114 protein-coding genes and 1 pseudogene are annotated in these 110041 nt (G+C 64.2%); 73 read left to right on the forward strand and 42 right to left on the reverse strand.

Translation table 11 applies throughout. The annotated features are described in order from the left end of the window. The first annotated feature begins 136 nt into the window (after positions 1–136). The 4 genes from QQL24_RS31950 (at position 137) to QQL24_RS31965 (ending at position 3080) form a co-directional block, all read left to right on the forward strand. Entirely contained in the window at positions 137–436 is a 300-nt protein-coding gene (locus QQL24_RS31950) for a hypothetical protein (RefSeq protein ID WP_284316358.1), read from the forward strand. Beyond that, positions 433–717, forward strand: a complete 285-nt coding sequence (locus QQL24_RS31955) for a type II toxin-antitoxin system RelE/ParE family toxin (protein ID WP_284316359.1) — start codon at positions 433–435, stop codon at positions 715–717. Before QQL24_RS31950 ends, QQL24_RS31955 begins: the two co-directional genes overlap by 4 nt. A 129-nt stretch (positions 718–846) precedes the next feature. After that, positions 847–2265, forward strand: a complete 1419-nt coding sequence (locus QQL24_RS31960; protein WP_284316360.1) for an FAD-binding oxidoreductase — start codon at positions 847–849, stop codon at positions 2263–2265. A 95-nt stretch (positions 2266–2360) separates the two neighbouring features. After that, positions 2361–3080 (forward strand): 3-keto-5-aminohexanoate cleavage protein, encoded by a 720-nt coding sequence (locus QQL24_RS31965; protein ID WP_284316361.1) that lies wholly within the window; start codon positions 2361–2363, stop codon positions 3078–3080. Positions 3081–3086: 6 nt separating this feature from the next. Here QQL24_RS31965 and QQL24_RS31970 read toward each other — a convergent pair whose 3' ends face one another. Together QQL24_RS31970 and QQL24_RS31975 are read right to left on the reverse strand one after the other, a co-directional pair. Next, positions 3087–3308, reverse strand: coding sequence for a hypothetical protein (locus QQL24_RS31970; protein WP_284316362.1), 222 nt, complete (start codon positions 3306–3308; stop codon positions 3087–3089). A 15-nt stretch (positions 3309–3323) separates the two neighbouring features. Continuing rightward, positions 3324–3998 carry an SOS response-associated peptidase gene (locus QQL24_RS31975; protein ID WP_284316363.1) on the reverse strand — a complete coding sequence of 225 codons (675 nt, stop codon included), beginning with the start codon at positions 3996–3998 and terminating at the stop codon, positions 3324–3326. Between the two features lie 48 nt (positions 3999–4046). Between QQL24_RS31975 and QQL24_RS31980 the strand changes: the two genes are divergently transcribed. The 4 genes from QQL24_RS31980 (at position 4047) to QQL24_RS31995 (ending at position 6021) form a co-directional block, all read left to right on the forward strand. After that, the gene (locus tag QQL24_RS31980) at positions 4047–4484 is read left to right on the forward strand and encodes an NUDIX hydrolase (RefSeq protein WP_284316364.1); all 438 of its coding nucleotides are present in this window, start codon (positions 4047–4049) and stop codon (positions 4482–4484) included. Next, on the forward strand, positions 4481–4879 hold the full coding sequence (locus QQL24_RS31985; protein ID WP_284316365.1) for a TIGR02301 family protein: 399 nt from the start codon (positions 4481–4483) through the stop codon (positions 4877–4879). The genes QQL24_RS31980 and QQL24_RS31985 overlap by 4 nt, the downstream gene beginning before the upstream one ends. Positions 4880–4966: 87 nt before the next feature. Continuing rightward, positions 4967–5227, forward strand: coding sequence for a hypothetical protein (locus tag QQL24_RS31990; protein ID WP_284316366.1), 261 nt, complete (start codon positions 4967–4969; stop codon positions 5225–5227). A gap of 122 nt (positions 5228–5349) precedes the next feature. After that, complete coding sequence (locus QQL24_RS31995; protein ID WP_284316367.1) at positions 5350–6021, forward strand: hypothetical protein; 672 nt, start codon at positions 5350–5352, stop codon at positions 6019–6021. A gap of 187 nt (positions 6022–6208) precedes the next feature. Here QQL24_RS31995 and QQL24_RS32000 read toward each other — a convergent pair whose 3' ends face one another. The 3 genes from QQL24_RS32000 to QQL24_RS32010 form a co-directional block, all read right to left on the reverse strand. Further along, on the reverse strand, positions 6209–7144 hold the full coding sequence (locus tag QQL24_RS32000; protein WP_284316368.1) for a histone deacetylase family protein: 936 nt from the start codon (positions 7142–7144) through the stop codon (positions 6209–6211). Positions 7145–7176: 32 nt separating this feature from the next. Continuing rightward, the gene (locus QQL24_RS32005; RefSeq protein WP_284316369.1) at positions 7177–8040 is read right to left on the reverse strand and encodes an SDR family oxidoreductase; all 864 of its coding nucleotides are present in this window, start codon (positions 8038–8040) and stop codon (positions 7177–7179) included. Between the two features lie 75 nt (positions 8041–8115). Then, positions 8116–9882 carry an acyl-CoA dehydrogenase family protein gene (locus QQL24_RS32010; RefSeq protein WP_284316370.1) on the reverse strand — a complete coding sequence of 589 codons (1767 nt, stop codon included), beginning with the start codon at positions 9880–9882 and terminating at the stop codon, positions 8116–8118. Positions 9883–10266: 384 nt separating this feature from the next. Between QQL24_RS32010 and QQL24_RS32015 the strand changes: the two genes are divergently transcribed. Continuing rightward, positions 10267–11235, forward strand: a complete 969-nt coding sequence (locus QQL24_RS32015) for an L-threonylcarbamoyladenylate synthase (protein WP_284316371.1) — start codon at positions 10267–10269, stop codon at positions 11233–11235. A 382-nt stretch (positions 11236–11617) separates the two neighbouring features. Beyond that, positions 11618–12664 (forward strand): sulfotransferase domain-containing protein, encoded by a 1047-nt coding sequence (locus tag QQL24_RS32020; protein ID WP_284316372.1) that lies wholly within the window; start codon positions 11618–11620, stop codon positions 12662–12664. Positions 12665–12718: 54 nt separating this feature from the next. Here the strand turns inward: QQL24_RS32020 and ald are convergent, their stop codons facing one another. Next, the gene (ald, locus tag QQL24_RS32025) at positions 12719–13837 is read right to left on the reverse strand and encodes an alanine dehydrogenase (RefSeq protein ID WP_284316373.1); all 1119 of its coding nucleotides are present in this window, start codon (positions 13835–13837) and stop codon (positions 12719–12721) included. 152 nt (positions 13838–13989) lie between these two features. Here ald and QQL24_RS32030 point away from each other — a divergent pair, with 152 nt between their 5' ends. Further along, the gene (locus QQL24_RS32030; RefSeq protein ID WP_284316374.1) at positions 13990–14463 is read left to right on the forward strand and encodes an Lrp/AsnC family transcriptional regulator; all 474 of its coding nucleotides are present in this window, start codon (positions 13990–13992) and stop codon (positions 14461–14463) included. A 21-nt stretch (positions 14464–14484) separates the two neighbouring features. On the opposite strand, the gene ribB is transcribed toward QQL24_RS32030, so the two are convergent. The 7 genes from ribB to QQL24_RS32065 form a co-directional block, all read right to left on the reverse strand. Further along, entirely contained in the window at positions 14485–15780 is a 1296-nt protein-coding gene (gene ribB, locus QQL24_RS32035; RefSeq protein ID WP_284316375.1) for a 3,4-dihydroxy-2-butanone-4-phosphate synthase, read from the reverse strand. 156 nt (positions 15781–15936) lie between these two features. After that, positions 15937–16287: an anti-sigma factor gene (locus tag QQL24_RS32040; RefSeq protein ID WP_284316376.1), complete on the reverse strand. Its 351-nt coding sequence runs from the start codon at positions 16285–16287 to the stop codon at positions 15937–15939. Continuing rightward, the gene (locus tag QQL24_RS32045) at positions 16284–16736 is read right to left on the reverse strand and encodes a sigma factor-like helix-turn-helix DNA-binding protein (protein ID WP_284316377.1); all 453 of its coding nucleotides are present in this window, start codon (positions 16734–16736) and stop codon (positions 16284–16286) included. The genes QQL24_RS32040 and QQL24_RS32045 overlap by 4 nt, the downstream gene beginning before the upstream one ends. Before the next feature lie 153 nt (positions 16737–16889). After that, a complete protein-coding gene (locus QQL24_RS32050; protein ID WP_284316378.1) occupies positions 16890–17894 on the reverse strand; it encodes a nickel/cobalt transporter in 1005 nt (334 codons plus the stop codon). Positions 17895–18055: 161 nt separating this feature from the next. Continuing rightward, on the reverse strand, positions 18056–18703 hold the full coding sequence (locus tag QQL24_RS32055) for a DUF1007 family protein (RefSeq protein ID WP_284316379.1): 648 nt from the start codon (positions 18701–18703) through the stop codon (positions 18056–18058). A gap of 92 nt (positions 18704–18795) precedes the next feature. Beyond that, positions 18796–19497: a DUF1045 domain-containing protein gene (locus QQL24_RS32060; RefSeq protein ID WP_284316380.1), complete on the reverse strand. Its 702-nt coding sequence runs from the start codon at positions 19495–19497 to the stop codon at positions 18796–18798. Between the two features lie 21 nt (positions 19498–19518). After that, the gene (locus QQL24_RS32065) at positions 19519–21105 is read right to left on the reverse strand and encodes a gamma-glutamyltransferase family protein (RefSeq protein ID WP_284316381.1); all 1587 of its coding nucleotides are present in this window, start codon (positions 21103–21105) and stop codon (positions 19519–19521) included. 101 nt (positions 21106–21206) lie between these two features. Here QQL24_RS32065 and QQL24_RS32070 point away from each other — a divergent pair, with 101 nt between their 5' ends. The 5 genes and pseudogenes from QQL24_RS32070 (at position 21207) to QQL24_RS32090 (ending at position 24994) form a co-directional block, all read left to right on the forward strand. After that, positions 21207–21452, forward strand: coding sequence for a hypothetical protein (locus tag QQL24_RS32070; RefSeq protein WP_284316382.1), 246 nt, complete (start codon positions 21207–21209; stop codon positions 21450–21452). 10 nt (positions 21453–21462) lie between these two features. After that, a pseudogene (puuE, locus tag QQL24_RS32075) lies at positions 21463–22371 on the forward strand (allantoinase PuuE); the annotation flags it as partial. Between the two features lie 13 nt (positions 22372–22384). Beyond that, on the forward strand, positions 22385–23320 hold the full coding sequence (locus tag QQL24_RS32080; protein ID WP_284316384.1) for an alpha/beta hydrolase: 936 nt from the start codon (positions 22385–22387) through the stop codon (positions 23318–23320). 369 nt (positions 23321–23689) lie between these two features. Then, positions 23690–23995, forward strand: a complete 306-nt coding sequence (locus QQL24_RS32085; RefSeq protein WP_284316385.1) for a hypothetical protein — start codon at positions 23690–23692, stop codon at positions 23993–23995. A 411-nt stretch (positions 23996–24406) separates the two neighbouring features. Continuing rightward, positions 24407–24994 carry a L,D-transpeptidase gene (locus tag QQL24_RS32090; protein WP_284316386.1) on the forward strand — a complete coding sequence of 196 codons (588 nt, stop codon included), beginning with the start codon at positions 24407–24409 and terminating at the stop codon, positions 24992–24994. A 406-nt stretch (positions 24995–25400) separates the two neighbouring features. On the opposite strand, the gene QQL24_RS32095 is transcribed toward QQL24_RS32090, so the two are convergent. From QQL24_RS32095 to QQL24_RS32105, 3 genes are all read right to left on the reverse strand, one after another. Further along, positions 25401–25589, reverse strand: a complete 189-nt coding sequence (locus QQL24_RS32095; RefSeq protein ID WP_284316387.1) for a hypothetical protein — start codon at positions 25587–25589, stop codon at positions 25401–25403. A 321-nt stretch (positions 25590–25910) separates the two neighbouring features. Beyond that, positions 25911–26126, reverse strand: a complete 216-nt coding sequence (locus QQL24_RS32100; RefSeq protein ID WP_284316388.1) for a hypothetical protein — start codon at positions 26124–26126, stop codon at positions 25911–25913. Between the two features lie 209 nt (positions 26127–26335). Continuing rightward, a complete protein-coding gene (locus tag QQL24_RS32105; RefSeq protein WP_284316389.1) occupies positions 26336–26812 on the reverse strand; it encodes an RT0821/Lpp0805 family surface protein in 477 nt (158 codons plus the stop codon). Positions 26813–26826: 14 nt separating this feature from the next. Here QQL24_RS32105 and pdxH point away from each other — a divergent pair, with 14 nt between their 5' ends. The 4 genes from pdxH (at position 26827) to QQL24_RS32125 (ending at position 30110) form a co-directional block, all read left to right on the forward strand. Further along, positions 26827–27477 (forward strand): pyridoxamine 5'-phosphate oxidase, encoded by a 651-nt coding sequence (gene pdxH / locus QQL24_RS32110; RefSeq protein WP_284316390.1) that lies wholly within the window; start codon positions 26827–26829, stop codon positions 27475–27477. Between the two features lie 103 nt (positions 27478–27580). Next, a complete protein-coding gene (locus QQL24_RS32115; RefSeq protein ID WP_284316391.1) occupies positions 27581–28330 on the forward strand; it encodes an SDR family NAD(P)-dependent oxidoreductase in 750 nt (249 codons plus the stop codon). A gap of 205 nt (positions 28331–28535) precedes the next feature. Next, complete coding sequence (gene fabI / locus QQL24_RS32120; RefSeq protein ID WP_284316392.1) at positions 28536–29354, forward strand: enoyl-ACP reductase FabI; 819 nt, start codon at positions 28536–28538, stop codon at positions 29352–29354. A gap of 174 nt (positions 29355–29528) precedes the next feature. Beyond that, a complete protein-coding gene (locus QQL24_RS32125; protein WP_284316393.1) occupies positions 29529–30110 on the forward strand; it encodes a histidine phosphatase family protein in 582 nt (193 codons plus the stop codon). Positions 30111–30441: 331 nt separating this feature from the next. On the opposite strand, the gene QQL24_RS32130 is transcribed toward QQL24_RS32125, so the two are convergent. Next, the gene (locus QQL24_RS32130) at positions 30442–30702 is read right to left on the reverse strand and encodes a phosphate starvation-inducible protein PsiF (RefSeq protein WP_284316394.1); all 261 of its coding nucleotides are present in this window, start codon (positions 30700–30702) and stop codon (positions 30442–30444) included. Between the two features lie 174 nt (positions 30703–30876). Then, positions 30877–31137, reverse strand: a complete 261-nt coding sequence (locus tag QQL24_RS32135; RefSeq protein WP_284316395.1) for a PsiF family protein — start codon at positions 31135–31137, stop codon at positions 30877–30879. A 197-nt stretch (positions 31138–31334) separates the two neighbouring features. Between QQL24_RS32135 and aroC the strand changes: the two genes are divergently transcribed. Further along, positions 31335–32450, forward strand: coding sequence for a chorismate synthase (gene aroC / locus QQL24_RS32140; protein WP_284316396.1), 1116 nt, complete (start codon positions 31335–31337; stop codon positions 32448–32450). A gap of 215 nt (positions 32451–32665) precedes the next feature. Here aroC and QQL24_RS32145 read toward each other — a convergent pair whose 3' ends face one another. After that, positions 32666–33598, reverse strand: coding sequence for a DnaJ C-terminal domain-containing protein (locus tag QQL24_RS32145; RefSeq protein WP_284316397.1), 933 nt, complete (start codon positions 33596–33598; stop codon positions 32666–32668). Between the two features lie 155 nt (positions 33599–33753). Here QQL24_RS32145 and QQL24_RS32150 point away from each other — a divergent pair, with 155 nt between their 5' ends. Continuing rightward, complete coding sequence (locus tag QQL24_RS32150) at positions 33754–34461, forward strand: HAD family hydrolase (protein WP_284316398.1); 708 nt, start codon at positions 33754–33756, stop codon at positions 34459–34461. After that, positions 34461–35270, forward strand: coding sequence for a DUF1499 domain-containing protein (locus QQL24_RS32155; RefSeq protein ID WP_284316399.1), 810 nt, complete (start codon positions 34461–34463; stop codon positions 35268–35270). Before QQL24_RS32150 ends, QQL24_RS32155 begins: the two co-directional genes overlap by 1 nt. On the opposite strand, the gene QQL24_RS32160 is transcribed toward QQL24_RS32155, so the two are convergent. After that, positions 35255–36163, reverse strand: coding sequence for an MBL fold metallo-hydrolase (locus tag QQL24_RS32160; RefSeq protein ID WP_284316400.1), 909 nt, complete (start codon positions 36161–36163; stop codon positions 35255–35257). The genes QQL24_RS32155 and QQL24_RS32160 overlap by 16 nt on opposite strands. Positions 36164–36334: 171 nt before the next feature. Here QQL24_RS32160 and QQL24_RS32165 point away from each other — a divergent pair, with 171 nt between their 5' ends. After that, the gene (locus QQL24_RS32165) at positions 36335–36547 is read left to right on the forward strand and encodes a cold-shock protein (RefSeq protein WP_284316494.1); all 213 of its coding nucleotides are present in this window, start codon (positions 36335–36337) and stop codon (positions 36545–36547) included. A 104-nt stretch (positions 36548–36651) separates the two neighbouring features. Continuing rightward, the gene (locus tag QQL24_RS32170; RefSeq protein ID WP_284316401.1) at positions 36652–37251 is read left to right on the forward strand and encodes a glutathione S-transferase; all 600 of its coding nucleotides are present in this window, start codon (positions 36652–36654) and stop codon (positions 37249–37251) included. A gap of 84 nt (positions 37252–37335) precedes the next feature. Here QQL24_RS32170 and QQL24_RS32175 read toward each other — a convergent pair whose 3' ends face one another. Next, on the reverse strand, positions 37336–38013 hold the full coding sequence (locus QQL24_RS32175) for a helix-turn-helix transcriptional regulator (RefSeq protein ID WP_284316402.1): 678 nt from the start codon (positions 38011–38013) through the stop codon (positions 37336–37338). 97 nt (positions 38014–38110) lie between these two features. Here QQL24_RS32175 and QQL24_RS32180 point away from each other — a divergent pair, with 97 nt between their 5' ends. Next, positions 38111–39010 carry a DMT family transporter gene (locus QQL24_RS32180; RefSeq protein WP_284316403.1) on the forward strand — a complete coding sequence of 300 codons (900 nt, stop codon included), beginning with the start codon at positions 38111–38113 and terminating at the stop codon, positions 39008–39010. Beyond that, positions 39000–39584 carry a GNAT family N-acetyltransferase gene (locus tag QQL24_RS32185; protein WP_284316404.1) on the forward strand — a complete coding sequence of 195 codons (585 nt, stop codon included), beginning with the start codon at positions 39000–39002 and terminating at the stop codon, positions 39582–39584. Before QQL24_RS32180 ends, QQL24_RS32185 begins: the two co-directional genes overlap by 11 nt. A gap of 58 nt (positions 39585–39642) precedes the next feature. On the opposite strand, the gene QQL24_RS32190 is transcribed toward QQL24_RS32185, so the two are convergent. Further along, positions 39643–40269, reverse strand: a complete 627-nt coding sequence (locus tag QQL24_RS32190; protein ID WP_284316405.1) for an outer membrane protein — start codon at positions 40267–40269, stop codon at positions 39643–39645. A gap of 238 nt (positions 40270–40507) precedes the next feature. Further along, a complete protein-coding gene (locus tag QQL24_RS32195; protein WP_284316406.1) occupies positions 40508–41011 on the reverse strand; it encodes a hypothetical protein in 504 nt (167 codons plus the stop codon). Between the two features lie 143 nt (positions 41012–41154). On the opposite strand from QQL24_RS32195, the gene QQL24_RS32200 reads away from it, so the two are divergent. From QQL24_RS32200 to QQL24_RS32230, 7 genes are all read left to right on the forward strand, one after another. After that, on the forward strand, positions 41155–41904 hold the full coding sequence (locus QQL24_RS32200) for an SDR family oxidoreductase (protein ID WP_284316407.1): 750 nt from the start codon (positions 41155–41157) through the stop codon (positions 41902–41904). A gap of 72 nt (positions 41905–41976) precedes the next feature. After that, entirely contained in the window at positions 41977–42498 is a 522-nt protein-coding gene (locus tag QQL24_RS32205; protein WP_284316408.1) for an EVE domain-containing protein, read from the forward strand. A 4-nt stretch (positions 42499–42502) separates the two neighbouring features. Continuing rightward, positions 42503–44485 (forward strand): excinuclease ABC subunit UvrC, encoded by a 1983-nt coding sequence (uvrC, locus tag QQL24_RS32210; RefSeq protein WP_284316409.1) that lies wholly within the window; start codon positions 42503–42505, stop codon positions 44483–44485. A gap of 41 nt (positions 44486–44526) precedes the next feature. Continuing rightward, positions 44527–45132: a CDP-diacylglycerol--glycerol-3-phosphate 3-phosphatidyltransferase gene (gene pgsA, locus QQL24_RS32215; RefSeq protein WP_284316410.1), complete on the forward strand. Its 606-nt coding sequence runs from the start codon at positions 44527–44529 to the stop codon at positions 45130–45132. Then, the gene (gene moaD / locus QQL24_RS32220) at positions 45129–45380 is read left to right on the forward strand and encodes a molybdopterin converting factor subunit 1 (RefSeq protein ID WP_284316411.1); all 252 of its coding nucleotides are present in this window, start codon (positions 45129–45131) and stop codon (positions 45378–45380) included. Before pgsA ends, moaD begins: the two co-directional genes overlap by 4 nt. 1 nt (position 45381) lies before the next feature. After that, complete coding sequence (locus QQL24_RS32225) at positions 45382–45840, forward strand: molybdenum cofactor biosynthesis protein MoaE (RefSeq protein WP_284316412.1); 459 nt, start codon at positions 45382–45384, stop codon at positions 45838–45840. A 199-nt stretch (positions 45841–46039) separates the two neighbouring features. After that, positions 46040–46333 (forward strand): hypothetical protein, encoded by a 294-nt coding sequence (locus QQL24_RS32230; protein ID WP_284316413.1) that lies wholly within the window; start codon positions 46040–46042, stop codon positions 46331–46333. A gap of 324 nt (positions 46334–46657) precedes the next feature. Here the strand turns inward: QQL24_RS32230 and QQL24_RS32235 are convergent, their stop codons facing one another. Both QQL24_RS32235 and ilvA read right to left on the reverse strand, forming a co-directional pair. Further along, the gene (locus QQL24_RS32235; protein WP_284316414.1) at positions 46658–46837 is read right to left on the reverse strand and encodes a hypothetical protein; all 180 of its coding nucleotides are present in this window, start codon (positions 46835–46837) and stop codon (positions 46658–46660) included. A gap of 124 nt (positions 46838–46961) precedes the next feature. After that, positions 46962–48476 carry a threonine ammonia-lyase, biosynthetic gene (gene ilvA, locus QQL24_RS32240; protein WP_284316415.1) on the reverse strand — a complete coding sequence of 505 codons (1515 nt, stop codon included), beginning with the start codon at positions 48474–48476 and terminating at the stop codon, positions 46962–46964. A gap of 165 nt (positions 48477–48641) precedes the next feature. Between ilvA and QQL24_RS32245 the strand changes: the two genes are divergently transcribed. Beyond that, positions 48642–50165: a caspase family protein gene (locus tag QQL24_RS32245; protein ID WP_284316416.1), complete on the forward strand. Its 1524-nt coding sequence runs from the start codon at positions 48642–48644 to the stop codon at positions 50163–50165. Positions 50166–50352: 187 nt separating this feature from the next. Here the strand turns inward: QQL24_RS32245 and QQL24_RS32250 are convergent, their stop codons facing one another. Together QQL24_RS32250 and QQL24_RS32255 are read right to left on the reverse strand one after the other, a co-directional pair. Continuing rightward, positions 50353–51759: an MATE family efflux transporter gene (locus tag QQL24_RS32250; RefSeq protein ID WP_284316417.1), complete on the reverse strand. Its 1407-nt coding sequence runs from the start codon at positions 51757–51759 to the stop codon at positions 50353–50355. Between the two features lie 134 nt (positions 51760–51893). After that, a complete protein-coding gene (locus tag QQL24_RS32255; protein ID WP_284316418.1) occupies positions 51894–53168 on the reverse strand; it encodes an MFS transporter in 1275 nt (424 codons plus the stop codon). Positions 53169–53480: 312 nt separating this feature from the next. On the opposite strand from QQL24_RS32255, the gene QQL24_RS32260 reads away from it, so the two are divergent. After that, complete coding sequence (locus QQL24_RS32260; protein WP_284316419.1) at positions 53481–53876, forward strand: hypothetical protein; 396 nt, start codon at positions 53481–53483, stop codon at positions 53874–53876. Positions 53877–53906: 30 nt separating this feature from the next. Beyond that, the gene (locus QQL24_RS32265) at positions 53907–54668 is read left to right on the forward strand and encodes a hypothetical protein (RefSeq protein WP_284316420.1); all 762 of its coding nucleotides are present in this window, start codon (positions 53907–53909) and stop codon (positions 54666–54668) included. Positions 54669–54839: 171 nt separating this feature from the next. Here the strand turns inward: QQL24_RS32265 and QQL24_RS32270 are convergent, their stop codons facing one another. Both QQL24_RS32270 and QQL24_RS32275 read right to left on the reverse strand, forming a co-directional pair. After that, complete coding sequence (locus QQL24_RS32270) at positions 54840–55010, reverse strand: hypothetical protein (protein WP_284316421.1); 171 nt, start codon at positions 55008–55010, stop codon at positions 54840–54842. 153 nt (positions 55011–55163) lie between these two features. Further along, positions 55164–56288 (reverse strand): mandelate racemase/muconate lactonizing enzyme family protein, encoded by a 1125-nt coding sequence (locus QQL24_RS32275; protein ID WP_284316422.1) that lies wholly within the window; start codon positions 56286–56288, stop codon positions 55164–55166. Positions 56289–56540: 252 nt separating this feature from the next. Here QQL24_RS32275 and QQL24_RS32280 point away from each other — a divergent pair, with 252 nt between their 5' ends. The 14 genes from QQL24_RS32280 to QQL24_RS32345 all read left to right on the forward strand — a co-directional run bounded on the left by QQL24_RS32280 (position 56541) and on the right by QQL24_RS32345 (position 70583). Continuing rightward, positions 56541–57731, forward strand: a complete 1191-nt coding sequence (locus QQL24_RS32280) for a sugar ABC transporter substrate-binding protein (RefSeq protein ID WP_284316423.1) — start codon at positions 56541–56543, stop codon at positions 57729–57731. A gap of 126 nt (positions 57732–57857) precedes the next feature. Further along, positions 57858–59384: a sugar ABC transporter ATP-binding protein gene (locus QQL24_RS32285; RefSeq protein WP_284316424.1), complete on the forward strand. Its 1527-nt coding sequence runs from the start codon at positions 57858–57860 to the stop codon at positions 59382–59384. A gap of 8 nt (positions 59385–59392) precedes the next feature. Further along, entirely contained in the window at positions 59393–60361 is a 969-nt protein-coding gene (locus QQL24_RS32290) for an ABC transporter permease (protein WP_284316425.1), read from the forward strand. A gap of 18 nt (positions 60362–60379) precedes the next feature. Beyond that, positions 60380–61096 (forward strand): FadR/GntR family transcriptional regulator, encoded by a 717-nt coding sequence (locus QQL24_RS32295; RefSeq protein WP_284316426.1) that lies wholly within the window; start codon positions 60380–60382, stop codon positions 61094–61096. Continuing rightward, positions 61093–62139, forward strand: a complete 1047-nt coding sequence (locus QQL24_RS32300) for a Gfo/Idh/MocA family protein (RefSeq protein ID WP_284316427.1) — start codon at positions 61093–61095, stop codon at positions 62137–62139. Before QQL24_RS32295 ends, QQL24_RS32300 begins: the two co-directional genes overlap by 4 nt. Continuing rightward, the gene (locus tag QQL24_RS32305; protein WP_284316428.1) at positions 62139–62972 is read left to right on the forward strand and encodes a sugar phosphate isomerase/epimerase family protein; all 834 of its coding nucleotides are present in this window, start codon (positions 62139–62141) and stop codon (positions 62970–62972) included. The genes QQL24_RS32300 and QQL24_RS32305 overlap by 1 nt, the downstream gene beginning before the upstream one ends. Beyond that, positions 62969–63766, forward strand: coding sequence for an SDR family NAD(P)-dependent oxidoreductase (locus tag QQL24_RS32310; RefSeq protein WP_284316429.1), 798 nt, complete (start codon positions 62969–62971; stop codon positions 63764–63766). The genes QQL24_RS32305 and QQL24_RS32310 overlap by 4 nt, the downstream gene beginning before the upstream one ends. Then, positions 63766–64566 carry an acetoacetate decarboxylase family protein gene (locus QQL24_RS32315; RefSeq protein WP_284316430.1) on the forward strand — a complete coding sequence of 267 codons (801 nt, stop codon included), beginning with the start codon at positions 63766–63768 and terminating at the stop codon, positions 64564–64566. Before QQL24_RS32310 ends, QQL24_RS32315 begins: the two co-directional genes overlap by 1 nt. Positions 64567–64842: 276 nt before the next feature. Then, entirely contained in the window at positions 64843–65157 is a 315-nt protein-coding gene (locus QQL24_RS32320; protein ID WP_284316431.1) for an L-rhamnose mutarotase, read from the forward strand. 4 nt (positions 65158–65161) lie between these two features. Beyond that, positions 65162–65932 carry an SDR family NAD(P)-dependent oxidoreductase gene (locus QQL24_RS32325; RefSeq protein ID WP_284316432.1) on the forward strand — a complete coding sequence of 257 codons (771 nt, stop codon included), beginning with the start codon at positions 65162–65164 and terminating at the stop codon, positions 65930–65932. Between the two features lie 12 nt (positions 65933–65944). Next, positions 65945–66916: a C-terminal binding protein gene (locus QQL24_RS32330; RefSeq protein ID WP_284316433.1), complete on the forward strand. Its 972-nt coding sequence runs from the start codon at positions 65945–65947 to the stop codon at positions 66914–66916. Positions 66917–67040: 124 nt separating this feature from the next. After that, on the forward strand, positions 67041–68075 hold the full coding sequence (locus QQL24_RS32335) for a ribonuclease T2 family protein (RefSeq protein ID WP_284316434.1): 1035 nt from the start codon (positions 67041–67043) through the stop codon (positions 68073–68075). Between the two features lie 91 nt (positions 68076–68166). Continuing rightward, a complete protein-coding gene (locus QQL24_RS32340; RefSeq protein ID WP_284316495.1) occupies positions 68167–68844 on the forward strand; it encodes a DUF2161 domain-containing phosphodiesterase in 678 nt (225 codons plus the stop codon). 140 nt (positions 68845–68984) lie between these two features. After that, on the forward strand, positions 68985–70583 hold the full coding sequence (locus QQL24_RS32345) for a hypothetical protein (RefSeq protein WP_284316435.1): 1599 nt from the start codon (positions 68985–68987) through the stop codon (positions 70581–70583). Between the two features lie 117 nt (positions 70584–70700). Here the strand turns inward: QQL24_RS32345 and QQL24_RS32350 are convergent, their stop codons facing one another. Then, on the reverse strand, positions 70701–71861 hold the full coding sequence (locus QQL24_RS32350) for a diphosphate--fructose-6-phosphate 1-phosphotransferase (RefSeq protein ID WP_284316436.1): 1161 nt from the start codon (positions 71859–71861) through the stop codon (positions 70701–70703). A gap of 209 nt (positions 71862–72070) precedes the next feature. Here QQL24_RS32350 and QQL24_RS32355 point away from each other — a divergent pair, with 209 nt between their 5' ends. From QQL24_RS32355 to QQL24_RS32365, 3 genes are all read left to right on the forward strand, one after another. Next, positions 72071–72538 carry a DUF1203 domain-containing protein gene (locus QQL24_RS32355; protein WP_284316437.1) on the forward strand — a complete coding sequence of 156 codons (468 nt, stop codon included), beginning with the start codon at positions 72071–72073 and terminating at the stop codon, positions 72536–72538. A gap of 187 nt (positions 72539–72725) precedes the next feature. Continuing rightward, positions 72726–73139 (forward strand): VOC family protein, encoded by a 414-nt coding sequence (locus QQL24_RS32360; RefSeq protein ID WP_284316438.1) that lies wholly within the window; start codon positions 72726–72728, stop codon positions 73137–73139. 259 nt (positions 73140–73398) lie between these two features. After that, positions 73399–74013, forward strand: coding sequence for a pyridoxamine 5'-phosphate oxidase family protein (locus QQL24_RS32365; protein WP_284316439.1), 615 nt, complete (start codon positions 73399–73401; stop codon positions 74011–74013). A gap of 27 nt (positions 74014–74040) precedes the next feature. On the opposite strand, the gene QQL24_RS32370 is transcribed toward QQL24_RS32365, so the two are convergent. The 3 genes from QQL24_RS32370 to QQL24_RS32380 are packed head-to-tail and all read right to left on the reverse strand — an operon-like array spanning position 74041 to position 78818. Next, positions 74041–75423 carry a ComEC/Rec2 family competence protein gene (locus QQL24_RS32370; RefSeq protein ID WP_284316440.1) on the reverse strand — a complete coding sequence of 461 codons (1383 nt, stop codon included), beginning with the start codon at positions 75421–75423 and terminating at the stop codon, positions 74041–74043. Continuing rightward, entirely contained in the window at positions 75405–77321 is a 1917-nt protein-coding gene (locus tag QQL24_RS32375; RefSeq protein ID WP_284316441.1) for a gluzincin family metallopeptidase, read from the reverse strand. The genes QQL24_RS32370 and QQL24_RS32375 overlap by 19 nt, the downstream gene beginning before the upstream one ends. A gap of 30 nt (positions 77322–77351) precedes the next feature. After that, complete coding sequence (locus QQL24_RS32380) at positions 77352–78818, reverse strand: ComEC/Rec2 family competence protein (protein ID WP_284316442.1); 1467 nt, start codon at positions 78816–78818, stop codon at positions 77352–77354. 497 nt (positions 78819–79315) lie between these two features. Here QQL24_RS32380 and QQL24_RS32385 point away from each other — a divergent pair, with 497 nt between their 5' ends. Next, positions 79316–80512, forward strand: a complete 1197-nt coding sequence (locus QQL24_RS32385; protein ID WP_284316443.1) for a PcfJ domain-containing protein — start codon at positions 79316–79318, stop codon at positions 80510–80512. A 95-nt stretch (positions 80513–80607) separates the two neighbouring features. On the opposite strand, the gene QQL24_RS32390 is transcribed toward QQL24_RS32385, so the two are convergent. From QQL24_RS32390 to QQL24_RS32400, 3 genes are all read right to left on the reverse strand, one after another. Further along, positions 80608–81093: a hypothetical protein gene (locus QQL24_RS32390; RefSeq protein ID WP_284316444.1), complete on the reverse strand. Its 486-nt coding sequence runs from the start codon at positions 81091–81093 to the stop codon at positions 80608–80610. Positions 81094–81196: 103 nt separating this feature from the next. Continuing rightward, positions 81197–81583: an ester cyclase gene (locus QQL24_RS32395; RefSeq protein ID WP_284316445.1), complete on the reverse strand. Its 387-nt coding sequence runs from the start codon at positions 81581–81583 to the stop codon at positions 81197–81199. A 147-nt stretch (positions 81584–81730) separates the two neighbouring features. Next, a complete protein-coding gene (locus tag QQL24_RS32400; RefSeq protein ID WP_284316446.1) occupies positions 81731–82132 on the reverse strand; it encodes a hypothetical protein in 402 nt (133 codons plus the stop codon). 201 nt (positions 82133–82333) lie between these two features. Between QQL24_RS32400 and QQL24_RS32405 the strand changes: the two genes are divergently transcribed. Both QQL24_RS32405 and QQL24_RS32410 read left to right on the forward strand, forming a co-directional pair. After that, positions 82334–82753, forward strand: a complete 420-nt coding sequence (locus tag QQL24_RS32405) for a hypothetical protein (RefSeq protein ID WP_284316447.1) — start codon at positions 82334–82336, stop codon at positions 82751–82753. Positions 82754–82949: 196 nt separating this feature from the next. Next, positions 82950–84362, forward strand: a complete 1413-nt coding sequence (locus tag QQL24_RS32410; RefSeq protein WP_284316448.1) for a caspase family protein — start codon at positions 82950–82952, stop codon at positions 84360–84362. Positions 84363–84566: 204 nt separating this feature from the next. Here QQL24_RS32410 and QQL24_RS32415 read toward each other — a convergent pair whose 3' ends face one another. Together QQL24_RS32415 and QQL24_RS32420 are read right to left on the reverse strand one after the other, a co-directional pair. Then, complete coding sequence (locus tag QQL24_RS32415; protein ID WP_284316449.1) at positions 84567–85127, reverse strand: hypothetical protein; 561 nt, start codon at positions 85125–85127, stop codon at positions 84567–84569. 86 nt (positions 85128–85213) lie between these two features. Beyond that, positions 85214–85507: a hypothetical protein gene (locus QQL24_RS32420; RefSeq protein WP_284316450.1), complete on the reverse strand. Its 294-nt coding sequence runs from the start codon at positions 85505–85507 to the stop codon at positions 85214–85216. Between the two features lie 115 nt (positions 85508–85622). Here QQL24_RS32420 and QQL24_RS32425 point away from each other — a divergent pair, with 115 nt between their 5' ends. After that, complete coding sequence (locus QQL24_RS32425) at positions 85623–86441, forward strand: hypothetical protein (RefSeq protein ID WP_284316451.1); 819 nt, start codon at positions 85623–85625, stop codon at positions 86439–86441. 51 nt (positions 86442–86492) lie between these two features. Here QQL24_RS32425 and QQL24_RS32430 read toward each other — a convergent pair whose 3' ends face one another. Continuing rightward, positions 86493–86624: a hypothetical protein gene (locus QQL24_RS32430; RefSeq protein WP_284316452.1), complete on the reverse strand. Its 132-nt coding sequence runs from the start codon at positions 86622–86624 to the stop codon at positions 86493–86495. Between the two features lie 268 nt (positions 86625–86892). On the opposite strand from QQL24_RS32430, the gene QQL24_RS32435 reads away from it, so the two are divergent. From QQL24_RS32435 to QQL24_RS32455, 5 genes are all read left to right on the forward strand, one after another. Further along, on the forward strand, positions 86893–87966 hold the full coding sequence (locus tag QQL24_RS32435) for a methyltransferase (RefSeq protein ID WP_284316453.1): 1074 nt from the start codon (positions 86893–86895) through the stop codon (positions 87964–87966). A gap of 240 nt (positions 87967–88206) precedes the next feature. Next, positions 88207–88476 (forward strand): cyclase, encoded by a 270-nt coding sequence (locus QQL24_RS32440; protein WP_284316454.1) that lies wholly within the window; start codon positions 88207–88209, stop codon positions 88474–88476. 550 nt (positions 88477–89026) lie between these two features. Further along, positions 89027–90259 carry a multidrug effflux MFS transporter gene (locus QQL24_RS32445; RefSeq protein WP_284316455.1) on the forward strand — a complete coding sequence of 411 codons (1233 nt, stop codon included), beginning with the start codon at positions 89027–89029 and terminating at the stop codon, positions 90257–90259. Between the two features lie 353 nt (positions 90260–90612). Further along, complete coding sequence (locus QQL24_RS32450; protein ID WP_284316456.1) at positions 90613–92910, forward strand: FdhF/YdeP family oxidoreductase; 2298 nt, start codon at positions 90613–90615, stop codon at positions 92908–92910. Continuing rightward, positions 92907–93233: a hypothetical protein gene (locus QQL24_RS32455; protein ID WP_284316457.1), complete on the forward strand. Its 327-nt coding sequence runs from the start codon at positions 92907–92909 to the stop codon at positions 93231–93233. The genes QQL24_RS32450 and QQL24_RS32455 overlap by 4 nt, the downstream gene beginning before the upstream one ends. Positions 93234–93654: 421 nt before the next feature. On the opposite strand, the gene QQL24_RS32460 is transcribed toward QQL24_RS32455, so the two are convergent. Continuing rightward, positions 93655–94773 carry a calcium:cation antiporter gene (locus QQL24_RS32460; protein ID WP_284316458.1) on the reverse strand — a complete coding sequence of 373 codons (1119 nt, stop codon included), beginning with the start codon at positions 94771–94773 and terminating at the stop codon, positions 93655–93657. 428 nt (positions 94774–95201) lie between these two features. Between QQL24_RS32460 and QQL24_RS32465 the strand changes: the two genes are divergently transcribed. The 8 genes from QQL24_RS32465 to QQL24_RS32500 all read left to right on the forward strand — a co-directional run bounded on the left by QQL24_RS32465 (position 95202) and on the right by QQL24_RS32500 (position 106001). Then, positions 95202–95816, forward strand: a complete 615-nt coding sequence (locus QQL24_RS32465; RefSeq protein ID WP_284316459.1) for a hypothetical protein — start codon at positions 95202–95204, stop codon at positions 95814–95816. Then, on the forward strand, positions 95813–96994 hold the full coding sequence (locus QQL24_RS32470) for an AAA family ATPase (protein ID WP_284316460.1): 1182 nt from the start codon (positions 95813–95815) through the stop codon (positions 96992–96994). The genes QQL24_RS32465 and QQL24_RS32470 overlap by 4 nt, the downstream gene beginning before the upstream one ends. Positions 96995–97728: 734 nt before the next feature. Next, positions 97729–98754: a peptidoglycan-binding domain-containing protein gene (locus tag QQL24_RS32475; protein ID WP_284316461.1), complete on the forward strand. Its 1026-nt coding sequence runs from the start codon at positions 97729–97731 to the stop codon at positions 98752–98754. Positions 98755–99425: 671 nt separating this feature from the next. Next, positions 99426–100997: a serine hydrolase gene (locus QQL24_RS32480; protein WP_284316462.1), complete on the forward strand. Its 1572-nt coding sequence runs from the start codon at positions 99426–99428 to the stop codon at positions 100995–100997. A gap of 115 nt (positions 100998–101112) precedes the next feature. Further along, entirely contained in the window at positions 101113–102387 is a 1275-nt protein-coding gene (locus QQL24_RS32485; RefSeq protein ID WP_284316463.1) for a serine hydrolase domain-containing protein, read from the forward strand. A gap of 67 nt (positions 102388–102454) precedes the next feature. Beyond that, positions 102455–103561 (forward strand): alpha/beta hydrolase family protein, encoded by a 1107-nt coding sequence (locus QQL24_RS32490; RefSeq protein ID WP_284316464.1) that lies wholly within the window; start codon positions 102455–102457, stop codon positions 103559–103561. Between the two features lie 210 nt (positions 103562–103771). Continuing rightward, positions 103772–104677 (forward strand): ornithine cyclodeaminase family protein, encoded by a 906-nt coding sequence (locus QQL24_RS32495; RefSeq protein WP_284316496.1) that lies wholly within the window; start codon positions 103772–103774, stop codon positions 104675–104677. A 517-nt stretch (positions 104678–105194) separates the two neighbouring features. Next, a complete protein-coding gene (locus QQL24_RS32500; RefSeq protein WP_284316465.1) occupies positions 105195–106001 on the forward strand; it encodes a hypothetical protein in 807 nt (268 codons plus the stop codon). 35 nt (positions 106002–106036) lie between these two features. Here QQL24_RS32500 and QQL24_RS32505 read toward each other — a convergent pair whose 3' ends face one another. Beyond that, on the reverse strand, positions 106037–106159 hold the full coding sequence (locus tag QQL24_RS32505) for a hypothetical protein (RefSeq protein WP_284316466.1): 123 nt from the start codon (positions 106157–106159) through the stop codon (positions 106037–106039). A gap of 279 nt (positions 106160–106438) precedes the next feature. Here QQL24_RS32505 and QQL24_RS32510 point away from each other — a divergent pair, with 279 nt between their 5' ends. Continuing rightward, the gene (locus tag QQL24_RS32510; RefSeq protein WP_284316467.1) at positions 106439–107620 is read left to right on the forward strand and encodes a zinc metalloprotease; all 1182 of its coding nucleotides are present in this window, start codon (positions 106439–106441) and stop codon (positions 107618–107620) included. A gap of 336 nt (positions 107621–107956) precedes the next feature. On the opposite strand, the gene QQL24_RS32515 is transcribed toward QQL24_RS32510, so the two are convergent. Further along, positions 107957–108739 (reverse strand): lytic murein transglycosylase, encoded by a 783-nt coding sequence (locus tag QQL24_RS32515; protein ID WP_284316468.1) that lies wholly within the window; start codon positions 108737–108739, stop codon positions 107957–107959. A gap of 1033 nt (positions 108740–109772) precedes the next feature. Here QQL24_RS32515 and QQL24_RS32520 point away from each other — a divergent pair. Continuing rightward, positions 109773–109961, forward strand: coding sequence for a hypothetical protein (locus QQL24_RS32520; RefSeq protein WP_284316469.1), 189 nt, complete (start codon positions 109773–109775; stop codon positions 109959–109961). Positions 109962–110041: the final 80 nt, after the last annotated feature.

Genomic DNA, 110041 nt, shown 5'->3' on the forward strand with positions numbered 1-110041 from the left:
TTAAAACACCAATCAGTCGTCTCAATTTAACCGGGAACAACCTCATGACAATCCACATCTAGCGATTCCTTAGTCGGATGGTTGCGTGATGGCGTTCCAAAGGTATATACGTCGTATAGATCGATGGAGGTTCGCCATGTCGAAGGAGACCATGTTCACGCTGAAGTTGGAGGCCGAGCTTCACAGCGCCTTCATGGCCGAGGCCCAGGCGGCGCATCGCCCGGCCTCCCAGGTCGTCCGCGAGCTCATGCGAGACTTCATCCAGCAGCAACAGGAAGCCCGGGACCACGATGCCTGGTTCCGCGCCGAGGTGGAGCAGGGCATGCGTGAAGCGGACGACCCCAATGTGAGGCGTGTTGCCCAGGAAGACGTCACGAACAACTGGCGGCGTCAGCGCGCTGAATTGATTGAGCGCGCGGGCAGGAAATCTCGGTGAGAATTGAATGGCTGCCGATCGCGGAGGAAAGCCGGGAAGGTCAACTGGCCCATATCGCTGAACGCAGCCCCTGGGCCGCCATCGACATGGGCGACATGATCGAAGCTGCCGTTCTCCGGTTGGCCGATCACCCTCATCTCGGGAGATTGGGTCGGGTCGCTGGCACCCGTGAATTGGTTGTGGGTGGCACCCCCTACATTGTCGCCTACAGGGTCGAAGAAGAGGCTGTCGTAATCCTTCGTCTCCTGCACGGCAAACAGCGCTGGCCGTCAGCCCTTTAAGTTTTGCTGCGGCCTCGTCTCTGCAGAAATCAGGTACGCATGCATTTTATCGCAAACATATCGAGCCGTGGCTTGAACCAAAAGCTCAACCGTTTCACCATATTCGCAAGATCATTAAGGTAACTATCTATGGCTGCTGAGATTTCCTCCGACCTTCTGGCCCGCTTTGCCGCTATCGTCGGCGCCAAATACGCCATCTCCGACATCAACGACCAGCAGCCCTACCTCAAGGAATGGCGCGACCGCTATCACGGCAGGACGCCGCTGGTGCTGCTGCCCGGATCAGTGGAGGAGGTCTCCGCCATCCTCAAGCTCGCCGATGAGACCGGCACCTCGATCGTGCCGCAGGGCGGCAATACCGGACTGGTCGGCGGGCAAGTGCCGCATGCCACCGGCAATGAGCTGCTGGTCTCCCTGAAGCGGCTCGACAAGGTCAGGGCCGCCGATCCCGACAGCAACACGCTCGACGTCGAGGCCGGCGTCACGCTGCAGCGGGTGCAGGAGGCAGCGGATGGAGTCGGGCGCTTCTTCCCGCTCTCGCTGCCCTCGGAGGGGAGCTGCACTATCGGCGGCAATATCGGCACCAATGCCGGCGGCACCGGCGTGATCGCCTATGGCAACACGCGCGATCTCATCCTCGGCCTGGAGGTGGTGCTGCCAGGCGGGCGCATCTGGCATGGCATGCGCCATCTGCGCAAGGACAACACCGGCTATGATCTCAGGAACCTCTTCATCGGCGCGGAGGGCACGCTCGGCATCGTCACCGCCGCGGTGGTGAAGATCTTCCCCAAGCCCCGCTCGGTGGGCACCGCCTTCATCGGGGTCGACAGCCCGGCGGACGCCCTCAACCTCCTGCATGAGGCGCGGGCGAATGGCGGCGGCACGGTCACCGCCTTCGAGCTGATGCCACGCCTCGGCATCGACTTCGTGGTGCGCCACGTATCGGATGCCCGCGATCCCATCGCAGAGAAATATCCCTGGTACGTGCTGCTGGAAGTGTCCACCCAGTCGGAGGAGGGCGTAGGCGACGCCCTGGAAGGCATGCTGATGGCGGCCTATGAGAAGGGCTATGCCGGGGATGCGGTGATCGCGTCGTCGCTGGAGCAGGCCGCCGATTTCTGGCGCCTGCGCGAGCAATTGTCGGAAACGCAGAAATTCGAGGGCGGCTCGATCAAGCACGACGTTTCCGTGCCGATCCGCCTGGTGCCTGCCTTCCTCGACAAGGCGATCGCCGCGGTGGAGGCCTTCATCCCCGGCTGCCGTCCGCTGCCCTTCGGCCATCTCGGTGACGGCAACATCCATTTCAACGTCTCGCAGCCCGTCGGCGGCGACAAGAAGGAATTCCTTGCCAAATGGGAGGCCACCAACGAGGTGGTGCACGCCATCGTCGCCGAGTTCCACGGCTCGATCTCGGCTGAGCACGGCATCGGCCAGGCGAAGCGCGCCCTGTTGCCGGGGGTGAAGGACCCGGTGGAGATGGAGATGATGCGGGCGATCAAGGCGACGCTCGATCCCAAGGGCATCATGAACCCGGGCAAGGTGCTGTAGGGCGGCCTCAACATCGTATCGCCTCATATGGACGCCATATCACGCTTGCCTTCTTGCCGGAAAAGGCGAGCAGTTGCAGTAATGAGAGACGTCCCATGTTGCAGGCATGTCTGAACGGTAACCGCAAGCGTGGCTTTCATCCGGCGATTGCCTGCACCCCGGCCGAGCTTGCAACCGATGCGCGGGCCGCCATCGAGGCCGGTGCCGAGGAACTCCATGTGCATCCGCGCGGGCATGACGGCGAGCAGAGCCTGGAGCCACATGATGTCGGCAATGCATTGCTGGCCATCCGCGAGAGCGTGCCGGGCGTTCCCGTCGGCATTTCCACCCTGTGGGACATCACGCCTGGCGGCCGGGCGCGGCAAGCGCCGATACGCGAATGGCGTGTGTTGCCCGACTACGTCTCCATCAATCTCATCGAGGAGGACGCGCCGGAGATCATGGCGCTGATGATCCGCCGCGGCATCGGCATCGAGGCGGGGCTGTGGTCGGTGGCCGACGCCCTGCGCTTCGTGGCACTGCCTTCGGCCGAGCGCTGCCTGCGCATCCTGGTCGAGATCAACGAACAGGATATCGAGGCGGGCCTGCATGTGGCGCGCGACATCCTCGCCGTCATCAGGAATGCCGGCCTGGATCTGCCGATCCTCCTGCACGGCGCCGACAGGACGATGTGGCCCATCCATGAGGAAGCGCTGAAGCGGGGCCTCGATCGGCGTATCGGCCTGGAGGACGGCGTCACGCTACCGGACGGCAAGCTCGCGGCCGACAACGCCGAATTGTTGCGCATGGCTGTGTCCCTGGCCGGGCAGGCTTGAGGACCTTCAGTCGTCGTCCTGGACATCCCGGCTCAGGCAGCCGCCCTGGCGATGCACGCCGCTATGCTGCGCGTCCGGCGCATTCACGCTGGCGCCATAGCTGTGCGTGCACAAGGTCTCGCCGCGATCATCGGCGCTGTAGCTGGCGCTGCCGACACTCACGCCGGCCGAGCATCCGGCAAGGGCGAAAGCGAGGAGCAGGGCTGTCACGGCTGGAATGGCCTTCATGATTGTCCTTGTCTTTCATGTGCTTCGGGAGGGAACCTCATCCTGGATATGCGGTCCGTCATTCTCGGCTCTGTTGACATGGGGGGCGATGCGCACGAGTTCAAGCAGATCCTCGGGGGGCGGGCGCAGCAGTTCTGCAGCTTCCTCCGGCTTGGCGAGCGGATCGAGCCAGAGCGCCGCCGCCTCGCGCGCGATCAACACCGGGCTGCGCTCGCTGATCGCCGCCAGCGTGCCGTTTGCATCGGTGGTCAGGAGGCCGACCGTGTCGATCTCGCTGCCATCCATGCCCGACCATGTCTCCCAGATCGCAGCGAGGGCGAGCAGGCCGCGATCGGGCCGGCGCAGCAGGAAGGGCTGCTTTGTCCGGCCCGCATTCTGCCACTGGTAGAAGGCGTCGGCCGGCAACAGACAGCGCCGGCGCACGAAGGCGTTGCGGAAGGAGGGCTTCTCCTGCACCGTCTCGGAGCGGATGTTGATCATGAGGGGATAGCTGGCGGTATCCTTGATGAAGGCGGGAATGAAGCCCCAGCGCATCAGGGTGAAGTGCCGCGCCGAGAAATCGGCATGCACCACCGCCACCGGCTGGCTCGGCGCGATGTTGTAGCGCGGCGGAAAGTCCGGCTCCTCGGCATAGCCGAACCAGTGCCGTACCTCCTGCGGCGAATGGGTGAGTGCAAAACGGCCAGTCATCGTCTCAATGCTGTTGCCTGGGAGCCCGCTGCCGCGAATAGTGTCGCCATGACAGATGCCAGCCGATCCTACCCCTCCCGTCCGATTCTCGCAGCCAGTGTCGCCATCTTCCGGGACGGCAAGGTGCTGCTCGGCGAACGGGCGCGCTCGCCAGGGCAGGGGTTGTTCTCGCTGCCGGGCGGGGTGGTCGAACTTGGCGAGACGCTGGAAGAGGCGGCGCGGCGGGAGGTGCGGGAGGAAACGGGGCTCGAGGTCGAAATCGCCGGCTTCGTGCGGCACAACGAAGTTGTCTATCGCGACGAGGCCGGGGCGGTGCACCGGCACTTCGTCATCGCCGTCTTCGCCGCCCTCTCCCGTGAGGGCGAGCCCCGGATCAGCGAGGAGACCCTCGCCTTTCGCTGGGCCGATCCCGCCACCCTCGACGGTCTGCCGGTGACTGATCGGCTGGCCGACATCGTTGCCGCCGCCAGGGCTGTGCTGTCATGAGGCGCCGCCTTCTTCCGGCGCTCGCCGTGGCGGTTTTCCTCGCGCCGCTGGCCGCGACGGCGCAGACGGCGCCACCCCCGGCAGGTCCGCAGAGGCCGGCCTATGAGCCGCAATTGCTGCGCCTCTCCGAGCTCATGGGCGCGCTGCATTATCTCAGAGCCCTGTGCGGCTTTGCCGATGCACCGGCCTGGCGCGACAAGATGAATGAGCTCATCGACGCCCAGGGGCTCGACCAGGCTGGCAAGGAGCGCTACGCAGGTGCCTTCAACCGCGGCTACCGCGCCTATAGCGAAACCTACCGCAGTTGCAACCAGGCCGCCGCCAAGGTGATCCGCGACTATCTCGCCGAGAGCGGCGCGATCATCAAGGACCTCGATTCGCGTTATGGCCGTTAACGATTAATTCCGAAGTGTCTATTCCTGGGACGCGGAAATGCTATGGTCTGTCTTCGTCCGCGGCAGGGGCCGCGGCAGGAATTCGCCATGTATGATCGCGTCTCCCAGTTGAAACGGCAATTTGCGGCCGACGATGCCCGGCGGGCGGCGCTCGACTATCTGCTGCAGGCGTGGGAAGAAGCGATTCTCGACGGCATCGACAGCGATTGCGTGGCCAACGCGGCCCTGTTCACCGCCTTCAAGGAACTGGTCGCCACCTATGGCGAGGAGCCGGTGGCCCGCTTCGCCGAACGTCTGCCGGAACGCGTGCGCAACGGCGAATTCACACCCAAGGGTGTTCATCAATAGAACGTGACGGGCACGCCTGTACGGGGCGCGGGACGCCACGCTCGCAATCGCTTTCTTCTGTGGCTAGGGTAGAGATGGGCGAACGCCATGATTCGCCTGCCTCCGGATTCTGGTGATCGCCCATGCGCCGAATTGCCCTTGCCGTAACCGGCTTCGCTTTGCTGCTCGGTACCGCGTCCGTCGGTATCACCCAGGCCCTTGCCGCCAATGACGCCACCAAGAATGCCCCCGGCACGCCGCCTTCCGTCAGCACGCAGACGCCGACCACCACGGTGACGCCGCCCGCCGGCGACTCGTCCGGCGGTGACGACAACGCCGCGTCGCAGACCCCGCCGCAGGTCTTCTACGGCGACGCCGATTTGCCGCCGCCAGTGAAGGAATTGCGCCAGAAATTGCTGGCCGCGATCAAGACGGGTGAACTGGAATCGCTGCGCCCGATCATCGCCGCCAATGGCGAGACGCCGGAGCTCTCGGGCGGTGACAGCGACGATCCCATCGCCACGCTGAAGCTGCTGGCCGGCGACCCGAAGGGCCGCGAGATCCTGGCCATCATGGAGGATGTGCTGGAGGCGGGCTATGTGCATGTCGATGTCGGCACGCCGCAAGAGGCCTATGTCTGGCCCTATTTCGCGCGCTACCCGCTCGACAAGCTGACGGGCCCGCAGATGGTGGAACTCTTCCGCCTGATCACCGCCGGCGACTTCCAGGACATGCAGGACAAGGGCGTCTACTCCTTCTACCGCCTCGGCATCAGCCCGGACGGCAAGTGGCAGTTCTTCGAAGACGGGGATTGATCTTCCCTGGAAGCGCGGACGTCTCGTCCGCTCTTGGAAACGATTCGCCGACCAGAAGTCGTCCAGCGGCCGAGTCACTCCTGGGACCGCAGGCGAGACGCCTGCGGTCCCAGGAACGTCTCAGCCGTTTCGTTCGATCCTGAAACGCCTTTGGTTCAAGAGCGGACGAGACGTCCGCGCTCCTAGCCTATGCCTGCATCAGCGTCGCCACATGCACGCCGGTTGAACGCGCCAGCGCGGTGAGGTCGTATCCGCCCTCCAGCACCGAGACGATGCGCCCGCCAGCGGTTCTGTCGGCGATCTGCATCAGCGCGGAGGTCGCCCAGGCGTAATCCTCCTCCATCAGGTTGAGGCTGCCGAGCGGGTCGCGCGCATGGGCGTCGAAGCCGGCTGAGATCAGGATCATGTCGGGCGAGAAGTCGAGGATTCGCGGCAGGATCAGCGTGTTCATCGCCTCGCGGAATTCGGCCCCACCCTGACCGGCGCGTAGGGGCACGTTGACGATGGTGTCCGCCTCGCCCGTTTCGCTGCGTGCCCCAGTGCCGGGGTAGAGCGGCATCTCGTGGGTCGAGGCATAGAGTACGCTGGGATCCTTCCAGAAGATCGCCTGCGTACCGTTGCCGTGATGCACGTCGAAATCCATGATGGCGATGCGCTCGGCCCCATGCGCCTTCTGGGCATGGCGGGCGGCGACGGCGACATTGTTGAAGAAGCAGAAGCCCATGGCGCGCTTGGGCTCGGCATGGTGGCCGGGTGGGCGGGAGGCTGAAAAGGCGTTCCTCGCCTTGCCTTCCATCACGCGGTCCACCGCGAGCGTGGCGCCGCCGGCACCCCGCATGGCGGCCTCGAAGCTGCCGGGCGACATCGAGGTGTCGCCGTCGATCTGCACGAGACCCTCGTCGTCATGCGGGTTCAGGCGCTGCAGCGTCTCGATATAGGTGAGAGGGTGACAGGCTTCGATCGCCTCGAAGGAGGCCTCGGGCGCAAGCTCACGCTCGAGACTGTCGAACAAGGGATCGGCCAGCATGGCCTCGACCGCCAGGATGCGGTCGACCCTTTCGGGATGCCCTCGCGGCGTCTCGTGGCGGGAATAGGCCGGATGCGTGACCAGCAGCGTTGTCATTCAGCGTGAAACCCATTGAATATTCAAAAATATCAGAACGTATTCTCCCCGATCACCACGCCGGGCGGTGGCGCCGGCTCGTCCGGCACGAAGAAATCGGGGGCTAGCGTCTCGCCGGGCACTGCCCGGTAGGCTTCGAAATCGGTGACGCCTTCGCCACTCAAGAACGAATCGTCGATCAGAAAGTTGCCCGAAAAAGTGACCGGCTTGTGAAAAATCCGGTAGGCGCAGTCGGCCAAGATGTCAGGCTTGCGCGAACGGCGCATCAGGGCCTCGCCGCCGAGGACGTTCTTGATGGCGGCGGTGGCGATGGTCGTGCGCGGCCAGAGCGCGTTGACGCCGACGCGCCCGCGCGTCTCGCCGGCGAGGCCGAGCACCACCAGGCTCATGCCGAACTTCGCCATCGAATAGGCCGTGTGCGGGGCAAACCACTTTTCCTTCATGTCGAGCGGCGGCGACAGCATCAGGATATGCGGCCGCTCCGCCTTGGCGAGATAGGCAAGCGCGGTTTTCGATACAAGAAACGTGCCACGCGCATTGATCTGGTGCATGAGATCGAAGCGCTTCATCTCGATATCGGCGACCTTGCTCATCTGGATCGCCGAGGCGTTGTTGACGACGATGTCGACGCCGCCGAAATGGCTGTCCGCCTTGGCGAAGGCTGATTTGACGCTCTCTTCGTCGCGGACGTCAACCACCAGCGGCAGCGCTTTGCCGCCGGCTTTTTCGATATCCTCGGCGGCTGTGTAGATCGTGCCCTCCAGCTTGGGATGCGGCGTCTCGGTCTTGGCGGCAATGACGATATTGGCGCCGTCCTTTGCCGCCTTCAGGGCTATGGCGAGCCCAATGCCGCGCGAGGCCCCGGTGATGAAGAGTGTCTTGTTGGCCAGTGACATCGGCGTTTCCCTTGCGAATAAACATTATCTAAGTGGCAAAGGCTGAGCGCCGGTGCCCCCGCCCAGTTCTGCCTATCAGAATACCGTCTCCAGGCCTGCTGCGACATAGCCGCTCATGGCGCCGGCCGCCAGGCCTTCGGCCTGGGGGGAAAGCTGCGTGGCGTAGAAATGGGCAGTATCCATGCGCAGCCGGTTGGCCGGCAGATGCGGATCGATCGCCGCCGCGGCAAGTGCTTCCTTTGCCACAACCACGCCGCCCGCCGCGATGGCGAACAGGCGCAGAAAAGGTGTGGCGCCGGAAAGCGCATCCTCCGGGCGCTCGTGCGGCTTCGACATGTAGGCTGTGGCGTGTTCCAGGGCATCGACGGCCTTTCCCAGAGCGGGAGCAAGGGCGGCGAAGCGTTCGCTGGCGGCGACCGCTTCAAGCGCGGCGCGCAGGCTCGCGATGAAGGCGCCGATCACCTTGCCTCCGTCGAGCGGCACCTTGCGGGTGACGAGGTCGATGGCCTGGATGCCGTTGGTGCCCTCATAGATCGCGGCGATGCGGGCGTCGCGGAAATGCTGGGCCGCGCCCGTCTCCTCGATATAGCCCATGCCGCCATGCACCTGCACGCCGAGGGATGCGACCTCATTGCCGATGTCGGTGGAGAAGGCCTTGGCGACGGGCGTGAGCAGGGCAGCGAGATCGGTGGCATGTCTACGCTTGTTGACATCGCTCTCGTGATGGGAGCGGTCGATGGCCTCGGCGAGCTGGTAGCATAGGCCCCGAGCGGCAACCGTCTTGGCCCGCATCTCCATCAGCATGCGGCGGACGTCGGGATGCTCGATGATCGGGCTCATGCCGCCCTCGCGCCAGAGCGGGCTCTTGCCTTGGCGGCGTTCGCGGGCATAGGCGAGGGCGTGCTGATAGGCCCGCTCGGCGATGGCGACGCCCTGCAGGCCGACGGCGAGGCGGGCATTGTTCATCATGGTGAACATACAGGCGAGGCCTTTGTGCTCCTCGCCGATCAGGTAACCGGTGGCGCCGCCCTCGTCGCCGAACACCATCACGCAGGTCGGCGAGGCGTGGATGCCGAGCTTGTGCTCGACGCTGGAGCAGAAGGCATCGTTGCGCTTGCCCGGATTGCCCGCGGCGTCGGGCAGATATTTCGGCACCAGGAACAGCGAGATGCCGCGCGTGCCGGCCGGCGCGTCGGGCAGGCGGGCGAGCACGAGATGCACGATGTTCTCGGTCAGGTCGTGGTCGCCATAGGTGATGAAGATCTTCTGGCCGAAGATGCGGTAGCTGCCATCCTCCCGCCGCTCGGCCCGGCAGCGCAAGGCCGCGAGATCGGAGCCCGCCTGTGGCTCGGTGAGGTTCATGGTGCCCATCCACTCGCCGCTGACGAGCTTGGCGATATAGGTCGCCCGGATCTCGGGAGTCGCATGGGCGGAAAGCGCCTCGACCGCGCCGATGGTCAGCACCGGCCCGATGCCGAAGGCCATGGATGCAGAGTTCCACATCTCCATGCAGGCGGCATTGAGCAGGAGTGGCAGGGCCTGGCCGCCGAATTCCGTCGGGCCGGACAGGCCGTTCCAGCCGGCCGCGCTCCAGTCGGCATAGGCGTCGCGCCAGCCTGGCGCCGTCACCACACCCTGCTGTTCGAGCCGAACGCCGATCCGGTCGCCCTCGCTGTTGAGCGGGGCGATGCGGTCGGTGGCGAAACGTCCGGCTTCCTCCAGCACGGCATCGACGATGTCGGGGGTGGCTTCCGGATAGATGCCCTCGGCTTGCAATCCGTCGAGATTGGCGACGTGGCGCAGGGAGAAGGCGATGTCGGCAACGGGCGCTTGATAGGTCATGCGTGCTGGTCTTCTGCTCAGGTTGCACGCCTTCAAGCTTGACGGAATGCGCGCCCGGGGGCAATGCCGCATCATGATTGGATCAACAGAAGAGCGTTCAATGGTGCGCACCGCCCAGGGTGTGCCTGGAATGGCATGGAACCGCTATTGTTTGCCGGGGAGGTGCCGAGGCAAGCTCGAAGAGCCTCAACAAGAATTGCTGGTGGCGAGGCCGATGTTCGTCATTGCGAGCGCAGCGAGGCAATCCAGGGGCCGTATACGCCGCCCTCAGGCCCCTGGATTGCCTCGCTGGGCTCGCAATGACGGCGTTTCCAGTGCCTCTTTGAGCCCTGCCGTGATTTTCGAGTCAGATCTGGAAAACCGGCACACCCGAGCACCGCGTCCATGACCCGCATCACCCGTCACCTCGATACCGGTCCCTCCGCCATCGCCGAGGCCGCTGGCCTTCTCGTTCAGGGTGGCCTCGTCGCCTTTCCAACCGAGACGGTCTATGGCCTCGGTGCCGATGCCACCAATGGCCGCGCCGTTGCCGGCATCTATGAGGCGAAGGGGCGTCCGCGCTTCAATCCGCTGATAGCGCATCTGGCCTCCTTCGAGTTTGCCCGGGAGCAGGGCGCCTTCTCGCCAGCCGCCGCCCGTCTGGCCGAAGCCTTCTGGCCGGGGCCGCTGACTCTGGTGGTGCCCAAGGCCGCGACCTGCACGGTGAGCGAGATCGCCACGGCCGGGCTCGACAGCGTGGCCCTTCGCGTGCCGGATCATGGCGTCGCCCGCGCGATTCTGGCGGCCACCGGCCGGCCGGTGGCCGCGCCTTCGGCCAATCGCTCCGGTCATGTCAGTGCCACCACCGCCGCCCATGTCGCCGTCGATCTCGACGGGCGTATCGATGCGATCGTCGATGGCGGCAGTACGCAGGTGGGCGTGGAATCGACCATCCTCTCCTGCCTGGGCGACCGTGTCGCCATGCTGCGGCCGGGCGGCCTGTCACGCGAGGCGATCGAGAAGGCGCTGGGCTTTGCCCTGGCGGAGGGGCCGGAGGGTTCGGGCGACGAGCCGCTGGCGCCGGGCATGCTCGCCTCGCATTACGCGCCCAGGGCACAGGTGCGGCTGGACGCCGAGGGCCCACGGCCCGGCGAAGCCTGGCTCGGTTTTGGCGGCGATGGCCATGGCGGCGCCACGGTCACGGCCAATCTCAGCACGACGAGCGACCTTACGGAAGCCGCCGCCAATCTTTTCGGCATGCTGCGAGCTCTCGACCGCCCCGGTATCGCCGCCATCGCCGTGGCGCCTATCCCCTCCCATGGCCTGGGCGAAGCCATCCGCGACCGGCTGTCGCGGGCGGCGGCAGAGCGCTGACCGGCCGAACCAAGGACGACGGAGATACCGTCATTGCAGCCCAGCGAAACAATCAGGGACCAAAGGGCGGTGTTTGTTGCCACTGGATTGCTTCGCTGCGCCCGCAATGACGGGCCAGGGTTCCGCTCCCCGACCGCGAAGTCGGCGCCTGTGAACGGAGCGGTCCGCACCTTCGGGCGACCCCGATCGCCCCTGTGTTCAGGGATCTGGAGCTTCAGCGGTGAACGGCACATCCGTCTCGCCCGGATATTTCTGTGGGCTGGCATAACGCCCAGAAACGGAGCCATTGTGCATCTTCCGCACTCCTTGTATCTAATGGATGCTCAGCCGGGGGGTGTTAAGTCGAGCCTATTCCAGTGCCACTTGGAGTGGAAGTATCTTGATGGCGCGCCATATACTTGTTGCCTGCATGCCGAAGTCGGCTTCGACATTCGTCTCGAATGCCCTGGCGGCAGCCGCGGGGCTGCAGAAGATAGAGCTCGTGCCTGAATATGGGCGGCGCGAGCAGGAGCTGTGCGAGATCCGTCTTGCCGAGGCCGCCGGGATTGATTACGTCGCCCAGCAGCATACCAAGTACAGCAACTGGACAGAGCAGCTCTGCGACGAATATCGTGTTTCGATGATCGTGCTGGTGCGCAGTCTGTTCGATATCGTGGTCAGCCTGCGTGACCATGTTCATCGGGAAAGCCCGGTGAGTTCGATGTTCTATCTTGAGAAGAAGCACATCTCGCAGAACGATGCCGAGATGGAGCGCATGATCGCGATGCTCGCCATCCCCTGGTACATCAATTTCTACATGGGCTGGCGCAGTAGCAAGAGCGCGCGGATCTTCGCCTATGAAGACATCATCGCCGATCCTGAAAAGGTCGTCGGCGAGATGCTGGCCTTTTCAGGCGTGTCCTTGCGCAAAGAGCAGATCGCGGCCGGCATCAAGACGGCGATGGGAGACGGCAGCCGCATCAATGTCGGCAAGGCGGGGCGCGGACGTAGCCTGCAGGCATCGACGGTCTCGATGATCATGGAGATGCTTTCCATGTATCCTGACATCCAGGACGACGCCTATGTGCTGATGATGAAGGCGCAGGCGGCGGATATCCTTGCCGCGCGCGCGGATGAAAGCGAGGTGGCATTGCCGCTTGTTGTGCCCGCCGCAGTGGTCAAGTCCGCTTCCAGGCAACCGTTCAAGAGGCGGATGGAACGCTTTGTCCGCCGCAAGGTCAGGCTGTTCGGCGGCACCCGCAATCAGGCCATCGCCACCGGCCTGCTCGTGCTCGCCTGCGCCTATTTCGCTTTTCTGCCGAACCTCATCCCGAATTCGCTGATGGGTGGGCGCATCGATGATTTCGTGGTGCCCGCCATCTGCGTCTTCTTTGCAGCAAGGCTGCTCACCCGGATCAAGATCAGGCGAGTCCCGGTGAAGGGGCGTTGAAGGAGATCGGAGCGGCGGTTCGGCACGCCACTCCGCGGCGGCCTTGACGAGGCCTCAGGCCGCGATGAGGCTCTCGGCTGGTACATAGGCCAGGCCATGGGCTTCCGCGACGGGCTGGCAGGTGATCTTGCCGCCAGCGACGTTGAGGCCGTTGCGCAGATGGACGTCGTCGCGCAGCGCCTTTTTCCAGCCCTTGTCGGCCAGCGCCACCGCGAAGGGCAGGGTGACGTTGTTGAGCGCGAAGGTCGAGGTGCGCGCCACCGCGCCCGGCATATTGGCGACGCAGTAATGCACCACGCCATCGACGACATAGGTCGGGTGGGAATGGGTCGTGGCCTTCGAGGTTTCGACGCAGCCGCCCTGGTCGATGGCGACGTCGACGATCACCGCGCCGGGCTTCATGGTCTTGACCATGGCGTGGGTCACCAGCTTGGGTGCGGCGGCGCCGGGCACCAGCACCGTGCCGATCAGGAGATCGGCGCGCTTCACCAGTTCCTCGATGGCCGAGCGCGTGGAGAACACGGTGGAGATCGAGGTGCCGAACTGGCCGGCGAGGCGCTTGAGCGCTTCGGCCGAGCGATCGACCACAGTGACCTTGGCGCCCATGCCCACCGCGATGGTGGCGGCATGCGTGCCGGAAACGCCGCCGCCGAGGATGACGACTTCGGCAGCCGGCACGCCGGGCACGCCGCCGAGCAGGACGCCGCGGCCGCCCTGGGCTTTTTCGAGACTGTGGGCGCCGACCTGCGGGGCGAGACGCCCGGCGACTTCCGACATCGGGGTGAGCAGGGGCAGGGCGCCGTTGTTGGAGGTCACCGTCTCGTAGGCGATGCAGATGGCCCCGGAGGCGACGAGGTCATGCGTCTGCTCGGCGTCGGGGGCGAGGTGGAGATAGGTGAACAGGATCTGGTCCTTGCGCAGCTTCTTGCGCTCAGCGGCCAGCGGTTCCTTCACCTTCACCACCATTTCGGCCTCTGCAAAGATCTGGTTGGCGCTGTCGACGATTGTGGCGCCCGCGTTGCGGTAGTCGTCATCGGAGAGGCCGGCGCCGATGCCGGCATTGGTCTCGACCATCACCTTGTGGCCGTGATGCACCAGCTCCGCCACCGAGGAGGGGATCAGCCCCACGCGAAATTCATTGTCTTTGATCTCTTTGGGAACACCGATCAGCATTGCCATCCTCCTGCATGCGGCCCTTGTTTTGGGCAGGCCGTTTCCGATGACGCATGATGGCCGGTAAAACGAGCAATTTCTCGCGGAATTCACTGGAACTGGATCAAATCTATCGCATATTATGCGATAGATTTGGAAATTAGGCGCATGAAATGTCAAGGATCGCAATTGATCTCGATAGGCGTGATCGCGCCATCCTCAACCTGCTGCAAGCCGATGGCCGTCTGAGCAATGTCGAGCTTGCCGAGAGGGTCAATCTCTCGCCCTCGGCCTGCCTGCGCCGGGTGAAATTGCTGGAGGAGCGCGGGCTGATCGCCCGCTATGTCATGCTGCTGGACGAGAAGGCGGCAGGGGTGCCAGGGGTCGCCTTCGTGCTGATCACTCTGGACCAGCAGGGCCGTGGCGCCCTCGACACGTTCGAGGCAGCGATCCAGCGCCATCCCGAAGTCACCGAATGCTGTCTCCTGGCCGGCGCCGCCGATTACATGGTGCGGGTGGCCTATGCCGATGCCGCCGATTTCGAGCGCATCCACACCGAGATATTGACGCAATTGCCTGGCGTGGTGCGCGTGCAGTCGACGCTGGCGCTGCGCAGCGTGAAGAAGACGACGGCGCTGCCGATTTGACTGTGATGCCCGCCCTCTGGGCTACACCGTCTCTGTGCCCTTGATCTCGATGCCGAAGCCTGAGAGGCCGATATAGGTGCGCGGCTTGGTCGAGAGCAGCTTGATCGAGGTGACGTCGAGGTCGCGCAGGATCTGAGCGCCGAGGCCTACCTCGCGCCACTGCTCGCTGCGCAGGGCCTCCGAGCCCATGTCGGGGCCGTGAGTCACGGTAGGCACACCCACCGAGCCGTCGCGCAGATAGATGATGACGCCGCGGCCGGCTTCCTTGAACTTGGCCAGCGCGTTGTTCAGCGTCTTGGCGCCACCGAAGATATCCGTCACCACATCGGCGCGGTGCAGGCGGGTCGGCACATTCTCGCCGTCGCCGATCTTGCCATACACGAAGGCGAGATGATGCACGCTGTCGAAGGGCGTGGTGTAGGCATGGGCGGTGAGCGGGCCAATCTCGCTGTCGACGGTGAAGGTCGAGATGCGTTCCACCAGCTTCTCGCGCGCCTGGCGATAGGCGATGAGATCGGCGATCGAAACCAGGTGCAGGCCGTGCTTCTCTGCGAAGGCGGCTACCTCCGGCCCGCGCGTCACGGTGCCGTCGTCATTGGCAAGCTCGCAGATCGCCGCCACCTGCGGCAGGCCGGCAAGACGGCAAAGGTCTGTCGCCGCTTCCGTATGGCCCGAGCGCATCAGCACGCCGCCATTCTTGGAGATCAGCGGGAAGATGTGACCGGGGCGCACGAAGTCGCTGGCGCCCATATTGCCGTTGGCGAGCGCCCGCACCGTGTTGGCGCGCTGCTCGGCCGAGATGCCGGTGGTGAGGCCGTGACGCACATCGACAGAGACGGTGAAGGCGGTGCCGAGCGGTGCATCGTTCTGCGACACCATCGGGTCGAGCCGCAGGCGCTTGGCTTCTTCCTGCGTGAGCGGGGCGCAGACGATGCCGCAGCAATTGCGGATGATGAAGGCCATCTTCTCGGTGGTCAGATGCGAGGCGGCGATGATGAGATCGCCTTCATTCTCACGGTCGTCGTCATCGACCACGACCACGATCTCGCCGCGGGCAAAGGCCTCGATGGCGGCCTGGATCTTCTGATGGGACACGACAGTCTCCTTGGGGTTTTCCCGCACCGGGGCAAGCCCCAGAAAGTCATTCGGGGTGACGCTGCCGCCCGTGGCCTCCGCGATGCGCGTGGCGGTCTCGCGCGAGATCCAGGCGCCGTCGTCGTTGCACAGGGCGGTGATGCTGGCAGGCGACAGCCCCACCGTCCTGGCGAAGGCGCTGCGGGGGGTTGCGGTCTGCTTGAGCCAGGCGTCGAGTTTCATGCCGGGAAGGTAGGGACGATGAGATTTAATTGCAACTGAAAAGAGAGGCAATTTCAGTGACACTGAAATCATCTTGGGATCGCGGGCATCCTTGCCTGCTCCTGGAAACGCTGCGTGTACAGGAAGGGCAGGCAAGGATGCCCGCGATCCCAGGAATTAGAACCCCACCAGCGTCCTTATCATCGGCATGGCGTAATCCAGCGCCAGCCCCACCGCCAGGCCTGCTGCGAAGGTCCCGACATAAAGCCAGAGCGTCGTATCGCGATGCCAGGATTCCGGCTTCTCGTTGCGCAGCTTCAGCATCATCGACAGGGGTAGCGGCTCGCGCGCGATCGGGGCGAGGGCAGCGTGGAGGGCCTCGCTCTGGCGCTGCCAGGTGGAGGCGCGTTCATTGCCCTGCGGATCGGTCTCCAGCGCCTCGCGAGTCTCCCGCTCGACACGCGGTGACAGGCGGCCGTCAACGAGGGCATTGAAGACACGGTCGGGAATACGGGCCGGATCGGTCATTTCACGATCCGCAACACGACATGGCGCTCGCCGTCGACCTGGCGGGCGAAGGCCGCCCGGGCTCGGGTGAGACGGGCGATGAAGGTTTCTTCCCTGAGCGCCAGCACGGAGGCGGCCTCTTCGTAAGGCATGCCCTCGACGCTGATCAAAGCCAGCACTTCACGGTCGGGCAGGGCGAGGCGTTCGAAAGCGCGCAGGATATCGGGTGGAGCGGGGGCGGTGGAGGCCGTCTTCGGCACCAGGCGCTGGGGCTTGATGCTCGTTTCACGTTCCTCGAGGTCGCGGCGGCGGGCGATGATCATGGTGAGGAGACGGTGATAGTCGAGGCGCTTGCCGTCATGGCTGGACAGGGCTTCGAGGACGAGGGCATCGGCTGTTTCGGAATCGCGGCAAAGCGCTCGGGCAAAGCGCCTCAGGCGCTGGACGATCATTTCAACCTGTTGGCCCATCGGTCGATCCTCCGGCCCTTCCGGCACCGCCTCTGGGGGCTGCTATGCCGGTCTTCCGAGTGTGCGCCCGCACGCCCCTACGACAACTGATATCATACTGCGACGCTTTGTCATGGCCAAGTAGTTTGGTGGTGATCAGCGGGTATAGCCGCCCTACATCCCAGGCATCGTTATCACGGTGCTCAGCAGCAGCAGGGCGAGGCCGAGGGCAAAGACCAGCAGCGCCAGGCTGGCTTCCAGCGTGCGCACCGCCACTGCCGCGCCGAAGCTCTCGGGGGCGGCCATGCGCACGGCGAGGCTCTTGGCGCTCACGGCGATGGTGGCGATGAGCGCGATGGTACAGGCGGTGCCGAGGCCCATCACGAAGGTTGAGATGACGCCGACGCCGTAGATGCCGAGCTTCCAGGTCAGCACCAGCACCACCAGCGCGCCCGTGCAGGGGCGAAGGCCGGCAAGCAGGATGGCGCGGATATTGTTGCGCCTGGCAAGCGGGGTATCGGTGGGGAGTGCCAGATGGCCGCAATTCTCGTCATGCTGGTGGATATCAGCACCGGGCAGGCCATAGCGGGCGGCGATCAGCCCCCACAGCGCCCGGCCCTTGCGCCACAGCAGCCAGGCGCCAACCGCCATCACCATCACATTGGAAAGCCGCTCGAGAGCGAGCGTGGTGTTGTCCATGGTGGCCGAGGTGGCGTTGAGCAGCCCCGCCAGGATGGTGACGATGACCACGGCCGACACCGCCTGCGCCAGCGCGAAAGCGCCGGAGAGCAGAATGCCGCGCTTCACCGCCTCCTCATTGGCGAAGAGATAGGAGGAGATCACCGCCTTGCCGTGACCGGGGCCCGCGGCGTGGAAGATACCATAGATGAAGCTCGCCGTGACAAGCCCCCAGCCGAGCGTGCCGTTCTGCTTGGCCGCCACCACGAGCTGGTTGATCTCGCGGTTGAACTGGGCGGTCTGGAGATAGACCCAGACGAAGAAGGGGCTGTTGTTGAGAAAGCCAGGCAGATTCGGCTCGGGCTGCGTCACGCCGAAGGGCGAGGCGCGCTGCGCCAGGGCATGGCCGGCGGTCAGCAAGAGTATGGCGAGGGTGGACCATGCGAGGACTAGAACAAGATATGGCTTTCTCGAACCGGCGGTGAGATAGGAGGACGTCATTCCTGACGAACGAAGTGAGATCCGGAATCCACGAACACAGCCTTGCGAAGTTCGTGTTCCTGGATTCCGGCGTTCCGCTTCGCTACAGCCGGAATGACGGCCCCGGCGCGCGATAGCGATTCCATGACGCTTTCGCCAGCGCCGCCGTTGCAGAGCCACCCTCACGGGCAGTTGACCTGGATGTTGTTGGCGAACTTGGCGCCGAAATTCTTGTTCTCGTCGAGTGCGCTGAAATAGGCCTCGTCAAGCTGCAGCGCTGCCTGCTTCTGGGCATCGCTCGGGGGGGTGGGGCGGATGATGTTGAGGGCGCAGCCCTGCGGCGCGCCGGTCATGCTGACGGGGTTGTCGTCGGCGAGCTCGAAGTCGACATAATAGGTGGGATCATAGATCTGCAGCGCCAGCGCCTTCTGGCCCTGCATCTGCGGCGAGGAGAGCGGCAGGAAGAAGTGCAGCGTCAGCACATTGCTAGCGTAGGTAAGGTAATAGTCCACCGGCGGACGGAACAGCAATTCCTTGCCACCAAGCTTGCCGAAGGTGAAATAGCCGAAATCCTTGAGGTTCTCGACATTGGTCTCGGCGAGCGGCGCCAGAGCCTCGCGCGTATAGCTGCCGTCGGCGCTCTGCTGGATGCCCTGCGTGGCGTAGGACGAGAAGGCTTCGTCGAAGGTCCAGTTCTGCTTCACCCCGGTGATCCGGCCCTGATTGTCGTAGACGAGCTCGCTCACCGAGGTGACGAAGACGTGGGGATGGGCGTTTGCTGCACCCGCCAGGCAGAAGAGCAGCAATGTGCCGAGGATCAGGGCGCGCATGGAGTATCCGGAATCACCAAATCAGGCGAACCGGCATCAGCGACTCACCGGCCCCGTTTGTAACCCCGCGACTGGGGCGGAACGATGGCCGGTCAGCCGAGCGGCACGACCTTCACCACCCGGAAGCGCCCGCCGTCCTCCTGCCTGAACAGGCCGAGGCGATCGAGGCGGAGATCCGGACCGACACCGCTGTCCCGGGCGCGCTCGGCGAGGAGGGGACCGATTTCACGGGCTTTCTCGATGGCCCCGCTCAGGGTCATGTGAAAACGGAATTCCTCCAGCACATAGGGGTAGCCATGGGCGGCGAGATAGGCGCGCTGCCTTTCGCTCAGGCGTGTCGGATTGCGCTTGGCGACCTCCGCCTCCGTCAGCCGAGCGCGCATGGCATCGAAATGCCTGACGACAGCTTCTTCCAGGCACGCGAGTTCCACCGGAGGCGCCGCTGGCACAAGTGCCAGGAACGCATTGTCCGGGCGCGAGGACGCAATGGGCTTGACGATCCATTTGCCCAGATCGAAGGGCGCCCGCCCAGCCGCGAACCGCTTAAGGCTGCTTACCAACTGCGTTTCGTTGCTGCCTTCCTTGAGCCGGAACGGTGCCTTCAGCGTCGCGTGAAAGCCATAGAGCCTGGGGTCGGCGGTCATCGCATGCCAAGTCTCGGCGGAGACTCCGTCTGGATGCCACTGTGGCACAGCCTTGCCTGTATAGGCGTCATAGCCCAGCACCTCGCTGCCGAAGCGCCAGAGGGCGCTTTCCGGTGCGGGGACGTAATAAATGGCATAGCGTGTCGGCATTCCCAGGGTCCCGGTTGATCGTCACAGCCCCAGCGCGCCGCCGTCGGCGCGGGGATCGTGCATGGCTTCGACGCGGCCGTTCGCGGCATGGCGGACGAGAGCGCCGGAATGGCCGAAGTCGTCCGCATAGGCCGGGCCGATGTCGACGGGATGACAGGCGCGGTCGAGGGTGCCGTAAAGCGCATCGTCGAAGCGGCTCTCCATGAAGAGGAGGGGCCGCTTGCCCTCGGCATCGCGCTTGAGCACGAAGCGCGGGGCGTCGATCGCGTCCGCCAGCCCCTCGCCAAGGCGGTAGCGCGAGAAGATCTGCGCCAGGATCTGGGGCTGGGCGTCGCCGCCCATGGTGCCAAAGGGCATGAGGCGTCCGTCGGAGAACTGTGCCATGGCCGGGTTGAGGGTGTGGAACGGCAGGCGCCCGGGAGCCAGCGCGCGCAGCGAGCGCGGATCGAGCGAGAAGGCCATGCCGCGGTTCTGCATCAGCAACCCGGTCTTCGGCAGTACCAGGCCGGAACCGAAATCCCAGAAGATCGACTGGATATAGCTGACGGCAATGCCCTGATTGTCGATGGCGCCCATCCAGATCGTGTCGCCGGGCGCGCCGGGCAGGGGCCCCGGCCCGGCATGGGACATCGAGATCGCAGCGGCCTCCTTTTCGAGGAAGGCCGGGGCCAGGAAGGCGGTAGGATCCGCCGTCATCAAAGCGGGATCGGCGAGGATGCGATTGCGGATGGCGGTCGCCTTCTTCGTCGCCTCCACCAGACCGTGGACGTGCTCGAAGCTGCCGGCGCGCCGGATGTTCAGGCGGTCCGCGAGGCCGAGAATGATCAGGGTCGAGAGGCCCTGGCTCGGCGGCGGCAGGTTGAAGACCGTGGCGCCGGGCAGCGTCAAGCTCAGAGGCTCGCGCAGCTTCGCCCGGTAGCGCTTGAGGTCGTCGCGCGTGACGAAGCTGCCGGCGCGGTCGAGGTCGGCGGCGATCTCGCGGGCGGCATCGCCGCGGTAGAAATCGTCAAGGCCGGCATGGGCGAGTTGGTCGATCAATCCCGCCAAAGCCGGCTGCGCCAGGCGCTCGCCGGCCTTGAGGGGCTGGCCGTCCTTCATGAAGAGTGGCGCAAAGCCGGGAACCGCTTTCAATTCCTCGAATTCGCGCGGTTCGACCCGCGCCTGCGAGGGCGATACCGGGAAACCGTCGCGGGCATGCCGAATCGCATCTTCCATGAGGACGCCGAGCGGCAGCTTGCCGCCAAAGGCCCGGGCCATGTCGGCGGCGATCAGCCAGCCGCCGATGGCGCCGGGAACGGTGAGGGCGGCGAGGGCCCCGCGCGCGGGAATAGCGTCGTGGCCAAGGTCGCGATAGGCCTTGAGCGTCGCCCCGGCGCCGGCCGGTCCGCAGGCCTGGATGGCATGAACTCGCCTTTTCGTGTCGGTCACCAGCCAGAAACCATCGCCCCCGAGGCTGTTGTTATGGGGATAGACCACGCCGATTGTGGCCGCCATGGCGATCATCGCTTCGATCGCATTGCCGCCCTGGATCAGGATCCGCTGGCCGGTCTCACAGGCAAGATTATGGGGGGCAGCAACACCGGCATGGCCGAAGACGGGCGTTTCCATGAGCGATGTCACTTTCTCATTGCGGTTTTGTCATCCGCCTGAGGCGTAGCAAAGCGCATCCTGATGGTATAGAGCGTAGTCAAGACTACGTGGGATACGACATGCCTAGCTCTGACTCATCCATCAACTGGACCAGCCTGATCACGATCTGCTCGGCCGCCATTCTCATCGGTACCGAGCTTCTGGGCGCGGCCTGGGCGTCCGGTTGGGCGCTGGCCGGCTTCTTCCAGCTCGGCTCGACGGTGGAGACGATCCTGCAGTGCGTATTCGCGCTCTGCGCGCTCTATGCGATCTTCGTCTTCCTCAGGCAGGCCAATCGCGTCGAGCCCGTCTTCAAGCGCAACTGAGCCTGGCGCCATGTCCATTTCGCTGCAGCCCTATCCTCGCGACCTGCGCGGCTATGGCCGCCACACGCCGGATCCGAAATGGCCCGGCGGCGCCAAGGTCTGCGTACAGTTCGTGCTGAACTACGAGGAAGGCGGCGAGAACAACATCCTGCATGGTGACCCGCATTCGGAAGCGTTCCTCTCCGACATCATGGGTGCCACCAACTGGCCCGGGCAGCGCCATTGGAACATGGAATCGATCTATGAATATGGAGCCCGTGCCGGTTTCTGGCGGCTGTGGCGGCTGTTCACCAGCCGCAAGGTGCCGGTGACCGTCTATGGCGTTGCCACGGCGCTGGCGCGTTCGCCCGAGCAGGTCGCGGCGATGCGGGAGGCTGACTGGGAGATCGCCAGCCACGGTCTCAAATGGATCGAATACAAGGACGTGCCTCCCGAGACCGAGAGGGCGCATCTCGAACAGGCGATCGCGCTGCATCGCGAGGTCACCGGCGAGCGGCCGCTCGGCTTCTATCTCGGCCGCGCCTCCATGAACACCAACGAGTTGGTGATGGAGGAGGGTGGCTTCCTGTACTCCTCCGACAGCTATGCCGACGATCTGCCCTATTGGGTCACGGGGCCGAAGGGACCGCATCTCGTCATTCCCTACACGCTCGAAGCCAACGACATGCGCTTTGCCACGGCACAGGGCTTCAACACCGGCGAGCAGTTCTTCACCTATCTGAAGGACACGTTCGACGTGCTCTACCGCGAGGGGAAGGAAGGCGCGCCGAAGATGTTCACCATCGGCCTGCATTGCCGCCTGGTCGGCCGGCCCGGCAAGTCAGCGGCGCTGGAGCGCTTCGTCGACTATGTGCGCTCGCATGAGGATGCCTGGATCGCCAGGCGCATCGATATCGCCCGCCATTGGCGGGCCGTCCATCCGGCCTGAACCGATGGGAGCGAGCCTGGCCTCGCGTTCCCTCCATGCCCTGTTCCGCGTGATCAGGGTGAAGAGCTGGGCTAATCCGCCCGTCCTCAATTTCTTCATCCGGCTCAGCCGCAGGAGCGGGGCGGCGATGCCCTCGAGCCGACTGCGCTCGCTCTGCATGGTGCAGCAGAGGCGGGAGCATGGCGACCGGGTCTTTGATCTGGTGCCGCGCCGAGGCGGCCAATCTTCCTCCCGCAACCCGCCCTTTCATCTGTTCTATCTGCATGGCGGTGCCTTTTCGATCGATATCGGCTTCGTACATTGGCAGTTCATCGAGGCCATGATCCGCCTCACCGGCTGCAGCGCCCGCGTGCCGCTCTATCCGCTGGCGCCCGAGCACGGCCATGAGGAGGCGCTGGCAAGCGCGCTCGCCCATTATCGCGCTCTCTGTGCCGAGGTGGCGCCCGAGCGCATCGTGGTCATGGGCGATTCGGCCGGCGGCGGGCTTTCCCTCGCTTTGGCGCAGGCGCTGGGCTCGGCCCGGCTGCCGCAGCCCGGCCATATCGTGCTGCTCTCACCCTGGCTCGACCTCACCATGAGCGATCCCGCCACGCTGGCGCAGGAAGTGCACGATCCGGTGATCAAGGCCGAAGCCGCGCTTGCGGCCGCGCGCATGTATGCCGGGGACCTGCCACTGGAGGATCCGCGCGTCAGCCCCGTCTATGGCGAGGTGCGCGGACTGGCGCCCGTCACCGTGCTCACCGGCACCAGCGACCTTCTCTACGCCGACGCGCGTCGCCTCGCCGACCGCATGAAGGCGGAAGGCCAGCAACTCGATCTGTGGGAATATCCGGAAATGGTGCACGCCTGGATGCTGCTGCCGCTGCCGGAGGCCTTCCAGGCGCGCGAGCGGATCGCGACGATGCTGCTGGGCAGGTTCGAGACGGCGATGGCTGGATAGCGGTCCAGCACCGATCTACCGTCTCTGTTACCAAGGGAACAGAGACATCGTCTCATTCGCGCCATAAAGAAAGTCGCAGCGATCAAGGTTTCCCCGGCTAGGAGAGCTGCTCTGCCTTTTCCTTCATGTGCGCTTTCGCATAGGAGAATAGCGGCGAATCCAGTCTCCTGTGCGTCAATACCGGCTTGCCCCGCGGCGCTTTGAAAAGTTGCCTCCGCGGCGAAATCATGGGCGACATGCCGATAGGCCTCGTCAGCGATGTGCGCAAACGCACAGCGCGACAGGGGCGTTTCCCGTTAACCATTGCTCCATCAGCGGAGCCAAAGTTCAGCACGAGCATCCGCGGAATGATCTTTTCGGGGAAATTCGATGTTGACCTACCCTGCACACCAGACCTGGAACGAGGACGACGTCGGAGCGTCGTCGCCCGATGTCACGGATCTGCACCGTGCCTATATGTCGTCGATCCGCCAGCACCAGCAGCTCCTTGCCGAACTGTGCAAGACCCTGTCGAAGCTCGGTGTCGCCATCGACAGCTCTCCTCTCGATCCGCAGGCGCGTGATGCGCTGTCGGTAGGGATCGGCAATCACGTCGATCTCGCCCTCAGCATCATCGCCAGCATTGACGGGGCGCTGAGCTTCTCGGCTCCGACCCGCCCTGCGATCTCTCACTGATTGAACGGTAGTGCGGCGACCAGCCGTGCCAAATGGCACATTGTGCCGTGGCTCGAGAATTGTCGCCGTGATTCCAACGCCCTCCACACAGGGTGCCTTGAGCGGGCATGCTTTTGCCGAGGCATGCCCGCTCTTTTTGCAGCGGTCGACCGGGCCTAACTGCGAATCCTACGCTTGCGCTCGCCATTGAAGCCCCGTTTGGGGGGGCTCTCGCTGCCAAAAGCGTATGATATTGGCAACACTTCGGATTTTTTGCGCGGGTGACATTGACACTCCTCGCGCATTTCTCTTTCGTGAATTTAATGCTTTGAAGTGTCAGGCCGTCCTTGGGCAACTTGCCGTCGGCCTTAACCGAACAGTAACCATACTAGCGACGGTATCATGCCACGCGGTCATTTCTTCGGGGGTTCTATGAAATTGGTTCGTCTCGCGCTGCTCGCGGCGTTCACGGTGGGCCTTGCCGCCTGCCAATATGCCAGGACACCGGATCCCGTGCTTTCGGAACGTGATGCCCAGTTCATGGCCATGATTCCGACTGCCAAGGAAGACCCGATGTTCGCCCGTTACATGGTGGACAATCCCACTGGCGAGCCGCCAGGCGTGGTGGTGGTCGAGACCAGGCAGCACCAGCTCTACTATACGCTGCCCGATGGCAAGGCGATGCGCTATGGCGTGGCCCTCGGCAGCGAGGCCTTCGGTTGGACCGGTGAAGCCGTGATCGACCACAAGGCGGAATGGCCGGATTGGAACCCGCCCGCCGATATGGTCGCTCGTTGGCCGCAGGTCAAGAAGACTGCCGGCGGCTGGACCAACCCGCTCGGCGCCCGTGCGATGTATCTGTTCCAAGACGGCAAGGACACGCTTTACCGCATCCACGGCACCAATGAGCCCGAGAAAATCGGCCAGAGCGTTTCCTCGGGCTGCATCCGCATGCGCAATATCGATGTGATCGATCTCTACAGCCGCGTCCAGGATGGCACCAAAGTCATCGTGCGCTGAGGGCGAGGGCGCCCTCGCGAGAGGGCGTTGCAAGGTCTGGATCTGATTATGGAATCAGGTCCGAGCCCAGGGTATTGACCTCGAGAGACAACAAAGCCCCGGTTTTCCCGGGGCTTTTTGTTTAGAGCGTTTTACTTTCAGATCGAATCACCAAGAATCGCAAAATGCTTTTGATACCAGTAAGTTAATTTCGAAATTCGCTCCTGCCTGAACGCATTTTGCTCTAGGCTCGAAGGCCGAGGAAGATCATTCAGGGGGCGGGTTCTTTTGTCGATCCCGCACCAGGCATGAACGCAGCCAGCCCAGGAGAGGGCAGCGATGTTCCGTAAGGGTGACGCAATATCACGCCGGCCGGCGTCTAACAACGCCGCCCCATCATCCAATGCCGCGGAGACAGGTGTTCGGCTCAGTCCTGAGCCATCTGCTGCAGGCGGGTAAGGGCCGCCTCGGCACTCATCTGGCGCTGATTCTTTTCCTTGCTGGCGCTGCCGACCGCCGCCGCGAGCGCAGGCATGGCGATCTTGCCATAACGATCCTCAAGCCTTTCCCGCTTCACAGATGCGGGTTGCTGGAGACGCGATCCCTCGATATCCATAATCCGGTCCTCAAGCCACAGTACCAGGCAGTGCTTGCGTAAAATTTATGCATCGCTGCCAATAACTTGAGCATAATTTTACATTGACGGCGCGGCATTTGTGACGAGCCTGCGACATCTATGTCCTATATACGACATCTCCTGTTGCTTTCGTTAGCCCTGTTGCAAAAACACCACAGACTGGAACAGGCCTGAAATAACGAAAAAGCCGCGCTTTGAGGGCGCGGCTGTGATCTGAAACCGGTTTGGCCGAGACTGTGACGGTTCGCTTACAGGCGCGGAACGGCGTCGCATTTCGACAAAAGATGCGCTGGCGCGGAATCAGGCAGCCAGATGGTCGTCATCCTCGCGCAGGCAGGCCGGCATCTCATGCTTGGCCTTGGCCGGCTTGGTCTCCTTGCGGGCGACCTGTGCGGCGGCGGCCGCAACGGCCGAGATGCCGATAGCGCGATAGAGATGTTCGAGCTGCTCGCGGGCAGGGCCCTGCAAGGCCTGCTTTTGCTCAGTCGGCAGGGCCGGGATATGGGACGCGGTCATGGGTAACTCCTAACGCAACTACACGCTCTACTTGCATTCACCCTGTGGGTGCATTGAAGCGAGGTGAGGGCGGGACTGTGAATATTTAACGGCGAAGCTATCATGGTTAACGTGATAGACCCGTGATACTTCGCACAACGCATCCGCAGCCTACTCCGCCCTTGCTGAACGCAGGCTTAACCGTCGCAAAGGCCGGGAAGAAAATACGGTCAGGCGTGGGGCAGGGCCCAGGGCTGGACACTGATCATGGTCCAGGCGCCGCCGCTCGTCTGGCAGCCCTTGCCCTGATACCATTGCGTACCGGCGTTCTCGGTGAGCGCGGCGACGAAGCTGCGGCAGGTGGCCCTGTTCTCGACGAAGGCATCGGCGACCGGTGTCACTGAACCATGCGTGCCAGCCTCGGTGTTCGACCACAGCATGGAGGCGCCCGGGTTCTGCGGGTTCATGGCCGCCTGCAGCGCCAGTTTGGTCTTGTCCCAGTCGGCATCCGTCATGCTGGCGCTAAGGCGGTTGTCCTGAGCGGGAATCGAGCCGGTGGTCGTCTTGTCCTCGGCGGAGCCGAAGATCGGGCCAAGCGGGGTCGAGATGGCACAGCTGGATAAAATCATGCCCGCGAACAGCACGCAGAGTGGGCCGAGAGCGCGGCGCGCGCTATAAGCAGCCTTGAAATCGAACCTGTCGAACACCTTGGAGCCACCCCATGACAGTAACGTTAGGTAATCCTGCCACAGGCGAGTTAATATCGGGTGACTCCAGCGGCTTTCTCGCTGCAGGCGAGCCGTTCATTCTGTTTTCCCAATGGCTTGGCGAGGCAGAAAAGTCCGAGCCGAACGATCCCAATGCGATGGCGCTTGCTACTGTCGATCCCGATGGCCTGCCCGATGTGCGCATGGTGCTGCTCAAGGGCCTCGATGACCATGGCTTTGTCTTCTACACGAACACCGAGAGCGCCAAGGGGACTGAGCTTGACGCCAATCCCAAGGCCGCTCTGCTGTTCCATTGGAAGAGCCTGCGCCGGCAGGTCCGCATCCGCGGGCCTGTAGAGCGTGTCAGCGACGCGGAGGCCGATGCCTATTATGCCACGCGCCCGCGCGGCAGCCGCGTCGGCGCCTGGGCCTCGCAGCAGTCGCGCCCGCTCGAAGGGCGCTTTGCTCTGGAAAAGGCAGTCGCCTCCTACACGGCCAGGTTCGGCATCGGCGAGATTCCGCGCCCGCCTCATTGGACAGGCTTTCGCATCCTGCCGGTACAGATCGAGTTCTGGCACGACAGGCCCTTCCGCCTGCATGACCGCCTCGTCTTCCGGCGAAGCGTCCCGGCAGGGGGCTGGTCGCGCCAGCAATTGTACCCATGAGGCGATCTCGTGCTTTTGCCGCATTTCATTCCGGCGGCCCAATGCCTATGTGTGGGGACACGGCGCCTAGGCGCTACCCTCCTTTCATTGAATGGCCGTCGTCATGACCACGAGTGCTTCCCATCCCCAGCGCGCCATGCTGCTGACCGGCGCCTCCCGCGGCATCGGCCATGCGACGGTTAAGCGCTTTTCCGCCGCCGGCTGGCGGGTGATCACCTGTTCGCGCCACGCCTTTCCTGAGGAATGCCCCTGGGAGGCGGGACCGGAGGATCATATCCAGGTCGATCTCGCCGATCCCGTCAATACGGAAGAGGCGATCGTCGAGATCAAGGATCGGCTGAACGGGGCGGGCCTGCATGCGCTGGTCAACAATGCCGCGATCTCGCCCAAGGACAAGCAGGGCGCGCGCCTCGGCAGCATCGATACCAGCCTCGCCGACTGGCAATGGGTGTTCCAGGTCAATTTCTTCGCGCCCATCATGCTGGCCCGTGGGCTGATCGAGGAGCTGGAGCAGGTCAAGGGCTCGGTGGTGAACGTCACCTCGATCGCCGGCGCGCGCGTGCATCCCTTCGCCGGTGCGGCCTACGGCACCTCCAAGGCGGCGCTGGCTGCCTTAACGCGCGAGATGGCCTCCGACTTCGCGCCACGCGGCATCCGCGTGAACGCCATTGCCCCGGGTGAGATCGACACCTCCATCCTCTCGCCCGGCACCGAGAAGATCGTGGCGCAGATCCCGATGCGCCGGCTCGGCACGCCCGACGAGGTGGCCAAGACCATCTATTTCCTGTGCACGGACCAGAGTTCCTATGTGAACGGCGCCGAGATCGCCATCAATGGCGGCCAGCACGTGTAACGGAGAGCACGTCCTGCTGGGACCGATGGCCTCCTGGCCGGCTCATTCCTTCCTGCAAGCGCGACGTTTCCAGGATGCCGGCTGAAAGCCAGCGGTTCCAGGCGATGCCGCTTCCCTGGAACTCCCCGAAAAAAGGCCGAACGCCCCTTTCCCGCTGCGCGGCCTTCCGTTATTCATGCCCTTCCTTTTGAATAGGCAGTTGCGAATGACAGCAAGTGGTTTGATGGCCGGCAAACGCGGCCTCATCATGGGAGTGGCAAATAACAGGTCGATCGCCTGGGGTATTGCCAAGGCATGCCGGCAGCATGGCGCCGAGCTTGCCTTCACTTATCAGGGTGATGCTCTCAAGAAGCGCGTGGAGCCTCTGGCGGCTGAGCTCGATGCTCTTGTCGTCGGCCATTGCGATGTCACCGATGGCGATACTATCGACGCCGTCTTCGCCGAGGTCGAGGCCAAATGGGGCAAGCTCGACTTCGTCGTCCATGCCATTGCCTTTTCCGACAAGGACCAGCTCGACGGCCGCTACATCGAGACGACCGAAGAGAACTTCACCAAGACCATGCTGATCTCCTGCTATTCGCTCACCTCGGTGGCCCAGCGCGCCGAGAAGCTGATGAGGGATGGCGGCTCGCTGCTGACGCTGACCTATTACGGCGCCGAGAAATGGATGCCCCATTACAATGTGATGGGCGTCGCCAAGGCCGCCCTCGAGGCGAGCGTGCGCTATCTCGCCGCCGATCTCGGCGAGAAGGCGATTCGCGTGAATGCGATCTCCGCCGGCCCGATCAAGACGCTGGCTGCCTCCGGCATCGGCGATTTCCGCTACATCCTGAAGTGGAACGAGTATAACGCGCCGCTGCGCCGCACCGTGACCATTGAGGAAGTGGGCGAGGCGGGTGCCTATCTGCTCTCCGACATGTCGCGGGGCGTGACCGGCGAGGTCCACCATGTCGATGCCGGCTACCACGTCGTCGGCATGAAGAACCCGACTTCCCCCGACATCACCCTGGCCGGCAAGGACTGAGGCTGGCGGGGCAGGGTTTTCCCTCACCGAAAAGTTTATGGACTTTTCCGAAGGATTGCTCTCGGTTCGGCGGCGTTCCGCCCCCAACAGGGCGCGATGCGAGATCAGTGGATTAGGTATCAGGCGGCCTATAACTGGCCACTATACCGAGGCACCAGAACAAGGAACAGGCTCTTGGCGCAAACTCTTTACTTCATGCGCCACGGCGAGACGAACTGGAATGCCGAGGCTCGTCTGCAGGGCCAGCAGGACGTCCCTCTCAACGAGATCGGACGTGCGCAGGCTGCCGAGGCCGGCCGCAGGCTCGCCACAGTGCTTCCCGAACCCGACAGCCTGCCCTGGCAGGTCAGCCCTCTCGGCCGGACGCGCGAGACGGCCGAACTCGCGCGCAAGGCCATCGGCCTGCCTCCGAACCGCTACAAGCTGGATGACAGGCTGAAGGAGCTCACCTTCGGCAATTGGGAAGGCAAGACCTGGGCGGAGTTGCGCTCGATCGACCGCAACATGGTGAAGGCGCGCTCGTCCGATAAATGGGCCTATGTGCCGCCGCGCGGCGAGAGTTATGCCATGCTGCGCGACCGCATCGCCGGCTGGCTGAAGACCGTCAACCAGGATCTGGTCATCGTCAGCCATGGCGGCGTCGCCCGGGTCCTCCTGGCACTGCTAACCGGCATCCCCGGTAACGAAGCGGCGGATGCCGCAATCTGGCAGGGCAAGCTGTTGGTATTCCGCGGCAAGACGGCGGAGTGGGTGTAGAGAGCGGCAAGGCCCGGAACGAGTGAACCCGTCCAGGGCCCTGTAGCAAAGCGCGTTTACGTGCAAACGCCCATTGCTCTAACTCCTTGTTTTAACGCGTCTTTGCGATTCTCGGTGATTCGATCCGAAGCCAAAACGCCGTCGAGAGAACGAATTTCAGCCGCGACCCGAGAACCTCACGGCCGAGGGGAGGGCAGGTAAACCGATCGATCTCTATATCACGAGCAGACCGGCCACCGGTTGCGACCGGCGGCTGAAACTTGCCGATGGGGTTGTGAAAACAAAAAGGCCAGCCCGAAGGCTGGCCCCTTGTCGTTGCGAGCGAGCGCGCTCAAGCGCCGCCCTTATGCATGCAATTGGCCTCGAAGCGGCTGTAAGCCTTGCCATGCAGCTTCTTCTGATGGCCTTGGGCCGCGCAGGATTTCGAGGCCGAAACCTTGTGGACGTGCTTTGTCATCGGCTTCATGGTCTTGGCGGCAGGTGCCGGTGTCGCGGGCGCCGCTCCGGGGGTGGTTTGGGCGAAGGCAGCCCCCGCACCCAGTGACAATGACAGAACGATCGCCGAAACAAGTCCTTTCCGAAGGGCATTCATGGGAACCTCCTCTTTGAAGCATTGCCTCTAGGACAGTTCTTGCTAGTGGCACACAATACTTCGCAGGCTTGGTGAAATTGAGGCTGTTGCAGTCCGCTCGCATCGGTTGTTTTGAAGACAAAAAAGGCCAGTCGCGAGACTGGCCTTCCGAAGCGTCAAAATCGTTGGGGTTGATCAGGCCGGACCGCCATGGCTCTTGCAGCTTTCGCGGAATTTCTTGCGGTCCTTGCCATGCAGGCCCTGCTTGTCGGCGGCGGCCGAGCAGGCCTTGGAGATGGCTGCCTTCTGGTCAGCGCTCATGGCCGGCTTCGCGGGCTTGGCCTTCATGGCAGGAGCCGGGGTCGCAGGGGCCGGCGTCGTCTGGGCGTAGGCGGCACCCGCGCTGAGGGCCAGCACGGCAACGGCAGGAATGAGCAGGGATTTCAGGATTTTCATGGCAGTCTCCTCCATGAGGCCACGCCTCTGGATTCTTGTTGTGCCGCCCGCCCATCCGCTGCCATGCGGCGAAGTCGTGGTGAAATTGTGGCACAGTCCTGCCTTCCGCTAGGTTATCCGATAAAACTGCGCAAAGCCGTTCCCTGCCGGGCCTGTCATGCTGTAGAAGGCTGCCAAATCGGTCGCAGCGGGTTGCCATGTCCTTCAACACATTCGGTCAGTTGTTTCGCGTCACCACCTATGGCGAGAGCCATGGCATCGCGCTGGGGTGCGTGATCGACGGCTGTCCGCCGCGCCTGCCCGTGAGCGAGGCGATGATCCAGGGCTTCCTCGACCGCCGCAAGCCGGGCCAGAGCCGCTTCACCACGCAGCGCCGCGAGCCCGACCAGGTGCGTATCCTCTCCGGCGTGATGGCGGACGAGACGACCGGCGAACTCGTGACCACCGGCACCCCGATCAACCTGATGATCGAGAATGTCGACCAGCGCTCCAAGGATTACGGGGAGATCAAGGACAGGTATCGGCCCGGCCATGCCGACTATGCCTATGACGTCAAATACGGCCTGCGCGACTATCGCGGCGGTGGGCGTTCCTCGGCCCGTGAGACCGCCTCGCGCGTGGCGGCCGGCGCCATCGCCCGCCAGGTGCTGCCCGGCGTGACCATCCGCGGCGCCCTGGTGCAGATGGGCCCGCACAGGATCGACCGCACGCGCTGGGACTGGGGCGCGGTCGACAACAATCCCTTCTTCTGCCCCGATCCGGTGATGGCCGAGTTCTTCGAGACCTATCTCGACGACATTCGCAAGGCCGGCTCCTCCATCGGCGCGGTGATCGAGGTGGTGGCGGAAGGCGTGCCGCCGGGCCTGGGCGCGCCGATCTATGGCAAGCTCGACGGCGACCTTGCGGCGGCTATGATGAGCATCAACGCGGTCAAGGGCGTCGAGATTGGCGACGGTTTTGCGGCGGCCGAACTCGGCGGCGAAGAGAATGCCGACGAGATGCGCATGGGCAATGACGGCAAGCTTCTGTTCCTCTCCAACCACGCCGGCGGCATCCTCGGCGGCATCTCGACCGGCCAGCCGGTGGTGGTGCGTTTTGCCGTGAAGCCGACCTCCTCGATCCTGCAGACCCGCCGCACGGTGGACCGCTACGGCCACGATGCCGATATCATCACCAAGGGCCGCCATGACCCCTGCGTCGGCATCCGCGCCGTGCCGGTGGGCGAGGCGATGATGGCCTGCGTGCTGGCCGATCACCTGCTCCGCCATCGCGGGCAGGTGGGTACGCCGGTGGAGTGGCCGTTCAGGAAATAGAGTAGAGCGGTTGGTGCATTCCGGGGACCGACATCCAAGGCGCCAGCTGGAATCGGTGTGCCGATCTTCAGACCGGCATGCTCTCGGCCTTGGTGGAAGATGCCGGTCTGAAGACCGGCACACCAAGAACGCCCTAGCCGGCTCGCGTATTGTTTCCAAGAGCGCATCGTGCGATACTTTCTTGAGTGTCGCAGGGACATCCGCGCTGCCAGGATTTACCGCCCGATATCATAGCCCTTGTCGCGCAGCTTGATCAGCGCTGCCTCCAGCTCTTCATCCAGCCTGTCCGGCATGATGATGCGCGGCTGCACGATGAGGTCACCGGCACCGTCCCTCTCCTGCACACCCTTGCCCTTCAGGCGGAAGGAGCGCAGGCCCGTGGTGCCCTTGGGCAGAGTGAGGTCGACCGAGCCGTCCAATGTCGGCACGCGCACCTTGGCCCCGAGCGCCGCCTCATAGATGGTAACGTTCACGTCGACGCGGACATTCTTGCCCTCGGCGCGAAAAATGTCGTGCGGCGCTACCGCCACGGTGATCAGCGCGTCACCCGATTCCCCGCCGAAGGGGCTGGGCTCGCCCTGGCCACGCAGGCGGATGGTCTTGCCGGGTGCGATACCGGCGGGGATGGAGGCATCCACCGCTCGGCCTGGGCCAAGCTCGACACGGGCCTTGCCGCCCAGCGCCCAGATGGTGAAGGGGATCTGCCCGGTCACCTGGATGTCCTCGCCACGCGGCGGGGCGCCGCGCGGGCCGGCCCCGCCGCGCTGGGCACGGCCGCCGAACATCTCGCTCAGGATATCGTCGAAGCCAGCGCCACCGCCGAAGCCGCCGCTTCGGCCGCCAGTGCCGAAATTGAACTCGAAATTGCCGCCGTCACGGCTGAAGCCGCCCCCCGGGCCGCCGGCGCTTTCGAAGCCCTGGAAGCGAGGCTTGCCCTCGGCGTCGATCTCGCCGCGGTCGAACTGGGCGCGCTTGGTCTCGTCGCCGACGATCTCATAGGCGCTGTTGATCTCGGCGAATTTCGCCGCGGCCTTGGCGTCCTTGTTCTGGTCGGGATGGTATTGCTTGGCGAGCTTGCGGAAGGCCTTCTTGATCTCGGCCAAGCTCGCCGTCTTGGATACGCCAAGCACGCTGTAGGGGTCACGCATGTCAATCCTCCGGCCGGCCCCCTGTTGGGCAGCCGGCTGCCGTGGCGCAAGGCCCACGATTCCTGACGAAGATGGGATTTGTCGGCGGATTCCGCAATATGCTTGCGGGGCCAAATTGCCTATGCATGGGGATGTTGCAGCCCGACGGATTCGCCATGCCCATACGCGCCATACTCTTCGACAAGGATGGTACCCTGGTCGACTTCCATCTGACCTGGAGCGCTGCCACCTATGCCGCCATGCAGCGCCTGAGCGCCGGCAACGAGGAGAAGATGGCGCGCCTTGTCGAGATCAACGACTATGATCTGAAGAACCATCGCATCCGGCCAACATCGGTGCTGGTCGCGCAGTCCTCGGCCGACTATGGCGTGACCTGGGCGCACGCCCTCGGCGAGACGGCCGACGATGCCTTCTTCGCCCGGATGGACCGGATCTTCATCGAGGAGGGGCTGAAGCACGTCACCCCGATCGGTGATCCGCCGTGGTTGCTCTCCACCCTGAAAGCGAAGGGTTATCTTACCGGCATCTGCACCAATGATTCCGAGGTCGGTGCTCGCGCCCATTGCGAGAAGCTCGGCCTGTTGCCCTGGCTCGATGCGGTGCTCGGTTATGATTCCGGTCATGGCCGCAAGCCCGATCCCGGCCCCGTGCTGGGCTTCGCCGCCGATTTCGGCATCCCGCCGCAGGAGGTAGCCCTGGTGGGGGATTCCACCCATGATCTCCATGCCGTGAAGGCGGCAGGCGGCACAGCCATCGCCGTGCTTTCGGGCTTTGCCGGCCGGGAGGAACTGGCGCCTCACGCCGATCATGTGATCGACAGCGTGATGGACCTGCCAGCCCTTCTCGAAACCCTCGAGCGCTGATGTTCCGGCGCCCCGCTCCGCCGCCGACGGGTTGGGCCACGTCGTCGCGTTTTGCGGCCGTCTTCGCTTTCGAGGCCGTGCTGATCTGCCTGGTCCTCCTGCGCTTTCACCTGGCCCCGATGAGCGCCGCCTTTGCCGCGCTGGTCGGCAGCCTGCTCGTTGCCCTCATGGCCCTGCTTTTCGCCCTCGTCGCCTTCGTGCTGGTCTGGCACAAGGGCGAGCGCGGCTTCGGACGGGCGCTGACCGGCTTCGTGCTGGCCCTGGTGCTGCTCGCGCCCGCGGGCTTTGCGTCCTGGCTCGCCCTGAGCGTACCGGCGATTGTCGATGTCTCCACCGACACGGCCGATCCGCCTTTGCTGTCCCGTGCCGCGAAGGACCGGCCGGCCGATGCCAATCCCGCGACCTATCCCGCCGGCAGCGCCGATCATCAGCGCGAGGCCCTGCCGCAGATCCAGTCCTTGCTGATCGACATCCCGCCCGACGATATCCGCAAGCTGGTGCTGAGGCTGATGCAGGAGCGGCGCTGGCGCGTGGTGGCCGACCTGCGCCTGGCGGAAACGGCGGCGCGCGTCCGCCTGCCCGATATCGCCCCGTCCGATCGCATCGAGGCGGTGGCGACCTCGACGCTTTTCGGCACCACCGACGATATCGCCGTGCGCATCCGCGCCGATGACGGCAAGACGCGCATCGATATGCGCTCGGCCTCCCGCTACGGCTCCTATGATTTCGGCGCCAATGCCGCCCATGTCCAGAATTTCCTGACCGATCTGCGCGACCGTGCCCTGTTGCCCGATCAGGCCAGCCAATAGGTCCCGTCGAAGGAGGGCGGGCCATGCGTGCCGACCCTTCCTTGCTGGATGAGGTCTTCCAGATGGGCGAAGAGGTTGAGCGCCGCTGCTCCGAACAATGACGGTTGTAACCCGGCGTATACTCTTCTCGTCAGCACGGCGATCGGAGCGGGCCCGTCGCGCAGCGCCTCCAGGATCGAGGCCTCCCGCAGGAGGCGGTGGCGGATCATCGCCTGCACGAAGCGCTGCGGCTGTAGTACGGGGCCGCCATGCCCGGGAAAATAGCGGGTTTCCGGGCGCCCGATGAGCTTGCGCAACGAGGCCATGTAGTCGCCCATCGCCCCGTCCGGCGGCGCCACGATGCTGGTCGACCAGGCCATGACATGATCCCCCGACAGCAGCACTTCGTCCCCTGCGAGTGCAAAAGCGAGGTGGTTTGCACAGTGGCCGGGCGTCGCGATGGCCGCAAGACGCCAATCCGGCCCCTCGATGGCCTCGCCATCCGCCAGCAGGATATCGGGCCGGAAGGCCATGTCGCCTGCGGCATCGAGCAGGTTGATCTCCCCCTGATGCATCGGCCGGGCACTGCGGTGCGGCCCGGCGCCGTATGTCCGGGCGCCCGTGGCCGCAACCAGTGCCGGAACAGCGAGCGAGTGGTCGCGATGGGTATGGGTGAGGGCGATCGCCGCCACCTTCTCGCCCGCCACCGCTGCCAGCAGGGCGGCGATATGGATGGGATCGTCAGGGCCGGGATCGACGATCGCGACTATGCCGTGCCCAACAATATAGGAGCAGGTTCCGGTGAAGGTGAACGGCCCACCATTGGGCGCCACGATGCGCCGCACACCAGGCGACAAGTTTTCGCTGATGCCAACTGCCGGCGGCTCTCGATTATACGGGATGTCTTCGCTCATCCCGCAAGCATCCATGCGATTTGATCAGGCGGCAAGGGTGTAGTTCCTTTATTCGATTACCTACGGCAAGATCGCCTCTTGCGCACAGACGCCCTTTGGACGAAACTTGGAGTTCTACTAATGTGGAAGGGATCCGGTCGTTCGGGGCTGGATCAGGACCGGGAGTGGAAGATGGCGCAGAGTGGCACCGTCAAGTTCTTCAATGCCCAGAAAGGCTACGGCTTCATTACGCCGGACGATGGTGGGCGCGATATCTTCGTTCATGTGACTGCGGTCGAAAGCTCAGGCCTTGGAACGCTTTCCGAAGGACAGAAGATCTCCTTCGATGTCGAGCCGGACAAGAAGGGCAAAGGCCCCAAGGCAGTGAATCTGGCGAAGGCCTGAGGCGAATATCCACCGGGTAGCGGGACCCGGCGGCTGAAATAGGATATGGAATGCAGCCGCTCCTCCGGAGTGTCTGGTTATTCCAATCGATGGATTTCGGCCTCATGCAATTGCGTTCCTCGCCCGCCTCGCCTTTTGGACGGAAAGTCAAGATCGCGGCCCACTACCTCGGATTATTCGACCGCATCACCGTCATTCCCGCCGATACCAACGATCCCCAGGACTCGCTGCGCCAGCAAAACCCGCTCGGCAAGATCCCGGTTCTGTTGCTGGACGACGGCACTGCCCTCTACGACAGCCGCGTCATTCTCGACTATCTCGATTTCCTCGCCGGGGGTGGCCGGATCATCCCGGCCGGGCCGGCCCGCTACGATGTGCTCGCCCGTCAGGCGCTCGCAGACGGCATCATGGATGCCTCGCTTCTGCGGGTCTATGAGGGGCGTTTCCGCGAGGCGGAGCATCACAGCGCGCGTTGGCTTGAAGTCCAGACCGGCAAGGTCGAGCGGGGTCTTGCCTCGTTCGAGAAGCGGGCAGGGGCCTTCGATCCCACGCTCGATGCCGGCAGCATCGCGCTCGCCTGCGCCCTTGGCTATCTCGACCTGCGCTTCGCCGGCGCCTGGCGCCAGGACTATCCCGGCCTTCTGGCCTGGCTGACGGAATTCGAGGCGCAGGTGCCGTCCTTTGCGTCGACCAGGCCCGCCTGAACGGGGCGGTTCACGCCGGCCCCTTGGAGCCGGGCGACAGGCATGTTGCCCGCGACAGGTGCAAGGGGCCTTGGCGTGTGGCCTTCATTCCTGCCGCTGCTCCCAGGTAAGGCGCAATTTTGCGCCTTCTCCTGCAAAATATTCGTCGATCAGTTCGCATTCGCGGATGCGGTCGGCTCGGAAGCTGCGGAAATCCTGCCGCAATTCGCACCAGCCGACGATGTGCATGACCTCGACGTAATAGACCACGCCGATGGGGCGGATCACGCGCTGGCTCGGCTTGCCCTCGGCGTCGGCATAATGCAGCAGCAGCTTGCGTTCTTCCCGGATCGCCGAACGCACCATGGCAAGATCCACGCTCACCGGCTCGGGATGGATCCACTGAGGCACATAGAGGCTGCCCCGGTCGATGGGGTTGCGCGCCGATGTCGGCAGCACGCTGGCGACCTTCGCACGGATCGAAACCGCAGCGTTGCGCAGGCTCCTGTCATTGGTGCGCTCCAGCAGCCCGAGTGCCACCACCAGCGCCTCGACCTCCTCGATGGAGAGCATCAACGGCGGCAGATCGTAGCCGGCCCGCATGACATAGCCGATACCGGCCTCACCATAGATCGGCACCGAGAGCGCCTGCAGGGAGGCGATGTCCCGGTAGACGGTGCGCTTGGTGACTTCGAGCTGCCTCGCGATGGTCTCGGCCGTCACCGGCTTCCTGGCCACGCGCAGGAACTGGATGATCTCGAACAGGCGGGTGGTGCGGCGCATGCAATTCCTCGTGGGTGACCTAACGCAAGACTGCTGACAGGATCCTGTCAGCAGGGTTGGGCTAGAATGCCGTCATGTCAACCCATGGAGGTTTGCCATGACAGTCATGCAGAATATGTGGGCAGGCCCAGTGCTCGAGCCGCGCCGGTTCGGCTTGCTGCTCGTGGCGTTCTCTGCCGTTCTGTGGAGCACAGCCGGCTATTTTACCCGCGCGGTGCCGATCGAATTCGCCGCTCTGCTGTTCTGGCGCGGCCTGTTCGGCGCGGCGACGAGCTTCCTCTTTGTCCTCGCCACGGAGCGGCGCCGCACCTTGCGTGCCTTCCTTGGCATCGGGCGTGTCGGCTTCGCCTTCTGCCTGCTCTCGGGCTGCGGCATGGCCTGCTTCGTGGCCTCGCTCACCCTGACCAGCGTTGCCCATGTCTCGATCATCTACGCTGCGGTGCCCTTCGTCGCCGCGGGCCTGGCCTGGCTGGCAATGCGGGAGCGAGCCTCGCCGGCTGTCCTCGTCGCCAGCCTGGTAGCCCTCGCCGGTGTCGCGGTAACGGTTGTCGGCAGTTCTGGGGAGGGCAGTCTCCTCGGCGATGCGCTCGCCTTGGCCATGACGGTGATCGTGGCGGCCTTCACGGTGCTGCGGCGCCGGTTTCCCGAGGTTCCGCTCGCGCCGGCGGCCAGCATCTCCGCTCTGCTGCCGGCACTGACTGTTCTGCCTTTCGTCACCGCCTGGCCCGTGGATGGCCGGGAGTTCGCCCTGCTCGCCGCTTTCGGCATCACCAATATGGGTCTCGCCTTGCTCTGCTTCACCATTGGGGCGAAGCTCATTCCGGCCGCGCAGACTGGCCTCGTGAGTGCTCTCGAAACACCGCTCGCGCCCCTCTGGGTCTGGCTTGCCTTCGGCGAGACGCCGCGCGAGGCAACGCTCATCGGTGGCGCCATCGTGCTCGTCGCGGTGTTTGCCAATGTCGTCTGGGAGAATCGCGGGGAGAGTCATGGCCGCTGATGTCGAAATCCACGCCCTGACCTCGGAGCGCTGGCCCGATCTCGAAACCCTGTTCGGGCCAGAGAAAGGCGCCAATTCCGGCTGCTGGTGCATGTGGCTGCGAGTGAACGGCCCGCTGTTTCGCGACATGGAGCGCGCCGGCCGCAAGGCTGCCTTCCAGGCGCTGGTTGCGCAGGAGACGGTGCCCGGCCTGCTCGCCTATAGCGGTGGGGAGGCAGTCGGCTGGTGTGCCGTGGGGCCGCGCGAGAACTCCACCCGCTTTCACGCCAGCAAGGCGGCGCGCCTCACGGTGGATTTTCCACCCGGCTCGATCTTTGCGCTGACCTGTTTCTTCATCCGCAGCGACTGGCGCCGCAAAGGCCTGACGCGCCTGCTGACCCTGGCTGCCCGGGACTTTGCTGTCCAGGCCGGCGCGACGGCACTCGACGTCTGTCCGATCGCTTCCGACAAGCCTCTGATATGGGGCGAAGGCTTTGTCGGCATCGAATCCGTCTTCCGGGATCTGGGCTTCGAGGAGATCGCACGGCGCTCCGAGCGCCGCCCCCTGATGCGGCTTGCCCTGAACCCGCCGTGACAAACGAAAAAGGCCCGGCGCTGTGCCGGGCCTCTTCGGAGCGTCCCTTCCGATCGGATCAGAAGTGATAGTTGACGCCCAGCTTGATGTCGCTGCCGCTATAGCTCGCACGGGGTAAGGCATCCACGTCGAAATCGCCGCGGGCGTAGCTCGTGTAATTATACTCGGCGCGCACCGAGATTTCCGGCGTCACGCGGTATTCCAGACCAAAGCCCGCCGTCCAGCCCACCAGGAAATTGGTGTCGCTGCGGACATATTTCACTTCGACGTCGCCGCCGGCGATGCCGGCCTTCACATAGGGCAGGAAGTCGCCCATGGCGTAGCCGACGCGAGGCGTGATCGAGCCGTTGAAGCCCAGCGTGCCCTTGCCGCCCATCCACTTGTCGGTGATGTCGGCATAGTTGATCGAGCCCTCGATGCCGACGACGATCGGATCATACTGCATGTTGTAGCCGGCCTGGACGCCGCCGGTCCAGCCACTGGCGTTGTTGAGGCGCCAGCCGGGTGGGTCGAAGTCACCCGAGAAGCCGTAGCCGAGGTTTACACCGGCATAGAGGCCTGTCCAGGTCACGGCGGGGGCGGGAGCCTGATAGGCGGGCTCCGGTTGCTGGTTGGTCGGGATATCGGCAGCATAGGCGGAGCCGGCGATCAGCGTCGCTGCCGTGGCAAGAAGAAGCTTTTTCATCGTGAACTCCTGGTACTCATACTCGTGATGACGCCGGTGTCCCCAACCCATCGAGCAATTCTGCAACCGTGGTACGTTAAGACTCTTAAGAGAAAGTTGCCTGATGGGATTATTAAGGCAATTTAACAAGGCAATATTATGGCATATTCTATAGTGTACTCTGTAATACTTCATTAACTATGTTTATTATTGATTTGTTATACGTTGAGGCCCTGCCTGGATAGCTCGGTGCGTGCTGTCAGGGCGTCGCCGGTGGGGAAACTACCGCTGGAAGGCTGTCCCATGCGGCCGTGTAGGGCGTGGGCGCATTCATGAAGCCCGGTTTGACAGCGCTCAGGTCGTAGTTGAACGTCGCTGCCTTGGCCGACCAGCGATTATGCCGCACCCCACCACAGGCGAGGCTGTCGCTCGCATTGTCCTCGACGAGACCGGGCATGGCGCAGAGCGACAGGATCTGCGTGCCGCGCAGCATGGCGATGTCCCTGGCCGGGTTCCCGGCGGCATCGGGTGGGATCGAGCCGACGATATCGGGATCGCCATTGCCATCGCCATCGGTCCGCCGCTTGCGTTGTGCCTCTGCTGACGGGACGGTGCTGCCGAGCACGGGCGCCCTGGTCGTGTTCACGAAGCGGCCCATCCACACCATCGACAAGGAAGCAGGCATGGCGTCGCCAGCCCGCGCGCCCTCGATGAGTGGCTGCGCGGCGATGATCGCACAAGTGAGGAGGGTGACCTTCAGCATTGTGTGTCCGGGCGCTGGCACCGCAAGGGGGCCGATGTGCCAGTTGAACAATGCTCGTGGATTTCGCGGCGTTAACGCTGGGCAGGAAGTTGGCCGCAGCGTAAACGAAACATGAAGATCGGCCTCAACGAGGGAAGGACGGCATGGTGAATGCTCGAGGAGCACGGCGAGCCCTGGTGACCGGCGCCGCCAAGCGGATCGGCCGGGAGATCGCACTCGGGCTGGCGCGCCAGGGCTATGATGTCGCGTTGCATTGCAACCGCTCGCGCGAAGAGGCCGATGCGTTGGCCAGGGAGATCGGCGCCCTCGGCCGCAGGGCGTGGGTGGTGGTCGGCGATCTCTCCGCCGGTGATGGCGTCAGCCGCATCGTCGAGGAGGCCAAGGCCGCCATTGGCCCGCTGAGCCTCCTGGTCAACTCGGCCTCGATGTTCGTGCCCGATGCCGTCGGCGGCCTGGAGGCGAAGAGCTGGAACACCCAGTTCGCCGTCAATGCGCAGGCACCCATTTTCCTCACCCAGGCCTTTGCCGCCCAGGTGGTGGACGACGTGAAGGATCCCTCGGTGGTCAATCTGATCGACCAGCGCGTGCTGCATCCCCGGCCGGACTACGTCTCCTATTATCTCAGCAAGTCCGTGCTGCATGTGGCGACGCAGACCCTGGCCCAGGCGCTGGCCCCGCGCATCCGCGTCAATGCCATCGGCCCCGGCCCGACCCTGCAGGCCGCCTCGCAGACGCCGGAGGAATTCGAGGCCGAGGCCGCCGGCACGCCGCTCGGCCATGGCAGCGACGTCGCCGACATCGTCGAGGCCGCGCTCTATCTCGCCAATGCCCGCAGCGTCAGCGGCCAGATGATTGCGGTGGATGGCGGGCAGCATCTTGCGTGGGCCGAGTAAGGCACGCATCCTCCTGCCATGAACTGTCAGGAGTGCATCGTAATCTCCTTCCATTGATTTGGAGGAGTTTCGATGTCTAAGCGCAGCTTCATTGCCACCACCACACCCGCACACCACTGGATCGTTGTGGCCTCGGCCGAACATGTCAGGCGCGGCCGTGCCACGGGCTTCATGCAGGTCTGTCACGGCAAGGCCGCGCCTTTGCGCCGGCTTCGGCCGGGAGACGGCGTCGTCTATTATTCTCCCACTGAGCAGTTCGGTGGCAAGGAACGGTTGCAGGCTTTTACGGCGATCGGGCATGTCCGGGAGGGGATCCCCTACGAAGCCGACATGGGAAATGGCTTCCGGCCGTTTCGCCGGGACGTCGACTGGTTAGAAGCACAGGAGGAACCAATTCGCCCGCTGCTCACCTTGCTCGATTTCACCGTCGGCAAGGCGAACTGGGGTTATGAGCTGCGCTTTGGCCTGTTCGGTATCAGCCCGCACGATTTTGGCCTGATCGCCACGGCGATGGGCGCGGAGACGCCCGCAGCACCAAAGCGAGATACAGCAAGCCTTCCCTCTCGCCAGGCGTTGCAAGGCTCCTTATTTTAGGAGCATGACCGACTCGCCCGAACTTCCTGAAGCTGAAGAGGCTTCTTCTTCCGTCGACTTTGCCTTTGACGAGAAAGCCGTACCCTCCGCGCTCCGCGCGGGGGTGGCGGTCATTCATGAATTCTGGAAGACGCTGCCCAACGCGCCGGGCGTCTATCGCATGATCGATGCCGAGGGCACGGTGCTCTATGTCGGCAAGGCGCATTCGCTGAAGAAGCGCGTGGCGAGCTATGCGCGCGGCATCGCGCCGACGGCTCGCATCGCCCGCATGATCGCCGAAACGGCGTCAATGGAATTCGTCACCACGCAGACGGAGACGGAGGCGCTCCTACTCGAGATCAATTTGATCAAGAGCCTGAAGCCGCGCTTCAACGTGCTGCTGCGCGACGACAAGTCCTTTCCCTATATCCTGTTGACGGGCGACCATGCCGCCCCGCAGCTCACCAAGCATCGCGGCGCCCGCACCCGCAAGGGCGACTATTTCGGGCCGTTCGCCAGCGTGCTCGCCGTCAACCGCACCATGAATGCGCTCGAACGCGCCTTCCTCATCCGCTCCTGCACGGATTCGGTGTTCTCCACCCGCACGCGCCCCTGCCTGCTGCACCAGATCAAGCGCTGCTCGGCGCCCTGTACCGGCGAGGTCTCGGCCGAGGATTATGGGGCGCTGGTGGGCGAGGCGCGGGCCTTCCTGTCCGGCAAGTCCAAGGCCATCAAGGAGCAGATGGCGCATGAGATGGAGGCGGCCGCTGAGGTGCTCGAATTCGAGCGCGCCGCCCGCTACCGCGATCGCCTCGCCGCGCTCTCCGCCATCCAGGCGACGCAGGGCATTAATCCGCGCTCGATCGAGGAGGCGGATGTCTTCGCCGTGCATGAGCAGGCCGGCCAGTTCTGCATCGAGGTGTTCTTTTTCCGCACCGGCCAGAACTGGGGTAACCGCGCCTATTTCCCCAAGGCAGATCGTACGCTCTCGGAGGCCGAGGTGCTCGATGCCTTTCTCGGCCAGTTCTATGACGACAAGCCGGCGCCTAGGCTGGTGCTGCTGTCGCATGACGTGGAAGGCGCGGATCTGCTGCAGCAGGCACTGTCGCTGCGCGCGGGCCATCGCATCGAGATCGCGACGCCCAAGCGCGGCGAGAAGCGCGACATGGTCGAGCACGCCCTCACCAATGCCCGCGAGGCGCTGGGCCGGCGCCTCGCCGAATCCTCCTCGCAGTTGAAACTGCTGGAGGGCGTGGCCGAGGCCTTCAACCTCGAGGAGACGCCGCGCCGCATCGAGGTTTACGACAACTCCCACATCATGGGCACCAATGCGGTGGGTGGCATGGTCGTGGCGGGGCCGGAGGGTTTTGCCAAGAACCACTACCGCAAGTTCAACATCAAATCCTCCGAGATCACGCCCGGCGACGACTACGGCATGATGCGCGAAGTGCTGCAGCGCCGCTTCTCGCGCCTCCTCAAGGAGAACCCGCGCGATCCCGCGCAGAACGTGGCGGAGGCCGAGCCGGAGGAAGGCATGCCCGGCTCCCTGCCTTCCTGGCCCGACTTGGTGCTGATCGATGGCGGCGCCGGCCAGATGCAGGTGGCGCGCGAGGTCTTTGCCGATCTCGGCGTCGAGGACGTCGCCCTCGTCGGCGTCGCCAAGGGCCTCGACCGCGAGGCCGGCCGCGAGACCTTCATCGCCGAGGGCAAGCCGCCCTTCAAGCTCGCGCCGCGCGACCCGGTGCTCTATTTCGTGCAGCGCCTGCGCGACGAGGCGCATCGCTTCGCCATCGGCGCGCACCGGCAGAAGCGCTCGAAATCGCTGAAGGAGGGCGGGCTGCAGGAAATCGGCGGCATCGGGCCACAGCGTAAGCGCGCCCTGCTGCGGCATTTCGGCACGCTCAAGGCGATCGAGCGCGCCTCAATGGCGGATCTGGAAGGCTGCCCGGGTATCGACCAGGCGACAGCGCGAAAGGTGTATGCCTTCTTTCATGAAAAGGGAGGGTGAACCTTGTTGACGCAATACGCCTCCCCATGTTCCTTCAAGCCATGACTGCTGTCGCGCCCAAAAAGCGGATCTCGCCGCTCTCGCTGCCGAACATCCTGACCTATGGTCGGATTGCCGCCGTGCCGGTGGTGGTCGCGTGCCTGTTCTGGCCCGACGTGATCTGGGTGCGCTGGGTGGCCTTCGCGACATTCGCGCTGGCCGCCGTCACCGATTATTTCGACGGCTATCTGGCGCGTGCCTGGGGCCAGCAATCCTCGCTCGGCCGCATGCTCGATCCGATCGCCGACAAGCTGCTGGTCTCCGCCTGCCTACTGATGCTGACGGCGACCGGTACGCTCACCATGGCCAACCTGGCGGTGTGGGCCGCGATCGTCATCCTCTGCCGCGAGATCCTGGTCTCGGGCCTGCGTGAGTTCCTGGCCGAATTGCGCGTCTCGGTGCCGGTGACGCGCCTCGCCAAATGGAAGACCACGGCGCAATTGGTGGCGATCGGCTTTCTGCTCGCCGGCCCGGCTGGCGAGCGCGTGCTGCCCGGCTGCACGGTGATCGGCCTGGTGCTGCTCTGGGTCTCGGCGGTGGTGACGCTCTATACCGGCTACGACTATTTCCGCAGCGGCGTGCAGCACCTCTTGGAGGAGCGGGAATGAAGCTGATCTATTTTGCCTGGCTGCGCGAGCGCATCGGCGTTCCCGAAGAGGAAGTCGAGCTGCCGCCCGAGGTGAAGACCGTTGGCGATCTCATGCAGTGGCTGGCCGGGCGCAACGAAGCCTATGCCTATGCCTTCGAGAACCCGAAGATCGTGCGCGCCGCCATCGACCGGCGCCATGTCAAGCCGGCGGCCGCGATCGCCGGGGCAGGGGAGATCGCCTTCTTCCCGCCGATGACCGGCGGCTGAGATGACAGTCCGCCTGCAAAGCGCCGATTTCGACGTGTCGGCCGAGGTCAAGGCCCTGACGGAAGGTCGGACCGATATCGGTGCCGTGGTCAATTTCATCGGCATCTGCCGGGCCGGGCCGGCGGACGACCGCATCACGGCGATGACGCTCGACCACTATCCCGACATGGCGCAGGCTGAGCTCGAGCGCATCGAGGCGCAGGCGCGCGAGCGCTGGCCGCTCGACGGCGTCACCATCATCCACCGCTTCGGCCGCCTGGTGCCTGGCGACAACATCGTGCTGGTCGTCACCGCCTCCAAGCACCGCCAGGCCGCCTTCGAGGCGGCTTCCTTCCTGATGGACTATCTCAAGACGCGCGCCCCCTTCTGGAAAAAGGAGGAGCGGGCGAGCGGTAGCGGCTGGGTGGCTGCCAAGGACGAGGACGATCTTGCCGCCTCGCGCTGGGAGAAGGGGACTTAGAGTTCCGACGTCTCCGAGGGAGGAAACAGGCCAAACCATCCGCGGTTACCGCTCAATCCACCGAAATATCGAAAGTATGACGGCAATCGGGCGGTTTCCCGGCAATGGTGTGATTGAAACGCCATGAGAATCTGCGCATGTTTGTCGCAGGCGGATGAAATATCGGGCAACCCACCGCCGCAAGAAGTGGAAGTCGACAATGGACCTCACACAGATTCTGATCAACCTGGTAGGCGGCGCTTTGGGCGGCGCCGGCGCCGGCAAGGCAGTGCCTCAGTTCGACATGGGTACCATCATCAACGCCATCGCCGGCGCGGTGGGTGGCGGTGTGCTGGGTCAGCTCATCTCGGCGCTGGCGCCTTCGGTCCTTGCCGCCGCGCAGCAGGGCAATCTCAGCGTCGGCGGCATCGTCAGCAATATCATCGCCGGCGGCGCGGGTGGCGCGATCCTGCAGCTGATCATCGGCCTGATCAAGAATTCGATGGCCAAGTAAAAGGCCGTTCGGGCAAGCGAATTTCGGGGCGCCATTGCCGATGGGCAGTGGCGCCTTTTGCTTTGTGACCGGAAATAGGGCTGAGATCCGCCGGTTATCACGTTTTACTTTGGAATGGCGTGCGTCATTCCGGACGACCGAAGGGAGCTCCGGAATCCGTGAACACAGTCCTTGCAAGTCTGTGTTCATGGATTCCGGCGTTCCCACTCACAAGCAAAGCTTGTAAGGATACGCTCCTCAACCAAAATCCTATTTTGGTTGAGGGAATGACGGTGCGTCTTGCGCCTCGAGCTAAAAACCGCAGCGCTCTGAACGCCGCCGGTCTCAGCCCGCCAGGGCCGAGGCGACATGCACCGTATCGGCGCTCACGGCGCTGCCCAGCAGCCAGACGCCGACGATCAGCGCCAATCCGGCGAACAGGCCGACGACGACATCGATAGTCACGCCGGTAATATCGCTTTCTTCAAATCCGTTCTTTGTGGCAAACAAACCTGCCAAACGCATCGTACCAACTCCAAGGGTGCCCCAGAGTAACGTCGGCCGGTTAAGGCCCCGTCACTGGTTGGGGTAAATTATTTCGCAATTTCAGTGAGAAAGCCGTGACACGGCGCACAGGTCGCGCCTTCGTTCACCCTCCGAGGAAGAGGCGATAGGCGTCGTTCGACGTCTCGTCCTCATAGGGGTAGCCGAGGGTGGCAAGACGCGCCTCGAAACGGGTCTTGTCGCCCTCCGGCACCTGCACGCCAACCAGCACGCGGCCATAATCGGCGCCGTGGTTGCGGTAGTGGAACAGGGTGATGTTCCAGCTCAGCCCCACCTCGGTCAGGAACTTCAGAAGGGCTCCCGGCCGCTCCGGGAACTCGAAGCGGAAGACGATCTCGTCCGTCAGGCCTGGCACGCGCCCGCCCACCATGTAACGCACATGCAGCTTGGCGGTCTCGTTGGCGCTGATGTCGACCACGCCATAGCCAAGCCGTTCGAGCTCACCGATAATCTCGCTCTTCTCGCGATTGGCGTTGGCGAGCTTGAGACCGACGAAGACATGCGCCTTGCTGCCACCGGCATAGCGGTAATTGAACTCGGTAACGACGCGGTTGCCCAGCACCTGGATGAAGCGGTGATAGGAGCCGGCCTCCTCCGGAATGGTCACCGCCAGCAGGATCTCGCGCGCCTCGCCCACCTCGGCTCGCTCGGCAACATGGCGCAGGCGGTCGAAATTCATGTTGGCGCCGCTGTTGATGGCGATCAGCGCGCCGGAGCGCTGCGGCTGGGCCTGCGCATAGGCTTTCAGGCCGGCGAGCGACAGGGCGCCAGCGGGCTCGGCCAGCACGCGCACATCCTCGAAAATATCCTTGATCGCGGCGCACATGGCATCGGTATCGGCTACCAGCACGTCGTCGAGCAGTTCCCGGCAGACGCGGAAGGTTTCCTCGCCCGCCTGGCGCACGGCGACGCCATCGGCGAACAGGCCGACGCGGTCAAGCACCACACGCTCGCCGGCCTCGATCGCCGCTTTCATGGAAGCCGCATCCACCGGCTCGACGCCGATCACCTTGATCTCGGGCCGCAGGAACTTGACATAGGAGGCAATACCGGCCGCGAGGCCCCCGCCACCGATTGGCACGAAGATCGCTTCGATCGGATCGGGGTGCTGATGCAGGATCTCGACGCCGATGGTGCCCTGGCCGGCAATCACGTCGCCATCGTCATAGGGATGCACGAAGGTGAGACCCTGTTCGCGCTCGAGCTCGCGCGCATGTGCATAGGCCTCGTCGAAGGCGTCGCCCTTCAGCACCACCTTGCCGCCCCAATAGCGCACCGCCTCGACCTTGATCCTCGGCGTGGTGATCGGCATCACGATGGTGGCCGCGATGCCGAGCCGGCTCGCCGATAGCGCCACGCCCTGGGCATGGTTGCCGGCGGAGGCACAGATTACGCCGGCGGCCTTGGCTTCCGGCGACAGGCGCGAGATGCGGTTATAGGCGCCGCGGATCTTGAAGGAGAAGACAGGCTGCAGGTCCTCGCGCTTCAGCAGCACGGGCCGGTCGAGGCGCTGACTGAGCCGCACCATCGGATCCAGCGGGGTCTGCTGGGCAACGTCATAGACCCGGGCATCCAGAATTCTGCGGACGTAGTCGATCACAACACACCTGTCTTTCAATCACGTGTTATCTAGGACATGCTAACGTACCGTGAAAGGCAGTATTGTCGGTCCTCAGCCCGGCGGTTTTTGCATGGCGAGTCACGTTTGATTCCCGCTGTCCGGCAGAGATTGACTGCCTTGTCTCTTCAATCGCCGAGTATGGTCATGAACTGCGTCATCCGCCTGTTTTTCCTCGCTGTCCTGACGCTGGCCGGGCTTGCCCCGGCATGGGCCGCGCAGAAGGCGGCGCTGGTGATCGGCAACGGCGCCTATCGGTCGGTGACGCCTTTGGTCAACCCGCCGAACGATGCCGCCGACATGGCGGCCTCGCTGGGACGGATCGGCTATGCCGTGACCCTGGTCAGGGATGGCGACCTGCAGGCGATGAATGATGGCCTCAGGGCCTTCCTGCGCGATGCCGACCATGCCGACAGCGTGGTGATCTTCTATTCGGGCCATGGCGTGCAGGTGAAGGGCCGGAACTACCTGATCCCGGTCTCGGCCAAGATCTCGGACGAGCTCGATCTCGACACCCAGGCGCTCTCGCTCGACAAGCTGCTGGAGCTGGTGGACAGCGCCGCCCCCAAGGTGAAGATCGTCATTCTCGATTCCTGCCGCGACAACCCGCTCACGCGCACGCTGGTGCGCGGCGCCGGCACGCGGGGCCTGGCGCGCATCGATCTCGATGCGTCCTCGGCCAAGGGCACGCTGATCGCCTTTTCCACCGCGCCGGGCTCGGTGGCGCAGGACGGCTCGGGGCGCAACTCGCCCTTCACCACGGCGCTGCTGGCCCATATGGAGACGCCCGGCCTCGACATCCGCCAGATGTTCGGCCAGGTCAGGGCGGATGTGGACCAGTCGACCCAGGGCGGCCAGACGCCCTGGGTGAACGAGGCCATCATCGGCTCCTTCGCCATGGCCGGCACGGTGGAAAATCCGCAGCCCGTCAAGACGATCGCCGTGGAACCTCAGGTCCAGGTCCAGACCCAGCCCCCGGTGGAGGCGCAGTCGCCGATCGCGTTCCAGGCGCCGGCGGACCAGGCGCAGACGCCGATACAGCCCACGTTCCCGCCGACGGACCAGTCCGGCTTGCAGCAGCAGGCCTCTCTCGACCAGGGAAACGCCGAGCGTTCTCCGGAGCAGCAGGTCTCGCCGAGCTTCCCCTGCAACGGGCAACTGAACCCCACCGAGGGGGCCATCTGCAACAATGCCAATCTCGCCACGCTCGACCAGACCATGGTCGCCGCCTACAACGTGACCTATGGCGCCCTGCCAAAGGAGATGCAGGCCAAGCTGAAGGCCAACCAGTCGGAGTGGCGCGGCCAGCGCGACAATTGCGGCAGCGATGTCACCTGTATCGGCAACAGCTACCAGCAGCGGCTGGGCTTCCTGCAGAACATACTGGCGCAGGTGTCCGCGGCGGTGCGCGTGCCGCCGAGCTTCCCGTGCAATGGCCGGCTCAACCCGTCCGAGCGTGCCATCTGCCAGAATGCAGATCTGGCTCGCCTGGACCAGGCCCTCAGCACCGCCTTCAAGACCAGGTTCCGCTCGCTGCCGACCTATCTGCAGTCGCAGCTGACCGACAACCAGGCCGCCTGGCGCGCGACCCGTGACCGCTGCGGCGCGCAGGTCTCCTGCCTGCAGGCCGCCTATATGCAGCGGCTCGCCTACCTGCAGTCGGGGCAGTAGGTCCTGGGATCGCAGGCTTCCAGCCTGCTCTTGGAAGCGCTCGTGTGCCAGAAAGGACGCGTTTGGTGTGCCGGTCTTCGCAGCCACAACGATCTTCAGTCGATGTGGTGGGAACGGCATCTTACACCCTATGTCGAGGGCATGCCGGTCTGAAGACCGGCACACCGATTTCGTCCTTTTTCTCTTCTCAATGCGCCATCTTCAACCGGTCCCGCATCATCCAGCGGCTTGTCATCAGCACGGCCACCACCGCCAGCCCGCTCACCAGTCCAAGCCAGATGCCCGAGCCGCCAAAGCCGAAATGAAAGGCAAGCAGGACGCCGAGCGGCAGGCCTGCCACCCAATAGCCGAAGCCGGCGATCAGCATCGGCGCCGTGGTGTCGTGCAGGCCGCGCAGCATGCCTGACGCCACGACCTGCGCCCCGTCGACGATCTGGAACAGGCCGGCAAAGACCAGGAACAAGGCGGCCCGCTCCACCACCACCTGGTTGGCCGGATTGGAGAGATCGATGAAGCCGGCGATCAGCAGATGCGGGGCCGTCAACATGAGCACGGCCATGGACGCCATGAAACCGACGCCCATGGCATAGGCCGTCCAGCCCGAGCGGGTGGCCGCCAGCCTGTCCCTCGCGCCATAGGCCATGCCGACGCGCACCGTTGCCGCCTGGCCGAGGCCCAGGGGGACCATGAAGCTCACCGAGGCGATCTGGATGGCGATGCCATGGGCAGCCAGGTCCGTCTCGCCGAGCATGCCCATCAGGATGGCGGCGGTATTGAACACCGCTACCTCGAAGAGCAGGGTGACGGCGATGGGAATGCCGAGCCTAAAAATGCGGCCCAGGCGCTCGAAATCGGGCTGGCCGAAGCGATGGAACAGCCGGTAGCGCCGGAACTTGGGAAGAAAAGCGAGCGAAGCCGCGAGCAGCAGGAACATCGCCCAGGTGGCGATGCCCGTGGCAATACCGGCGCCGGGCGAGCCGAGTTCGGGCAGGCCGAGATGGCCGAAGGTCAGGCCCCAGGCCAGCACGGCATTGATGATGATGGCGCCGAGAGCGGCCCAGAGCGCGGCACGCGGCTTGCCCATCGCGGCGGCGGTGGAGCGCAGGGCGATATAGCCGATGAAGGCAGGCAGGGACCAGGCGAGGCCGTGGAGATAATGGGCAGCCTCCCGCGCGATCGTTGGATCCTGGCGCAGCAGCAGCAGGATCGCCTCGCCGTTGAGGAGGCAGACAAGGCCCGGGAACGAGACGATCGCCGCCGCCCACAGGCCCTGCTGCATGGTGCGCCTGATATCGTCGGGCGCGCTGTCGCGCGCACCGAGGGAACTGGCGACCAGCGGCGTCACCGCGGTGACGACGCCCAATCCGCAGATGGCGAAGAAAAAGAAGAGATTGTTGGCGAGCGTCACGGCGGCCGTGGCCAAGGGACCAATCTCGCGCATCAAGGCGAGATTGGTGGTGGTGAGCGCGAGCTCCACCAGATTGGTCAGGATCAGCGGCCAGGCCAGGATCAGGGTTGCAAGGGCTTCCTTGCTCCAGCTCTGGTTGCTGCCGCGGCCAGCCTGAGGCCCCGAATGCGGGGACACGGTTCCCATGGTCGTTTCCATTCCATCTCTAAAATTGGAGCGGGGGCCCCTGGCAGTTCTGCCAGCGCGGCCCCCGTTCGTCTGTGGGCCGGTCCTGCGACCGGGAAGAGTTCAAGGCACCGGTCTGGAGACCGGCGCGCTGCTCAGTCGAAAGCCTCCACGATCTTATCCTGCGCCATCACCGGCTGCGGCCGCTCGATATTGGGCAGGAAAATCGTCAGGAGCCCGATCATCGGCAGGAAGGAGCAGACCTTATAGACGAATTCGATGCTGGTGTGATCGGCCAGGAAGCCGAGCGCCGCGGCGCCGAGGCCGCCCATGCCGAAGGCGAAGCCGAAGAACAGGCCGGCGATCATGCCGGTCTTCCCCGGCACCAGCTCCTGCGCGAAGACGATGATGGCCGAGAAGGCCGAGGACAGGATGAAGCCGATGATCACGGCGAGCACCGTCGTCCAGGTCAGATTGGCATAAGGCAAAGCCAGCGTGAAGGGCAGCACGCCGAGGATCGATACCCAGATCACATATTTACGGCCGATGCGATCGCCCACCGGGCCACCGATCAGCGTACCTGCCGCCACCGCGAACAGGAAGATGAACAGGTGGAGCTGAGCATCCTGCGCCGACAGGCTGAACTTCGAGATCAGATAGAAGGTCAGATAGCTCGACATCGAAGCCATGTAGAAGAACTTCGAGAAGATCAGCAGGAGCAAGATGACGATCGAGCCAATCACCCGGGCACGCGAGAGCGGCGCCGTCATCAAGTGCGACTTCGGCTTGGCGCCCGCCGTGCGGCGGCGATAAGCGGAATACCACGTGCCGACATTCCACAGGATGACCATGCCGACGAGGGCAATCACCGAGAAGCTCGCCACCGAATGCTGGCCGTACGGCAGCACGATGAAGGCGGCGAGCAGCGGCCCGATCGAGGTGCCGAGATTGCCGCCGACCTGGAAGACCGACTGGGCCAGCCCCGGCTTGCCGCCCGAGGCCATGCGCGCCACGCGCGAGGATTCGGGGTGGAAGATCGAGGAGCCCACGCCCACCAGCATGGCCGCGATCAGCACCGCCTCGAAATTCGGCGCATAGGCGAGCAGCACCAGGCCGCACAGGCTAACGCCCATGCCAACGGCCAGCGAATAAGGCTGCGGCCTGTGATCGGTGTAGAGACCGACGAAGGGCTGCAGCAACGAGGCGGTGAGCTGGAAGGCAAGGGTGATCAGCCCGATCTGGCCGTAGCTCAGCGCGAAATTCTCGCGCAGCATCGGATAGATCGAGGGGATCAGCGATTGCAGCGTGTCGTTAAGGCAATGCGAAACGCTGATCGCCAGGAGAATCGAATAGGCCGTGCGTTCGGCGCTGAAGGCCGATGCTCCCGCAGGAGCGGCGGAAGGAGGCAATGTCGCTGCTTTGGCGTCCATAAATCGTCACTAGTCCGGCGATGCCGACGAGGCGTCACCGCTGGCTATCCCTTTGCTGTGGCACGAAAAATCGGCGTCCTGGCCCACGCCAGCGCCGATCCTGCCCAAATCCGCGGGGCTGGTGCGGGAAAATGAATAAAGAAAAGAGCGGGAGCCGCCCGCTAAACCGTTTTACCCGATCGAGTGCCCCGAGGGAATATTTGGTCAGGCGGTCAAATATGAAAACTGGTTATGGGACTCATCACATCTATGCGATGCAAAGCGGAACAAAACGTCGCCAGCGGTATCATTTGCCGCCGAAGAGATCCACGCATGAAACCTCTTGCCATCGCCCTGCTCGCCGGTGCCTTCGCCTGCCTTGCCGGTTCTGCCTATGCCGGGCCGCGTGAGATCTTCCTCGCTCATCTGCAGCAGGCGATCCGCCAGAACGACATGGGCTGGATCGGCTCTCATCTCAGCTTTCCCGTCGCCATCCGCGGCAAGCATCGGCTGGTGCTGAGGAGCCGGCAGGCTTTCACCAATTTCGATCCGGCGCTGATCGGGCCGACATTGCGTGCCGCCGTCCTGGCCGAGAAGCCGGAGGACTTGTTTTTGAACTGGCAGGGCATGATGATCGGCTCCGGGCAGCACAATGTCTGGGTGTGCGATGTCTCTGCCGATCCATCGAAGCCCGACTACCGCATCTTCGCGATGAGTGGCGCCAATTGAGGCAGGCAGGGCGCAATAGGCAAGGGGACGATGAGCGGGCGTAGAACGGGGAAGGTTTGGCTGGCGGTCGCAGTTCCGCTGCTGGGCGGGATGGTCCTCTCGGCAGCACAGGCCGAAGAGCTGCCGCTTGCCTTCACCAAAGCGAGCGATGTCGCCAAGGGCGTGCCCGGCTTCCCGCGCCTGGCGGCAGGCTATGCCATGTCCCGGAAGATCAATGCCGCGCTCGTCAAGGCTGATGCGCGGGCGAAGGCCGGCGCCAGGAGCTGCCTTGCCGGGGCGGGCAAGCACGGCGACTGGTCCCGTTCGGTCGAGATCACCATGAAGGGGCCTCGCTTCGTCTCCTTCGTCGCGACAGATGATTATTTCTGTGGCGGCGCCTATCCCGACACCTCGACGCAAGCCCTGGTCTATGACCTGACCACCGGCATCCCGGTGGATTGGGCGAAGTTCCTGCCGCCGGCCCTGCTCGGGGAGAAGGGCACCACCAAGGCGGCCGACGGCACCGTGCTCGGCACGCTCTCCTCGCCGACGTTGACGGCGCTCTATGTCAAGGCCGTGAAGCCGGCTGAGATCGATCCGAGCTGCCAGGACGCGCTCGATTCGCAGCCCCTGCATTTCCTGGCCTGGCCCGACGCCAAGGCTAATGGTCTCACGCTGCAGCAGACCGACCTGCCGCATGTGGCGGCAGCCTGCGGCCCGGCTGCGACCGTGCCGATGGCGGAGTTGCGCAGTGCGGGTGTCGACGCGGCGCTGCTCGATGCGATCGAGGCCGCGCACAAGGTATGGAAGTAGCCGGGAGCGCGGACGTCTCGTCCGCTCTTCCTCTGCCATAGAACGCTTCGTTTCCAAGAGCGGACGAGACGTCCGCGCTCCCAGCAAAAAAGCGCGATCATGGCAGGCCATGATCGCGCTCCAGACTTTTCGGTGCAGGCGCCGCCGTTCTGGACGGGGCGATCTACGAAATCAGATGGCTTCGTTCTCGGCCGAAGCGACGCGGTCGACATGGCCGCGATAGATGCCGAGGTCGAGCATCTCGCGGTAGCCCAGCTGCCTGCGCACATTGGCGATGCGGCGGCGGTTGCGGAAGGCAACGACCCGGGCGGTGATGGCGTTGAGGATGGACACGGTGGTCACTGTAGTCGTTCCAAAAAAGAGGTTTCGTTTGTTGGGGTGGTGTATACGCGAATTGTGATAAAATTTGTGCAAAATCGCACGGCGCTGCATGTATATCGGTCATGTGATTTCTGCATGGTTTAGAAGGCGTTAAGCCCCCTTCCACAAGGGCATTCAGCGCCCTGCCAAGTATTTATCCACTGCCTTCATTTTGGGCTCCGCACCATGGCCCGGCCGCAGCGGTGCGCTGACCAGCCCATTGTCGTGCCAGATGGGCTCCTCGATCAGCTCGAATTGCATCGGACCCGGCAAGGGCTTGAGCTCGAAAAGCACCGCCGAGCGGGTCGCCAGCGACAGATGCAGGCTCGCTCCCGTGAGCACGGCCGTCGACCAGGCATGGGCGTTGACGATGCGGCCCGCATCCTCGATCGCGGCGGCGGCAAGGCGAAAGCCGGTGATGCCCTCGACGCGGGCGGGATCGATCCCGAAGATGTCGACAGCCTCGGTTTGGATCCAGCGCTGATAGCCCGCCGGCTGCCACTCGCGCTCGCCGGCGGCGACAGGCACGCTCACCGCGGCCTTGAGCGCGATGTGGTCGGCGACTCGGCTGGGATGGAAGGGCTCCTCGATCCAGGCGATGTCGTGCTCGGCCATGCGGTTCACGGTGCGCACCGCCGTCGGCAGGTCCCAGGCCGTGCCATTGCCGGCATCGACCATGATACCCCCCGCCTTGCCGATCTCATTGCGCAGGGCGGCGACCAAGGCGACATCGTAGTCGGGATCGCGGCCGGCCTTCGACAGGCCACGCTTGCCGAGCCCTAATTTGGTCGAGCGGAAGCCATTGGCAAAATGGGCGGCGATCTCGCGCACCGAGTCCTCGATGGTCGGCTGGTTGACATGGAGGCTCGCGCAGGCGGGCAGGGTTTCGTGCTGGGGGCCGAGCAGCTTGACCAAGGGCTCGCCCTTGTCCTTGGCGGCGATGTCCCACAGCGCCATGTCGATGGCGGAGAGAGCGAAGGCCGCGATGCCGCCCTCGCCATACCACCAGCTGTGCTTCTTCATGGCGTCCCAGCAGCCCTGGATATCCAGCGCCTCACGCCCGTTCAGCAAGGGCAGGAAACCGTCCTCGATAATGGCGGCGGTGGCCTTGCAGGCTTCCGGCCACATGGCGATGGCCTCGCCCCAGCCGCGGATGCCGGCGTCGGTGTCGACGGCGACCAGCACGGTCATGCGCAGATTGTTGAAATCATTGGGTTCCGGCCAGCGCAGCACATAGGGCGTCATTCCGGTAATGCGCATTCCCACTCCCCGACTTTTCTTTTTGTCATCTCGGACGCTTCGCAGCGCGCAGCGGTGCGATGCAGATCCGGGACCGCATGACGACAGAGGCGCCCTTTGCGTCGCGCGGTCCCGTGTCTGCAACGCGCCACTTCGCACCGCATTGCGCACGGGATGACATTCCACCTTGGCAGTTTTGGCAAGCCGTGTTATCTCGAAAGAAATACAATTGGTCAGGCCAAAAGACAAGGCTGGCAACCCTGGGAGGGAGTTATGAAGCGCATGAACCGGCGTGGCGTGCTTATTGGTGCGTTGCTGATGTCCTCGACGCTGCTGGCGTCGGCGGCCCTGGCGGAGGACTTCCACGGCTTCGACCCCGAGAAGGCCGATGGTTCCCTGCCCACGGCCCAGCAACTCGCCGACATGGTGAAGGATGCAGCGGCCGCCTCGAAGCCGCGCAACGGCTCCAATTTCGTGATCGGCTTTGCCAATCTGCAGCGCGACATCGCCTTCTGCGTGAAGGTGGAGCAGGGCCTGGTGGCCAACGCCAAGGCAGCGGGCATCGACCTGCAGGTGGCCGACAATCGCCTCGACGGTGCCACGGCGCTCGCCAATGCGCAGAGCTTCATCCAGCGCAATGTCGACTATGTCGTCGAGTTCCAGACCGACGCCAATTTCGGCGCCACGATCATGCAGCAGATGAACGACGCCAAGACCAAGGTCACAGCGATCGACATCCCGATGCCCGGCGCCACCTTCTTTGGCGCCAACAATCCGCGTTCCGGCTTCATGGGCGGCTCCTATCTCGGCCAGGCGGCCATCGCCAAATTCGGCCTCGACAAGGTGAAGCAGGGCTATCTCGTCATCGGCGAGCTGCCGCAATCGGGCGCCATCCCGGCCATGCGCACGGGCGGGCAGGTGGCCGGCTTCCTCGCGGCCGTCGATGGCTTCCCGCAGGCGCAGGTTATCAAGATCGACTCCAAGAACACCCGCGAAGAGAGCTTCGCCCAGATGAACAACGTGCTCGGCCGCATTCCGCTGGGCGTGCCCATCCTCGTCACGGCGATCAACGATCAGTCCGCCACCGGCATGCTGCAGGCGGTGAAGCAGGCCGGGCGCGATGCCGACGCGCTGGTGGTCGGCATGGGCGCCGACGAGGTGCAGACGCTTGTGGACGAGCCGGACTTCATCGCTTCCGTCGGCTATTTCCCGGAGCGCTATGGCAACTACATCATCCCGCTCGCCTTGATGCAGCTCGCTGGCAAAAAGACGCCGGACACGGTGCTGGTCAACCATGTGATGGTGACCAAGGCCAATGTCTGCAAATTCTACACCGACCAGAAATGCGCCTCGGGCGATACGCTCGACTACAAGTTCCCGGCCGACAAATTCGCCGCGCATCTGGCCGCGCTGCGCCAGTCGCCGGATCTCAAGGGCTTCGAGAACCTAATCCCGAGCGATTGAACGGGGCATCTGTGTGCCGGTCTTCAGACCGGCATCTTCCTCTCAACCCGCGAGGTTCCATGCCGTTTCCGCCACATCGACATTATCGATGTGGCTGAGAAGACCGGCACACCAGGAGTCCCCATCATGCCAAGCGGCACCCCGCGATTGCAGATGCAGGGCATCGGGAAGTCCTTCGGCGGCGTTCCCGTGCTGTCGCAAGCGGATCTCGTCGTGGAAGCCGGCGAGGTCGTGGCGCTGCTGGGCTCGAATGGCGCCGGCAAGTCGACCCTGATGAAAATCCTCACCGGCGTCTATTCGCGCGACCAGGGCTCGATCCTGGTCGACGGGCAGCCGGTGCTGTTCACCGCGCCAAGCCAGGCGGTGGCCGCGGGCATCCGCCTGCTGCCGCAGGAAATCTCCGTCATGCCCGACATGACGGTGGCCGAGAACATCTTCCTCGGCGAGCTGCCGATGAAGCGCAGCCTCGGGTTCTCCGTGGTCGATGATGCCGTCATGCGCCAACGTTCGCGCCAGCTGCTCGACCAGCTCGGCTTCGGCTCGATCGATGTTGACAGGCCCGTCAAACGCCTGCCGGTGGCCGAACAGCGCATCGTCGAAATTGCCCGTGCCTTGGCGGGGGATGCCTCCGTGCTGATCATGGACGAGCCCACCGCCGCGCTCACCGAGCAGGAGGCGCAGATGATCTTCCGTATCATCCGTCGCCTCAAGGAGCAGCAGGTCTCGGTGATCTATATCTCTCACCATTTGTCGGAAGTCTTTGAAATATCTGATTCAATTGCCGTCCTGCGTGACGGGCGCAATGCCGGCACTTTCATCACCGCCCATACCAGCCGCGACGAGGTGCTCACCGCCATGCTCGGCAATGCGGTGGGCGATCTCTATGTCACCAAGGCGGATGATGCTTTCGGCAAGGACGTGCTGACGGTCGCCGGCCTCGCCGTGCCGGACAAACTCTCCGACATCTCCTTCTCGATCCGTGCCGGCGAGATCCTCGGCGTGTTCGGCCTAGTGGGCTCCGGCGTCGAGGTGCTGGGACGCGCGCTGTTCGGCGTGCTCGGACCGCTCCAGCAAGGCACGGCGACGCTTGCCGGCAAGCCCTACCATCCGCGCTCGCCGATGGAGGCGAAGCAGGCCGGCGCCGGCTTCGTCGCAGCCGAGCGCAAGAAGGAAGGCATCATCGCCGACCTCACAGTGCGCGAGAACATCGTGCTGCCCTTCCAGGAGCGCTTCGTGCACTGGGGCAATGTTTCGCGCGCGGCGGAGGACAGACAGGCGAAACACTGGATCCAGGGGCTGGGTATTCGCACGCGTGGGCCGGAGCAGCGGATCCGCACACTTTCCGGCGGCAACCAGCAGAAGGTCTGCATCGCCCGCTGGCTGGTAGACGGCATCCAACTGCTCATCCTCGAGGAGCCGACGCGCGGTGTCGACGTCGGTGCCCGCAAGGAGATCTACGCCAAGCTGCGCGACCTCGCCGACCGTGGCTTTGCCGTCTTCGTGCTGTCCTCCGACGTCGAGGAGGTCGCCGGTGTGTCCGACCGCTCCCTCGTGCTCGACCGCGGCCGCATCGCCGGCAGCTTCAGCCGTGGCGCCATGCCGGCGGACCTGATGGCGGCCACCAGTTCCGATCCCGCTTTCCACGACGCCTGAGAGACCCCATGGCCCAGCAATCCGGTACGATGACATCGATGCTCGCCAAGCCATGGGCCGGCGTGGCCGTGCTCCTGGTGCTCTATCTGTTGATCATCGCGGTCTTCTCGCTGCTCTCGCCCTTCTTCCTCGACTGGCGGAACATGCTGACCATCGGCGCCACCGTCGCCTATATGGGTCTGATGGCGGCGCTCGGCACGCCACTGATCATCGCCGGCGGGCTCGATTTGTCGGTGGCCGCCATTGCCGGCCTGACCGGCGTGGTGATCGCATTGCTTTACAGCGCGGGGCTGAACATCTGGGTTGCCGCCTTTTGCGCTCTCCTGGTGGCGGCAGCCATCGGCGGCTTCAACGGACTGCTGACCACGCGCCTGCGCATGAATCCCTTCATCGTCACCCTTGGCGTGATGTCGATCGTCTCGGGCTCCGCCTTGGTGCTCACGGGCGGCCTGACAAAGCCGCTGATGGTGGGCAGCTTCAACTGGGTCGGCAGCGGGCGGTTCCTCACCATCCCGGTGCCGCTGATCCTGATGCTGATCACCTTCCTGGTGCTCTGGCTGGTGCTGACACGCAGCAAGTTCGGGCGCTTCGTCTACGCTACAGGTGGCAATCCGGAAGCCTCGCGGCTGATCGGCGTGCCTGTGGTGAAGACACTGATGATCCTCTACGTGCTCTCCGCCTTGTCGGGCGGCTGCGCGGGCATCATCCTGGCCGCCCAGCTCGGGGCGGCCGGGCCTGCCGCTGCGGCCCAGAATCTGCTCACGGTGATCGCCGCCATCATTCTCGGCGGCACCTCGCTGATGGGCGGGCGCGGCAGCGTCTGGGGCACGCTGCTGGCGGTGCTGATCCTCGGCACGCTCAACAACGGCCTGACGCTGCTCGGCATTTCGAGCTTCTGGCAGGACATCACCCGCGGTGTCGTGCTGCTGCTGGCCGTCGGTCTCGACCAGTTCAGAACCCACGCGCTGGGCGATTGAAGGCTGAGGGATTGAATCATGGCCGAGCCAGAGGAATTCCTGCCGATCGAGCGAAGTTCCATCGCCGAGCAGGTCGCCAAGAAGCTGCTGGATCTGATCCGCACGCGCAACCTCAAGCCCGGCGACATGCTGCCGACCGAGCGGGATCTGGCGGCGATGATGCAGGTCAGCCGCCCCAGCGTGCGCGAGGCGATTCGCGGCCTGCAGATCCTGGGCGTGATCAGGGTGCGGCAAGGCTACGGCATCTATGTCTCGCCGCTCGATGCCGCCGACCTGCTCGGCCCACTGCAGTTCCTGCTCACGCTCAATGCCGAGAATATCAATGCGCTCTATGAGATCCGCCGACTCGTCGATGTCGGCATCGCCCGCCTTGCCGCCGAGCGTATCTCGACGCCCGATCTCCTGCGCTTGAAGCAGCTGGTCGTGGTGCAGCGCGATCTTCTCTACGATCCGCTCAGCTTCCGCGCCTCCGACCTCAAATTCCACACCATCATCATGGAGGCGACGGGCAACCCCTTCATGGTGCGCACGGCGAGCTCCCTCTATCTGCTGGGCGCGGAATATCGCCGCCTCGCCTCGGAAACGCCGGGGGTGCTTCGCCAATCCCTGGCCGATCACGAGGTGATCGTGGCCGCGCTCGAGAAGCGCAATGGCGAGGCCGCCGCCAAGGCGGTCGAAGACCATCTGCACAATGTCCACCGCTCCACCGTCGATGCCATGGAGAAGGATCAATGACGAGGAAAGCGCGTATCGGCGTGATCGGGGCCGGCTGGTGGGCCGCCGTCAACCACATCCCGGTGCTGAAGGCCAATCCCGATTGCGAGATCGTCGCGGTCAATCGCCTCGGCGCCGCCGAACTCCAGGAATTGCAGAGGAGCTTCGACATTCCGCTCGGCTTCGAGGATTGGCGGCAGATGCTGGATGAGGTGCCGATGGATGGCGTCGTCGTCGCCTCGCCCCACACGCTCCATCACGAACACGCGGCGGCGGCGCTGGCGCGGGGCTGCCATGTCGTGGTGGAGAAGCCGCTGACCACCAACACCGAGGATGCGCGGGACCTGGTACGCCGCGCCATCGATGCCAGGCGCGAGATCATCGTGCCGACCGGCTGGAACTTCAAGGACTGGACCGAGAAGGCGCGCGAGCTGGTGCAGGACGGCGAGATCGGCGAGATCCAGCACGGCGTGCTGCAGATGGCCTCGGCGCTGGAGGACCTCTTCGCCGGCCAGCCGATGAAGGAGACGGAGGGCCAGATGTTCCGCCCACCGGCCTCGACCTGGGCCGATCCGAAGAAGGCCGGCGGCTATGGCTGGGGCCAGCTCGTCCATGCGCTCGGCCTGTTCTTCCGCATCACCGAACTGGAAGCAGCGGAAGTCTTCGCTGCCACCGGCAAGTCGCCTGCCGGGGTCGATTACTACGATGCCGCCGTGCTGCGCTTCGTGAACGGGGCCACGGCTTCGATTTCGGGCGCCGCCACCGTGCCGAAGCATCGCGGCTTCCAGATCGACCTGCGCCTGTTCGGCTCGGAGGGCATGCTCCTGCTCGACATCGAACGCGAGCGCCTGGAAGTGCGCCGCCGCGACGGGCGCGACATCGTGGTGCCGCTGGCGCCAGGCGAGGGCGGCTATAGCTGCGAGGCTCCGCTTACCACCCTGGTCGATCTCTGCCTCGGACGCCCCGTCACCAATCGCTCGCCCGGCCATACCGGTATGCGCGCGGTGGAAGTACTCGACGCCCTCTACCGCTCCGCAGCCTCGGGACGGATGGAGACTGTGTGATGACCAGGAAGACTTCCACCATGAAACTTTCCCTGACCTCCTGGTCCCTACGCGCCTGCAGCCTCGACGAGGCGGCGGCGATCTCCAGGGCGCTCGGCATCAACGCCCTCGACATCGGCTATTTCTACGGGCCGGCGCTCGACAAGGCCGAGTTGCTCGCCCATCCCGGCAAGGCCGCCGAGCGCGTGCGTGGGCTCGGCATCGACCTGCCGAATTTCTATCATCTGTTCGGCTCAACCCTCTCGGACCGCAATCTTGCGAATCCGGCCAACCGCGAGGCCAACGAGGCGGATCTCAAGATCGTCGCCGGTTTTTGCAAGCGGGCCGGCATCCCCACCATCTTCGTGCTGCCGGGCGTGTGCAATCCTGGGCAGGGCCGGGCGGTGGCGCTGAAGGAATCGGCCGAGAGCCTGCGCCGCCTGCTGCCGCTCGCACAGGATCAAGGCGTACAGCTCACCATCGAGCCGCATGTGCATTCCTTCCTCGAGAGCCCCCAGCTCGTGCTCGACCTCCTCGGCGCGGTGCCAGGCCTCAAGCTCACGCTCGACTACGCCCATTTCGTCTGCATGGGCTGGCGGCAGGACGAGATCGATGCGCTCGCGCCGCACGCCGCCCATGTCCATCTGCGCCAGGCCAGGCCCGGGGCGCTGCAGACCAAGGTGCATCAGGGCACCATCAATTTCGAGGCGCAACTCGCCACCCTGCGCGACGCGGGCTACAGCGGCCGCCTGTCGCTCGAATATGTACACCAGGACTATATGGACACCCTTCATGACGATGTGCTCACAGAGACGATCGTGTTGCGCGACCAGGTGAAGGCGTGGCTGTCATGAGCGGGCAGGACATTGCAATCGTCGTCGGCGGCCTGGGCGGTATCGGCGCCGCCATCGTGCGCAAGCTCGGCAATGATGGCTTCCACGTCGTCTGCGCCGATCGTGCCGGAGCACCAGGCCGGCCGGGGGAGGAGGCGCCTGAGAGCGTCGATATCGACATCACCGACCCCGCTTCCGTGGAGGCGGCGTTCGCTACGGTGGAGGGCCGGCATGGCCGCCTCGACGTGCTGGTCAATGCCGCCGGCATTCACATGCAGAAGCTGCTGGTCGATACCGATCCCGACGATTGGGATCGCATCCAGCGCGTCAACACGCGCGGACCGTTCCTGACCTGCCGAGCCGGCGCGAAGATCATGATGCGGGCAAGGCGGGGACGCATCGTCAACCTCACCACCCGGCTCGGCTTCGGCAATCCCTATTCCTCAGCCTATATCGCCTCGAAGAACGCGCTCTGGGGCTTGACCCAGTGCCTTGCCGTCGAGCTCGCCGGCTACGGCATCACAGTCAATGCGGTGGCGCCCGGCCATGTCGGACCGGGGACCGGCATGGAGAAGCAGTTCCGCGAGAAGGCCGAGAAGCTCGGCATGAGTTGGGAGGACTTCGAGGCGCAGGTGATCAAGACCATCCCCGTTGGCCGCTGGTGCCGGCCGGAGGACGTCGCCGCCGCCGTCTCCTGGGTGGCTTCGCCGGCGGCCTCCTTCGTGACGGGCGAGACCATCAACGTCACCGGCGGCTTCGTCGGCTATGGCCTGGCGCCACCGGTGGAGGAACGCTTCACGGGAGGGCCGGCCTGATGAAAGACCTGCGACGCGGCGGCCTCGACCGCCTCACCATCGAGGACATCGTCGCGCCGGGTTTCTCCACGCCCTGGGACGCGCCGATGGTACCGTCCTTTCCCTTCACCTTCCGCAATGTCGAGGTGCTGACTTTGGTCTGGCGCACGACGGAGGCTGCCGTGGCACGGCTGCTGCCGCCACCGCTGGAGCCGACCTCGGATGCGGTGCTCGCCCATATCTACCGCATGAACGATGTCGAGTGGCTCGGCGCCTATGGAGAGTGCAATGTCTCCATCGGTTGCCGCCTGCCGGGCACGGATATCGCGGGCTCCTATTCGCCCTATCTGTTCCTCTCCTCCGATGTCGGCGTGGTGCATGGCCGCGAGGTGCATGGCCAGCCCAAGAAGCTCGGCAACCCGAAACTGGAGGTGCGGGGCGATCTCGTTGTCGGCGTGGTCGAGCGCAACGGCATCGATATCCTCACAGGCACGCTGCCGACCAAGCAGCAGACCGACAGCCTGGAAAGCCTCAACCGGCATTTCGACTTCGCCCAGAACATCAATCTGAAGGCGGTCGACCATATCGACGGGCGGCCGGCCATCCGCCAGCTTACCGCAAGGCGGCTGTCCGGCGTCACCGTGCACGAATGCTGGGGCGGCCCGAACACGGTGGAACTGCGCCCGAATGCGCAGGCGCCCATCCACCGCCTGCCGGTGGTCGATATGCTCGACGGCCTGCACTGGCGGGCCGACTTCACGCTCGTCCCGGGGCGCATCATCCATGATTATCTCGACGGGAGTGGTGACGGTGGGCGCTAGGTCCGGAGAGAGGGGCGCTGTCTGTCGGCGTAGAGCGCGACGCCATCCTTCCCCGACTGCGGGGAAGGTGGGCCGGCGTAGCCGGGCCGGAAGGGGTAGGGTGGCGTCTGCCTATCCGCGGCCGGCAATGTCGCATCACTCGCCCCCTTCCGTCATTGCTTTGCAATGCCACCTTCCCCACAGTCGAGGAAGGATTACCCGCGCCTCTTCCTGCTGGGTGCGAAACAACAGCGCAGCGTCGACTGCACAACAAACAACAATTCGGAGCCACACCCGATGAGCCATCACGCCTGGGTCCTCGAAGTCCGTCCGGGCTATGAGGACGAGTACAAGAAGCGCCATGACGAGATCTGGCCGGACATGCTGGAGGCCCTGCGCAAGGCGGGCATACGCAACTACAACATCTTCCGCCATGGCCTCACTTTGTTCGGCTATTTCGAGACGGACGATCTGCAGCGCACCATCGACGTCCTCAAGGACGATCCGGTGAACGCGCGCTGGGGCGCCTCGATGGCGCCGATCATGAAGATCGAGATCGACGAGCGGCGTGGCTTTCCCTTCCTGCTGCCGCTGCAATGGCACATGGATTGAGATGATGGCGCCTGATCTCAAGGCAGAGGTGATCATCGTCACCGGGGCAGGGCGCGGCATCGGCGTCGCCGCAGCGCGCGCGCTTGCAGGCCGTGGTGCCCGCGTGGTTGTATCCGCCCGCAGACAAGAGGATGCGCAGGCCGTGGCGTCGTCGATGGCCGGCGGCGATGTCCTGGCTGTCGGCTGCGACGTCTCGCGTTGCGAGGATGTCGCGCGGCTTGTCCGGGAGGCGGAAAGCCACTTCGGTCCGCCCACCGTGCTCGTCAACAATGCAGGCGTCGTGGCGCCCATAGGCCGGCTGGACACGCTCGATCCCGAAGCCTTCGCCGCTGCCATTCGCACGACGCTGGTCGGTGCCGCCTTCGCGGCGCAGGCGGTGCTGCCGGCCATGGTGAAGGCCGGGCGCGGACGCATCATCAACCTTTCCTCCGGAGCCGCCCATCGGCCGATGGAGGGCTGGAGCGCCTATTGCGCCGCCAAGGCCGGCCTCGCCATGCTGACGCGCTCCATCGCGCTTGAATATGGCGAGCAGGGCATCAAGGCCTTCGGCTTTGCGCCTGGCGTGGTGGATACCGGCATGCAGGCGGAGATCCGCGCCTCCGGCATCAATCCGGTCAGCCGCCTGCCGCGTGAATCACTGGCGCCCGTCGACCAGCCGGCGGAGGCGATTGCCTTCCTGTGCACGGCGCAAAGCGACGGCTATGCGGGGCAGGAGATCGATATCCGCACGGAGGTGTTCAGGGCCGCGGCTGGGTTGCCGGCCTTGCCGGCTTAGGAAGGAATGAGCATGCCCGCCCATGACCGCCTCGTCGTCGTCACCGACTACACGTTCCCGAGTCTGCATCACGAGCAGGCGGCGGCGGGTGCGGCCCGTTTCGCCACGCATCAGTGCTCCGATGCGCAGGCCGTCACGGCGGCGGTGAAGGGCGCCGATGTCGCGCTGGTGCAGTTCGCTCCGATGACCCGGGCGGCGCTCGAAGGCCTGGCGCCGGGGGCCCGCGTCATCCGCTATGGCGTCGGCTACGACAACATCGATGTGAAGGCTGCCGGCGAGCTTGGCATCGAAGTCGCCTATGTGCCCGACTACTGCACCGACGAGGTGGCCGACCACACCGCCACCGCGCTGCTCGCCAGCCTGCGCAAACTCGCCGCCCTCGATGCCAGCGTGCGCGCCGGGCAATGGGCCGCCGTGGCGGTGTGCAAGCCGATGCGTCCCTTCCGCGACTCCATGGTGGGCTTTCTCGGCCTCGGCCGCATCGGCCGCGCCGTGATGGAGCGGCTCAGGCCCTTCGGCTTCAGCTTCCTCGTCTTCGATCCCGCTTTGTCCGAAGCACAGGTCGAAGCGCTCGGCGCAAGCAAGGCCGCGACAACGGACGATCTCTTCGCTGCCGCCGACGCGCTCGCCTTGCACGCGCCCTCCACGCCCGCCACCCGCGGCATCGTCAACCGGGCGACGCTGGCGCGCATGAAGCCGAATGCGATGATCGTCAACACCGCGCGCGGCGACCTCATCGATGCCGCCGCATTGGCGGAGGCGCTGGCGAACAACCGCATCGCTGGCGCGGCGCTCGACGTCTTCGACAGCGAGCCGCTGCCATCGGACCACGTGCTGCGCGGCGCGCCCAACCTGCAGCTTACGCCTCACGCCGCCTGGTATTCCGACGCCTCGATCGACCGGTTGCAGGCTCTCGCCGCGGACGAGGTCCGCCGGGCACTGGCCGGCGAGCCGATGCGCAGTCCGGTGCCAACCCCGAAATAGGGGACACGCTTTCACGTTGATGTCCTTTCCATGCGGTAGGCTTCTGTTCAGCCCTGTGCTTTATTCCTCGCCATTGTGGTGGCATGGGCTGCACGCCGTACACGATCGTGACCGGGAGGACTGGATGAAAAGAAGCTGGCTGGCGGCCTTCGCCTTGTCGATGTTGACGCCCCTTGCCGCCGCGCAGGCCGACGAACCCATGAAGGGTACATTCACGGCCCATCAAGCCTGCTCGGCCCTCCTGTCGATCCGCAAGCAGACCAATCCGGGCGATGTGAAGCTCACGCCGGAGCAAAGCTACAGGCTGCTTTCCGCCAACAAGCCCAATCCGACCTATTACCGTGTCGAGGTCGACGGCGCCCAACCCGCCGAGCGCTGGGTACCGGTCGACTGCGGCGAGGTGAAATCGGCTGACGGCACCACGGTGCCGCCGGCGCCTACCTCGCCTTCCCAGCCCGCGCCGGGCAAGCAGGGCAACAATCCGCCCTCAGGCGGCGGAAGCGGGGCTTCCTACGTCTTCGCCATCAGCTGGCAGCCGGCGTTCTGCGAAGGGCTGCCCAGCAAGACCGAATGCAAGACGCAGACGCCCGAGCGCTACGACGCCACCCATTTCACCCTGCACGGCCTGTGGCCGCAGCCGCGCGGCAATGCCTATTGCGGCGTACCCCAGCAGGATGTCGAGGCCGACAAGGCGCATCGCTGGGAGGACCTGCCCGAACCACAGCTCGAGCCCGCCACCCGCACGGCCCTGGAGCAGGCCATGCCCGGCACCGCCTCCTTCCTCGAGCGCCACGAATGGGTCGAGCACGGCAGCTGCTTCTTCGAGAAATCGGCCGATGCCTATTTCCGCCGCGAAGTCGCGCTGATCGGCCAGATCAACGCTTCGCCCGTGCAGAAGCTCTTCGCCGACAATATCGGCAAGGAGGTCGAGACCAGCGACATCCGTCAGGCTTTCGACCAGGCCTTCGGTGACGGCGCTGGCGACCGCGTGCGCGTGGCCTGCAAGCGCGACGGCGACAGGCGCATCATCGTCGAGCTGACCATCGGCCTGCGTGGCGAGGTCACCGACAATGCCTCCCTCGCCACCCTGATCGCCGGGGCCTCGCCGACCGACCAGGGCTGCAAGTCCGGCATCGTCGATCCGGTGGGATTGCAGTAATGGGGGGCGGGTCTTCAGACCCGCCTTGCCTCTCTCGACCAATGTTGCAGGTCTGGCGGGTCTGAAGACCCGCCCCCCGATCCGGAGCTGCATCCTGGAAACCTCGCTTTACCTTCCCATCAAAGCCTTCCTGGAAGCTCTTGATTTCTCTGTGAAAGGAGAGATCGGCGGCTGCGATGTCCTCGCTCTGCGCGAAGGCGAGCCGCCGCTGCTGGTCGTCTGCGAGCTCAAGCAAAGCTTCAACCTCGAACTCGTCCTGCAGGGCGTCGACAGGGCCGCCGCCTGTGACGAGGTCTGGCTTGCCGCGCGCGTCTCGGTGCGCGGCAAGGGGCGGGAGAGCGACAAGCGTTTCCGCAATCTCTGCCGCCGCCTCGGCTTCGGCCTGCTCGGTGTCTCCGACCGGGGCGAGGTCGCTGTTATCGTCACGCCGGAGGCGCCGTTCCCGCGTCGCGAAGCACGCCGCCGCTCGCGCCTGCTCGCCGAGCATCGCAAGCGCCAGGGCGATCCCGTCACCGGCGGCTCCACCCGCGTGCCGCAAATGACGGCCTATCGCCAGCAGGCCCTCGCCTGTGCCGCCGCCCTCGCCGAAAGCCCGCTGCGGCGGCGGGATCTCGCCAAGCTTGTGCCCGATGCCCCGAAGATCCTGCAGGGCAATGTCTATGGCTGGTTCGAGCGGGTGGACAAGGGCATTTACGGCTTGACGCCCAAGGGCCGCGAGGCCTTGGAGCGCTGGCCGCAGGAAAGCGCGAGCATGGCGCGCGTTTCCTGAATCGGGAGAGATGCGCTAGCCTGTCTTACCTTCAGATCGAATCACCAAGAATCGCAAAATGCCCTTGGTACCAACGCGTTAATCTGGAAATCCACGCCTGCCCGAATGCATTTTGCTTTGGTAAGCGGCAGGAATTGTTTGTGAAGGATGCCATGGCCGCCTCGAAGAAACCCAGCAAACCGAAGACACCACCGAAGTCTGGTGCTTCGAAGGCGAAGCAGCCCGAGTTGGATGCGGCCTTGTTCGACGCGTTGCAGGAAATGCTTAGTGAGGGGCGCCTTGGCGATCTGTTCGACGAGCCCGACACGCCTCAGGAACTGATCGAGGAAATTGCAGCGCTTGAGGCCGACGAGAGCAGGGGACTCTTCGAGGATCTCGTCGATGCCCTATCCGACATGCGGATCGAGGCCAATAGCGGCAACCGTCAGGCGCGGCAGGAGGTCCGGGAGCTGTTGTCCTGGCTGGAGCAGCGCATCGAACAGCCTGACCTGGGCGGCTCGAAGCTGGTGATGGTCGCCCAGGCTTTCGGCGCGGCGAACCTCGCTCTCGGTCCCTCGCTGCAAGCCGCCATCACCCGGCAGCTCCAGGAAGGTTCCGATGGGGAGGACGTCGGCGGCAGGAGCCTCGAGACGCTGCTTGAGGACCTCGCGGACGAAATGGATGGAGATCCGCTGGAGCACTTCGATGCCCTGTCCCACATCGCCCATTACTTGTCGGAGGAGGCCAAGTGGGAGATCGCGGCGAAGTTGGCCAGCAACCAGGACCCACGGTTGCGAGAGATGACGCTCGGCTTCCTTCTGACGGCGGACGATCGCACCGCTGGTGTCATCTGCGACGCCCTGGTCGCCTCGACGGAGCAGAATCCGCCGGAGTCTCGCTTGGTGTCCCGGCTGGCTTTGGTGCGTGCCCTGGTTCTTCCCGATCGCGCGCAGCGCATCGATTCGGTCCTGGCCGCCCTGCGGCCTCACGTGGTGCCTTCTCCTCCCGAGAGAGCCGTCAAGCTGACAACAGTGCTGGCCTCCGTGCCGGATGGCGCGGGAGCGACGACCATCGCTGCATCCGCGAAGGGGCGGCCGAGCCAGACGATCACGCTGCTGATCAAGACCGGCCTGGGGATCGTGGAAATCAGCGACCTGGAAGGTATCACCGGCCAGCGCCTCAAGATGTTGTTCGCGCAGTCGGATATCCGTGCCCACCCGGCTTCGCAAAGCCATGTCGCCACGCGGCTGGCGGCAGCGGTAGCGGAGAATTGGGAGGGCGGCACGCCCGTGCCTCCGCTGCTGGTGCGCTTCATGGAATTGCTCGAACTGTCGACCCTGCCGGCGAATGACTTCGAGCCCGAAGTCCTGTTCGACGAGATTCTGAGCGGCGTATTGCTGGATGTTTCAAGCCTCGAAAATCAACGAACCGCCCTCCAGAAGCTGCAGGACGAAGGTACCCTGGTCGAGACCTGGTTCGAGGCCAACGACGAGATCGATGCGTTGCTGAGCAAGATCCGCTCGCGCGACAAGCGCCTGGAAGCCCTGCTCACAAGCTATCTGCCGACGCGGCGCTGGTTCTGGATCCGGCAGTGCGCCTGGACAGCCGGCATCCTGCGCGAGCAGAAGGGCCGCGACGGCAAGCTTGCCGTCTGGGTCGCCGTGCTCGGCAAGCAATTGTGCAGCACCCGGCCTTTGGCCGAGAGCCCGCTTATGCAGGCGGTTGCCGAGGGCACAATCAAGGCATTCATGCTGCAGTGACGCTGTACGCAGGACAGCGCGCTGCTTCACGGCCGTCATTCCGGATATTCCCTCACTCGAGCCGGAATGACCAAGCCGTTCGGTTCGGTGAGATCGCGATCCGACCGAGCACCGCCCTCACACGAAGGGCGTGAAGATATCCGGCCGCTTCGGCAAGAGGCGATGGAAGTAGCGCCTTCCCTCGGGGGAAATGGCGTTGCTGCCGGCAAAGAAGCTGTCGGGCATGTGGCGCGTGCGGCCGGCGACCTGGTCGAGCGCCACGATGCGCGGCGTCGTGCGGTGGCCGTCATAATGCAGCACCACCGAGCCGCTGCCGGCGGTGAAGGCGCTCTGGGCCGCGAAGGCGCCGGCCTCGAAGGCCTCCTTGGCGTCCGTCTCGTCGATCATGCCGATATAGCCGCGCAGCAGGTAGCCGAGCGTGTCCACGCGGGTTCTCGCCTTAGGGAAACGTTCCTTCAGGGCGCGCTGGATTTCAATGCCGAGATCTCCGCCCGAGAGCTGGACATTGCCATGGGCATCGCGCTCCAGCGCACCGGCTGCAAGCACGTCGGCCAGCGGGCGCCCGGTCTCGTCCTGCACGCCTTCGGACATCGAAACGATACAGTGTCCGGTGCGCGTATAGATGGCGTCGACATCGTCGAGGAACTGGGCCACCGAGAAGGGCTTTTCGGGTGCATAGATCAGATGCGGTGCTTCGTCGGCCGATTGCTGCCAGCCGGCCGCGGCGGCGCTGAGGAAGCCGGCATGCCGGCCCATGACGATGCCGACATAGATGCCGGTCATGGCGCGGAAATCGAGGTCGATGCTCACGAAGGCATTGGCCACGAAGGCGGCCGCCGAGATGAAGCCGGGAACGTGGTCGTTCTCCATCAGATCATTGTCGATGGTCTTGGGGGCATGCACGAAGCTGCACGGCCCGGTCGACTGCTTGCTCAGGATGTCCAGCGTGCCGGCGGTGTCGTTGCCACCGATATAGACGAAGGCGCGGGCCTCCACCTTCTGCAGCGCGGTGAGGATGGCCTCGCAATATTTGGCGTCGGGCTTGTCGCGCGTCGAGCCGAGGCCGGAATTGGGCGTATGGGCGAGGCGCAGGAGGTCGGTTTCCGAAAGCTGGGTGAGGTCGACGAGATCGCCCTTGGTCAGGCCGCGCACGCCATGCCGGGCGCCGAGGATGCGCAGGGAAGGGTCGTGCCGCCGGGCGGCGACGATGGCGCCGCAGAGCGTCTGGTTGATCACGGCGGTGGGGCCGCCCCCCTGGGCGATGACGATGGACGACATGGAACCTCCCTTGCTTACGCGGGGTTTCTTATGGATGCCGGCCATAGAAGCGGAGTTCAACGCCGCTTACAACCGTCGTTGCAGGTTATGCAGGGCGATGAGCCCCGTCCGCAACGTTTCGGCGAGGACGGTGCTGCAGCACAGGAAACGGGTGGCGGCTGCGGCCTCTTCCTGGTGTCCTCGTGGCATCCCTGAATGGAGATGCCCTCATGTCTTTTCGTATCACCGGCCTTTCACCCGAACCGTTCCGTGAACTCTTTGGCCTCGACGATGCCGAACTCGCCCGGCGTGGCGCCCGACGCGTCGTCGCTGACGCCAAGCCCGGCTTTCCCGACCGCGTCGAGATGCGCGATGCCGAGCCCGGCGAGACCTTGTTGCTGCTCAACCATGTCTGCCAGCCGGCGGCGACGCCCTACCACGCCCGCCATGCCATCTTCGTGCGGGAGGGAGCACAGATGCCCTATGACCGCATCGACGAAGTGCCGGAGGTGATGCGCGGCCGCATTCTCTCCCTGCGGGCCTTCGACGCCGAGGGCATGATGGTCGATGCGGATCTCACCGAGGGGCGCGAGATCGAAAGCCTTATCGCACGCCTCTTCGCCAATCCCGAGGTTGCCTATATCCATGCCCACAATGCCAAGCGTGGCTGCTATTCCGGCCGCATCGACAGGGCGTAAGCCAAACGCAGATGAAATACTCTTTTGTCCTGCCTGCGCTGTTGACGGTGAGATGGATGGCCTCGAAGAACATGGAGGCAGCAAGCGGAATCGGGCGCTCGGTCGATATCGAGATCCCCGTCAAATAGCGGCCGGCGTTCCAGACGGCTATCATGGGGTCTGCCGTCCTCCGGAAAAGGGACCGACCATGCCCCGTCTCAACCGCATCATCGAGACCTCACTCTATGTCGAGGATCTCGACCGCGCCGCCCGCTTCTACGAGGCGGTGCTGGGGCTGGAGGCGCTGCTCAAGCTGGAGCGCCTCTATGTCTATGATGTCGGCGGCGCCAATGTGCTGCTCGTCTTCAAGCGCGGCGCCTCGGCCGAGGACATGGCCATGCCCAACGGCCTGATCCCGGGCCATGACGCCAGCGGCCGCATCCATGTCTGCTTCGCCATTTCGGCCGAGGAGTTGGTGGCGTGGGAGACGCGTCTGGCTGAGCACCACATCGCCATCGAGGGCCGCGTCGACTGGCCGGCCGGCGGCAAGAGCGTCTATTTCCGCGACACCGACGGCAACATGCTGGAGCTGGCAACGCCGGGTATGTGGCGGATCTATTGAGGGGAGGGGTTGTGCTGCCGCGCAGGACAATCGTTTCGGGTCGATTTGGTGCTGCCCTTGTCGTCATTGCGAGCGCAGCGAAGCAATCCAGGGCCAGCGGACACGGCCCTTTGACTCCTGGATTGCTTCGCTGCACTCGCAATGACGAATGAGGCAACACACTTCGCCAGCCCGAAGCGATTGCCCTGGCTTTCCGCGCCCATTCCCATTGTCCGACGCGCCTCCGGCCTTTAGGTTGAAACCATAACTGGAGGCCGTCATGTCGCTGATCACCTCGATCGCCGAGCTTGAAGCTCTTTATACCGATCCCGTATCGCCGGCCGCCCATGTCAAGGTGCTCGACCACGTCTCCGACCACTACCGCACCTTCATCGAGGCCTCGCCCTTCATGCTGCTGGCGACTGTCGGGCCCTCGGACGTCGACTGCTCGCCGCGCGGCGATCCGCCCGGCTTCGTACGCGTGGCCGATCCGAAGACGCTGATGATTCCCGACCGGCGCGGCAACAACCGGCTCGATTCCCTGCGCAACATCGTGATGGACCCGCGCGTCCACCTGCTCTTCCTGATCCCCGGCGTCGGCGAGACCATGCGCGTGATCGGCCGCGCCGCGATCTCCGCCGATCCCGAGCTCTGCGCCAGCTTCACCATGGAGGGCAAGGCGCCGCGCAGCGTCATCATCGTCACGGTGGAGGAGGTCTACCCGCAATGCCAGAAGGCGCTGGTGCGCTCGAAGCTCTGGGATCCCGCCATCCAGATCCCGCGCTCGGCGCTGCCCTCCCTCGGCGAGATGCTGGCCGCCATCACCAAGGGCGGCTTCGACGGTAAGGCGTATGACCAGGCCTATCCGGAGCGGCTGAAGCAGACGATCTATTGAGGGAGGCCCGCGCAGCCCCCCTCGGTCTCACAACCACAGCTCGACATAACCGGGGCTGCCGAGCAGGCGTTCGAAATCGGTACGCAGCGGCTGTGGCTTGCCGAGCCAATCCTGCTCCAGATTGCGGAACCTCGAATTGGCCAGGAGGTCCACGCCGGCAGTGGCCGAAGCCTGCTGATAGTTCCTGGTATCCTTGAGACGCGTGCCGAGGTCTTCCAGGAGAGCGCAGCGCGGAATCGGTTCGTAGCGGCCGCGTTCGGTAGAGACCACCGCCACGGCCGTTGCCTGCGCTGGTGCAACAGGGCGGGGGAGGATGGCATCGAGAATGTCGCCGGCCTCGGTGCTGGGGCCATCGGGATCGTCGCGCCAAGGCGTGGCGTTGGTGCTGCCATGATGGCCGATCTTCAGGAAATCAACGCCCTCCTTCAGCAATTCGCCACGGCGGTTCCACATCACGTTCCAGGAGCCATTGGCCTTGCCATCCCTGTAGGCCGTGCTCCATTCGGCATCGCCAACGAAGAGCAGGCGCTTGCCGCCCCAATCGATGCGCAGGATCACGCTGGTGTTGTTGACCATCTGGTTGGAGGCGGCCGCCAGCGCCAGGGCGCTGGACAGCATGTTGGAACGCAGCCGCTGGAAATCGGAGGCGCTGATATTGGCCGGCAACTCCGACGCGGGCACGGGCGCCGCCATCGCGGCGCCATAGGCCTGCGGCGTGAAGGAGGCGGAGAGGGCCTGCAGCATGGGATCGGGCGCCGCGCCGAGATAATAATGATCGATATCCTTTTCGGGCGCGAGCACGCGGATGGTTGCCCCAGCCAGAGGCAGGCCGAGATCCGCATTGCTTTGACCGGCATGAACGTAACGGGCTTCGATGCCATTCTGCCTGGGTATCCAGTCGGTCAAGGTGTCCAGGGCCTCGTCATTGGCGACGGCAAATTCAGAGATGAAGGCGGCCATCTCCTCGCCAAGCGACAGGTTGAGGCTGGCGAGCCCGCGCATCGCCTGAGTGGCGTAATCCTCGAGGGCCAGGGCCCGGCTGGCCTCGACGCCATCGACTCCCTTGCCCTTGCTCTTCTTGAGCTCGGGATTCATCGCAGCGCTCAGCCAGATCGCTCCGATCTCGAACTGCTTGAACAACGCCTTGTCGAAGCCGGCGATGTGGTCCTTGTGGCGGTGGGTCACCACGATCAGATCGAGCCGCCTCTTGCCGGACGCCGTCTGTGGCAGCATGCCGGCCAGCGCCTTGACTGCAGCCTGGAGATAGCGCTCGCCGCTCCAGGAACCGCAGTCGACCAGCATGTGGAAATCAACGGCCTCGCCGCCGCTAGCGATCGCCTTGGGGATGCGGCAATAGATGCAGTCGCCGAGGCCGACGTCGAAGGCACTGATCAGGAGCTTATCTGCCATTGACGTTCTCCCTGCTGTTCCCGTTCGTGTTCGTGATCGATGGAGAAATGCGGGCTGACCTCGAAGCGCAGCACGCCGTCGACCGTCCTCGAGGTCAGCGGCGGGATGCTCTTTTCAGCAAGGCCGAAGCTGCCGCCGAAGGCCATGCCGACCTTGCCGCCATTGATGCGCCTGGCAAGCGTGTCCAAATAGGCTTCGAGGCGCGCCTCGCCATCCGCGACTTCCTTTTCCCAGTCGCTTCCGGGCTTGGGCTTGGCCTCGTCGAAGCTGTGCGAGCCCGGCTTGCGCGCCCAATGCAGCAGATTGCCGTTTTCGTTGAAGGCCAGCGTTCCCCCGCACAAGAAGCTGGTGGTCTGGCCCTCATAGCGGGCAAACCGCGTACCGGTCAGCGTCACATCCTCGCGCCATATATATTGCAGCAGGATCTGCCTCGGCTGCCTCTGGCCGTCGCGCGTATATTTGTTGGCCACGAAGACCTCCGGCACGATGATGTCGGCGCCGCGGGGAATGAAGAGCTTGCTGCGATTGTCGTCGAGAAAGCGATAGGCCGCCGCGCGCGAGCCTTCGAAGGTCGCGACGTCGTGGAAGACATCGATGGGCGTGCGCTTGAACAGCGTGTCCGCCTTCATCAACCCCTCTTTCTCCTCTGGGGCGAGGATGCCGCGGGCGATGAAGCTGTCGATCATCATCGGCCGGTAGCCCTGGGGATCGGTGGGATTGGCAATCTGCTCGGCCCTCAGCACGGCCATGGCATAGTCGCGGAAGGTGGCCTCCACCGGCGGCAGGAGGTCCAGCGGCTGCACGGCCATCACCTGGATGCGCTGGGCGATCTGCCATAGCTGCGATTTGCGTTTCTCGGGCTCCGGGTGCGCCGCAAGATAAAGGCGCCATATTCCGAGGATGATGTCGAACATCGCACAGGTCATGACTTCGGACAGGTCGTGCGGTTCGTCGTTGCCGGCGAGCTTGGCCAGAGTGGCGTCCTCGTTGGTGGCGCTACGCAGATAGGGCCGGTTCTTGACCGCCTGGCCGAACTGCGCCGCGATACTGGACAAGGGCGTCTCGCCTTCCAGCTTGCCGCCGGTCAACTCGAGGAATATGCGCCGGAAGGAATTGTTGCGGAAGGCGATGAGAATGGCCGAGAGATCGCCCATGAACTCGTGAAAGGCGGCAGTCTGCGGCGAGATCGCCTCCAGGAAATAGGGCCGGATGCCGTCCAGCACGGCGTGGCCGAATTCGTGGATGACGATGTCGCCGGAGAGGCAGGTATAGATCCTCTTCTTGGCCGGGCCGGCTTCCCCCTCCTCGTCCGCGTCGAAATAGTAGAACTGGAGCGATTTGCTCTTGCGATCGTAATAGGCGTTCTTGCCATAGCCGGCATGCGGCACGACGATGAGCCGGTTGCCTTCGAAGCCCCAGCTGATCCGCCGGCCCAATCCCCAGGGACCCTCGAAGTAGTCCAGGGCGTTCTGCACCCGGGCCCAGGTGTTCACCTGCTGGAAATGGGGCGTATCCTTCTGGCTCTCGTCGAGCTTCTTGCCGGCAGGGCTGTAAAAGGCGTCCTCGTCCGCGCGCCACCGAGCGGGTTTTTCGAGCTGGTTGGTGGTGGCATCGAAGTCGACCACAGCGAAGCGCGCGCTGGTCGGCCCATCGCTGATGCCCGGTTCCCACGGCACGTTGAAGTCGGTGTCTATCTCTTCATTGGGGAGCTTTGCGGCGAGCGCCGGGTCCTTGAAATAGACGACGAAGGGAATGCGCAGGCCAAGCCGCTTCTCCGTTTCGAGGCCGAGATATCGTGCGGCGGCATAGAGCGCGATGCGGTCGTCCTTGCGCAGCTTGCCGGGAGCCGTTCGATCTTTCGATGGTGCCGGCGAGGCTTTCGTCGTGTCCTTTGCCATGAAATCCCCCTTTCCCAGGCGTTCCAGATCTCAGGTCTGCTCCACCTTGAGCTGGCAGGCGCCGCTACAGGCGAGCGCTCTCGGCAAGTTGCCCGCGCCCCAGTCGAAGCCGATATGGCCGAGACCGCTGGCGGCGCGGTCCTCGGTGTTGCGGACATAGTTGAAAGAGGAGTGACCGATGCGCGGATCGTCCCAGCCGACACTGTCGTGGGCCGAGCAGGTTGCGCTCAGCGGATGCTTGTAGCTGTTGCCGCTACCGTAGGAGTAGGCGAGCCTCTGATCGGCGCCGGCGGGACGGCTGGGCACGGTGGGCGACCTCGAGCGTCCGCCGTGATGCGGGCAGTTGATGAAATCGAGGGCGCCGGCGGCCGGCGGCGAGGGGAGGTCGCCATAACCGGCGTCCGCCGGCAACAAGACCGGCCGGCCCTGGGCTCCGGCCGGTGCCCCGATCTCGGCGGCGAGACCGGAGGCGTTGCGCGAGGTACCCGTGCATTGCAGGAGGGTGAGCGGACCGGCGCTGACGCTGATGGTCGCGGCTGGCCAGACCAGCAATCGGCCATGGGCGATGATCGAGGCGATCAAGGCGCTGTGGTGAAAGCCGCGCTTGGTCCGGCGCACAGTCTGGCGCGGCACGATCCAGGTTCGCCAATGCGCCCGGGTGTCCCGGCCTTCGGAAGACCAGTGGTCATGGTCCCAATGCGAGAGGACGATGGCGGGGTCGACATTATGGCAAAAGCAGAACTGGGCGAGCGCGGTTGGAAAAGTGGCAGTGTTGCCGGCAACACCGCCGCCGAAGTCGAAATAGACGACGACTGCACCGTTCTGGTCCACGAGCGCATTGGCGCCGCCCTGGCCGACATCGTAAACGGCGACATGGTCGATGGCTCCCGCGCCCGCGACCCCCTGCAGGGCGGCTTCGATGTCTGCGACCGTCGCGTCTGGTTCGCTGCCAAGGGGATCGACGGCGTTCAGGCGCGCGCTGGCAGCATCGCCGGCCTCCGTGACCCGGCTCAGCCTCACGGCCAGAGGGACGGCGAACAGATTGGGATAGAGGTCTGCCGCCAGCCGGCTCTCGTCCCAGCCGAGCTCGAACCGTTTCCAGCGCCGTTCCAGGTCGTCGAGCAGTTCAGGCAGATCGGGCGGCGCGAGGTCACCCGGCAAAGGTTCCTGGTCGGCTGCCGTCAACGTTTGCGCCGACTGGCTGGCGATCTTGCGGATGCACGATGTCGCCAGCCTGATCTCGAGCAGGTAGATCGGCATGGCATAGAAGATTGGGCCATAGTCGCGCGCCTGGAAAGCGGCGGCGATCTCCTCGTCGGGCAGGCGGTCGAACCAGGCGGCATCCACCGCCGAGAACATCAGGCGGTGGTTGCCCTCATCGTCGATCTCCGCCTGGTCGAGCACGGCATAGAGGTCGCCACGCGGCAACTCCCAGGATCTGCCGTGCAGCAGCAGGAAGGGGTTGCATTCCGGCCTCGGTCGGTCGTCCCGCTCCATGGATGGTCTCGCAGACTGTCGTTGCTATTGGTGATGATCGAAGAAGAGGATAGAGCCGAAGTCTGGCGCGCGCGAGAGGCTCCGGCAAATAGTCTTCGGCAAGAAACGTGCACTGAACAGAAAATTGCAGGAGTCGACAGCGTATGTAGCCGGCTTTGAACTTGGCGAGATCGATGGAGTGCCTGCGCATGTCGCGCCGTCACTCCTGATCGACTGGTTGTCCCGGCTATAGTCTCAGGGGCGGGAAATCGGCGTGACATGCGCCTTGCCGGTTGAGGCGGGCTCGATCTCGCCCTCTGATGCGCAATTGCCACAGGAGCGACCCGATCTGATCCCGTACCGACATTCTCCCCTTGCGTCAGCGCCCGGCCAGGTCTACACAGCGCGCCCGTTCGACCGAAGGAGAACCGCCATGAGATCCCATCCGAGAGCCGCATCTTCAGTGCCGGCGCTCGTGGTGCGTCCGGCGTTCCGATCTTCTTTCAGGCCCAACGACAATGGCCCGTTTCAATATCCAGCGCGTGCGAGAGGCCGAGCGCGCACGTATCGATGAAGCCCACCGCGCCACGCTGCGGCGGGCGAGGCCGCAGGCAAGGCATGGGCAGAACCTGCGGCTCGCCCTCGCGGAGGCCGAGCGTGGCTTCAGTTCCAGCATTATCCGCGATCCCGGTGACTGGCATCCGCAGCTGAAAACGCGCGACCTGGCGCGCCTGCGGCTGGCGGCGGCCCGCCATCTCTTTGCCCGCTATCCCGTGCCGGCCCCGCTGGAGCGGATCTGGCAGGAGGAGGGCACGGGCCTGACGACCGCCGAGATTGCCGAGCGCAAGCGTTGGTACATCGCGGTGGCGCAGGGCGGCTCGCTCTACAAGGCCTATGCGAGCAATTGGCTGTCGCGCAAGGAGGTGCACCTCTTCCTCAACCCGCCGGGCGATCTTTCCTTCAACGAGGCGCTCTGGCAGGCGGTGGCGCGTTCCTACACGGATGATGTCGGCCTGGCGCTGCGCATCGCCCGTTCGAAGATCGCGCGTATGCTGCGCAACGCCTTCGCCTTCTGGCGCGAGGTGGCGCGCTTCTTCTGCGTGCATCCGGCGCCGCTCGAGGAGATCGACGATCTCTGCGATTTCCTGGCGGCGCGGCACGGCGAGGATCCGGCCTACAGCCTGAAGGGGCGCACGCCGGTCTCGCTGCGTCGGCAGATGCATGCATGGCACCGCGAACTAGCGGAGATCCGTCGGGTCGAGGCCATCATGCGCCGTCAGGCCGAGCAGGTCCGGCTGGCCCAGCGTCGGGCCCGTGGCTTTGCTCCCGCCCCGCGGCTGGTCGATGCCAGCCAGTGGGACGGGGTGCGGCTGCAGGACTGGTTCTGGCAGCTGCCGGCCAAGGAAGCGCGCTTCAAGAAGGAGGAAGTGATGGTGGTGCAGCTACGCACGGCGGCCGATCTGGTGGCCGAGAGCGGGGCGATGCGCCATTGCGTGTCGAGCTACGCCTTCAAATGCGCGGCCGGCAACGCCTCCATCTGGTCCCTGCGCCGGCGCAAGGCGCAGGGAGGCCTGGAGCGCATGCTGACCATCGAGCTCGATGGCCAGAACCGCGCCGTGCAGATCCGGGGCTTCGCCAACCGCCTCGCCATGCCCGGGGAGCGCGAGCTCCTCGCCCGCTGGGCGAAGGCGCGGAATCTCACGATGCTGGTGTAGGACGGCTCCCGCGCACCGAATGACAGGTGCGCGGGGGTTCGCCTATTCTGGACCAATCGGTCTTCAACCGCCCGCCGCCATGCTCGCGTACGCCCTCACAGCCCCGAGGCGTTCACGATTACATAGGCCTCGCCGCCCTTGCGGTCGTGCCTGACCACATAGGTCTGGCCGTGCAGGGTGATAGTGACGGGTGCGCCTGTGCTCAGGCCCGCCGCCGGCTTGCCGGAAACCTGAGCCACCAGGCTGGCGAATTGGGCTGCGACCTCCGGCCCCGGGTTGGCCTCGGCGGTGACGGCGCATTCCTTCTTGCCGCGCACCTGCAGGGAAAAGGAGCCGTCCGCCGCCATGCCGACCACGCTGGCGCCGAGGTCCATCTGCGGCTTCACGCCATATTTCTTCGCCGCCGCCATCGCCTTGTCGAAGGAGGGCGCGGTGGCCAGGCACGCATCGCGGAACAGCAGTACGGCCTTGTCGGTCACCGTCTGGGCAAGCGCAGGGGCGGGGAGCAGGGCCACGAAGGCGAGGGATGAGAGCATGGCCAGACGGCGGCTGCGGATGGATGGCGGAATGGACATGGACATCGACAGGCCCCCTGATGCGTGGGGCGCGACCTAATCATGATGCAACCGCGCAGGGAAGGGGCCAAGCGTCTCATGCACAGGCGTGAGCCAGCGAACCCTCATGCTAAAGCTGCGCCTCGATGGCGGCCTTGTCGATGACCGACCACACCTGCACGATCTTTCCGGCGCGAAATTCGTAGAAGACATTCTCGCTGAAGCAGACTTTCTTCCCATTCACGGGAAGGCCGAGAAAGATGCCCCTTGGGCTGCAGTCGAACGCCAGCCGGCACGCGATATAGGGCGGATCCGAGGTCAGCAGCCGGATGTTGAAATGAAGGTCGGGGATATCGCGGAAATCCTGTTCCAGCATCGCCCGATAGCCCGCCAGGCCGAGCGGGCGGTCGTTGTGCTGCGCCTTCTCGTCGACGAACTGGCCCAGCCTCGGCCAGTCCTGCGCGTTCAGGCAGGCGATGTAGCCCCGGTAGATGTCGGCGAGATCGGTCCTGGTCATGGAGAGCGTTTCCGTGCCTGTACGATAAAAGTCCCGCGCTGCCTCACAACTGTCATGCGCAGCTTCCATGCGATGCTGCAAGAAGGTGCCGGCGGAACTGGCTGTACCGCTCCTATAATGTCTCGTCTTTCCCTACGCCGCCCTTGGCTACCGGTGCGCAGGCCTTGCTGCCATTCCAATAGGCGCCCAGTCCCGGGCGACGATGCTGGCGGCCCATTCGCCTTTGAAGCTGCAGTGGCTGGGATCGAAATTCATGCCGAGCGGGCCGGTGCCGTAGCTGTCGTGCCAGAGGCAGGTCACCGTCAGGCCCTCGATGCGGCAGGCGTCGAGCCTGCCGGTGGCCGTGCTGCCGTCGAGATCCTCGAAGCTGTAACGGCCGGTCAATAAACCACCTGCTGCCTCCAGCGTGGTGGTGCTCGGCGTGTCCCGGCCGCTGCTCCACAACGAGCCGCCATAGGTGCCCGCAAAAGCGGCGGGACCGGTGGGTGGCGGGCCGCCGGCGATGGCCACGAGCAGCAGGCCGGAAAGGGCGAGGGGTGTGACGTTCATGGGGTCCTCTCCACGAGACAGGGCCGCTTGTCAGCCGGAGCGCGTGCCCGTGGGGGCGGGCCGGCAGCCATCGCAACCTGTGCTTGCGGTCTTCTCAGTTTCCTAAATGGAAATCTATAAAACATTGCGTCAGCCTGCAGTTCATTATTGGCGAAAACGTAGCTTATGCTCGGATGGCGCCACCTTTTTAGGATGGCAATCATGACGCGCGTATCTGTCTTTGGGCTTCTCGTGGCTAGCGCTGCGGCGATGGCGCTTGCTCTTGTGGGGCCAGCATCGGCAGGCGGCATGACCCGCAGCGCCGCGCGCGGCAAGGCGACGCCGATGGAGCCGCTGTTCGCCTGGACACGCGAAACCTGCGCCATCTATCCCGTCCAGAACGTCAGGATCGAGCAGCAGCCGCAGCATGGCACGGCCAGCATTGCGACGGTGAATGTCAAGCTGCCGGCCTCCTTCGGCGTCTGCGCGGGCACCAATGTCGACATGCCCTGGGTGGTCTACCAATCGGCGGGGACTTTCAGCGGCGCCGACCATTTCACCGTCTCCTGGGTGTCGCATGCCACGGTGCTGGAAAACACCAGCCGCTACCAGTTCTACGACGTCGCGGTAACGGTGAGATAGGGGATGCCGGACAAAGTCGAACCGCGGCACCGTTGCCGGCTGGGGGTCTTCGCGGATTATTTCTTAACGGCAAAGAAGGCTCCACCCGTGCCCTTCGTCACAGCAGCCCACCACTGCTTGTGCTAGCTCTTTGTCGTGCTAGGCTCTCGTTGAAATCCCAGCCTGCAAATCCTCCGATCCCGCCGGAGCCAGACCGATGCTCAGATGGCTTGTGCCTGTCGCCTGCCTCGTCTTGATGGCGGCTGCTCTCCCGGTGCAGGCAAGCACGCAGCGCGATTGCGCCCAGAACGCCAATCCCCGGCTCGCCTTGCAGGCCTGCACAGCGATCATCGAGAAGGGCGGGCGCAACCGCAACGAGACCGCCAACGCCTATCTCCTGCGCGGCAATGCCTATCTGGCGCAGGGCGAGTTCGATCCGGCGATCGCCGACTATGCCAAGGTGCTGGAGCTCCGGCCCGAGGATGCCAATGCCCTTCACGCCACCGGCCAGGCCTACAACGCCAAGGGCGATTACGACCGCGCCATCGCCAATTACGACAAAGCCATCGCCTTGCTGCCCAACGCCGTCTATTCCTATGTCGGCCGCAGCTTCGCCTATAATTCCAGGCGCGATTACGCCGCCGCCATCGCCGATTGCGAGAAGGGCATCAAGCTCAAGCCCGATCTGCCGGATGCCTGGTTCGCCTGCGGGGAATCCTATCTGGCCATCGGCAACAAGGCCAAGGCGGAAGACGATTTCCAGGTGTCGATCGGGCTTTACCCGCCTGCCGATAGGGCGGGGGCGGCCTCGCGCATCGGCCAGATCGAGGCGAGCCTGGTGGCCCAGCAGCAGGCGAGTACCACGCCCGCCAAAACCACACCCGCAAAGCCGCAGGACGCCGGTACACCGGGGGCCGTGGCGAGCCCCGGGCGGCGCGTGGCGCTGGTGATCGGCAATTCCGCCTACCAGGCGGTGGCGCACCTGCCCAATCCCGCCGGGGATGCCGACCTGGTCGGCGCCGCCCTGCGCCAGGCGGGTGTGCAGGACGTCACCGTCGCCCATGACCTCGATCGCGGCGCCATGGTGGCGGCGCTGCGCGACTTCGCCGACAAGGCGGACGGCGCCGACTGGGCGATCATCTATTATGCCGGGCACGGCATCGAGGTCGACGGCGCCAATTACTTGATCCCGGTGGACGCGCGTCTTGTCAGCGACCGCGACGTGCCGGACGAGGCCGTGTCGCTCGACCGCCTGCTGAGTGCCATCCAGGGTGCGCACAAGCTGCGCCTGGTGGTGCTCGATGCCTGCCGCAACAACCCCTTCGTGGTGCAGATGAAGCTCGCCTCGGCCCGCCGCGCCATCGACAGGGGCCTCTCGCGCGTCGAGCCGGCCAACGCCACGCTGGTGGCCTATGCCGCCAAGGAGGGCACCACCGCCCTCGACGGCAACGGCGCCGACAGCCCCTTCGCGCTCGCCTTTGCCAGGCGCGTGGTGGAACCGGGCCTGGAGATCAACAAGATCTTCCGCTTCGTGCGCCAGGACGTGATGGACGAAACCGGCAACCAGCAGGAACCGTTCGTCTACGGCTCCCTGCCGCCGGAGGATTTCTATTTCGTATCGGGGAAGTAGCCGGGAGCGCAACTGGGAGCGCGGACGTCTCGTCCGCTCTGGAACCGCGCCGCCGAAGGATGGAGCGTGGCCTATCCGTGAGGTCACGCCCAAAGACAGGAACGACCTTTGACCCAAGCTTAGTAAACCCCCCGAACTCACCGCTTCAAGAGCGGACAAGATGTCCGCGCTCCCAGGGACGCGCTCCCAGGGTGACGCTCCAGCTTACCGCTTGCAGCGCCACATGCGGTGATTGCCCTTCATGTAATAGACGCGGGTGCAACTGGCGGGATTGACGGCGTGTTGCCGGGACTCGGGGTGGTCGGCGGCGGCCGGCCTGCCCGGCGGCGTGGGCGGGGCGGAGGCGCTGGCGGTTGCGTTCGCTGGCGGGGCTTCGGCGCTCTGATCCGGGGTAGACGTGTCATCGGCACCCGCGGGCGCCACCGGCAGCAGGCGCTGCAGGCCATCGACGCGCGGATTCACCACGACGAAGATCTTGTCGGCCTCGACCGGGCTGCAGGTGATGGAGGCGATGTTCTCGAGCGCCGTCATCTGGCCGATGGCCATCGCCGCCTGCTCCGGCGCCACCGGCAGCGGCCCGCGTTCGATGCGCATCAGGCCGAGATTGGCCGAGACCAGCGCGCGCTTGACGCCATTGCAGGTCATCTCGTCAGCCCGGACGGCGGGCGCAAGCACCATCCCGCCGCAGGCCAGGGCAATCGCAATCGCAAGGCCGGCGCCCTTCAGCCGGATGCGGGGAACCACAAAGCTTCCGTAAGGGATCATGCTGCCTTCCGACCTCACAGACAACGCACTATACTCGGCGCGGCTTCGCGATGCCAGTGAGCAGGAAGGAGGGGGAAGCCACGGCCCTAAACCACATCGAAAGCCGGATGAAATTCCACCGCGCCCCGCAGCGCTTCACCCTGGAACACCAGCCGCTGCAGGGCGGTGGAGCCCGGCAGCGCGACCTGCGTCAGCATGGTTATGTCTGCCTTTGCCCCGCTGGCGCTATCGGCGAGCTGGATGAGACCGTCTGCTTCATACGGGCCGACATTGAGATTATTGTGAATGATCGCATTGAAATCGGCGAGGCAATCGGCAGAAGCGGCCACGGGTGAAAGAACGTAAAGACCACAGACCGCTATCTGCAGAAAGAAGCGCATTTTTGCATCCTCTCCATTGGTCGGGGACCCGACAACGTCTCAGCCGGCTCGTCTGGGTGACTCCCCCACCGCCAAGCGATAGAACAGAGCGGAATTCCATTCTGGGCTGCGCATCATGGATGTACTCGGCGCTTTTCCCTCCCGTCCCTTGAGCGTGAACCGCCTCGGTGCCAGCCGCGCTACCGGATGGAGCGCTGTCCTCGCCGGGCTGGTGCTGGCCGGTGTGGTGTGGTGGTGGCAGGCCGAGGATCTCTGGCGGGACTATCGGATCAGCCAGCATTACGAGGTCGCCTCGGATGCGGAGATCTCGAACGCGCGGTGCCGGACCTACAAGGCCATCCTGACCGATTGCGCCGCCACCATCACCACCGCGGACGGGGCGCAAAGCAGGGTCAGCATGACGTTCGTTGATTTCCTTGCTGGTGATTATGAGACCGGCGTCGTGCGCTCGCTCGACGATCCGAAGCTGCTGACGCTGCAATTGGGCGTCGAAAACATGACCGACCGTGTCCTCACCTTTCTTGGATTTCTCGGCCTCTTCGTGGCCGCCGCATTCGGAGGTCTCGTCATGGTGCTGCGGACGGGCGCCCTGAAGCGGGCGGTGGCGGTGCCTTCGACGATGAAACCGGTTATCGTCGATGTGCTGGGACAGACCCGGACCTGGCTGAATACCACTGTGAAATATCGCTATTCGCTCGATGGCAAGATACGCAAGGCGGCGGGCATCCTCGGGAAGAATGAAAGCCCGTTCTTCGTCGACACGGGCAAAAGCAAGGCGCTGGCCGTCATCCCTGCCGCGATATCGGCGCCGATCCTGCTCGACGACCAGCTCGAGATGCTGGATCTCACCACTCAGGAGCGCGCCGCGATCCGGGGGGTGGTGTCACCGCCGAGCGGGGTGGATATCGGGTTTGACCGCAGCTATCGCTGGTGATCGAGGTGAAGCCCGCAAGGCTTGGAACTAGCGGCCCGCCTTCTGCGCTTCCTAAGGCGGAAAGCGTTTCTCTGGCCATGGGCCAACCGCGATCACGGTCAGGGCGGTTATGCCGAAGCCACCGAAGCCCAGCACGTCCTCGATCAAGTTGATCGTGGAATCGGCAAACCAGTGATCGGCCATGAAAAAAGGTCCCCAGAACGGCCAGGCCCGCAAGCGCGATCCCGGTGGCCAGGTTCTGCCGGCAGGCCCACGGCGTATGCTCGCTTGAAGACGAGTTGGCTGAGACCGCCGAACAGGAACATGCGCCCCGAGCCGGGGAAATGGAGTCAAACCCACCTCCCCCTTAGGGGTATCATCAAACCGCAATGGATATCGTGCCGGGCGGGGTCCTGTCGTGCTATCACAACTCGCGGTTTAGTCCATCGCAGGCCACTCTGGAGAGTACCCTATGGACGATACGATTGAGCTGTCTTCAACCAAAGAGCCGTCCTCGATCCCCGACAGTCCCGCAAGCGAGGCGCCGCCTGCGCATGTCCAGTTGATCCAGATGGTGACGGGCCACTGGGTCTCCAGCGTGATCTATGCGGCGGCAAAGCTGGATCTGGCCGATCATCTGGCCGCGGGCCCCCGCAGCGCCGAGGAACTGGCCGGCCCGCTCGGCGCCCATGCGCCCTCGCTTCACCGCTTCATGCGCTGCCTGGCCGGCCTCGGCGTTCTGTCCGAGCGTCCCGGGCAAAGGTTCGCCCTGACGGATCTCGGAGAGGCGCTGAAGACCGGTGCGCCGGGTTCGGCGCGGGCCTCGATCCTCACCATCGGGAGCCCGTGGTTCGGCGGTGCCTTCGACGAGATCGTCTACTCGATCCAGACCGGCAAGACGGGGTTCGAGAAGACCCAGGGCATGCCGGCGTTCGAATACCTCTCCCGGCATCCGGAAGCCGCCTCCCTGTTCAGCGAGACGATGGTGGGGGTTCACGGCCAGGAGCCGCCGGCCGTCGCCGAGGCCTATGACTTTTCGGCCTTCCACACCGTCGTCGATGTCGGCGGCGCCACCGGCAATCTGCTCGCTGCCATCCTGGCACGGCATCAGGGCCCGCGCGGCATCCTGTTCGACAGGCCCTATGTGGTGGGCGATGCAACGGCCTTGCTCGAAGCGAGGGGCGTGGCCGACCGCGTGACCATCGAGGCCGGCGATTTCTTCGAGACAGTCCCTGCTGGCGCCGACGCCTATGTCCTGTCCCACATCATCCACGACTGGAACGAGGCGCAGTGCCTCGCCATCCTCGCCCGGGTTCGCAAGGCCATGAAGCCGGAGGGACGCCTCCTGCTCGTCGAGATGGTGCTGCCCGCCGGGGACACGCCCCATTTCGGCAAGCTGCTCGACATGGTGATGCTCGTGCTGCCCGGCGGCCAGGAGCGCACGGAGGAGGAATACCGTCCTCTGCTCGCCAAAGCCGGCTTCCGTCTCACGCGGGTGATTCCGACCCATTCCGCGGTGAGCATCGTGGAGGCGGTCCAGGCCTAGAGCAAAATGTGTTCAGGTAGGAGCGGATTTCGAAATTAACTCACTGGTATCAAAAGCATTTTGCGATTCCTGGTGCTTCGATCTGAAAGTAAATCGCTCTAGGCCGCTGGATCGTGACTACCGCGCCATAGGCGCGTCAGGAGGGGCATTTGCGGCATGGCAGGCGGTCCCAGCGCCGAACCTTGCTGCCAGACCGCGAATTCGACCCCGGCAACAAGTGAAAAAGTGAGGGAGGTTCTGATGACGACCTTGTTCGTAAGGCACGCAGTTTCGGATTATGCGAGTTGGCGTAAAGTCTATGACGCCTTTGCCGATTTCCAGCAGGCCAATGGCGTAACGGCGGAGGCGGTCTATCAAGCCCTCGATGATCCCAACGACGTCACCGTGACCCACGATTTCGCGACACTCGAGGCCGCTCAGGCCTTCACCAAGCTCGATGAGCTGAGAACGGCGATGCAAAGCGGTGGTGTCGTGGGAACGCCGACGGTCTGGTTCACCAACAAGGTCTGACGTTTGCAAGAGTTCCGGCGGTGACGGGGATGCAATTGGGGGCTACATCAGTGCAAGTGAACTGAGCCTTCGGCGTGTCACGTCACCAGCATGGATCGGGTAGTTTGTCCCCATCATACAAGCGGCTATCCGCCAACCTTTTCGGCACCTCAGGCGAGGGGCTCTCTAAGGAGAGCACGCGACGTAGACTCCTTACCCACGAAGCTGGCTGTCGAATTCACGCGTCGCAGTAAGGGGCGCGGGTCATCCTTCCCCGGCTTCGGGGAAGGTGTCGCCGCGTAGCGGTGACGGAAGGGGGAGAGCGACGCGACAGAGTCGGTTTTTGGGCCAGGCAGGCGCCACCCTACCCCTTCCGACTTCGCTTCGCTCAGCCACCTTCCCCGCAGTCGGGGAAGGATAACCCGCGCCTCTTCTTGACGGCGGAGATGTGTGAATCCGACAGCCGGGAGGCTGGGGAGGGAGGGCGCTTGCCCCCGCTTGGCGTTCGTCCCGAAGCCCTACCATCACGACCCGGAATCATCCTATGACATCCCATCATAGGAAATCCGTCATGACCGATACGACCAGCCGCGCGCCCGTGGTGGGCAGACTGGGGCGCAAGGAGTTCATCGTGCTGGTGGCTGGCCTCGTCGCCATCAACGCCTTCGCGATCGACATCATGCTGCCCGGCCTGCAGCAGATCGGCGCCAGCCTCGGGGAGGCCGATCCCAACAAGCGGCAATTGGTGATCCCGGCCTATCTGCTCGGCTTCGGCCTGCTGCAGCTCGTGTTCGGGCCGCTGTCGGACCGCTTCGGCCGGCGCGGGCCGTTACTCGTCGGCCTTGCGGTCTATTGCCTGGCGGCATTGTGCGCCTTCTTCACCACCAATTTCAGTGCACTGATTGCGCTGCGCCTGGTGCAGGGCGGCGGGGCGGCGGCCTCGGCCGTGATCGCCACCGCGCTGGTGCGCGACGTCTTCGCCGGCAACGAGATGGCGAAGATCATGTCGCTGGTGTTCACCGTGCTGATGCTCTCGCCCATCCTCGCCCCCTCGCTCGGCCAGGGCCTGATGACGGTGATGGACTGGCGCGGCCTGTTCGGCTTCATGGCCGCGCTCGGGCTCATCATCATCGCCTGGGTCTGGTGGCGCCTGCCCGAGACGCTGCAGCCCGAGCACCGGCGCCCACTGAGCCTGCGCGCCGTGCTCGAAGGCTTCGGCATCGTCTTCGCCAACCGCGTGTCGCTGGCCTATATCATCGGCATGGCGGCGCTGTTCGGGGCGCTGATGGGCTTCCTCAACTCATCCCAGCAGATCTATCGCGATGTCTTCGGCGTCACGACGCTGTTCCCGGTGTTCTTCGCCGGCGGGGCGATATGCTCGGCGCTGGGCGGCGTGGTGAATGCGCAACTGGTCAACCGCTTCGGCATGCGCAAGCTCTCCTGGGTCGCGCTGGCGGTGTTCAGCGCGGCCGCGCTGGTGATGCTCGCCGCCGGCCTTTTGCAGGCGCTGCCTCTGGCGCTGTTCTTCGCGCTCAGCGCCGCGCAGTTCCTGGTCTTCAGCATGATCCTGTCGAATTTCGGGGCGCTGGCCATGGAGCCGCTCGGCGAGGTCGCCGGCACGGCGGCCTCCACCCAGGGCTTCCTGCAGATGGTGCCGGGCGCGGCCATCGGCATCCTGATCGGCCAGATGTTCAACGGGACGGTGGTGCCGATGGCGCTGGGGCATGTGGCGATGGCGGGGCTGACGGCGGTGTGTCTGGTGACGATGGCGGCGGAGGGGCGGCGGGGGGTAGGCGCGACCTAAGCCTCCCCCAGCTTCGTGGGGGAGGCTCACGCCGCGCTCTTTACTGCCATGAGCAGAGCGCCGAGCCGCCATGCGGATTATGCAGATCTACGTGATTTCGTAGAATTTCTGCCTGCAAAAGAGGCAAGTGATGTCCTATCCGAGCGCCTCTCCGCTTATAGCGATATGTTCTTGTGCTCGATGATCAAAAGCGCATCCTGCAGTGCAGTTTGTATATCTTCCAGATATGCACTTTCGTGCCGGTATTACTTGCCAGACTTGAAAACTCTATCGGCCGATAGAACATTTCGATTTGATAATCGCCGCCACAACCCATATTTCGCGAGGGCCAGTTTTCCAGCCCGCGAGTTCCCATGTCCGACGACGTCAAGACCAAAGTCAGCAAGGCGGCCGCCGGGGGCTGGGGGGCGCTCAAGAGTTGCGGCCGGCATCTGATGGCGAGCGGCTCGCCCTTAGTGAGCGCGCGGGCGATGCTGAAGGCGAACCAGCCCGACGGCTTCGATTGCCCGGGCTGCGCCTGGGGCGACCCGGAGCACGGCTCCTCCTTCGAATTCTGCGAGAACGGCGTCAAGGCCGTGGCCTGGGAATCGACCGACAAGCGCACCACGCCGGTGTTCTTCCAGAAGCACCGCCTCGGCGAGTTGCGCCTGTGGTCGGACTATGAGCTGGAGGGGCAGGGCCGCCTGACCCATCCGATGCGCTATGACGCCTCGACCGATCGCTACGAGGCGATCTCCTGGGCGCAGGCCTTCCGCGAGATCGGCGCGCAGCTCAACGCCCTGGCCGATCCCAACCAGGCCGAGTTCTACACCTCCGGCCGGGCCAGCAACGAGGCCGCCTTCCTCTACCAGCTCTTCGTGCGGCTCTACGGCACCAACAATTTCCCGGACTGCTCGAACATGTGTCACGAGGCCAGCGGCGTCGCCCTGCGCCAGGCCATCGGCGTCGGCAAGGGCACGGTGCTGCTCGAGGATTTCGAACAGGCGGACGCCATCTTTGTGGTCGGCCAGAACCCCGGCACCAACCATCCGCGCATGCTCGGGGATCTGCGCCGCGCAGCCGAGCGCGGGGCGCGCGTCGTGGTGTTCAACCCGGTGCGTGAGCGCGGCCTCGAACGCTTCGCCGATCCGCAGGACAAGCTTGAAATGCTGCGCGGCGGCTCGAAGACGATCGCCAGCGACTATTTCCGCCCGCGTCTCGGCGGTGACATGGCCGCCTTCCGCGGCATGGCCAAGACCGTGTTCGCCCGCGACGAGGCCGAACGCGCCGCCGGCCGTCCCAGCCTGCTGGACGAAGCCTTCATCGCCGAGCACACCGATGGCCTCGCCGCCTGGCGCGCCGCCGTCGACGCCACCACCTGGGACGAGATCGAGCACCAGTCAGGCCTGACGCAGGTCGAGATCGAGGCTGCCGCCGACATCTATCTCGGTGCGAAGAGCGTGATCTGCACCTGGGCGATGGGCGTGACGCAGCACCACCATTCGGTGGCGACCATCCGCGAGATCGCCAATTTCATGTTCCTGCGCGGCCATGTCGGCCGTCCCGGCGCGGGCCTGTGCCCGGTGCGCGGGCACTCCAACGTGCAGGGCGACCGCACCGTCGGCATCAACGAGAAGCCGCCGGCCGCCTTCCTCGATGCGCTCGCCCGCGAGTTCGACTTCGAGCCGCCGCGCGCCAGCGGCCACAATGTGCTCGCCGCCATCGGCGCCATGCTGGAAGGCAGCGCCAGGGCTTTCATCGGGCTTGGCGGCAATTTTGCCCGCGCCACCCCTGACTCGCCTTTGGTGGAGAAGGCGCTCAGGGCCTGCGACCTCACCGTCCACATCGCCACCAAGCTCAACCATTCGCATCTGATGCCGGGCCGCGCGGCCTATCTGTTGCCCTGCCTCGGCCGCACCGAGGTCGACCGCAACAGCGCCGGCAAGATCCAGATCGTCACGGTCGAGGATTCGATGAGCATGGTGCACGGCTCGGGCGGCATCAATCCGTCGGCCTCGAAGGAACTGCGCTCGGAAGTCGCCATCGTGGCCGGCATCGCCGCCGCCACCGTCGGCTCGGACAAGGTGAATTGGGCCGCGCTCGCCGACGACCACGACCTCATCCGCGACGCGATCGCCCGCACCATCCCCGGCTTCGAGGACTACAACAGGCGGGTGCGCAAGCCGCGCGGCTTCCATCTGCGCAACGCCGCCGCCGAGCGCGAATGGAACACGCCGACGGGCCGCGCCGCTTTCTCGGCCGTGCCGCTGCCGCTGGCAACCGTGCACCAGCAGGCGCTCGGGCGCGACGGCCTCTTCGCGCTGCAGACCTTCCGCTCGCACGACCAGTACAACACCACCATCTACGGTCTCGACGACCGCTATCGCGGCATCAAGGGCGAGCGCCGAGTGATCTTCATCCACCCCGACGACATCGCCGCCCTCGGCGCAACGGCCGGCGAGCGGGTCGATATCATCGGCGAGCATGATGACGGCGTCAGCCGCGTCGCCGAGGACTTTCGCCTCGTGGCCTATGATATCCCGCGCGGCTCCATCGCCGGCTATTATCCGGAAGCCAATGTGCTGGTGCCGCTGTCAAGCGCCGGCGCCGAAAGCGACACGCCGACCTCGAAATCCGTGCTGGTCTCGGTGAAGCGCCGCGTGGCGGCATGAGCGCGGAGGATAGCGAGCTGCTGGCGGCAATCGAGGCGATCCGGCGGCTTGACCCGGCCCTGACGCCCCTCGACGGCGTGATCCTGGCGGCGGTGACCCTCGGCATCGCCGACGACACGCGCAGCCTCGCCAAACTGTTCGAGGTGGAGCACGCGCTGGTGATCCGCGCGGTGAACCAGCTTGCGGACGGCGGCGTCTGGCTCGACGTGGTGGAACGCCAGGCGCGGACGCAGCGCACCAAGGTGGCGCTCAGCGAGGCGGGCAGGGCGCGGCTGGGAGCTGAGGAACAGTGCGAGGCCGCTTCCGGCAGACTGGCGTCGTAAGCGCGAAGCCCGTCTCTCCTCGGCTTCCTGGCTATACGATTCACACGTCTCAGTACTGGACGGAACACGCTCCACGATTGGGCGAGATGAGGCATCGCAGAATGAGGCGCGCCGCTTGCGCCCCCTCGCCCCGTTCTTACGGGGAGAGGATAGAGGTGAGGGGCCGCGCGACTCTAGCAAGATGAGATTTTTCTAGTGAATCAACAAGATATGCAGCGATGATGCGCGCCAACCAGATTGCCGCGTCTCAGAGAATGCCAATCTTAAAACGCTGTGCTGCCCCTCACCTCTATCCTCTCCCCGTAAACGGGGCGAGGGGACTTCGACGGCGCGCTTCTTCTCAAACGTCACATCTCGCCCAGCCGAATTACCGGCCGCTCTTCTTGCCAGGCCGAGATGATGGGAGCTGCTGATATTCACTCTAAGGCACCACGATCAGGAGCACATAGGCCACGAAGATGACGAGATGGGCCAGGCCCGTGAGAATGGTCGTGCGCCCGGTGCCGAAACTCACCACGCTCATGGCGAGGGCGAGGAGGAGCAGGACCGTGTCGCCTGGATTGAGGCCGAGGGTGAGGGAACGGCCGGTGACCAGGCTTGCCGCCGCCACCGCCGGGATGGTCATGCCGATGGTGGCGCAGGCCGAACCCAGGGCAATGTTCAAGCCGCGCTGCAGTTCGTTCTTGAGCGAGGCCTTGATCGCCGAGATGGCCTCCGGCAGCAGGATGACCAGGGCAATGAAAGCGCCCACGATCGCATCCGACTGCATGACCTCGAGGTAGGAAAGCCCGTCCTCGACCCCTGCCGCAACCTGTTCCGTCAGCAGGACGATGCCACCCAGCCCGACGAGCAGGAGGACCAGATGTCGAGCCATGCCCTTCGGAGCGGCATGATGGACGCTGGCCGCAGGTCCGGAAGGCCGCTCGTCGGCGAAATCCTCCTTCTGCGCGAAGCTCTGCGCGAAGACGAAGCTGCCATAGAGCAGCACGGAGAGCAGGCTGACGAAGGCCAGCTGGATCGGCGAGAAGGTTCCCGGCCCCGTCGAGAGCGTATAATCGGGCAGGACCATCGTCATCACGGTCAGCCCGATGAGAACGGAGAGAAAGGCGCTGGTTCCCTGTCTCCTGATATCCTGGCGCGCGTGCTTCCAGCCGCCGAGCGTCAGGCAGATGCCGACGACGCCCGTGCAGACGATCATCACGGTGGAGAACACAGATTCCCGCGCCAGGGTCGGATTGTTCTCGCCGTGAAGCATCATCGAGACGATGATCGAGACCTCGATGGTGGTGACCGCGAAGGTGAGGACGAGCGTCCCGAAGGGCTCGCCGACGCGATGGGCGATCGCCTCGGCATGCGCCAGAGCCGCGAAGACCGTCGCCAGGACGAGGCCGATCGCCACGGCGTTCAAGGCGACCAGAACGGCCGTTCCGCTCCGGTCGATCGACAGAACGCCCGATCGGAAGGCGAGGGCCAGCGCCAGGCAGGCGATCGGCAACGCATAGGAAAACAAGGCCGTCCGGATGGAAACGGCTTGGGACATCGGGGACCTCGCTGCTGTCGGCCGCGCGTCAGGATTGTTATCGTGACACGATGCTTCCTTTTTGTGGAGGTATCGAGATACGGCCTTGTCGGGGCCCAACCCAGGGTAATCGCTTGAGGTTAACGGGGCGCTTTGCCCGCCGTCCTTGCGAGCGTAGCGAAGCAATCCAGGGGCAATGGACACCGCCCTTCAACCCCTGGATTGCTTCGCCTCGCTCGCAATGACGAATCAGGCTGCACGGCACCCCATCCTCTTTCGTGTCTTGTCAACCCGAAGCGATTGCCCCCCGCACCCCAACGCCCTGCACTTGCCCGCGTCCCCGCGAATCGGGCACTCTGCCTTCGCGCCCGGCCGTGGCCCTGATCCTGCCCCCTGCACCCTGCATTACGCCGCCGGCGCGACCCTTCAAGGCTTCGCAGGAGCAATCCATGTTCAACGTCCGGCCCCCCAAGGCGGGGGCCTCTATCTCGCGCGGTCAGGCGTTCTGGCCGCGCGAGGCGCTTACCATCATGCCGGAGGAGATCCGGCATTGTTTCAACACCCGACACGCCCTCTCCGGCGCGGGGCTCGCCTGGCTGATGCGCCAGGGCGTCGCCCTGTTCGATTGCGAGATGGGCGATGGCGTGCATGACGCCACCATCCGGCCCTCGGGCAGCTATTTCGACACCAGCTTTCGCGGCGACGAGGAGGGCGAGGGCGCGCTGATCTTCCTGTGCCGCGATCTCGAAGGCGAGCCGGAGGACATGCTGGCCTGGAACCCGCGTAGCGACGCCCGCTATCGCTGGCTTGGCCGCGCGGCGCTGTTGGGCGCGCAGAATGTCACGGAGCCGCGCTATCTCGGCGCGACGCTGCCGGTGTGGCGCACGCCGCTCGGCTGGCTGAAGTCGGGAAGGCGCGGCGTCGTCATCCTCGATGCCGTCAAGGCCGCCGGCCATCTCGCCGATTGCGGCTCGCTCGGCGCCGAGGACGCCGCCCATGCCCGCGATCTCGCCCGCCTTCTGGCGCGCCCGGCGCCGCGCATCCTGGTGGGAGACGCGGCATGAGCGAGGTCATCGACATCAAGACGGCCCGCCGCCACCGCATCTACCGCCATGGCGATCCGGCCAACCCCAGGCCTGGCCCCGAGCTTGTGAAGGGCCTGCTGCCGGTCACCGGGGCGGCGCTGCTCGCCGGCCAGTCGCGCGCGGGGAAGACCTTCGTGGCGCTGGACCTCGCCGGCGCGCTGGCCGAGGGCAGCGCCTTCTTCGGCCGCAAGGTGCTGCGCCAGGGCGCCACCATCTATCTGGCCGGCGAGGCGATGGCGAGCCTTGAGCGCCGGCTCGACGCCATGCGTGCCGGCCGGCTGGGACCGGAGGCGCCCCAGCGCCTGCCGGTGAGCTGGTGGGCGGTGGAGGGCCTCGCCGATTCCCGTCGCTTCGCCGAGGCGCTCGCCCACGTCAAGGAGGAGGCGGCCGAGCTCAAGGCCCGCCACGGCCTGCCGCTGTCGCTGGTGATCATCGACACCATCGCCGCCGCCTTCGGCTTCCGCGACGAGAACGATGCTGCGGAAGCCACCCGCCACATGCAGGCCATGCAGAAGCTGGCGCGCGAGACGGGGGCGCTGGTGCTCGGCATTGCCCATTACGGCAAGGCCAGCGAGACCGGCGTGCGCGGCTCCTCCGGCTTCACCGGCTCGGCCGACGCCATCTTGGCCGTGCTGGCCGAGATCGAGGCCGACGGCAAGGTGCGGAACCGCCGTATTGCCCTGACCAAGTACCGCGACGGCGAGCAGGGCTGGAAACGCGGCTTCGAGCTCCAGCCCATAACGCTGGAGGGCGCGTGGGACGAGGAGGGCGAGGCGGTGACGTCGTGCTGGGTGGAGGCGGGAGCGGAGGGGGCGCATCGAGACCTCCCCCATATCCTCAAGCTCTCGCCGGCTGCGACGGCCTATCTGGCGGCCTTCCGTGACGTGGTCGGCGATCAAGGCGCAGTCGCGCGTCCCTTTGGGCATGAAGGGCCTGCTGTTGTCGCGGTCAGCCGGGAAGCCATTCGGGAGGCTTTCTATGCCGCCTGGCCAAGCGACAGCGATGATGAGACCCGAAAGCAGGAGGCCCGGCGCAAACGCTTCAACGCGGGCGAAACGGCCCTGATTGCGCAGGGCATGATCAAGTTCCTCGAAACGGATGGAGGCGGCATCATCTGGCTGTGCCGGCGCGAGGATGAGGAGGACCTGCTCTCCTGACGAGACCGAAGCGGGACGGGACGGCCTTACCCCTGTATCGTCGCCCCGTCCCGTCCCGCCTATGCAATCTCGTACAGGCCTTGGAGAAGAGCGCTCTTAACGGTCTACTTCGCCGTGATGGGAACAGGCCCCTTGGCATCCAATCGAGTAGGAATGCCAGCCATCGCTGCAGACGCGATCGCCGACAAGCGGAGACAGAAGAAGCCCGAGCATGACGAAGACGATAAAGCCGGCGGCGATGGGATGCACGGCGCGACCTTGATCTCCCAGAATACGGAGGGGCGGAGCAGGACGGGACGGACTACAACATAGGAGTACGTCCCGTCCCGTCCCGTATCCAGGCGCTAGAGATCGCATTACGTCACCTAAAGCGTTTTGCGATTTGACGGACTCGGCAAGAATCGCAAAGACGCGTCGAAACAAAGAGTTAGAGCAAAGCGGCGTTTGCGCCTAAACGCGCTTTGCTCCAGGGGTCAAAACCCAATCAGGATTGACGGCTGAAATGCGCCCCATGCAAGTCATTGAGAGCGGCTTTGCCGCATCCGAAAGCACACATTGATTCAGGTTACACTGGCTTCACCTCGGAGTGCAGCTTGATCAGGCGCGCCCCCGTTACGATCGTCATAAGAGTGTGTCAGGGGGCATACGCGCCCGCGTTCCGTCGGCGCTCTATTCATTGGCAATCACATGGGAGATAGTGGCGTCAACCTGGGCGGGACTCATTGGGGGTTAACGTGTTAATCAGCAGCCTCTTGCGCGAAGACCCCCGCTTGCAAGCTTGCCTGGTCGACGACGCCGCCCATCTGACCGTTGGTTCGCAGGGCCGAGCCGTCGCGAAAGTGCAGATGGCACTTTTGGCGCTTGATTGGCTTCGAATAGATCAAGGTGAGATACGGTCTCAAACTTATGGCTCTTCCACGGCAGCAGCGGTTCTGAGTTTCAAGAGCAAGCGAGGCATTATTAACTACAATTATCAGCGCACAGCCGACAACATTGTCGGGAAAATGACAATCGCTGCGCTTGATAAGGAAATGGCGGTCTGGGAGAAGGCAAGCCGACGCTTGGATATATGCTCGTGCTGTCCACCCGGCGATCTTGTTTCTCCACACCCCTCGGACACGCGTTTCTTTGCCAGCGAAGTTAGCTCTTCAACGCTGTCCAATGTTGGCGGTGGCACAAAACCTAAGCAATTTAACAAAACCCTCCATATTTACTGCTCGATGTCCAGGAAGACCGAAAGGGAGGGTGGTTTTAATTTCCAGCCCCAAATTGACTTCGCGAACGCTCGATTGAAAAACTTCGGGATGCAGATTGCGGTTGACTTCTCGTCAGCTACCAGTCCCGACATAATCGAATTCGTCGACTCCATCGTGTTGGAAGATGATGTAGCGATTGCGAGGCAGGCATGTGAGAACAAACATTCTGGCTCGCCTGGTGTTTTGAGAGTAATGGCATGTCATAGGGGAATCAACGCTCCACCCGGCCAAACATTTCGAGGCGTAACCGTGGGAGGCGTGGTTTTCAAGACATTCATAATCCTGAATTCTAATCTAACTATTTCGACAACTCCAAAAGACAATAATGTGCTAATCCATGAAATGATTCATGCATCACATGCCAAGATCGAGATTCATGATCCCGGACTAGACAGCGTGTTTACCCAATATGTCCGAACGCAGTCGAACGAAAGTCAACCAGCAAGGACTATATTGAATGAAAACCGCGCGTTGGAACTCTCTAACGGTTATTTTGCGACCTAGGTACTGAATGCCAGCTTCCGGCAAACCACACTCGGACCTTGTCGGCTATGGTCACGATCGACTCAGCAAAGGCTTTAGGAAAGGTCGCTGGCAAGCTTGGCGCGCTGTTGAACCAGTCAAGGAGGATAACGCTGGGACCACCTATGCAAGGTTGCGAAGCGACAGTCCTCCGATATCGGTCTGCGCCAGAAAAGGACATTGGCTCGCTGCCTGGCAGCGGACATTCGGCTTCGCGTCGATAGCTGCCAATCCTGATTGGGTTTTGACGCTAGAGCAAAGCGCGGTTAAGCGTAAACGCTGCTTTGCTCTAGCTCTTTGTTTCGACGCGTCTTTGCGATTCTCGCCGATTCCGTCAAATCGCAAAACGCTTTAGCAGGATGGCCTCCGATTTCACTGTTGCTCACAGACAGTAGCCGCATGACGTAGCTGTTCGCGAATACAAGAATCGGCTTGCGCGCTATATATGCCGGCTCGCTAAAGATCGATACCTCTTCATTTGAATGAATTCACGATAGGTTTTTATACAAAGCAAATCCGTATAATATGTATTTGCACTCCGCTATATACTTCCAAATAAACAAAAATAGTTCACCGTTCGAAAAAATCGACTATCGGAAAGCCCTTGCCATGTATAAGGTTGCCTCCTTGCTATTTATGCTAGGTGAGCGGGGATGCACGACTTGCTCGACCGACGAAGTTTCGTGGGCTGGACAGGCGCGCTTGCGGCCTGTGCCGTCGCGACGAAAGCGCTTGGGGCAACGGCGGGCCCTTCCGCGGGCGACGCCATTCCAGGCGATCGAATAGACAAGGCGATCGCACGGCTCGATGAGCTGGCCGCGGCGATCATGGCCAAGACCGGCATCCCGGGCATGGCCGTTTGTGTGGTGCATGGCGGCAAGACCGCCTATTCGAAGGGCTTCGGCGTTCGCAAGGCAGGGGCAAGCCAGCCCGTCGACGCCGACACGGTCTTCCAGCTTGCCTCGCTGTCGAAGTCGTTGGCAGCCACGGTCGTTGCTCAGCAGGTAGGCAAGGGCGCGGTCACCTGGGATACGCCAGTCGCGGCCAAGATGCCCTGGTTCACGCTCTCCGACCCCTGGATCGGCCGGCATGTCACCATCGGCGACATGTTCAGCCATCGCTCCGGCCTGCCGGACCATGCGGGCGACGATCTGGAGGATTTCGGATTTGATCGACGCACCATTCTGGAGCGCCTGCGCTTGCTGCCGCTGCACGGCTTTCGCGACATCTATGCCTATACGAATTTCGGGCTGACGGCCGCGGCCGAGGCGGTGGCCACGGCCGCCGGCAAGGATTGGGCGAGCCTGTCGGAGGAGGTGCTCTATGGTCCGCTGGGCCTGAGCGCCACCAGTTCGCGCTTCGCGGACTTCGAGCGCCAGCCGAACCGTGCCGTTGGGCATGTCAGGATCGAGGGGGCCTATCGGCCCGGCCCCCAGCGTATGCCGGATCCCCAGTCGCCGGCTGGCGGGGTGAGTTCGTCGGCGAACGACCTCGCGCGCTGGATGGCGATGGTGCTCGCCGCAGGTCAGTTCGAGGGCAGGCGGATCGTCCCGGCGCAGGCCCTGCTGCCGGCGTTCTCGGCGCAGATGGTCGCGGCCAAATCCGCGACCATCGATGCCCTGCCCGGTCTCTATGGCTACGGAGTCGGGGTGGGCGTCACGGCGTCCGGGCGCATCGAGATCAGCCACTCCGGCGCTTTCGCATTGGGCGCTGCGACGCGGTACGCGATGATTCCTGCGCTGGATATCGGCATCATCGTGCTGACCAACGCTTCGCCATGCGGTGGCGCCGAAACGCTGGGGCGGGAATTCCTGGACCTGGTTGAAGTCGGCTCGATCACCAGGGATTGGTTCGCGCTGATCAATCCCATATTCACCGCCATGCTCGAGCCGGAAGGCGACCTCCTCGGCAAGAGCCCGCCGGCCAGTGCCAAGGCTGCCGCCCCGCTTTCGTCCTATACCGGCACCTATGGCAATGCATATTTCGGCGATGTTGACATCGCCGAGGCCGGGAATGGCCTGCAGCTCAAGATCGGACCCAAGGCCTCCTCGTACCCCTTGAGACACTGGGATGGCGATGTCTTCGCCATTGCACCCTCCAGCGAGAACGAAGCCGACGGCTCGCTCTCCTCGGTGCGTTTCGTGCGCACGGAAGGGGCGCCCGCTAGGGAATTGACGGTCGACTATCTCGACAAGAATGGTCTCGGCCGCTTCGAGCGGCGCTGAACAAGGTTTGGCGGCGAACCGCCAGAGGGGTTAGCCGCTGCATATGGCATGCCAGGAAGTCACGGGACATGCCGGTCCCATCTCGTCGGACATCATTCGGGGGAGGCCCATTCGGATGCATATCGATCTTGACAGGCGGCCAGCGGCGCGCGCCTGGCCGTTTTTCTTCGCCGGCCTTCTGGCTGCGGGCCTGGTATCGACAGCGGCACAGGCGGCCGAGAGCGGCAGTTGCATCGCCGACATCGACCAGGTGATCGCCCGACAGCCCACGCCTGAAATGATGAAGGGGGTCCTGCCGGCAGATCTCACGACCAAGCTGGATGCGGCGTCGCAGGCCGCTTTGGCAAAGGCCTCCAGCCCCGGGGCCATCGTGGGCGTGCGCACCCCTCAGGGCACGTGGATTGCCGCCTATGGCAAGGCCGACCCCAAGGCCGGTACGCCGATGAAGGCAGGCATCCACACCCGGATCGGCTCGGTCACCAAGACCTTCACGGGAACGGTGATCATGCGCCTCGTCCAGGACCACCTGCTTTCTCTCGATGATCCGATCGACAAATATGTGCCGGGCGTTCCCAACGGCAAGACGATCAACCTGCGTCAGCTCGCAAACATGACGAGCGGCGTTGCCAGCTACACCCGCAGCACCAAGTTCACCGACACCTATTTCGCCAAGCCGGAGACGGTCTTCACACCGGACCAACTGCTCAAGGTCGGCATCGGTGAATCGCCCTTGTTCCCGCCGGGAGCCCAGTTCGACTATTCCAACACCAACACCGTCCTGCTGGGCATGGTGATCGAGAAGGTGACGCGCCGGCCCGTGGAGGCGGCGTTCGAGGCGATGGTGTTCAAGCCGCTCAAGCTCAACAACACCTCCTGGCCGGGCAAGTCGACCGCGATCCCCGCGCCCTATGCGATGGGCTTCACCCTGCAGGGCGATACCGCCAAGCCCGATGCGCCCAGCAATGCCACGCATTGGAATCCGGCGTGGGGCTGGACCGCTGGCGAGCTGATTTCCAACATCGATGATCTCTTGATCTATGGCCGCGCGCTCGGCACGGGGCAGGGTTTGCTGAAACCCGAGATCCAGAAGGAGAGGCTCGAATCCATTCCCAACCCCGCCGGTTACGGCATTGCCTTCGGATGCATCGACGGCTGGGTGGGCCACACGGGCGAACTGCCGGGCTACAACACGGCGCTCTATTACCATGCCGCCAGCGACACCACCGTGGCGGTGCAGACCAACAGCGACATTGCCTCCGGCGATTGCCCGGAATCACCCACCCTTACCGACGATCCCCGCGATACCGCCTGCTCCTCGCCCGCGACCAGGATCTTCGCTGCGGTGACGGAGGCGCTGGGACATAAGTTCACGCCAATACCTTCGAAGTAAGGAAGGGAAGGGGCGTTGCTCGGGTGAGTCAAACAGGTTCGCAGGCTGCCAATCGGAGACGCAGGACATGAGATCGACTAACTTTGGACGGGATGCCTTTCGTCGCTGTCTGGCCTGCGCCGTCACCGGTGTCGGTATCCTTTGCGGGAGTTTCCTCTCCCGGGAGCCGGACGCTCATGCTCAGGCAATGCTGCCGGCCGCCGTGAATCCCGTCGGGATGACACAAGTGGAGTTCATCGATCCGGTGGATGGAGGCAGGCCGCTGGATTATCTGCTGATTTATCCGGCCGCTCCGGAAAGCACCGCCAAGCCGTATAAAATATTCCTCGCGACCAATTTGCAGCTTTACAAGGACGCCCCGATCCTCGGCGACGGGATCAAGCGTCCGCTCATCATGTTCTCGCATGGGGCGGGCGGCAACGCCTCGATCTATGTCTGGTTCGGCGAATATCTGGCCTCGCACGGCTATCTCGTCGCCATGGCCTATCATTATCGAGCCAATACGTTCGATTCGAGCGCGCTCTATGTGCGCAACAGGCTCTGGCAGCGGCCACGCGACATCAGCCTGGATATTTCACACCTGCTTGAGGACAAGATCTGGGGCGCGCGCATCAACCCGGACCAGATTGGCGTGGCCGGACATTCGCAGGGCGGTTTCACATCGCTCTGGCTCGGCGGCGCCGAGATCAACCCGGACCTGTTCGTTCAGTACCAGCGCATCTGGAAAGACAATCTGATGGTGCCGGCCTATCTGCGCGAGCAGATGAGCATTGACGCCGAACCCGCCCGCAACCTTCGCGACGCCCGCGTCAAGGCCGCCTTTGCAATGGCGCCAGGCGATATTCAGGGGTTTGGCATGGATGAAGCCGGGCTTCGAAAAATGAGCATTCCCGCCTACATCATCGTCGGCGCTGGCGACACCACCACACCGCCCAAGGACAACGCCGAGTTCGCGGCAAAATTCATTCCTCACGCCCAGCTTGATGTGATCCCCGGCCCGGTCAACCACGAAATCTTCGATAATGAATGTGATCAGCTCGGGAAGGACAATTACCCGGAGGCCTGCGCCGACGCACCCGGTGTAGACCGGGCCAAGCTGCACGAATATATCGGGAAGGCGGCCCTGGAGTTTTTCGATGCCAATTTGGGAGTGCGCCGCCAGCCCGTGAATTGAGGGCAGGGCGCTAGGGATGCCCGCGGCGGGGCTGACCTGCCGGGAGGTGGGGATTACGGTGACGGTGCATTCAAGTGGACCGCCACGGAGGCTTGGCGTGTGCAAGGAGTTCCCGGCCGAATTAAGCATACTGCCACCGTCATTTGCCCGGAGAGCGGCTTTCGCCAGGGCGTGCCGGCCTTCGCAGAGTGAGGGAGAATAGCCGTGGTCATGTATCTGGATGAGGCCAGGGTTCGGGCCGCACTCGATTGGGAAAGCCTCATCACCGCCATGAAGGGTGCGCTTGCGGAATTCTCCCGAGGCCGCGTTCTCCAACCCGTCCGAAACATGCTGACGATCGAGGAAGGAAAGCGCTATCTCGGAATCATGCCCGCTGCCTATGAACAAGCCATGGGCTTGAAGGTCGTCAGCTTCTATCCCGGCAATGCCGGGACCGGAATCCCGACCCACATGGCGATGATCCTGCTGTTCCGACCCGAAACCGGGGAACCCCTGGCGGTCATGGACGGGCGGCTCATCACCGAGATGCGCACGGCGGCCGTCTCGGCGGCTGCAACCGAAATGCTGGCCGCCCCGGAAAGCCATGTCCTCGCCTTGCTGGGAAGCGGTGTCCAGGCCAAGGCCCATCTGGAAGCGCTGACCCGCATTCGCAAGTTCGACGAAGTTCGCGTCTGGAGCAGGAAGCCAGAACACGCCAAGCGCTTTGCTGAGGAGCACAGTGTCACTGCGATGGAGGCCGAGGCGGCGGTGCGAGGCGCCGATGTCATCGTTACGGCCACAAGTGCTGTCGAACCAATTCTCAGGGGAAGATGGCTGAAGCCGGGCGCGCACGTGAATGCTGTGGGATCACCACGACCGACGTGGCGGGAACTGGATGACGATGCGATGGCCAACGTGCTCGTGGTGGACTCCCGCGAAGCAGTGCTCAAGGAGTCGGGTGACGTGATCCTGTCCAAGGCGCCCATTCATGCCGAGATCGGCGAGATCTTCGCAGGTTTGAAAGAGGCGCCGACCACCGAAACTACCGTATTCAAGTCGGTCGGCATTGCAGTCGAGGACCTCGCGGCGGCGCAACTCGTTTACGAATGCTGCACCGTCGCTGCTCGGCACTCTTAGAGCAAAGCGCGTTCAAGCGTGAACGCTTCTTTGCTCTCACTCTTTGTTTCGACGCGTCTTTGCGATTCTTGACGATTCCGTCAAATCGCAAAACGCTTTAGCTAGCCAAGAAGAGTGCAACGGCCGCCGGTGCCTCGACCGTGGAGCGTTGATCCGCATCGGTTCAGATCACCGCCTGCGTGGGATAACGGCCCTCGCTGGATGGGTGCGCCGAGGCCCGCTTCCATAGAACAGCAGTCGGACGGGCGGCCGCGATGATGGGCTGCCGCCTCCCCCATTGTGGGGTAGCGGACTTCGACAAACCTCTCCACACTATATTGCGAACCCCTTGAGGGAAACCGGCGAGCACTGGCCTAAACTTGGGGCGCAGTGCTCGCGTGGCAGTTCAAAACTGGGCAGAGGACGCAAACCCGCCGTTCCCGGAGAATATTATACTTGGCTGACGCAATTGTCTGCGCGCCTTGTCAGAATTCCCAGGCCGGCGGGGTGATCCGAGCTTTCAGCAACGGAGACGACTATGGGGGAGATCGATTTCAAGTTCGGCACACTCATCCGCACCGGGCCGCAACTGGTCTATGGCGGCAAGTGGGAGGCCGATCTCGTCGATTGGAAGATCGACGCGACCACCAATGCCTATCTCACGATCTTCATTCGCGTCTATTTCGCGAAGATCGACCCCGCCGGAGCGACCGGGACCTATGGCGATGCGGACGATACCGCTGCCTCGCCGTCCAAGAAGCCCATCCAGAAATGGAAGCCGGGCGAGTTCGAACGCTATGTTCGCAATCTCACCGGCGGCGCGCAGCGTTTCTGGGACGGCCAGTTCTGGTTGAAGACGCCGAAGACCTATGACGGGCTGAACTATCTCGCCCATGGCCGCCAGAACTTCCGCTGCAACATTTATTGCAAGCTCGATCTCAAGCCTGCCGCGCAGGCCAGCGACGCCCATTATACGATCGCGGTCGTGCGTGCGCAGGACGGCGCGAATTTCCGCTCGAACTCCGTCCTCTACAGCCAGAACGACATCAAGTCGGAGCAGATGATCCCGCATTCCACCGTGAAGTTCTGGACCCATTTCCACGAGGTCGGACATCTGATCGGCCTCGGCCATGTCGGCACGGGCGGACATACCAATGTGAAGAACGACAACAGCCCATCGGCCTATGGCGTGACGCAGCAGGAAATGCAGGACGTCATGGGCCGGGGCCATGCCCTCCACGACTGGCACGCAACGCCCTGGCAACAGGCCGCCGAAGCGTTCACGGGCGTGACGGCATCGGACTGGAAGGTCTTCCAGCACCACATCGCGCCCGTGCCGGCTTGAGAAGGGGTGCTTGGCGCAAGAGGCTTCCTGCGCGGTCAGGACTTCTGCGGCTCGAAGGTGACCTCGACCAGCTCCACGATGGTCGGGGTCGCGACCACATGCCTGCTCTGCCGGAAATAGCCCTGCGCATAGCGCGGCGCCGCCTTCCAGCTGGTCAATCGTGGTTCGAGCCATCAATGCCTCCGGGCCAGGGCAAATATAGACAAAGAATCGCCGCAGCCGAAAGGGCAGCGTGAAGGTGTATGACTTGAGCGGACCGTTATCGTAACTCCGTCAAAATGAGTATTGCTGCCTGGACAGAAGTCGATTTTGCGCGCTGGTTAACAGTGTGATAGTTGTTATGAACACACGCCTTCTACCCACCGAACTTGATGTGAAGCCGCCGCCAGGGTTCCCCGGTGGATCGGATCGATTGTGCGGACCACAGGGCTTGTCTCATGGAAGAGATCGTCATCACCGGCTTTACGATCCTGAAGTCGGTCGGCGCGGGTGGCGCAAACGATCCGGATGATATCGATACGATCCAGATCCTGCTCAATGGCATTAAGCCCGTGCAGGGCGGCGCCTTTCCGCCGCTCGCCGTGCTGGACGCGGCCGACAACATCAACCGTGCCGAACTCGCTCGGATGATCGAGGCTATCCGTACGTTCCAGGAACTGCACTTTCAATTCGACGACGGGCGCGTCGACCCGGAAATGCGGACCATTCGCAAGCTGCGAGAGCTCTTCAGGCAGAAGCCTTCCCCCCTGGAGGCCGACGTCTTGTACATCGACGCCGTGCAGCCTTTCGACGGATTCGACAGCCGAGCCTCTCCGCCCTGGACGTTGGTGGCGATGCCCAGGGCGAAGCAGCTGCGTGTCGAGAATTTGTTACCGACGGATACGATCGATGTTCCCGATGGGTCGCCCTATATGGTCGACCGGGCCGGGGAGATCATCAGCCTGCGTGGCACGAACAACGGTAGCTCGACGCTTCAGATCACGCGGGCCGGACAATGGATGGCGGATCTGCGCGTCGAGGTGGTCACCGCCAGGAGCTTCTCACTGTGCTTTCTTTATGTGAAGGGCCCTGGTCCGAACGAGGGCACCTCGCGCCAGCTTGGAGACGCCGCGGGCATGCTGGCCGGCGTGAACCGCGTCTATGGCGGCCAGGCGGGCGTCACCTTTACCTTTGGCGGCGAAGCGGAAATCAGCGCGATCAACGGCAAGGCGGTGGATTTCAGGCAGCGGACATTCCTGATCGCCGACAGTGCTCCCGCGGGAGGCCAGGTCCAGGTTTTCACCTGGGCGGACCTCACCGCCGAGGCCGCAACCCGAGCCGGCGCGGACTGCCACGCCTTCTTCGTCAAGGACGTGGAGCATTTCCCGCAGAGCGCCAAATGCACCAACTGCATCGGCGGCACGACCATGATCGGCACGGGGCCGGCCATCATCGAGGACTCCGCCTCGAACACCAACCGCTTCGTGCTGCTCGCCCATGAGCTGGGCCATTTCCTTGGCTATCCGGCGGAGCACAAATCCCCGTCGGAGTCGCTGATGTTCCCTCGCATCGGCGCCGGCATGAACCAGCTCAGGATCTTCGAGGAAGATTTTCGCAAGATGACGAAGGTCGCAAAGTGAGCGAGGCCGGTCGCTAGGGCCTCGAAACTATGGCCGATGGGCGTCATTCCGGACGACCGTATCCTCACAAGCTTCGCTTGTGAGGATTTGCTCCAGCCGGAATGACGGCCCCAGCGATCCAACCTAATGCGATTATGCTCCAGGCGAGGCCGGCGATCGAGCGCTTTACGCGTTACGGCGTGATGCCGTTGGCGCGTTCGATCGCCGTCATTTCCTCGGCCGCGGTCAGGCCAGTGCCCTCTGTCTCAAATCAGGGGCGCAATTCGACAAATGCGGCGGCATCGATCGGCTGCACTGTCACCGCACGTCAAACCGGAGCCGCAAACCCGCCGACGGCTACTCCGCGTCGATACGCTGGCCGATCAGGGCGATGGCCCTCTGGTAGACCGAGGCGTCGTTCCAGGCCTGGATGGCGCCGAAATTGGCTTCTCCCGGCTGATAGCCCCCGCCGGCGCTCCAGCCATGCGCCTTCAGGAAGTTGGCCGTCGATCTCAGCGCTCCCGCGGAGCTGTCCAGATTGCCGGCGCCGTATTGCAGGACATTCTTGGGCATGAACTGGGTCTGGCCGATTTCGCCATGCATCGAGCTGCGCTCGCGCGGGGAGAGCGTGCCCTTGTCGACGAGCTTGAGCGCGGCATAGAGCTGGTCGGTGAAGAACGCCGGGCGCCGGCAGTCATAGGCGAGGGTGGCGACCGAGGACACCATGTCCTGGTTGCCGTGCACGGCACCGAAACCGGTCTCCATGCCCCAGATGGCGATGAGCGGGCCGGGCGGCACGCCATAGCTCTGCTCGATCGAGGCGAACAGCGCGGCGTTGGACCTCTTCAAGCCCTTTCCGCGCGCGATGATGGTGGCCCCGCCGCGCTTGGCCATGAACTGATCCAGCGACAGCTTGAAGCTCTTCAGGCCCCGATCGGCCCGGATGGTCGCCGTGGCGTAGTTCGCGCCCATCAGGGCGTCGATGCCCCGGGGCCCGATCCCGTTTGCCCGGGCCTCGTTGGCGAAACTCTGCTTCCAGGCGGCAAAGCCGGAGGCATCACGGCCGCATTGGGCGGCGGAAGCCCCCCCGGCGACAAAGGAAAGGGCCAGGGTGACCGCAGCAACGACCGCTATGCGCATTTCGCCTCCAGAATGCAGACTCTCCCGTCCAGTTGAATACAACCTCGCTGATTCATCAAGTCAAACGCGTGAATTGGCTGTGCTTATTCCGCAGGAATCCTGGTTCGCAAGCGCTGCGAGCCGAGGCATCGGCCCTCGCTACGAAGCTGAGCCAGCGGATTTACACATCCAAGTATTGTCGCTGGAGACTCGACCATCCTTCCCCGACTTCGGGGAAGGATGACCCGCGCCCTTTCCTGACGATACTGCGATGTATGAATTCGACAGCCGAAACCGAGGGAGGATTTTCCGCGCCCCATACCGATAATACAGAGATGTGTGAATGCCATGGACGAAGCTGAAAGTGGCGGGGAGGGGAGAGCCATCTGGCGCGACGAGCTGCATTGCCACCGCAATTCCCAAGCGTTCTCGTTCCTACGCCCTTTCCGGCTGGGTTGATTGGGAGACCGGGCGATGGCGGCTGCGGGGCAGCCGTGAAAGCAGGTTCATGGAAGATGCAGGCCACATTGTCGGTGCCAGCCGCCATCACCCCGTTCCGGTCGCCTCGCCCGCTGACAAGGCGCGCAAGGCCACCAGTTTTTCCGCCTTCTGAAGGGGGAGGCGAGCCGGGAGCTTTGCTATAGGCGACATTGGGGTTCTCCGACTTCGGCGGTGCGAGACCCTGGACGAGCGGCCGCAGGTATTCGTAGCGGTCCTCAACGGCGATGTCGTGGCCCTCGAAGAATGCCTCTAGGGTTTTCTTAAGGGCGCGATAGATGCGCTCGTCGGTGTCGGTGGGCATATTCTTATCGTCAGACGACTTGCTCGTTTCTCGAACAGATCCTTTAGAGCGTTTTACTTTCAGATCGGATCACCAGGAATCGCAAAACGCTTTTTGATACCAGTAAGTTAGTCTCGAAACCCGCTTCTGCCTGAACGCAGTTTGCTCTAGTTGGAAAAGGCAAATCGTCCTGGTCAAATATCTTCCATCAAATATTTTCCTAACCCGCCAGCATCCAAGCGACGCGCGTGACATTTGCAAGGGAACATGACAATGGCTGATTTTCTAGAGGACGCCAAAAAACTCATTGAGGAACGCCAAACGGACAGACTTCTAGCTTCCCGGATGGGCAAGGCCAGCGCTATCACGGCTGCGAACGAAATCAGCGACGAACTGACCTTGATCCGTGCGTTGCTTCAGGAGGTTCTGGAGGAACTTCGAAGCGGCAATCGGTCGAAATAAGACGAAACCAATCACCTAAGCCATCACGAATCGAATGTCCGTGGTGAAGTTGAAAGGCCCCCTGGAGGCCTTTTGACGCG

The organism is Labrys miyagiensis (genome assembly GCF_030160835.1).
Classification (GTDB): Bacteria; Pseudomonadota; Alphaproteobacteria; order Rhizobiales; family Labraceae; genus Labrys; species Labrys miyagiensis.

What these genes read in the sequence shown, in the direction of transcription:
- QQL24_RS32145 (WP_284316397.1), bottom strand. Translation starts at nt 33,598, where the DNA reads ATGCGTGACCCCTACAGCGTGCTTGGCGTATCCAAGACGGCGAGCTTG.
- QQL24_RS32320 (WP_284316431.1), top strand. Translation starts at nt 64,843, where the DNA reads ATGAGCCATCACGCCTGGGTCCTCGAAGTCCGTCCGGGCTATGAGGAC.
- QQL24_RS32520 (WP_284316469.1), top strand. Translation starts at nt 109,773, where the DNA reads ATGGCTGATTTTCTAGAGGACGCCAAAAAACTCATTGAGGAACGCCAA.
- QQL24_RS31970 (WP_284316362.1), bottom strand. Translation starts at nt 3,308, where the DNA reads ATGAAGGCCATTCCAGCCGTGACAGCCCTGCTCCTCGCTTTCGCCCTT.
- QQL24_RS32450 (WP_284316456.1), top strand. Translation starts at nt 90,613, where the DNA reads ATGTCCGACGACGTCAAGACCAAAGTCAGCAAGGCGGCCGCCGGGGGC.
- QQL24_RS32495 (WP_284316496.1), top strand. Translation starts at nt 103,772, where the DNA reads ATGTATCTGGATGAGGCCAGGGTTCGGGCCGCACTCGATTGGGAAAGC.
- QQL24_RS31990 (WP_284316366.1), top strand. Translation starts at nt 4,967, where the DNA reads ATGTATGATCGCGTCTCCCAGTTGAAACGGCAATTTGCGGCCGACGAT.
- aroC (WP_284316396.1), top strand. Translation starts at nt 31,335, where the DNA reads ATGTCCTTCAACACATTCGGTCAGTTGTTTCGCGTCACCACCTATGGC.
- QQL24_RS32235 (WP_284316414.1), bottom strand. Translation starts at nt 46,837, where the DNA reads ATGCGTTTGGCAGGTTTGTTTGCCACAAAGAACGGATTTGAAGAAAGC.
- QQL24_RS32295 (WP_284316426.1), top strand. Translation starts at nt 60,380, where the DNA reads ATGGCCGAGCCAGAGGAATTCCTGCCGATCGAGCGAAGTTCCATCGCC.
- uvrC (WP_284316409.1), top strand. Translation starts at nt 42,503, where the DNA reads ATGACCGACTCGCCCGAACTTCCTGAAGCTGAAGAGGCTTCTTCTTCC.
- QQL24_RS32370 (WP_284316440.1), bottom strand. Translation starts at nt 75,423, where the DNA reads ATGGCAGATAAGCTCCTGATCAGTGCCTTCGACGTCGGCCTCGGCGAC.
- fabI (WP_284316392.1), top strand. Translation starts at nt 28,536, where the DNA reads ATGACAGCAAGTGGTTTGATGGCCGGCAAACGCGGCCTCATCATGGGA.
- QQL24_RS32415 (WP_284316449.1), bottom strand. Translation starts at nt 85,127, where the DNA reads ATGATCCCTTACGGAAGCTTTGTGGTTCCCCGCATCCGGCTGAAGGGC.
- QQL24_RS32485 (WP_284316463.1), top strand. Translation starts at nt 101,113, where the DNA reads ATGCATATCGATCTTGACAGGCGGCCAGCGGCGCGCGCCTGGCCGTTT.
- QQL24_RS32245 (WP_284316416.1), top strand. Translation starts at nt 48,642, where the DNA reads ATGAACTGCGTCATCCGCCTGTTTTTCCTCGCTGTCCTGACGCTGGCC.
- QQL24_RS32060 (WP_284316380.1), bottom strand. Translation starts at nt 19,497, where the DNA reads ATGCCGACACGCTATGCCATTTATTACGTCCCCGCACCGGAAAGCGCC.
- QQL24_RS32260 (WP_284316419.1), top strand. Translation starts at nt 53,481, where the DNA reads ATGAAACCTCTTGCCATCGCCCTGCTCGCCGGTGCCTTCGCCTGCCTT.
- pdxH (WP_284316390.1), top strand. Translation starts at nt 26,827, where the DNA reads ATGACAGTAACGTTAGGTAATCCTGCCACAGGCGAGTTAATATCGGGT.
- QQL24_RS32350 (WP_284316436.1), bottom strand. Translation starts at nt 71,861, where the DNA reads ATGTCGTCCATCGTCATCGCCCAGGGGGGCGGCCCCACCGCCGTGATC.
- pgsA (WP_284316410.1), top strand. Translation starts at nt 44,527, where the DNA reads ATGACTGCTGTCGCGCCCAAAAAGCGGATCTCGCCGCTCTCGCTGCCG.
- QQL24_RS32440 (WP_284316454.1), top strand. Translation starts at nt 88,207, where the DNA reads ATGACGACCTTGTTCGTAAGGCACGCAGTTTCGGATTATGCGAGTTGG.
- QQL24_RS32430 (WP_284316452.1), bottom strand. Translation starts at nt 86,624, where the DNA reads ATGGCCGATCACTGGTTTGCCGATTCCACGATCAACTTGATCGAGGAC.
- QQL24_RS32185 (WP_284316404.1), top strand. Translation starts at nt 39,000, where the DNA reads ATGGCCGCTGATGTCGAAATCCACGCCCTGACCTCGGAGCGCTGGCCC.
- QQL24_RS32400 (WP_284316446.1), bottom strand. Translation starts at nt 82,132, where the DNA reads ATGAACGTCACACCCCTCGCCCTTTCCGGCCTGCTGCTCGTGGCCATC.
- QQL24_RS32255 (WP_284316418.1), bottom strand. Translation starts at nt 53,168, where the DNA reads ATGGACGCCAAAGCAGCGACATTGCCTCCTTCCGCCGCTCCTGCGGGA.
- QQL24_RS31960 (WP_284316360.1), top strand. Translation starts at nt 847, where the DNA reads ATGGCTGCTGAGATTTCCTCCGACCTTCTGGCCCGCTTTGCCGCTATC.
- QQL24_RS32010 (WP_284316370.1), bottom strand. Translation starts at nt 9,882, where the DNA reads ATGACCTATCAAGCGCCCGTTGCCGACATCGCCTTCTCCCTGCGCCAC.
- QQL24_RS32460 (WP_284316458.1), bottom strand. Translation starts at nt 94,773, where the DNA reads ATGTCCCAAGCCGTTTCCATCCGGACGGCCTTGTTTTCCTATGCGTTG.
- QQL24_RS32150 (WP_284316398.1), top strand. Translation starts at nt 33,754, where the DNA reads ATGCCCATACGCGCCATACTCTTCGACAAGGATGGTACCCTGGTCGAC.
- QQL24_RS32325 (WP_284316432.1), top strand. Translation starts at nt 65,162, where the DNA reads ATGGCGCCTGATCTCAAGGCAGAGGTGATCATCGTCACCGGGGCAGGG.
- QQL24_RS32055 (WP_284316379.1), bottom strand. Translation starts at nt 18,703, where the DNA reads ATGCGCGCCCTGATCCTCGGCACATTGCTGCTCTTCTGCCTGGCGGGT.
- ald (WP_284316373.1), bottom strand. Translation starts at nt 13,837, where the DNA reads ATGCTGATCGGTGTTCCCAAAGAGATCAAAGACAATGAATTTCGCGTG.
- QQL24_RS32265 (WP_284316420.1), top strand. Translation starts at nt 53,907, where the DNA reads ATGAGCGGGCGTAGAACGGGGAAGGTTTGGCTGGCGGTCGCAGTTCCG.
- QQL24_RS32205 (WP_284316408.1), top strand. Translation starts at nt 41,977, where the DNA reads ATGTCTAAGCGCAGCTTCATTGCCACCACCACACCCGCACACCACTGG.
- QQL24_RS32305 (WP_284316428.1), top strand. Translation starts at nt 62,139, where the DNA reads ATGACCAGGAAGACTTCCACCATGAAACTTTCCCTGACCTCCTGGTCC.
- QQL24_RS32410 (WP_284316448.1), top strand. Translation starts at nt 82,950, where the DNA reads ATGCTCAGATGGCTTGTGCCTGTCGCCTGCCTCGTCTTGATGGCGGCT.
- QQL24_RS32480 (WP_284316462.1), top strand. Translation starts at nt 99,426, where the DNA reads ATGCACGACTTGCTCGACCGACGAAGTTTCGTGGGCTGGACAGGCGCG.
- QQL24_RS32375 (WP_284316441.1), bottom strand. Translation starts at nt 77,321, where the DNA reads ATGGCAAAGGACACGACGAAAGCCTCGCCGGCACCATCGAAAGATCGA.
- QQL24_RS32115 (WP_284316391.1), top strand. Translation starts at nt 27,581, where the DNA reads ATGACCACGAGTGCTTCCCATCCCCAGCGCGCCATGCTGCTGACCGGC.
- QQL24_RS32365 (WP_284316439.1), top strand. Translation starts at nt 73,399, where the DNA reads ATGTCGCTGATCACCTCGATCGCCGAGCTTGAAGCTCTTTATACCGAT.
- QQL24_RS32230 (WP_284316413.1), top strand. Translation starts at nt 46,040, where the DNA reads ATGGACCTCACACAGATTCTGATCAACCTGGTAGGCGGCGCTTTGGGC.
- ribB (WP_284316375.1), bottom strand. Translation starts at nt 15,780, where the DNA reads ATGAAACTCGACGCCTGGCTCAAGCAGACCGCAACCCCCCGCAGCGCC.
- QQL24_RS32280 (WP_284316423.1), top strand. Translation starts at nt 56,541, where the DNA reads ATGAAGCGCATGAACCGGCGTGGCGTGCTTATTGGTGCGTTGCTGATG.
- QQL24_RS32095 (WP_284316387.1), bottom strand. Translation starts at nt 25,589, where the DNA reads ATGGATATCGAGGGATCGCGTCTCCAGCAACCCGCATCTGTGAAGCGG.
- QQL24_RS32065 (WP_284316381.1), bottom strand. Translation starts at nt 21,105, where the DNA reads ATGGAAACGCCCGTCTTCGGCCATGCCGGTGTTGCTGCCCCCCATAAT.
- QQL24_RS32395 (WP_284316445.1), bottom strand. Translation starts at nt 81,583, where the DNA reads ATGACCAGGACCGATCTCGCCGACATCTACCGGGGCTACATCGCCTGC.
- QQL24_RS32515 (WP_284316468.1), bottom strand. Translation starts at nt 108,739, where the DNA reads ATGCGCATAGCGGTCGTTGCTGCGGTCACCCTGGCCCTTTCCTTTGTC.
- QQL24_RS31985 (WP_284316365.1), top strand. Translation starts at nt 4,481, where the DNA reads ATGAGGCGCCGCCTTCTTCCGGCGCTCGCCGTGGCGGTTTTCCTCGCG.
- QQL24_RS32000 (WP_284316368.1), bottom strand. Translation starts at nt 7,144, where the DNA reads ATGACAACGCTGCTGGTCACGCATCCGGCCTATTCCCGCCACGAGACG.
- QQL24_RS32455 (WP_284316457.1), top strand. Translation starts at nt 92,907, where the DNA reads ATGAGCGCGGAGGATAGCGAGCTGCTGGCGGCAATCGAGGCGATCCGG.
- QQL24_RS32355 (WP_284316437.1), top strand. Translation starts at nt 72,071, where the DNA reads ATGTCTTTTCGTATCACCGGCCTTTCACCCGAACCGTTCCGTGAACTC.
- QQL24_RS32130 (WP_284316394.1), bottom strand. Translation starts at nt 30,702, where the DNA reads ATGAATGCCCTTCGGAAAGGACTTGTTTCGGCGATCGTTCTGTCATTG.
- QQL24_RS32160 (WP_284316400.1), bottom strand. Translation starts at nt 36,163, where the DNA reads ATGAGCGAAGACATCCCGTATAATCGAGAGCCGCCGGCAGTTGGCATC.
- QQL24_RS31965 (WP_284316361.1), top strand. Translation starts at nt 2,361, where the DNA reads ATGTTGCAGGCATGTCTGAACGGTAACCGCAAGCGTGGCTTTCATCCG.
- QQL24_RS32275 (WP_284316422.1), bottom strand. Translation starts at nt 56,288, where the DNA reads ATGCGCATTACCGGAATGACGCCCTATGTGCTGCGCTGGCCGGAACCC.
- QQL24_RS32500 (WP_284316465.1), top strand. Translation starts at nt 105,195, where the DNA reads ATGGGGGAGATCGATTTCAAGTTCGGCACACTCATCCGCACCGGGCCG.
- QQL24_RS32510 (WP_284316467.1), top strand. Translation starts at nt 106,439, where the DNA reads ATGGAAGAGATCGTCATCACCGGCTTTACGATCCTGAAGTCGGTCGGC.
- QQL24_RS32405 (WP_284316447.1), top strand. Translation starts at nt 82,334, where the DNA reads ATGACGCGCGTATCTGTCTTTGGGCTTCTCGTGGCTAGCGCTGCGGCG.
- QQL24_RS32300 (WP_284316427.1), top strand. Translation starts at nt 61,093, where the DNA reads ATGACGAGGAAAGCGCGTATCGGCGTGATCGGGGCCGGCTGGTGGGCC.
- QQL24_RS32445 (WP_284316455.1), top strand. Translation starts at nt 89,027, where the DNA reads ATGACCGATACGACCAGCCGCGCGCCCGTGGTGGGCAGACTGGGGCGC.
- QQL24_RS32180 (WP_284316403.1), top strand. Translation starts at nt 38,111, where the DNA reads ATGACAGTCATGCAGAATATGTGGGCAGGCCCAGTGCTCGAGCCGCGC.
- QQL24_RS32330 (WP_284316433.1), top strand. Translation starts at nt 65,945, where the DNA reads ATGCCCGCCCATGACCGCCTCGTCGTCGTCACCGACTACACGTTCCCG.
- QQL24_RS32195 (WP_284316406.1), bottom strand. Translation starts at nt 41,011, where the DNA reads ATGCTGAAGGTCACCCTCCTCACTTGTGCGATCATCGCCGCGCAGCCA.
- QQL24_RS32100 (WP_284316388.1), bottom strand. Translation starts at nt 26,126, where the DNA reads ATGACCGCGTCCCATATCCCGGCCCTGCCGACTGAGCAAAAGCAGGCC.
- QQL24_RS32225 (WP_284316412.1), top strand. Translation starts at nt 45,382, where the DNA reads ATGACAGTCCGCCTGCAAAGCGCCGATTTCGACGTGTCGGCCGAGGTC.
- QQL24_RS31995 (WP_284316367.1), top strand. Translation starts at nt 5,350, where the DNA reads ATGCGCCGAATTGCCCTTGCCGTAACCGGCTTCGCTTTGCTGCTCGGT.
- QQL24_RS32420 (WP_284316450.1), bottom strand. Translation starts at nt 85,507, where the DNA reads ATGCGCTTCTTTCTGCAGATAGCGGTCTGTGGTCTTTACGTTCTTTCA.
- QQL24_RS32050 (WP_284316378.1), bottom strand. Translation starts at nt 17,894, where the DNA reads ATGACGTCCTCCTATCTCACCGCCGGTTCGAGAAAGCCATATCTTGTT.
- QQL24_RS32170 (WP_284316401.1), top strand. Translation starts at nt 36,652, where the DNA reads ATGCAATTGCGTTCCTCGCCCGCCTCGCCTTTTGGACGGAAAGTCAAG.
- QQL24_RS32435 (WP_284316453.1), top strand. Translation starts at nt 86,893, where the DNA reads ATGGACGATACGATTGAGCTGTCTTCAACCAAAGAGCCGTCCTCGATC.
- QQL24_RS32155 (WP_284316399.1), top strand. Translation starts at nt 34,461, where the DNA reads ATGTTCCGGCGCCCCGCTCCGCCGCCGACGGGTTGGGCCACGTCGTCG.
- QQL24_RS32005 (WP_284316369.1), bottom strand. Translation starts at nt 8,040, where the DNA reads ATGTCACTGGCCAACAAGACACTCTTCATCACCGGGGCCTCGCGCGGC.
- QQL24_RS32020 (WP_284316372.1), top strand. Translation starts at nt 11,618, where the DNA reads ATGGCGCGCCATATACTTGTTGCCTGCATGCCGAAGTCGGCTTCGACA.
- QQL24_RS31980 (WP_284316364.1), top strand. Translation starts at nt 4,047, where the DNA reads ATGACAGATGCCAGCCGATCCTACCCCTCCCGTCCGATTCTCGCAGCC.
- QQL24_RS32380 (WP_284316442.1), bottom strand. Translation starts at nt 78,818, where the DNA reads ATGGAGCGGGACGACCGACCGAGGCCGGAATGCAACCCCTTCCTGCTG.
- QQL24_RS32090 (WP_284316386.1), top strand. Translation starts at nt 24,407, where the DNA reads ATGAAATTGGTTCGTCTCGCGCTGCTCGCGGCGTTCACGGTGGGCCTT.
- QQL24_RS32070 (WP_284316382.1), top strand. Translation starts at nt 21,207, where the DNA reads ATGCCTAGCTCTGACTCATCCATCAACTGGACCAGCCTGATCACGATC.
- QQL24_RS31975 (WP_284316363.1), bottom strand. Translation starts at nt 3,998, where the DNA reads ATGACTGGCCGTTTTGCACTCACCCATTCGCCGCAGGAGGTACGGCAC.
- QQL24_RS31950 (WP_284316358.1), top strand. Translation starts at nt 137, where the DNA reads ATGTCGAAGGAGACCATGTTCACGCTGAAGTTGGAGGCCGAGCTTCAC.
- QQL24_RS32390 (WP_284316444.1), bottom strand. Translation starts at nt 81,093, where the DNA reads ATGTCCATGTCCATTCCGCCATCCATCCGCAGCCGCCGTCTGGCCATG.
- QQL24_RS32165 (WP_284316494.1), top strand. Translation starts at nt 36,335, where the DNA reads ATGGCGCAGAGTGGCACCGTCAAGTTCTTCAATGCCCAGAAAGGCTAC.
- QQL24_RS32045 (WP_284316377.1), bottom strand. Translation starts at nt 16,736, where the DNA reads ATGGGCCAACAGGTTGAAATGATCGTCCAGCGCCTGAGGCGCTTTGCC.
- QQL24_RS32200 (WP_284316407.1), top strand. Translation starts at nt 41,155, where the DNA reads ATGGTGAATGCTCGAGGAGCACGGCGAGCCCTGGTGACCGGCGCCGCC.
- QQL24_RS32085 (WP_284316385.1), top strand. Translation starts at nt 23,690, where the DNA reads ATGTTGACCTACCCTGCACACCAGACCTGGAACGAGGACGACGTCGGA.
- QQL24_RS32080 (WP_284316384.1), top strand. Translation starts at nt 22,385, where the DNA reads ATGGGAGCGAGCCTGGCCTCGCGTTCCCTCCATGCCCTGTTCCGCGTG.
- QQL24_RS32310 (WP_284316429.1), top strand. Translation starts at nt 62,969, where the DNA reads ATGAGCGGGCAGGACATTGCAATCGTCGTCGGCGGCCTGGGCGGTATC.
- QQL24_RS32470 (WP_284316460.1), top strand. Translation starts at nt 95,813, where the DNA reads ATGAGCGAGGTCATCGACATCAAGACGGCCCGCCGCCACCGCATCTAC.
- QQL24_RS32190 (WP_284316405.1), bottom strand. Translation starts at nt 40,269, where the DNA reads ATGAAAAAGCTTCTTCTTGCCACGGCAGCGACGCTGATCGCCGGCTCC.
- QQL24_RS32335 (WP_284316434.1), top strand. Translation starts at nt 67,041, where the DNA reads ATGAAAAGAAGCTGGCTGGCGGCCTTCGCCTTGTCGATGTTGACGCCC.
- moaD (WP_284316411.1), top strand. Translation starts at nt 45,129, where the DNA reads ATGAAGCTGATCTATTTTGCCTGGCTGCGCGAGCGCATCGGCGTTCCC.
- QQL24_RS32030 (WP_284316374.1), top strand. Translation starts at nt 13,990, where the DNA reads ATGTCAAGGATCGCAATTGATCTCGATAGGCGTGATCGCGCCATCCTC.
- QQL24_RS32465 (WP_284316459.1), top strand. Translation starts at nt 95,202, where the DNA reads ATGTTCAACGTCCGGCCCCCCAAGGCGGGGGCCTCTATCTCGCGCGGT.
- QQL24_RS32425 (WP_284316451.1), top strand. Translation starts at nt 85,623, where the DNA reads ATGGATGTACTCGGCGCTTTTCCCTCCCGTCCCTTGAGCGTGAACCGC.
- QQL24_RS32285 (WP_284316424.1), top strand. Translation starts at nt 57,858, where the DNA reads ATGCCAAGCGGCACCCCGCGATTGCAGATGCAGGGCATCGGGAAGTCC.
- QQL24_RS32385 (WP_284316443.1), top strand. Translation starts at nt 79,316, where the DNA reads ATGGCCCGTTTCAATATCCAGCGCGTGCGAGAGGCCGAGCGCGCACGT.
- QQL24_RS32015 (WP_284316371.1), top strand. Translation starts at nt 10,267, where the DNA reads ATGACCCGCATCACCCGTCACCTCGATACCGGTCCCTCCGCCATCGCC.
- QQL24_RS32135 (WP_284316395.1), bottom strand. Translation starts at nt 31,137, where the DNA reads ATGAAAATCCTGAAATCCCTGCTCATTCCTGCCGTTGCCGTGCTGGCC.
- QQL24_RS32040 (WP_284316376.1), bottom strand. Translation starts at nt 16,287, where the DNA reads ATGACCGATCCGGCCCGTATTCCCGACCGTGTCTTCAATGCCCTCGTT.
- QQL24_RS32250 (WP_284316417.1), bottom strand. Translation starts at nt 51,759, where the DNA reads ATGGGAACCGTGTCCCCGCATTCGGGGCCTCAGGCTGGCCGCGGCAGC.
- QQL24_RS32175 (WP_284316402.1), bottom strand. Translation starts at nt 38,013, where the DNA reads ATGCGCCGCACCACCCGCCTGTTCGAGATCATCCAGTTCCTGCGCGTG.
- QQL24_RS32360 (WP_284316438.1), top strand. Translation starts at nt 72,726, where the DNA reads ATGCCCCGTCTCAACCGCATCATCGAGACCTCACTCTATGTCGAGGAT.
- QQL24_RS32290 (WP_284316425.1), top strand. Translation starts at nt 59,393, where the DNA reads ATGGCCCAGCAATCCGGTACGATGACATCGATGCTCGCCAAGCCATGG.
- QQL24_RS32490 (WP_284316464.1), top strand. Translation starts at nt 102,455, where the DNA reads ATGAGATCGACTAACTTTGGACGGGATGCCTTTCGTCGCTGTCTGGCC.
- QQL24_RS32315 (WP_284316430.1), top strand. Translation starts at nt 63,766, where the DNA reads ATGAAAGACCTGCGACGCGGCGGCCTCGACCGCCTCACCATCGAGGAC.